Annotated in this window: 125 protein-coding genes, 1 tRNA gene and 1 pseudogene (1 of these 127 only partly in view); 84 read left to right on the forward strand and 43 right to left on the reverse strand. The window is 45.4% G+C overall.

Going from position 1 to position 111,588, the window contains the following annotated elements:
* The 19 genes from rplX to dsbD all read left to right on the forward strand — a co-directional run.
* A protein-coding gene (gene rplX, locus BOQ04_RS09915) for a 50S ribosomal protein L24 (RefSeq protein ID WP_076024551.1) crosses the window boundary here: on the forward strand, positions 1-132 show its 3' end. Its footprint begins 177 nt before the window's first position; 132 of the gene's 309 nt are visible here — the last part of the coding sequence; its start codon lies off the left edge, out of view; the stop codon is at positions 130-132.
* A gap of 16 nt (positions 133-148) precedes the next feature.
* Positions 149-691 (forward strand): 50S ribosomal protein L5, encoded by a 543-nt coding sequence (rplE, locus tag BOQ04_RS09920; protein ID WP_076024552.1) that lies wholly within the window; start codon positions 149-151, stop codon positions 689-691.
* Positions 692-700: 9 nt separating this feature from the next.
* The gene (gene rpsN, locus BOQ04_RS09925; RefSeq protein WP_076024553.1) at positions 701-1,006 is read left to right on the forward strand and encodes a 30S ribosomal protein S14; all 306 of its coding nucleotides are present in this window, start codon (positions 701-703) and stop codon (positions 1,004-1,006) included.
* Between the two features lie 24 nt (positions 1,007-1,030).
* Positions 1,031-1,426, forward strand: coding sequence for a 30S ribosomal protein S8 (gene rpsH, locus BOQ04_RS09930; protein WP_076024554.1), 396 nt, complete (start codon positions 1,031-1,033; stop codon positions 1,424-1,426).
* 10 nt (positions 1,427-1,436) lie between these two features.
* The gene (gene rplF, locus BOQ04_RS09935) at positions 1,437-1,970 is read left to right on the forward strand and encodes a 50S ribosomal protein L6 (RefSeq protein WP_076024555.1); all 534 of its coding nucleotides are present in this window, start codon (positions 1,437-1,439) and stop codon (positions 1,968-1,970) included.
* Positions 1,971-1,983: 13 nt separating this feature from the next.
* Positions 1,984-2,337 carry a 50S ribosomal protein L18 gene (gene rplR / locus BOQ04_RS09940; RefSeq protein ID WP_076024556.1) on the forward strand — a complete coding sequence of 118 codons (354 nt, stop codon included), beginning with the start codon at positions 1,984-1,986 and terminating at the stop codon, positions 2,335-2,337.
* An 18-nt stretch (positions 2,338-2,355) separates the two neighbouring features.
* Positions 2,356-2,874 (forward strand): 30S ribosomal protein S5, encoded by a 519-nt coding sequence (gene rpsE / locus BOQ04_RS09945; RefSeq protein WP_015420248.1) that lies wholly within the window; start codon positions 2,356-2,358, stop codon positions 2,872-2,874.
* A 23-nt stretch (positions 2,875-2,897) separates the two neighbouring features.
* The gene (gene rpmD / locus BOQ04_RS09950; RefSeq protein WP_015420249.1) at positions 2,898-3,086 is read left to right on the forward strand and encodes a 50S ribosomal protein L30; all 189 of its coding nucleotides are present in this window, start codon (positions 2,898-2,900) and stop codon (positions 3,084-3,086) included.
* Positions 3,087-3,114: 28 nt separating this feature from the next.
* Positions 3,115-3,555, forward strand: a complete 441-nt coding sequence (gene rplO / locus BOQ04_RS09955; protein WP_076024557.1) for a 50S ribosomal protein L15 — start codon at positions 3,115-3,117, stop codon at positions 3,553-3,555.
* Positions 3,556-3,566: 11 nt separating this feature from the next.
* Positions 3,567-4,901 (forward strand): preprotein translocase subunit SecY, encoded by a 1,335-nt coding sequence (gene secY / locus BOQ04_RS09960; RefSeq protein ID WP_076024558.1) that lies wholly within the window; start codon positions 3,567-3,569, stop codon positions 4,899-4,901.
* A 4-nt stretch (positions 4,902-4,905) separates the two neighbouring features.
* On the forward strand, positions 4,906-5,124 hold the full coding sequence (gene infA / locus BOQ04_RS09965) for a translation initiation factor IF-1 (protein WP_076024559.1): 219 nt from the start codon (positions 4,906-4,908) through the stop codon (positions 5,122-5,124).
* 34 nt (positions 5,125-5,158) lie between these two features.
* Positions 5,159-5,275 (forward strand): 50S ribosomal protein L36, encoded by a 117-nt coding sequence (gene rpmJ, locus BOQ04_RS09970; protein WP_012357167.1) that lies wholly within the window; start codon positions 5,159-5,161, stop codon positions 5,273-5,275.
* 24 nt (positions 5,276-5,299) lie between these two features.
* Positions 5,300-5,665: a 30S ribosomal protein S13 gene (rpsM, locus tag BOQ04_RS09975; protein WP_076024560.1), complete on the forward strand. Its 366-nt coding sequence runs from the start codon at positions 5,300-5,302 to the stop codon at positions 5,663-5,665.
* A gap of 18 nt (positions 5,666-5,683) precedes the next feature.
* Positions 5,684-6,091, forward strand: coding sequence for a 30S ribosomal protein S11 (gene rpsK / locus BOQ04_RS09980; protein WP_062307066.1), 408 nt, complete (start codon positions 5,684-5,686; stop codon positions 6,089-6,091).
* Positions 6,092-6,206: 115 nt separating this feature from the next.
* Positions 6,207-6,830 carry a 30S ribosomal protein S4 gene (rpsD, locus tag BOQ04_RS09985; protein WP_076024561.1) on the forward strand — a complete coding sequence of 208 codons (624 nt, stop codon included), beginning with the start codon at positions 6,207-6,209 and terminating at the stop codon, positions 6,828-6,830.
* Positions 6,831-6,853: 23 nt separating this feature from the next.
* Positions 6,854-7,834 (forward strand): DNA-directed RNA polymerase subunit alpha, encoded by a 981-nt coding sequence (locus BOQ04_RS09990; RefSeq protein WP_076024562.1) that lies wholly within the window; start codon positions 6,854-6,856, stop codon positions 7,832-7,834.
* Between the two features lie 16 nt (positions 7,835-7,850).
* Complete coding sequence (rplQ, locus tag BOQ04_RS09995) at positions 7,851-8,243, forward strand: 50S ribosomal protein L17 (protein WP_015420256.1); 393 nt, start codon at positions 7,851-7,853, stop codon at positions 8,241-8,243.
* A 69-nt stretch (positions 8,244-8,312) separates the two neighbouring features.
* Entirely contained in the window at positions 8,313-8,651 is a 339-nt protein-coding gene (cutA, locus tag BOQ04_RS10000; RefSeq protein WP_076024563.1) for a divalent-cation tolerance protein CutA, read from the forward strand.
* Positions 8,651-10,330 (forward strand): protein-disulfide reductase DsbD, encoded by a 1,680-nt coding sequence (gene dsbD / locus BOQ04_RS10005; RefSeq protein ID WP_076024680.1) that lies wholly within the window; start codon positions 8,651-8,653, stop codon positions 10,328-10,330. The genes cutA and dsbD overlap by 1 nt, the downstream gene beginning before the upstream one ends.
* A gap of 3 nt (positions 10,331-10,333) precedes the next feature.
* Here dsbD and hemB read toward each other — a convergent pair whose 3' ends face one another.
* Both hemB and yihA read right to left on the reverse strand, forming a co-directional pair.
* Entirely contained in the window at positions 10,334-11,350 is a 1,017-nt protein-coding gene (hemB, locus tag BOQ04_RS10010) for a porphobilinogen synthase (RefSeq protein ID WP_076024564.1), read from the reverse strand.
* Positions 11,334-11,999, reverse strand: a complete 666-nt coding sequence (gene yihA, locus BOQ04_RS10015) for a ribosome biogenesis GTP-binding protein YihA/YsxC (protein WP_076024565.1) — start codon at positions 11,997-11,999, stop codon at positions 11,334-11,336. Before yihA ends, hemB begins: the two co-directional genes overlap by 17 nt.
* A gap of 114 nt (positions 12,000-12,113) precedes the next feature.
* Between yihA and BOQ04_RS10020 the strand changes: the two genes are divergently transcribed.
* Positions 12,114-12,833: a c-type cytochrome gene (locus BOQ04_RS10020; RefSeq protein WP_083657587.1), complete on the forward strand. Its 720-nt coding sequence runs from the start codon at positions 12,114-12,116 to the stop codon at positions 12,831-12,833.
* Positions 12,834-12,913: 80 nt separating this feature from the next.
* Here the strand turns inward: BOQ04_RS10020 and lysA are convergent, their stop codons facing one another.
* Together lysA and lptM are read right to left on the reverse strand one after the other, a co-directional pair.
* Positions 12,914-14,212 carry a diaminopimelate decarboxylase gene (lysA, locus tag BOQ04_RS10025; RefSeq protein WP_076024566.1) on the reverse strand — a complete coding sequence of 433 codons (1,299 nt, stop codon included), beginning with the start codon at positions 14,210-14,212 and terminating at the stop codon, positions 12,914-12,916.
* Positions 14,212-14,400, reverse strand: coding sequence for an LPS translocon maturation chaperone LptM (gene lptM, locus BOQ04_RS11075; RefSeq protein WP_420875848.1), 189 nt, complete (start codon positions 14,398-14,400; stop codon positions 14,212-14,214). The genes lysA and lptM overlap by 1 nt, the downstream gene beginning before the upstream one ends.
* Positions 14,401-14,447: 47 nt before the next feature.
* On the opposite strand from lptM, the gene cyaY reads away from it, so the two are divergent.
* Entirely contained in the window at positions 14,448-14,828 is a 381-nt protein-coding gene (gene cyaY, locus BOQ04_RS10030; RefSeq protein WP_083657599.1) for an iron donor protein CyaY, read from the forward strand.
* Between the two features lie 15 nt (positions 14,829-14,843).
* On the opposite strand, the gene aroB is transcribed toward cyaY, so the two are convergent.
* The 4 genes from aroB to BOQ04_RS10050 are packed head-to-tail and all read right to left on the reverse strand — an operon-like array spanning position 14,844 to position 18,215.
* Entirely contained in the window at positions 14,844-15,926 is a 1,083-nt protein-coding gene (gene aroB / locus BOQ04_RS10035; RefSeq protein WP_076024567.1) for a 3-dehydroquinate synthase, read from the reverse strand.
* A 7-nt stretch (positions 15,927-15,933) separates the two neighbouring features.
* A complete protein-coding gene (locus BOQ04_RS10040) occupies positions 15,934-16,419 on the reverse strand; it encodes a shikimate kinase (protein ID WP_076024568.1) in 486 nt (161 codons plus the stop codon).
* 51 nt (positions 16,420-16,470) lie between these two features.
* Complete coding sequence (locus tag BOQ04_RS10045; protein WP_083657588.1) at positions 16,471-17,580, reverse strand: secretin and TonB N-terminal domain-containing protein; 1,110 nt, start codon at positions 17,578-17,580, stop codon at positions 16,471-16,473.
* Positions 17,580-18,215 carry a hypothetical protein gene (locus tag BOQ04_RS10050; RefSeq protein WP_158025495.1) on the reverse strand — a complete coding sequence of 212 codons (636 nt, stop codon included), beginning with the start codon at positions 18,213-18,215 and terminating at the stop codon, positions 17,580-17,582. The genes BOQ04_RS10045 and BOQ04_RS10050 overlap by 1 nt, the downstream gene beginning before the upstream one ends.
* Positions 18,216-18,538: 323 nt before the next feature.
* Here BOQ04_RS10050 and BOQ04_RS10055 point away from each other — a divergent pair, with 323 nt between their 5' ends.
* From BOQ04_RS10055 to hisD, 16 genes are all read left to right on the forward strand, one after another.
* Positions 18,539-20,716 carry a penicillin-binding protein 1A gene (locus BOQ04_RS10055; RefSeq protein ID WP_233126763.1) on the forward strand — a complete coding sequence of 726 codons (2,178 nt, stop codon included), beginning with the start codon at positions 18,539-18,541 and terminating at the stop codon, positions 20,714-20,716.
* Between the two features lie 12 nt (positions 20,717-20,728).
* Positions 20,729-21,409: a transposase gene (locus BOQ04_RS10060; protein ID WP_076024571.1), complete on the forward strand. Its 681-nt coding sequence runs from the start codon at positions 20,729-20,731 to the stop codon at positions 21,407-21,409.
* A gap of 229 nt (positions 21,410-21,638) precedes the next feature.
* On the forward strand, positions 21,639-26,372 hold the full coding sequence (locus BOQ04_RS10065) for a glutamate synthase-related protein (RefSeq protein WP_425334242.1): 4,734 nt from the start codon (positions 21,639-21,641) through the stop codon (positions 26,370-26,372).
* Positions 26,373-26,408: 36 nt separating this feature from the next.
* The gene (locus BOQ04_RS10070) at positions 26,409-27,872 is read left to right on the forward strand and encodes a glutamate synthase subunit beta (RefSeq protein WP_076024573.1); all 1,464 of its coding nucleotides are present in this window, start codon (positions 26,409-26,411) and stop codon (positions 27,870-27,872) included.
* A gap of 10 nt (positions 27,873-27,882) precedes the next feature.
* On the forward strand, positions 27,883-28,749 hold the full coding sequence (locus BOQ04_RS10075) for an ABC transporter ATP-binding protein (RefSeq protein ID WP_198929326.1): 867 nt from the start codon (positions 27,883-27,885) through the stop codon (positions 28,747-28,749).
* Positions 28,746-29,543, forward strand: coding sequence for a lipid asymmetry maintenance ABC transporter permease subunit MlaE (gene mlaE / locus BOQ04_RS10080; RefSeq protein ID WP_076024574.1), 798 nt, complete (start codon positions 28,746-28,748; stop codon positions 29,541-29,543). Before BOQ04_RS10075 ends, mlaE begins: the two co-directional genes overlap by 4 nt.
* 20 nt (positions 29,544-29,563) lie before the next feature.
* Entirely contained in the window at positions 29,564-30,046 is a 483-nt protein-coding gene (gene mlaD, locus BOQ04_RS10085) for an outer membrane lipid asymmetry maintenance protein MlaD (RefSeq protein ID WP_076024575.1), read from the forward strand.
* Entirely contained in the window at positions 30,043-30,792 is a 750-nt protein-coding gene (locus BOQ04_RS10090) for an MlaA family lipoprotein (protein WP_076024576.1), read from the forward strand. The genes mlaD and BOQ04_RS10090 overlap by 4 nt, the downstream gene beginning before the upstream one ends.
* 58 nt (positions 30,793-30,850) lie before the next feature.
* Positions 30,851-31,495, forward strand: coding sequence for an MlaC/ttg2D family ABC transporter substrate-binding protein (locus BOQ04_RS10095; RefSeq protein WP_083657589.1), 645 nt, complete (start codon positions 30,851-30,853; stop codon positions 31,493-31,495).
* Positions 31,422-31,769 (forward strand): STAS domain-containing protein, encoded by a 348-nt coding sequence (locus tag BOQ04_RS10100; protein ID WP_338130197.1) that lies wholly within the window; start codon positions 31,422-31,424, stop codon positions 31,767-31,769. The genes BOQ04_RS10095 and BOQ04_RS10100 overlap by 74 nt, the downstream gene beginning before the upstream one ends.
* Before the next feature lie 3 nt (positions 31,770-31,772).
* Complete coding sequence (locus BOQ04_RS10105; RefSeq protein ID WP_076024686.1) at positions 31,773-32,525, forward strand: ABC transporter ATP-binding protein; 753 nt, start codon at positions 31,773-31,775, stop codon at positions 32,523-32,525.
* Positions 32,522-33,307, forward strand: a complete 786-nt coding sequence (locus BOQ04_RS10110; RefSeq protein ID WP_076024578.1) for an ABC transporter permease — start codon at positions 32,522-32,524, stop codon at positions 33,305-33,307. The genes BOQ04_RS10105 and BOQ04_RS10110 overlap by 4 nt, the downstream gene beginning before the upstream one ends.
* A gap of 57 nt (positions 33,308-33,364) precedes the next feature.
* Positions 33,365-33,613, forward strand: a complete 249-nt coding sequence (locus BOQ04_RS10115) for a BolA family protein (RefSeq protein ID WP_076024579.1) — start codon at positions 33,365-33,367, stop codon at positions 33,611-33,613.
* A 30-nt stretch (positions 33,614-33,643) separates the two neighbouring features.
* The gene (gene murA, locus BOQ04_RS10120) at positions 33,644-34,918 is read left to right on the forward strand and encodes a UDP-N-acetylglucosamine 1-carboxyvinyltransferase (protein WP_076024580.1); all 1,275 of its coding nucleotides are present in this window, start codon (positions 33,644-33,646) and stop codon (positions 34,916-34,918) included.
* A gap of 20 nt (positions 34,919-34,938) precedes the next feature.
* Entirely contained in the window at positions 34,939-35,565 is a 627-nt protein-coding gene (gene hisG / locus BOQ04_RS10125; RefSeq protein ID WP_076024581.1) for an ATP phosphoribosyltransferase, read from the forward strand.
* Positions 35,566-35,581: 16 nt separating this feature from the next.
* Positions 35,582-36,913 (forward strand): histidinol dehydrogenase, encoded by a 1,332-nt coding sequence (gene hisD, locus BOQ04_RS10130; RefSeq protein WP_076024582.1) that lies wholly within the window; start codon positions 35,582-35,584, stop codon positions 36,911-36,913.
* 6 nt (positions 36,914-36,919) lie between these two features.
* Here the strand turns inward: hisD and BOQ04_RS10135 are convergent, their stop codons facing one another.
* The 3 genes from BOQ04_RS10135 to hisC form a co-directional block, all read right to left on the reverse strand.
* Positions 36,920-37,231, reverse strand: a complete 312-nt coding sequence (locus tag BOQ04_RS10135) for a HigA family addiction module antitoxin (protein WP_076024583.1) — start codon at positions 37,229-37,231, stop codon at positions 36,920-36,922.
* Positions 37,232-37,241: 10 nt separating this feature from the next.
* On the reverse strand, positions 37,242-37,520 hold the full coding sequence (locus tag BOQ04_RS10140) for a type II toxin-antitoxin system RelE/ParE family toxin (protein WP_076024584.1): 279 nt from the start codon (positions 37,518-37,520) through the stop codon (positions 37,242-37,244).
* A 106-nt stretch (positions 37,521-37,626) separates the two neighbouring features.
* The gene (gene hisC / locus BOQ04_RS10145; protein WP_076024585.1) at positions 37,627-38,700 is read right to left on the reverse strand and encodes a histidinol-phosphate transaminase; all 1,074 of its coding nucleotides are present in this window, start codon (positions 38,698-38,700) and stop codon (positions 37,627-37,629) included.
* A gap of 116 nt (positions 38,701-38,816) precedes the next feature.
* Here hisC and hisB point away from each other — a divergent pair, with 116 nt between their 5' ends.
* The 10 genes from hisB to tatC all read left to right on the forward strand — a co-directional run bounded on the left by hisB (position 38,817) and on the right by tatC (position 44,511).
* Positions 38,817-39,404, forward strand: a complete 588-nt coding sequence (hisB, locus tag BOQ04_RS10150; RefSeq protein WP_076024586.1) for an imidazoleglycerol-phosphate dehydratase HisB — start codon at positions 38,817-38,819, stop codon at positions 39,402-39,404.
* Positions 39,405-39,459: 55 nt separating this feature from the next.
* Positions 39,460-40,119, forward strand: coding sequence for an imidazole glycerol phosphate synthase subunit HisH (gene hisH / locus BOQ04_RS10155; protein WP_076024587.1), 660 nt, complete (start codon positions 39,460-39,462; stop codon positions 40,117-40,119).
* A 20-nt stretch (positions 40,120-40,139) separates the two neighbouring features.
* Complete coding sequence (hisA, locus tag BOQ04_RS10160) at positions 40,140-40,901, forward strand: 1-(5-phosphoribosyl)-5-[(5-phosphoribosylamino)methylideneamino]imidazole-4-carboxamide isomerase (RefSeq protein ID WP_076024588.1); 762 nt, start codon at positions 40,140-40,142, stop codon at positions 40,899-40,901.
* A gap of 22 nt (positions 40,902-40,923) precedes the next feature.
* On the forward strand, positions 40,924-41,682 hold the full coding sequence (gene hisF, locus BOQ04_RS10165) for an imidazole glycerol phosphate synthase subunit HisF (RefSeq protein ID WP_076024589.1): 759 nt from the start codon (positions 40,924-40,926) through the stop codon (positions 41,680-41,682).
* Positions 41,683-41,707: 25 nt separating this feature from the next.
* Positions 41,708-42,115, forward strand: coding sequence for a phosphoribosyl-AMP cyclohydrolase (hisI, locus tag BOQ04_RS10170; protein WP_198929327.1), 408 nt, complete (start codon positions 41,708-41,710; stop codon positions 42,113-42,115).
* A gap of 62 nt (positions 42,116-42,177) precedes the next feature.
* A complete protein-coding gene (locus tag BOQ04_RS10175) occupies positions 42,178-42,579 on the forward strand; it encodes a phosphoribosyl-ATP diphosphatase (protein ID WP_076024591.1) in 402 nt (133 codons plus the stop codon).
* Between the two features lie 25 nt (positions 42,580-42,604).
* On the forward strand, positions 42,605-42,961 hold the full coding sequence (locus BOQ04_RS10180; protein ID WP_076024592.1) for a histidine triad nucleotide-binding protein: 357 nt from the start codon (positions 42,605-42,607) through the stop codon (positions 42,959-42,961).
* 16 nt (positions 42,962-42,977) lie between these two features.
* Complete coding sequence (gene tatA / locus BOQ04_RS10185; protein WP_076024593.1) at positions 42,978-43,199, forward strand: Sec-independent protein translocase subunit TatA; 222 nt, start codon at positions 42,978-42,980, stop codon at positions 43,197-43,199.
* Between the two features lie 26 nt (positions 43,200-43,225).
* Positions 43,226-43,702, forward strand: coding sequence for a Sec-independent protein translocase protein TatB (tatB, locus tag BOQ04_RS10190; RefSeq protein WP_076024594.1), 477 nt, complete (start codon positions 43,226-43,228; stop codon positions 43,700-43,702).
* 29 nt (positions 43,703-43,731) lie between these two features.
* Positions 43,732-44,511 (forward strand): twin-arginine translocase subunit TatC, encoded by a 780-nt coding sequence (gene tatC / locus BOQ04_RS10195; protein WP_076024595.1) that lies wholly within the window; start codon positions 43,732-43,734, stop codon positions 44,509-44,511.
* A gap of 10 nt (positions 44,512-44,521) precedes the next feature.
* Here tatC and BOQ04_RS10200 read toward each other — a convergent pair whose 3' ends face one another.
* Positions 44,522-45,940 (reverse strand): tetratricopeptide repeat protein, encoded by a 1,419-nt coding sequence (locus BOQ04_RS10200; protein ID WP_076024596.1) that lies wholly within the window; start codon positions 45,938-45,940, stop codon positions 44,522-44,524.
* Positions 45,941-46,149: 209 nt separating this feature from the next.
* Between BOQ04_RS10200 and BOQ04_RS10205 the strand changes: the two genes are divergently transcribed.
* Positions 46,150-47,538: a porin gene (locus BOQ04_RS10205; protein WP_076024597.1), complete on the forward strand. Its 1,389-nt coding sequence runs from the start codon at positions 46,150-46,152 to the stop codon at positions 47,536-47,538.
* Between the two features lie 125 nt (positions 47,539-47,663).
* Positions 47,664-47,855: a hypothetical protein gene (locus BOQ04_RS11080; protein WP_143742194.1), complete on the forward strand. Its 192-nt coding sequence runs from the start codon at positions 47,664-47,666 to the stop codon at positions 47,853-47,855.
* A gap of 30 nt (positions 47,856-47,885) precedes the next feature.
* Here the strand turns inward: BOQ04_RS11080 and BOQ04_RS10745 are convergent, their stop codons facing one another.
* Genes BOQ04_RS10745 through BOQ04_RS10215 form a run of 3 tightly spaced genes read right to left on the reverse strand, consistent with a single transcriptional unit; the run spans position 47,886 to position 48,686 of the window.
* The gene (locus tag BOQ04_RS10745; RefSeq protein WP_158025496.1) at positions 47,886-48,041 is read right to left on the reverse strand and encodes a hypothetical protein; all 156 of its coding nucleotides are present in this window, start codon (positions 48,039-48,041) and stop codon (positions 47,886-47,888) included.
* A gap of 2 nt (positions 48,042-48,043) precedes the next feature.
* Entirely contained in the window at positions 48,044-48,190 is a 147-nt protein-coding gene (locus BOQ04_RS10870; RefSeq protein ID WP_198929328.1) for a hypothetical protein, read from the reverse strand.
* Positions 48,191-48,245: 55 nt separating this feature from the next.
* Positions 48,246-48,686 (reverse strand): DUF6641 family protein, encoded by a 441-nt coding sequence (locus BOQ04_RS10215; protein WP_076024687.1) that lies wholly within the window; start codon positions 48,684-48,686, stop codon positions 48,246-48,248.
* A gap of 1,066 nt (positions 48,687-49,752) precedes the next feature.
* Between BOQ04_RS10215 and BOQ04_RS10220 the strand changes: the two genes are divergently transcribed.
* Positions 49,753-50,337 carry a tyrosine-type recombinase/integrase gene (locus tag BOQ04_RS10220; protein ID WP_076024688.1) on the forward strand — a complete coding sequence of 195 codons (585 nt, stop codon included), beginning with the start codon at positions 49,753-49,755 and terminating at the stop codon, positions 50,335-50,337.
* 154 nt (positions 50,338-50,491) lie between these two features.
* Here BOQ04_RS10220 and BOQ04_RS10225 read toward each other — a convergent pair whose 3' ends face one another.
* The 3 genes from BOQ04_RS10225 to BOQ04_RS10235 are packed head-to-tail and all read right to left on the reverse strand — an operon-like array spanning position 50,492 to position 52,374.
* On the reverse strand, positions 50,492-51,076 hold the full coding sequence (locus tag BOQ04_RS10225) for a hypothetical protein (RefSeq protein ID WP_076024599.1): 585 nt from the start codon (positions 51,074-51,076) through the stop codon (positions 50,492-50,494).
* 19 nt (positions 51,077-51,095) lie between these two features.
* Entirely contained in the window at positions 51,096-51,854 is a 759-nt protein-coding gene (locus BOQ04_RS10230; protein ID WP_158025497.1) for a site-specific integrase, read from the reverse strand.
* Positions 51,855-51,903: 49 nt separating this feature from the next.
* Positions 51,904-52,374 carry a hypothetical protein gene (locus BOQ04_RS10235; protein ID WP_076024601.1) on the reverse strand — a complete coding sequence of 157 codons (471 nt, stop codon included), beginning with the start codon at positions 52,372-52,374 and terminating at the stop codon, positions 51,904-51,906.
* A gap of 245 nt (positions 52,375-52,619) precedes the next feature.
* Here BOQ04_RS10235 and BOQ04_RS10240 point away from each other — a divergent pair, with 245 nt between their 5' ends.
* Both BOQ04_RS10240 and BOQ04_RS11035 read left to right on the forward strand, forming a co-directional pair.
* Positions 52,620-53,963 (forward strand): porin, encoded by a 1,344-nt coding sequence (locus BOQ04_RS10240; protein ID WP_076024602.1) that lies wholly within the window; start codon positions 52,620-52,622, stop codon positions 53,961-53,963.
* A 119-nt stretch (positions 53,964-54,082) separates the two neighbouring features.
* On the forward strand, positions 54,083-54,307 hold the full coding sequence (locus BOQ04_RS11035; protein WP_076024603.1) for a hypothetical protein: 225 nt from the start codon (positions 54,083-54,085) through the stop codon (positions 54,305-54,307).
* Between the two features lie 35 nt (positions 54,308-54,342).
* Here the strand turns inward: BOQ04_RS11035 and BOQ04_RS10750 are convergent, their stop codons facing one another.
* The 4 genes from BOQ04_RS10750 to BOQ04_RS10255 all read right to left on the reverse strand — a co-directional run bounded on the left by BOQ04_RS10750 (position 54,343) and on the right by BOQ04_RS10255 (position 56,279).
* Entirely contained in the window at positions 54,343-54,507 is a 165-nt protein-coding gene (locus BOQ04_RS10750) for a hypothetical protein (protein WP_158025498.1), read from the reverse strand.
* A gap of 1 nt (position 54,508) precedes the next feature.
* Positions 54,509-54,658, reverse strand: coding sequence for a hypothetical protein (locus BOQ04_RS10755; RefSeq protein WP_158025499.1), 150 nt, complete (start codon positions 54,656-54,658; stop codon positions 54,509-54,511).
* 52 nt (positions 54,659-54,710) lie between these two features.
* Complete coding sequence (locus BOQ04_RS10250) at positions 54,711-55,133, reverse strand: DUF6641 family protein (RefSeq protein WP_076024604.1); 423 nt, start codon at positions 55,131-55,133, stop codon at positions 54,711-54,713.
* Positions 55,126-56,279, reverse strand: a protein-coding gene (locus BOQ04_RS10255) for an IS3 family transposase (RefSeq protein WP_143742197.1) whose coding sequence is annotated in 2 segments (ribosomal slippage) — positions 55,126-56,039 and positions 56,039-56,279 — 1,155 coding nt in all. Because the reading frame shifts where the segments join, the coding sequence is not laid out codon by codon here. Before BOQ04_RS10255 ends, BOQ04_RS10250 begins: the two co-directional genes overlap by 8 nt.
* Before the next feature lie 165 nt (positions 56,280-56,444).
* On the opposite strand from BOQ04_RS10255, the gene BOQ04_RS10760 reads away from it, so the two are divergent.
* From BOQ04_RS10760 to BOQ04_RS10280, 4 genes are all read left to right on the forward strand, one after another.
* Positions 56,445-56,789: a hypothetical protein gene (locus tag BOQ04_RS10760; protein WP_158025500.1), complete on the forward strand. Its 345-nt coding sequence runs from the start codon at positions 56,445-56,447 to the stop codon at positions 56,787-56,789.
* 185 nt (positions 56,790-56,974) lie between these two features.
* Positions 56,975-60,175 carry an efflux RND transporter permease subunit gene (locus BOQ04_RS10270; protein ID WP_076024607.1) on the forward strand — a complete coding sequence of 1,067 codons (3,201 nt, stop codon included), beginning with the start codon at positions 56,975-56,977 and terminating at the stop codon, positions 60,173-60,175.
* Positions 60,172-61,410 carry an efflux RND transporter periplasmic adaptor subunit gene (locus BOQ04_RS10275; protein ID WP_083657590.1) on the forward strand — a complete coding sequence of 413 codons (1,239 nt, stop codon included), beginning with the start codon at positions 60,172-60,174 and terminating at the stop codon, positions 61,408-61,410. Before BOQ04_RS10270 ends, BOQ04_RS10275 begins: the two co-directional genes overlap by 4 nt.
* 1 nt (position 61,411) lies before the next feature.
* Positions 61,412-62,821, forward strand: coding sequence for an efflux transporter outer membrane subunit (locus BOQ04_RS10280; protein WP_076024608.1), 1,410 nt, complete (start codon positions 61,412-61,414; stop codon positions 62,819-62,821).
* 211 nt (positions 62,822-63,032) lie between these two features.
* On the opposite strand, the gene mscL is transcribed toward BOQ04_RS10280, so the two are convergent.
* Positions 63,033-63,455, reverse strand: coding sequence for a large conductance mechanosensitive channel protein MscL (mscL, locus tag BOQ04_RS10285; RefSeq protein ID WP_076024609.1), 423 nt, complete (start codon positions 63,453-63,455; stop codon positions 63,033-63,035).
* Between the two features lie 136 nt (positions 63,456-63,591).
* Between mscL and petA the strand changes: the two genes are divergently transcribed.
* The 7 genes from petA to BOQ04_RS10320 all read left to right on the forward strand — a co-directional run bounded on the left by petA (position 63,592) and on the right by BOQ04_RS10320 (position 69,184).
* Positions 63,592-64,194 carry a ubiquinol-cytochrome c reductase iron-sulfur subunit gene (gene petA, locus BOQ04_RS10290; RefSeq protein WP_076024610.1) on the forward strand — a complete coding sequence of 201 codons (603 nt, stop codon included), beginning with the start codon at positions 63,592-63,594 and terminating at the stop codon, positions 64,192-64,194.
* A gap of 10 nt (positions 64,195-64,204) precedes the next feature.
* Positions 64,205-65,605 (forward strand): cytochrome b, encoded by a 1,401-nt coding sequence (locus BOQ04_RS10295; RefSeq protein WP_076024611.1) that lies wholly within the window; start codon positions 64,205-64,207, stop codon positions 65,603-65,605.
* Positions 65,606-65,636: 31 nt separating this feature from the next.
* Positions 65,637-66,410 (forward strand): cytochrome c1, encoded by a 774-nt coding sequence (locus tag BOQ04_RS10300; RefSeq protein WP_076024612.1) that lies wholly within the window; start codon positions 65,637-65,639, stop codon positions 66,408-66,410.
* A gap of 70 nt (positions 66,411-66,480) precedes the next feature.
* A complete protein-coding gene (locus tag BOQ04_RS10305) occupies positions 66,481-67,092 on the forward strand; it encodes a glutathione S-transferase N-terminal domain-containing protein (protein ID WP_076024613.1) in 612 nt (203 codons plus the stop codon).
* 20 nt (positions 67,093-67,112) lie between these two features.
* The gene (locus BOQ04_RS10310) at positions 67,113-67,505 is read left to right on the forward strand and encodes a ClpXP protease specificity-enhancing factor (protein WP_076024614.1); all 393 of its coding nucleotides are present in this window, start codon (positions 67,113-67,115) and stop codon (positions 67,503-67,505) included.
* 18 nt (positions 67,506-67,523) lie between these two features.
* Positions 67,524-67,599 (forward strand) — tRNA-Thr (locus tag BOQ04_RS10315).
* 79 nt (positions 67,600-67,678) lie between these two features.
* Positions 67,679-69,184 carry a tetratricopeptide repeat protein gene (locus tag BOQ04_RS10320; RefSeq protein WP_076024615.1) on the forward strand — a complete coding sequence of 502 codons (1,506 nt, stop codon included), beginning with the start codon at positions 67,679-67,681 and terminating at the stop codon, positions 69,182-69,184.
* A gap of 18 nt (positions 69,185-69,202) precedes the next feature.
* On the opposite strand, the gene BOQ04_RS10325 is transcribed toward BOQ04_RS10320, so the two are convergent.
* The 6 genes from BOQ04_RS10325 to hemA form a co-directional block, all read right to left on the reverse strand.
* A complete protein-coding gene (locus BOQ04_RS10325) occupies positions 69,203-70,519 on the reverse strand; it encodes an MFS transporter (protein WP_233126765.1) in 1,317 nt (438 codons plus the stop codon).
* Between the two features lie 22 nt (positions 70,520-70,541).
* On the reverse strand, positions 70,542-71,819 hold the full coding sequence (locus BOQ04_RS10330; RefSeq protein WP_076024616.1) for a DNA recombination protein RmuC: 1,278 nt from the start codon (positions 71,817-71,819) through the stop codon (positions 70,542-70,544).
* A gap of 19 nt (positions 71,820-71,838) precedes the next feature.
* On the reverse strand, positions 71,839-72,147 hold the full coding sequence (gene grxD, locus BOQ04_RS10335) for a Grx4 family monothiol glutaredoxin (RefSeq protein WP_143742198.1): 309 nt from the start codon (positions 72,145-72,147) through the stop codon (positions 71,839-71,841).
* 84 nt (positions 72,148-72,231) lie between these two features.
* A complete protein-coding gene (gene prmC, locus BOQ04_RS10340) occupies positions 72,232-73,086 on the reverse strand; it encodes a peptide chain release factor N(5)-glutamine methyltransferase (RefSeq protein ID WP_076024618.1) in 855 nt (284 codons plus the stop codon).
* Positions 73,087-73,098: 12 nt separating this feature from the next.
* Positions 73,099-74,178, reverse strand: coding sequence for a peptide chain release factor 1 (gene prfA, locus BOQ04_RS10345; RefSeq protein ID WP_076024619.1), 1,080 nt, complete (start codon positions 74,176-74,178; stop codon positions 73,099-73,101).
* Positions 74,179-75,492, reverse strand: a complete 1,314-nt coding sequence (gene hemA, locus BOQ04_RS10350; protein ID WP_076024620.1) for a glutamyl-tRNA reductase — start codon at positions 75,490-75,492, stop codon at positions 74,179-74,181. It abuts the gene before it with no gap.
* Position 75,493: 1 nt separating this feature from the next.
* Between hemA and BOQ04_RS10355 the strand changes: the two genes are divergently transcribed.
* Positions 75,494-75,793: a hypothetical protein gene (locus tag BOQ04_RS10355; RefSeq protein ID WP_233126767.1), complete on the forward strand. Its 300-nt coding sequence runs from the start codon at positions 75,494-75,496 to the stop codon at positions 75,791-75,793.
* Here BOQ04_RS10355 and BOQ04_RS10360 read toward each other — a convergent pair.
* Genes BOQ04_RS10360 through BOQ04_RS10375 form a run of 4 tightly spaced genes read right to left on the reverse strand, consistent with a single transcriptional unit; the run spans position 75,782 to position 80,333 of the window.
* Positions 75,782-76,549 (reverse strand): uracil-DNA glycosylase, encoded by a 768-nt coding sequence (locus tag BOQ04_RS10360; protein WP_076024621.1) that lies wholly within the window; start codon positions 76,547-76,549, stop codon positions 75,782-75,784. The two genes, BOQ04_RS10355 and BOQ04_RS10360, sit on opposite strands and share 12 nt — an antisense overlap.
* The gene (locus BOQ04_RS10365; protein ID WP_076024622.1) at positions 76,549-78,330 is read right to left on the reverse strand and encodes a M61 family metallopeptidase; all 1,782 of its coding nucleotides are present in this window, start codon (positions 78,328-78,330) and stop codon (positions 76,549-76,551) included. Before BOQ04_RS10365 ends, BOQ04_RS10360 begins: the two co-directional genes overlap by 1 nt.
* A gap of 31 nt (positions 78,331-78,361) precedes the next feature.
* A complete protein-coding gene (locus tag BOQ04_RS10370; protein WP_076024692.1) occupies positions 78,362-79,078 on the reverse strand; it encodes a DsbC family protein in 717 nt (238 codons plus the stop codon).
* Positions 79,071-80,333, reverse strand: coding sequence for an FAD-dependent monooxygenase (locus BOQ04_RS10375; protein WP_076024623.1), 1,263 nt, complete (start codon positions 80,331-80,333; stop codon positions 79,071-79,073). The genes BOQ04_RS10370 and BOQ04_RS10375 overlap by 8 nt, the downstream gene beginning before the upstream one ends.
* A 40-nt stretch (positions 80,334-80,373) precedes the next feature.
* On the opposite strand from BOQ04_RS10375, the gene ychF reads away from it, so the two are divergent.
* Positions 80,374-81,468, forward strand: a complete 1,095-nt coding sequence (gene ychF, locus BOQ04_RS10380; protein WP_076024624.1) for a redox-regulated ATPase YchF — start codon at positions 80,374-80,376, stop codon at positions 81,466-81,468.
* Between the two features lie 83 nt (positions 81,469-81,551).
* On the opposite strand, the gene BOQ04_RS10385 is transcribed toward ychF, so the two are convergent.
* On the reverse strand, positions 81,552-81,902 hold the full coding sequence (locus BOQ04_RS10385) for a hypothetical protein (protein WP_076024625.1): 351 nt from the start codon (positions 81,900-81,902) through the stop codon (positions 81,552-81,554).
* A gap of 98 nt (positions 81,903-82,000) precedes the next feature.
* On the opposite strand from BOQ04_RS10385, the gene BOQ04_RS10390 reads away from it, so the two are divergent.
* Entirely contained in the window at positions 82,001-82,561 is a 561-nt protein-coding gene (locus tag BOQ04_RS10390; protein WP_076024626.1) for a hypothetical protein, read from the forward strand.
* Here BOQ04_RS10390 and trpC read toward each other — a convergent pair.
* The 5 genes from trpC to rpe are packed head-to-tail and all read right to left on the reverse strand — an operon-like array spanning position 82,542 to position 87,170.
* On the reverse strand, positions 82,542-83,345 hold the full coding sequence (gene trpC, locus BOQ04_RS10395; protein WP_076024627.1) for an indole-3-glycerol phosphate synthase TrpC: 804 nt from the start codon (positions 83,343-83,345) through the stop codon (positions 82,542-82,544). The genes BOQ04_RS10390 and trpC overlap by 20 nt on opposite strands.
* Positions 83,346-83,356: 11 nt before the next feature.
* Positions 83,357-84,382: an anthranilate phosphoribosyltransferase gene (gene trpD / locus BOQ04_RS10400; protein ID WP_076024628.1), complete on the reverse strand. Its 1,026-nt coding sequence runs from the start codon at positions 84,380-84,382 to the stop codon at positions 83,357-83,359.
* 16 nt (positions 84,383-84,398) lie between these two features.
* Positions 84,399-84,965, reverse strand: a complete 567-nt coding sequence (locus BOQ04_RS10405) for an anthranilate synthase component II (RefSeq protein ID WP_076024629.1) — start codon at positions 84,963-84,965, stop codon at positions 84,399-84,401.
* Complete coding sequence (trpE, locus tag BOQ04_RS10410; RefSeq protein ID WP_076024630.1) at positions 84,949-86,454, reverse strand: anthranilate synthase component I; 1,506 nt, start codon at positions 86,452-86,454, stop codon at positions 84,949-84,951. Before trpE ends, BOQ04_RS10405 begins: the two co-directional genes overlap by 17 nt.
* The gene (gene rpe / locus BOQ04_RS10415; protein ID WP_076024631.1) at positions 86,454-87,170 is read right to left on the reverse strand and encodes a ribulose-phosphate 3-epimerase; all 717 of its coding nucleotides are present in this window, start codon (positions 87,168-87,170) and stop codon (positions 86,454-86,456) included. Before rpe ends, trpE begins: the two co-directional genes overlap by 1 nt.
* 49 nt (positions 87,171-87,219) lie before the next feature.
* Between rpe and apaG the strand changes: the two genes are divergently transcribed.
* Both apaG and mltA read left to right on the forward strand, forming a co-directional pair.
* Positions 87,220-87,594, forward strand: a complete 375-nt coding sequence (apaG, locus tag BOQ04_RS10420) for a Co2+/Mg2+ efflux protein ApaG (RefSeq protein ID WP_076024632.1) — start codon at positions 87,220-87,222, stop codon at positions 87,592-87,594.
* A 124-nt stretch (positions 87,595-87,718) separates the two neighbouring features.
* Positions 87,719-88,873, forward strand: coding sequence for a murein transglycosylase A (mltA, locus tag BOQ04_RS10425; RefSeq protein WP_076024633.1), 1,155 nt, complete (start codon positions 87,719-87,721; stop codon positions 88,871-88,873).
* Between the two features lie 17 nt (positions 88,874-88,890).
* On the opposite strand, the gene BOQ04_RS10430 is transcribed toward mltA, so the two are convergent.
* From BOQ04_RS10430 to bioA, 4 genes and pseudogenes are all read right to left on the reverse strand, one after another.
* Positions 88,891-90,087, reverse strand: a complete 1,197-nt coding sequence (locus BOQ04_RS10430; protein WP_076024634.1) for a M20 aminoacylase family protein — start codon at positions 90,085-90,087, stop codon at positions 88,891-88,893.
* Between the two features lie 67 nt (positions 90,088-90,154).
* The gene (bioD, locus tag BOQ04_RS10435; RefSeq protein WP_076024635.1) at positions 90,155-90,871 is read right to left on the reverse strand and encodes a dethiobiotin synthase; all 717 of its coding nucleotides are present in this window, start codon (positions 90,869-90,871) and stop codon (positions 90,155-90,157) included.
* The gene (locus BOQ04_RS10440) at positions 90,868-92,106 is read right to left on the reverse strand and encodes an aminotransferase class I/II-fold pyridoxal phosphate-dependent enzyme (RefSeq protein WP_076024636.1); all 1,239 of its coding nucleotides are present in this window, start codon (positions 92,104-92,106) and stop codon (positions 90,868-90,870) included. Before BOQ04_RS10440 ends, bioD begins: the two co-directional genes overlap by 4 nt.
* Positions 92,103-93,456, reverse strand: a pseudogene (gene bioA, locus BOQ04_RS11085) (adenosylmethionine--8-amino-7-oxononanoate transaminase). The gene BOQ04_RS10440 and the pseudogene bioA overlap by 4 nt, the downstream one beginning before the upstream one ends.
* Before the next feature lie 89 nt (positions 93,457-93,545).
* Here bioA and bioB point away from each other — a divergent pair.
* The 16 genes from bioB to ftsA all read left to right on the forward strand — a co-directional run bounded on the left by bioB (position 93,546) and on the right by ftsA (position 111,542).
* The gene (gene bioB / locus BOQ04_RS10450; protein WP_083657591.1) at positions 93,546-94,583 is read left to right on the forward strand and encodes a biotin synthase BioB; all 1,038 of its coding nucleotides are present in this window, start codon (positions 93,546-93,548) and stop codon (positions 94,581-94,583) included.
* Between the two features lie 16 nt (positions 94,584-94,599).
* On the forward strand, positions 94,600-95,220 hold the full coding sequence (gene coq7 / locus BOQ04_RS10455; RefSeq protein ID WP_198929333.1) for a 2-polyprenyl-3-methyl-6-methoxy-1,4-benzoquinone monooxygenase: 621 nt from the start codon (positions 94,600-94,602) through the stop codon (positions 95,218-95,220).
* Between the two features lie 270 nt (positions 95,221-95,490).
* The gene (mraZ, locus tag BOQ04_RS10460; RefSeq protein WP_076024638.1) at positions 95,491-95,919 is read left to right on the forward strand and encodes a division/cell wall cluster transcriptional repressor MraZ; all 429 of its coding nucleotides are present in this window, start codon (positions 95,491-95,493) and stop codon (positions 95,917-95,919) included.
* 12 nt (positions 95,920-95,931) lie between these two features.
* Positions 95,932-96,882, forward strand: a complete 951-nt coding sequence (gene rsmH / locus BOQ04_RS10465) for a 16S rRNA (cytosine(1402)-N(4))-methyltransferase RsmH (protein WP_076024639.1) — start codon at positions 95,932-95,934, stop codon at positions 96,880-96,882.
* Positions 96,879-97,145, forward strand: coding sequence for a cell division protein FtsL (gene ftsL / locus BOQ04_RS10470; protein WP_076024640.1), 267 nt, complete (start codon positions 96,879-96,881; stop codon positions 97,143-97,145). Before rsmH ends, ftsL begins: the two co-directional genes overlap by 4 nt.
* Positions 97,142-98,914: a peptidoglycan D,D-transpeptidase FtsI family protein gene (locus BOQ04_RS10475; RefSeq protein ID WP_076024641.1), complete on the forward strand. Its 1,773-nt coding sequence runs from the start codon at positions 97,142-97,144 to the stop codon at positions 98,912-98,914. The genes ftsL and BOQ04_RS10475 overlap by 4 nt, the downstream gene beginning before the upstream one ends.
* Before the next feature lie 8 nt (positions 98,915-98,922).
* Positions 98,923-100,449: a UDP-N-acetylmuramoyl-L-alanyl-D-glutamate--2,6-diaminopimelate ligase gene (locus tag BOQ04_RS10480; protein ID WP_233126769.1), complete on the forward strand. Its 1,527-nt coding sequence runs from the start codon at positions 98,923-98,925 to the stop codon at positions 100,447-100,449.
* Positions 100,449-101,891 (forward strand): UDP-N-acetylmuramoyl-tripeptide--D-alanyl-D-alanine ligase, encoded by a 1,443-nt coding sequence (locus BOQ04_RS10485; protein WP_083657592.1) that lies wholly within the window; start codon positions 100,449-100,451, stop codon positions 101,889-101,891. Before BOQ04_RS10480 ends, BOQ04_RS10485 begins: the two co-directional genes overlap by 1 nt.
* Positions 101,882-103,051: a phospho-N-acetylmuramoyl-pentapeptide-transferase gene (gene mraY / locus BOQ04_RS10490; RefSeq protein ID WP_076024643.1), complete on the forward strand. Its 1,170-nt coding sequence runs from the start codon at positions 101,882-101,884 to the stop codon at positions 103,049-103,051. Before BOQ04_RS10485 ends, mraY begins: the two co-directional genes overlap by 10 nt.
* A gap of 49 nt (positions 103,052-103,100) precedes the next feature.
* Positions 103,101-104,684: a UDP-N-acetylmuramoyl-L-alanine--D-glutamate ligase gene (gene murD / locus BOQ04_RS10495; RefSeq protein WP_076024695.1), complete on the forward strand. Its 1,584-nt coding sequence runs from the start codon at positions 103,101-103,103 to the stop codon at positions 104,682-104,684.
* Positions 104,681-105,952, forward strand: a complete 1,272-nt coding sequence (gene ftsW / locus BOQ04_RS10500; RefSeq protein ID WP_076024644.1) for a putative lipid II flippase FtsW — start codon at positions 104,681-104,683, stop codon at positions 105,950-105,952. The genes murD and ftsW overlap by 4 nt, the downstream gene beginning before the upstream one ends.
* Positions 105,949-107,022, forward strand: coding sequence for an undecaprenyldiphospho-muramoylpentapeptide beta-N-acetylglucosaminyltransferase (murG, locus tag BOQ04_RS10505; protein ID WP_076024645.1), 1,074 nt, complete (start codon positions 105,949-105,951; stop codon positions 107,020-107,022). Before ftsW ends, murG begins: the two co-directional genes overlap by 4 nt.
* Positions 107,019-108,455, forward strand: a complete 1,437-nt coding sequence (gene murC, locus BOQ04_RS10510; RefSeq protein ID WP_076024646.1) for a UDP-N-acetylmuramate--L-alanine ligase — start codon at positions 107,019-107,021, stop codon at positions 108,453-108,455. The genes murG and murC overlap by 4 nt, the downstream gene beginning before the upstream one ends.
* 13 nt (positions 108,456-108,468) lie before the next feature.
* Positions 108,469-109,458 carry a D-alanine--D-alanine ligase gene (locus BOQ04_RS10515; RefSeq protein WP_076024647.1) on the forward strand — a complete coding sequence of 330 codons (990 nt, stop codon included), beginning with the start codon at positions 108,469-108,471 and terminating at the stop codon, positions 109,456-109,458.
* Positions 109,459-110,316, forward strand: a complete 858-nt coding sequence (locus BOQ04_RS10520) for a cell division protein FtsQ/DivIB (protein WP_076024648.1) — start codon at positions 109,459-109,461, stop codon at positions 110,314-110,316.
* On the forward strand, positions 110,313-111,542 hold the full coding sequence (ftsA, locus tag BOQ04_RS10525; RefSeq protein ID WP_076024649.1) for a cell division protein FtsA: 1,230 nt from the start codon (positions 110,313-110,315) through the stop codon (positions 111,540-111,542). The genes BOQ04_RS10520 and ftsA overlap by 4 nt, the downstream gene beginning before the upstream one ends.
* The last annotated feature ends 46 nt before the right edge of the window (positions 111,543-111,588 follow it).

Here is a 111,588-nt window from a genome sequence, read left to right on the forward strand (position 1 = left end):
ACAATGCCTGTTCACATTTCTAATGTGGCTTTGGTTGACGGTAACGGCAAACCATCACGTGTTGGTATCAAACTCGTTGACGGTAAAAAGCAGCGTTTCCTCAAAACCACTGGCGCGACTTTAAGCGCATAAGGGGCACGGAGAAATTATGAGCACACGTTTTCAAGAGCATTACAAAGAAAAAGTTATCGCTGATTTAATGACCAAATTTGGTTACAAGTCTTTGATGGAAGTTCCTCGCATCACTAAGATCACATTGAATATGGGTCTTGGTGAAGCTGTTAACGATAAAAAAGTAATCGAAAATGCAGTTGGCGATTTGACAAAGGTTGCAGGCCAAAAGCCAGTAGTAACTAAGGCCAAAAAAGCGATTGCAGGTTTCAAAATTCGTCAAGGTTACCCAATCGGTGCCATGGTGACATTGCGCGGTGCGCGCATGTACGAATTCTTGGATCGTTTTGTTACTGTAGCGTTGCCACGAGTACGTGACTTCCGCGGTATCTCCGGTAAAGCATTTGACGGTCGTGGAAATTACAACATTGGCGTTAAAGAGCAAATCATTTTCCCAGAAATCGAATACGACAAGATTGATGCCCTGCGTGGTCTCAATATCAGTATTACGACGACCGCTAAGACTGACGAAGAAGCAAAAGCTTTGTTAGCAGCGTTCAAATTCCCTTTCCGCAATTAAGAGGCTAACGTGGCAAAACTATCCCTAATTGAGCGCGAAAACAAGCGCGCAAAAACTGTAGAGAAGTACGCTGTAAAGCGTGCAGAACTCAAGGCAATCATTGCAGATCAATCACGCAGTGAAGAAGAGCGCTATGAAGCTCGCTTGAAGCTACAGGCACTTCCACGTAACGCAAGCCCGATTCGTCAAAGAAATCGTTGTTCATTAACCGGTCGTCCACGTGGCACATTCCGTAAGTTTGGTTTGGCCCGTAGCAAGATTCGTGAAATCGCCTTCCGTGGCGAAATCCCCGGTTTAACCAAGGCCAGCTGGTAAGCGGCGAAAGAATTAGGAGAACTCATGAGTATCAGCGATCCAATCGCCGACATGTTGACCCGGATTCGCAATGCGCAAGCAGTGCAGAAACCTGCAGTCATCATGCCGTCGTCAAAAGTAAAAGTAGCTATTGCAAAAGTTTTGCAAGATGAAGGCTATATCGATAACTTTGAAATCAAAGGTGAAGCAGCTAAGCCAGTGCTACACATTGAACTCAAATACTATGCAGGCCGTCCTGTTATTGAGCGTATTGACCGTGTTTCAACACCAAGTCTGCGCATCTATAAGGGTCGCCACGACATTCCAGAAGTAATGAATGGCTTGGGCATTGCTATTATTTCAACCCCTCAAGGCGTTATGACTGACCGCAAAGCCCGTGCAAACGGTGTTGGTGGTGAAGTTATTTGCTACGTCGCTTAAGGAGAGAAATATGTCCCGCGTTGGTAAATCACCTATTCCAGTCCCAAAGGGCGCTGAAATCAATATTAATGGAGCAACTGTTACTGTTAAGGGCCCATTGGGTTCTTTGACACATAACTTACATCCTTCAGTTGGCTTAAAGCAAGAAGATGGCGTGTTAACAGTAACTTTAAATGACAATTCACCAGAAGCTGGTGCTCAGTCAGGAACTGCACGTGCATTGGTAAACAACATGGTCGTTGGCGTTACTACTGGCTTTGAGCGTAAGCTCAGCTTAGTAGGCGTTGGATACCGTGCTGCTGCTCAAGGCGAAACATTGAAATTGCAATTGGGTTTCTCACACGACATTATTTACAACTTGCCAAAAGGTGTAAAAGCAGAAACTCCTACGCAAACTGAAATCATCATTAAAGGCTCCAACAAGCAACAAGTTGGCCAGGTCGCAGCTGAAGTTCGCGCATATCGTTCACCAGAGCCTTACAAAGGCAAGGGCGTTCGCTATGTTGATGAAGTTGTGCATCTGAAAGAAACTAAGAAGAAGTAAGCGAGATTAGAAAATGAATAAAGACGAATCCAGACAAAGACGTGCTCGGCAGACTCGTATTCGCATTGCCGAAGCATTGGCAAATCGCTTAACAGTTATCCGTAGTAATTCACACATTTCTGCGCAGGTATATAGCTCTTGCGGTACCAAGGTTTTGGCTTCCGCCTCATCTATGGAAAAAGATTTACGCCAAGCGATCAAAAACGGTGGCAATACTGATGCGGCTGCACAAATTGGCAAATTAGTTGCTGAGCGTGCCGTTAAAGCAGGTGTTGTTGATGTTGCATTTGATCGTTCTGGTCATCGTTACCACGGCCGTATCAAGGCCTTAGCTGAAGCTGCGCGTGAAGCCGGCCTGAAGTTCTAATAGGGTTTAGGAAAAAACATGGCAAAAATGCAAACAAAGATGCAAAACGAAGAGCGCGATGATGGTCTTCGCGAGAAGATGATCGCTGTAAATCGTGTAACCAAAGTGGTTAAGGGTGGTCGTATTCTCGGCTTCGCTGCACTCACTGTAGTTGGCGATGGCGATGGTCGCATCGGCATGGGTAAGGGTAAATCAAAAGAAGTTCCTGTTGCTGTTCAAAAAGCAATGGATGAAGCACGTCGCAAGATGATCAAAGTTTCCTTACGCAAGGGCACTTTGCAGCATACCGTGATTGGTAAGCATGGCGCTTCACGTGTGATGATTTCTCCTGCTAAAGACGGTACTGGCGTTATTGCCGGCGGTCCAATGCGCGCTATTTTTGATGTAATGGGTGTAACAAACGTTGTAGCTAAGTCTCTCGGCTCAACTAACCCCTACAACATGGTTCGTGCAACTATTGATGGTTTAAGCAAAATGAGTACTCCTTCTGAAATCGCTGCTAAGCGCGGTAAATCAGTTGAAGAGATTCTCGGCTAAGACCGCAAATTAGGAATCTATAAATGACAACATCAAACTCTAAAGTCAAACTGCAATTAGTGCGTAGTTTGATCGGTACACGCGAAAGCCATCGTGCAACTGTTCGTGGCTTAGGCCTTGGACGTATTAATTCTGTTTCAGAATTAGAAGACACACCAGCTGTTCGCGGAATGATTAATAAAGTTTCTTATCTAGTTAAAGTCATCGGCTAATTAACTAGCAAGTACATAGGCAAAGAATATGCAACTCAATACACTTAAACCCGCAGAGGGCTCCAAGAAAAATCGTCGTCGCGTAGGTCGCGGCATTGGTTCTGGACTTGGTAAAACTGCTGGCCGCGGTCACAAAGGTCAAAAGTCACGTTCCGGTGGATTCCACAAAGTTGGATTCGAGGGCGGTCAGATGCCTATGTATCGTCGTTTGCCAAAACGTGGATTCGTTTCATTGACACGTCGTCACGTTGGCCAAATTACTTTAAATGACTTGGCAAAAATCAATTTACCAGAAGTTGATCTGTTGATTTTGAAAGCACATGGTTTTGCTGGTGAACAAATTAATGCAGTTAAGGTAATTAAAACTGGTGAACTTAAGATTGCTGTAACTTTAAAAGGTTTAACAGCAACTGCTGGCGCAAAAGCAGCTATTGAAGCTGCTGGCGGCAAATTGGTTGAATTGGCTTAATAGGTTTACAAATGGCATTAGCACCCACAAACAATAGCGCAGCTCAATCAGGGGGCAAGTTTGGCGAATTACGTCAACGCTTGGTATTCCTAGTGTTGGCTTTGCTCGTGTTTCGCTTGGGTGCGCATATCCCTGTTCCAGGAATTGACCCAGACCAGCTTGCTCAATTATTTGCAGGTCAAAAAGACGGTATTTTAGGAATGTTTAACCTGTTTTCAGGCGGAGCTTTATCTCGCTTTACTGTTTTTGCTCTGGGAATCATGCCCTATATTTCTGCATCAATCATCATGCAGTTAATGACGATTGTTGTTCCTTCGCTTGAGTCTTTGAAAAAAGAAGGTCAAGCTGGCCAACGTAAGATTACTCAGTACACTCGATACGGCACAGTATTTCTAGCTACATTCCAGGCTTTGGGCATCTCTGTTGCATTACAAGCGCAGCCGGGCTTAGTAATAAATCCAGGATTGATGTTCGAGTTAAATACCGTTGTGACCTTAGTTACTGGAACTATGTTCTTGATGTGGTTAGGCGAGCAAATTACTGAACGTGGTTTAGGTAATGGTATCTCCATCATCATCTTCGGCGGCATTGTGTCTGGCTTGCCAAATGCTGTAGCCAGTCTTTTGGAGTTGGTTCGCACAGGCTCCATGAATATCGTCTCTGCAATGCTAATCATGGTGATTGTTGCTGCAGTTACTTACTTCGTTGTATTTGTAGAGCGCGGTCAACGTCGCATACTGGTTAACTATGCTAAACGTCAAGTTGGCAACAAGATTTATGGCGGGCAGTCATCATATTTCCCATTGAAGTTAAATATGGCTGGTGTTATTCCCCCAATTTTTGCTTCTTCGATTATTTTATTTCCTGCAACGATTGCTGGTTGGTTTACTTCTGGCGAGCCAAAGAACATTTTTAGCAGAATCATCAAAGATTTAGCAGCTACATTAGCACCGGGCCAGCCTGTTTACACAATCTTATACGCTGCAGCCATTATTTTCTTCTGCTTCTTCTATACAGCATTGGTATTCAATAGCCGTGAAACTGCAGAAAATTTAAAGAAGAGTGGTGCCTTTGTCCCAGGTATTCGTCCTGGAGATCAAACGGCTCGTTACATTGACAAGATTTTGGTGCGTCTAACGCTGGCTGGATCTATTTATATGGTTCTAGTTTGCTTGTTACCTGAATTTTTAGTATTGAAGTACAACGTACCGTTCTATTTCGGCGGTACTTCATTGTTGATTATTGTCGTTGTTGCAATGGATTTCATGGCTCAAGTTCAGTCATTCATCATGCAGCAGCAATACGGCTCTTTGATGAAAAAAGCTAACTTTAAGATGGGCGCTTAACTGAATGTCTAAAGACGATGTAATTCAGATGGCGGGTGAAGTTGTAGAGAATTTACCGAATGCAATGTTTCGCGTAAAACTTGAAAACGGACATGTGGTTTTGGGGCACATTTCCGGAAAGATGCGGATGCACTATATCCGTATTTTGCCGGGAGATAAGGTGACGGTGGAGATGACTCCTTACGACCTGTCGCGCGCAAGAATTATTTTCCGCGCGAAGTAACAATTAAGTAGTACATATTTTTAAGAGGTGAGTTATGAAAGTTTTGGCATCCGTTAAGTGTATTTGCAGAAATTGCAAGATCATTAAGCGCAAACGCGTTGTGCGTGTGATCTGTTCTTCAGACGCACGTCATAAGCAGCGTCAAGGCTGATCTGGTTAATTAAGAGGAAATCTCATGGCACGTATCGCTGGGGTAAATATCCCAAATCATCAACACACTGTCATCGGTTTGACAGCAATTTTTGGCATTGGCACAACCCGTGCTCACAAAATTTGTCAAACGACAGGTGTTGCTATAGACAAAAAAGTAAAAGATCTTACTGATGCCGACTTGGAAAAGTTGCGTGATGAAGTAGGTAAATTTACTACTGAAGGTGACCTTCGTCGTGAAGTAACGATGAGCATCAAGCGTTTGATGGACTTAGGCTGCTACCGCGGTGTTCGTCATCGTAAGGGCTTGCCTGTACGTGGTCAACGTACAAAGACTAACGCGCGTACCCGTAAGGGCCCACGTAAGTCTGGCGTGCAACTTAAGAAATAATCAAGAAAGTTTATTGAAATGGCAAAACAACAATCCGCTTCCGCAGCATCACAGCGCGCTCGCAAGAAGGTTAAAAAGAACGTTGCTGACGGTATTGCACACGTTCACGCTTCTTTTAACAACACCATCATTACGATCACAGATCGTCAGGGCAATGCGCTTTCATGGGCAACTTCTGGCGGACAGGGTTTCAAGGGTTCACGTAAGTCCACTCCTTTTGCTGCTCAGGTAGCTGCAGAAGTTGCGGGCAAAGTGGCAATTGAATGTGGTATTAAAAATTTGGAAGTTCAAATCAAAGGCCCAGGCCCTGGTCGTGAATCTGCAGTTCGCGCATTGAATTCTTTGGGAATCAAAATCACTGAGATTCAAGACGTCACCCCAGTTCCACATAATGGTTGCCGTCCTCCAAAGCGTCGTCGTATTTAATCTCTGGATTCGGTAGTACAAAGTTTAGTATTTTTTTATAAAGCCCACTGTTCGCCTGATTTAAAGGGCGAACTCACCGCCGGTCGCAAGACTGCGGCAAAGAAAGGAAAGCATCGTGGCACGTTACTTAGGGCCTAAGGCCAAGTTAGCACGTCGGGAAGGTACCGACTTATTTTTAAAGAGCGCACGTCGTGCATTATCAGACAAGTGCAAGTTAGACACGAAGCCTGGTCAACATGGCCGTACTTCTGGTTCACGAACCTCCGATTACGGTAATCAATTGCGTGAAAAGCAAAAGGTTAAGCGTATTTATGGCGTGTTAGAGCGTCAATTCCGTCGTTACTTTGCAGAAGCAGAGCGTCGCAAGGGTAACACCGGCGAAACATTGCTTCAGTTGCTAGAGTCACGCCTTGATAACGTTGTTTATCGTATGGGTTTCGGCTCTACACGTGCAGAAGCACGCCAATTGGTTTCCCACTGTGCAATTTTGCTCAATGGTCAACCAGTAAACATTCCATCAATTCAGGTGAAACCTGGTGATGTTGTTGCGATTCGTGAGAAGGCCAAGAAACAAGCTCGTATTACAGAATCACTCAATTTGGTTCAGCAAATGACTGCAATCGGCTGGGTTTCAGTTGATGCCGCCAAGCTCGAGGGAACATTTAAGCAAGTGCCTGACCGCGAAGATATTAGCGGTGAAATTAATGAAAGTTTGATCGTCGAATTGTATTCACGCTAATTAGGCACTCTCAAGGAAAAAATATGCAAACAAATTTGCTCAAGCCAAAGATTATTTCTGTTGAAGCGCTTACTGCCAACCAAGCTAAGGTTGTAATGGAGCCGTTCGAGCGTGGCTATGGCCATACACTCGGAAATGCATTACGTCGCGTTCTCTTGTCTTCTATGGTTGGTTATGCACCAACTGAAGTGGCGATTGCTGGTGTAGTGCACGAGTACTCCACATTAGACGGAGTCCAAGAGGATGTAGTCAATCTTTTGTTGAACCTCAAAGGCATCGTATTTAAATTACAGTCACGTGATGAAGTAACTATCAATTTACGTAAAGAAGGCCCAGGCGTTGTTACGGCAAAAGATATTGATTTGCCACATGATGTCGAAATCATTAATCCTGATCATGTTATCGCTCACTTATCTGCTGGTGGTAAGTTAGACATGCAGATCAAGGTTGAAAAAGGCCGTGGATATGTACCGGGTAATATGCGTCAATACCATGATGAGGCTACCAAGATTATTGGTCGTATTGTTTTGGACGCATCTTTTAGTCCTGTAAGCCGTGTTAGCTATGCTGTTGAATCTGCTCGTGTTGAGCAACGTACCGACCTTGATCGTCTAGTAATGACTATCGAAACAAATGGTGTGTTGTCTCCTGAAGAAGCAATTCGTCAAGCGGCTACTATTTTGGTTGATCAGCTAGTTGTATTCGCTGCCCTAGAAAGTAGTGAAGTATCTGGTGAACTCGCACCAAGCCGCTCTTCAATGGTTGATCCAATGTTGATGCGTCCAGTTGATGATCTCGAACTCACTGTTCGCTCAGCAAACTGCTTGAAGGCTGAGAACATCTACTACATTGGTGACTTGATTCAACGTACTGAGAATGAATTGTTGAAGACGCCTAATTTAGGTCGTAAGTCCTTAAATGAAATTAAGGATGTATTGGCGGCTCGTGGCTTAAGTCTTGGCATGAAACTCGAAAGCTGGCCTCCAGCTAACCTCGAGAAATAATTAGAAAGGAAGCATCATGCGTCACGGAAACGGCTTACGCAAACTAAACAGAACATCTTCACATCGCTTGGCGATGCTGCGCAACATGTCCAATTCTCTTTTGGAGCACGAAGTGATTAAAACCACTTTGCCAAAGGCTAAAGAATTGCGTATGGTTGTTGAGCCCTTGATTACCTTAGGTAAAAAAGATAACTTAGCTAATCGTCGCTTGGCATTTAACCGCACTCGTGATCGCGATATCGTGACTAAACTCTTTACAGAGCTTGGCCCACGTTATGCAACACGTCCGGGTGGCTACTTGCGTATCTTGAAATTCGGCTTCCGTCATGGCGATAATGCGCCAATGGCCTTAGTAGAATTGGTAGATCGTCCAGAAGTTGAAGAAACTGCTGTAGCTGAAGAAGCTTAAGTTTTGAAGGTTTTATAAAAAGCCAGGCTTCGGTCTGGCTTTTTTCATTCATGCAGGTTTAAATAGGCCATGGCAAAGACTTCATCAACAGAACTGATCATCGTTACCACCTCTTTTGCGGTACTGGGCGATGCAAATGCAATGGCACGGAAGCTGATCGAGCGAGGATTGGCGGCATGCGTCCAAATACATGAAGGCGTTCATTCAATATATCGTTGGAAGGGCACCGTTTGTGAAGAGAAGGAAGTGATTCTTGTTGCTAAAACAAATGCAAACAAGTGGGGTGAAATCAGTTCTTTTATGAAGACCGAGCATCCTTACGACTTGCCTGAAATTATTGCTGTCAAACCAACAGAATATGATTTGGAGTATGGCCAATGGGTGATGGCGGAATTGCAGTCAAGATAATGAAAATCAGACAAAATATCTTATTAGCAATTATTTTATTGCTGACTCTTTGTGGCCAATCGCTCGCCGCTGATTTTTTAGCTCCTGAAAAAGCTTTTGTAGTGCAGGCTGCTTGGCAGGAGAATTCAAATGAAATCGCAGTCGAACTTTCGCCAGCAAAGGGCTATTACATTTATCGACAGTCATTACAGTTTAAGGCTGGATCGAACGAAAAAAAGTTAGCGAGTTATGCGCCGACCCTCCCTCAGGGTATTGAAAAGTTTGATGCGACCTTTCAGAAAAAATTACAGATTTATAAGCAGGCATTTACTGTGCTGTTCAATGTTAAGAATGAGGCAAATCAACCCATTCATCTTGAAGTAGGGCTACAGGGTTGTGCAGAAGCGGGAATTTGTTACCCCCCAATGACATTGACATTCTTACTAACCGGGCCAGGGGTGAAGGCTGCTCCTATTCCGGATGCTCTGGAGGCAACAACACTCAGTACTCAGGTGAGTCCATCTGACTCAAGTCTGCTGGATTTATGGCGCGAAAGAGATGACATAAATGCCATTAATCATTTTTTAGAAAATACCTCATCTACTTATCTATTTTTTGCTTTCTTTGTTTTGGGTTTGGCGCTGGCTTTTACCCCTTGTGTACTCCCGATGCTGCCTATCTTGTCCAGCGTAGTTTTTGGAACGCAGAATAATCAGGCCATATCCAAGGCAAGAGCAGCTGTATTGGCAATGGCTTATGTGCTCGGGATGGCTCTGGTTTACGCCCTTGCTGGGGTTCTAATGGCAGCCCTAGGGGGAAGTGTCCAACGGGTTCTGCAAAGCCCCATAGCCCTATTTAGCTTTGCCTGCCTTTTAATTGGCTTATCTGGCAGCCTTTTTGGTCTATATCATCTCAGGCTGCCCCATTCGTGGCATCAGCATATTGACCGCCTAGCCGGTCGCCAGAAGGGCGGGAGTATTTTCGGGGCGTTTGCTTTGGGAGGCATTTCAACCTTGGTAGCTAGCCCATGCATTACTGCCCCTTTGGCTGGAGTTTTGACCTTTATTGCTCAAACTGGCTCGATGTCCCTGGGCGCAGGTTTACTTTTTGTAATGGCGCTAGGCATGGGCCTTCCACTTTTATTTATTGCCATTGAAGCGCGCATCTTGATTCCATCGACAGGAATGTGGATGGTTTGGTTGCAGCGTGCTTTAGGTGTTTTATTAGTTGCTACCGCTCTTTGGATCGCTGCACCGATTTTTCAAAAGACAGGTTTAGTAGGAAATGATCAATCGCTTAATGGTGAAGTTAGTCGCAGTATTGGGGGGCGCCTTCACTTCACCATCATTCAGTCCCCTGCGGATTTAGATCGTGAGCTGATTAAAGCAAAGGCCGAAAATAAATTATTGCTGCTCGATTTTTATGCTGATTGGTGTATTAGTTGTAAAGAAATGGAGCTCAATACTTTCTCTAATCCAGAGGTCAGTAAAGAGCTTGGGCGATTTGTTTTGCTACAAGCCGATGTCACTAAAAATACATCTGATAATCAAGCGCTGTTAAAACGGTTTGATTTGTTTGGGCCACCCGGAATTTTGCTGTTTGATCCCAATACGCAAGCAGAGATAAAGAACCAGCGGATCGTTGGCTATATGCCGCCCGAACGTTTTCTCCAACGCCTACAAAAGGCATTGGAGAAATAATCATTACTTCGATTTGAGTAGGCGTGCTGCCTCAAGTGCGAAGTAGGTGAGGATGCCATCAGCACCGGCACGCTTAAACGCGAGTAATGATTCCATCATGACACTGTCATGATCTAGCCAACCATTGAGTGCGGCCGCTTTGAGCATTGCATATTCGCCACTTACTTGGTATGCATAAGTGGGGTACTCAAATGCATCTTTAACACGCCGTACAATATCTAAGTAAGGCATACCAGGCTTGACCATCACCATATCAGCGCCCTCATTAATATCTAGTGCAACCTCCCGCAAAGCCTCGTCAGTATTGGCTGAATCCATTTGATAGGTTTTTTTATCGGCCTTACCTAAATTTTTTGCAGAACCTACTGCATCACGAAATGGCCCATAAAAAGCGGAGGCAAATTTAGCGGAGTAGGCCATGATGCGCGTATGAATTAAATTCTGTTGCTCAAGTGCTTCTCGAATTTTTTGAATGCGACCATCCATCATGTCTGAGGGCGCAACAATATCGACACCTGCTTGGGCTTGGGTAAGGGCTTGCGCCACCAAGATAGCAGTAGTTTCATCATTGAGAATGCGGTTATCTGCATCCAGAACGCCATCTTGTCCGTGACTTGTGTAGGGGTCTAGGGCAACGTCGGTCATGATTCCTAATTCGGGGAATCGCTTCTTGAGTTCAGCAACTGCTCGCGGAATCAGTCCATTCGGATTACAAGCTTCTTTTCCATCTGGAGTTTTTAAAGCTGCATCGATAACGGGAAATAGTGCCAATACTGGAATGCCCAGAGCAACACATTCTTCTGCAACGGGAAAGAGCAAATCTAATGAGAGACGATTTACCCCGGGCATTGAAGTAACTGATTCTGACTGATGAGCGCCGTCAAGAAGAAAAACGGGGTAGATCAGATTGCTAGCAGTCAGCACGTTTTCCTGCATCAGGCGTCTTGACCAATCATCCCGACGCATACGACGTGGGCGGTGGGCCGGAAAATGCAAAAGAGAATTAGCTTGTGATTTCATTTTCTTGAGTTTCGGATTCAAATAGCCATTTAATAATTAAATTATCCGCTTCGACAAGCCCAATCCGTTTGGTGCTTGAAAATAATTGTGCAGTGAGTTGTTTTGAGTCTCCAGTGCCATCCGGCAGGGCTGGATCATATTGCTGTAATCGATTCTTGACAGCTTCTAAAGCATGCTTGCACTCACTTTTATTGAGCTTGTCACATTTGCTCAGCAGGACATGAATGGGTTTGCCGGTAGGCACAAACCATTGAATCATTTGTTCATCTAAATCGGTAATGCCTCGTCTGGCATCCACAATTAAGACCATTCCCACCAATTGCTCCCGCTCTTGTAAATAATCGCTTAAAAGAGCATTCCAATGATATTTTGTTTCATGATTGACCGCTGCATAGCCATAACCAGGCAAGTCAACTAGATAGGCCAAAAGATCATCTTTGGCGAAAAGGCCAAAATAATTGATGTGTTGGGTGCGACCAGGCGTTTTGCTGGCAAAAGCGAGCCTTTTTTGATTGCAAAGGACATTAATTGCGCTTGATTTGCCTGCATTTGAGCGACCAGCAAAGGCTACCTCACGTAAGGGTGTGCTCGGTAGGCAATGGGTGTCATTGACCGTTGTGGCGAATTTGGCTTGAAAGAGTTTAGACATGTTGAGAAGCTATTGTAAAATCACGCAAAATCATGAAATATCTCATGGTGTTGGGTAAAAGGTTGTAAATGTAGGGCCCAAACACTTTTAGGAATTTTTGCCAAGGTAAACATAATGCGTCAAACCTCTCAAATCTCCAAATTAACTAGCGTTCGTGCTGGTTTTATGGCTTTAGCTCTCACTATTATCGGTGCTGGTTTCTCGGCTGCCCAGGCAGAGGAGGCGCCAGCGGCTGCTCCCGCTGCTGCTGCGGTGGTACCGGGTAAGCCTAAAACAGATCCTGCTGCTGGGGAAGCACTCTACTCTAATGGAGATGCTAGCCGTGGTGTTGTAGCTTGCGTGGGCTGTCATGGTCCAAACGGTAAGAGCGCCTCAGGTGCCTGGCCCAAGTTGGCTGCTCAGCACCCTGCGTACATCGTGAAGCAGCTTAAAAACTTTAAAGAAGGCACTCGTGCCAACGCAGTTATGATGGGTATGGCAGCGCCTTTAACAGAACAAGATATGGCTAATATCGCAGCTTATCTTGGTAAGCAAGAGCCATCACCTGGTGTTGCTACAAATAAGGACACGATTGAGTTGGGTCAGAGCATTTATCGCGGTGGTATTGCCTCCAAGGGTGTGCCAGCATGTGCGGGTTGTCATAGCCCAAATGGCGCTGGTATTCCTTCTCAATACCCACGTCTTTCTGGTCAATGGGCTGACTACGCCAATGCTCAATTAATTGCTTTCCGTGAAGGCACTCGCATAAATGCCCCTAAGATGACAGTGATTTCATCAAAAATGAATGATAAAGAAATGAAGGCCGTTGCAGATTACATGGCTGGATTGCATTAATCAAGCTTGCCTGAAAAACAAAAACCCCGTTAAAACAGCGGGGTTTTTTATTGCTCATTTGTAAGTACGAATTAAAGAATTCAGTCTGGCAATCGTGCTTCACTACTAAATAAATCTTGTGTATTTTCGCGGCTACGAATGACGTAAGCCTTATCGCCATCGACCATAATTTCAGCGGGCTTAGGCCTGGTGTTGTAATTAGATGCCATTACAAAACCATAAGCACCCGCTGATAAGATCGCCAAGAGATCGCCTTCTTCTATGCCGAGAGTGCGGTCTTTGCCAAGCCAGTCGCCAGATTCACATACTGGCCCAACAATATCGTAAGTAAGGCTTTTTAGATTCTTGTTTTGCACTGGAACAATGGCGTGATAAGCCTCATATAAGGCAGGACGCATTAGTTCAGTCATGGCAGCATTCACAATGCAGAAGTTCTTTTCAGCGCCCGGCTTTAGGTACTCCACTTGCGTTAAGAGGACGCCAGCGTTACCCACCAAGGATCTACCGGGTTCTAGGACAACATCCAGATAGGCAAAGCCCCGTTTGGCTACGTGGTCCAGTAAGGTGTTTGTGAATTCAGTGATATCGGGAGGTGTTTCAGAGCCATAAGAAATGCCCAGGCCACCACCCAAATCCAAATGATGAATCGTAATACCCTCTTTCTTAAGTTGCTCAACAAGATCCAACACTTTGTCTAGCGCATCTAAGTAAGGGGAGGTAGATGTAATTTGTGAGCCAATATGGCAATCAATTCCGACAACATCTATTTGCGAGAGCAGCGCTGCTTCACGATATGTTTTTAAAACCTCGTGATAGGCAATACCAAATTTATTGCCTTTTAAGCCAGTAGAAATGTAAGGGTGCGTTTGGGCATCCACGTCTGGATTGACGCGCAAGGAAATCGGGGCGCGACAATTGAGCTGTTGCGCTACGCGATTAATTTGATGTAGCTCAGCAATTGACTCAACATTAATACATTTAACACCCGCTTGAAGTGCTTGTGCTATTTCATCGGCAGATTTACCTACGCCTGCAAATACCAAGCTTTTTGGATCTGCACCGATTGCTAATGCGCGCGCCAATTCACCGCCGCTAACTAAGTCAAAGCCAGCCCCTAATTTTTTAAAACAATCAATTACCGCTAGATTGCTGTTTGCCTTCATGGCGTAGTGAATACGTGCGCGTCGATGTCCTGTTGGGTCAACGCAGGCGCGGTCATAGGCTTGAAATGCCTCAGTTAGTGACTTTTTGCTGTAGATATAGAGGGGCGTACCAAATTGGCTTGCTAAATCAGAAAGGGGGATTTCTTCGGCATACCAACTTCCGTTTCGCTCTGAAAATCCACTTAAATTAGGAATGGGGTTGGAAGCACTTTTCATTACTGGGCCGGAGAAGTTGTGTTGGAAGCAGGGTTTTGAGGTGGATAGAGTTTGCCTTGCGGCTCAGGCTCACTAGGTGGAACAGGTGCTGGCGGCACATTTGGCAAATAAAGTGGACCCCTAACCCCACATCCTACAAGGGATATTAGGCATATAAAACCAAGGGATCGAATAAGAATCGCTATCATGAATATCTCTAAAACGAATGATTGAATATAGCATGCAGGACTCAAAGATGAACCTAAATAACTCAAGCGTAGAGCAGATTGATGACAGGCAATTTCATCAATTAGGGAGCAATTTATTGCAATCAATCGAGCTAGCCCTAGAGGCTGCTGATGATGATCTGGATTTAGATTTAGATGTAGAGCGCCAAGGTGGGAGCGTAGTCAATATCCGTTTTAAGGATCGTAGCGTGATTGTGGTCAACACTCAGGCCCCATTGCATGAGATATGGGTTGCTGCTAAATCTGGTGGTTATCACTATCGTTGGGCGGGAACAGTTGCTCAACCCTTGTGGACTGATACTAAGACTGGCCGAGAGCTTTTGAGCGATTTATCTGCCTTTGCTAGCGCTCAAGCTGGCAAAACAGTGAAAATTACATTAATCAAATAAGTTTCAGTATCAAACTTATGCGGCACCAGTGGCCAAGAGAGTTTCGATCACTTGAGCATCTGGAACGCTCTTAATTTGCGCTTTGCCAATTTTTTCCAAAAGAACATAGCGAATTGATCCGCCCTCGGTTTTCTTGTCAACTTGCATCAATTCTATGTATCGCTCGGCGCCAAATTTTGGCGGCTCAACAGGCAAGTTCATCGAGCGAATAATCTTGCTCAGTCGCTCGAATTCCGCTTGGTTAATTTGCCCTAAGCGATAGGAGAGCTCCGCCCCCATTACCATTCCGCATCCAACCGCTTCCCCATGAAGCCATTGACCATAGCCCATGCCTGCTTCAATGGCATGACCAAATGTATGGCCAAAGTTAAGTGTTGCGCGAATGCCGCCTTCACGCTCATCAGCTGACACAACTGCTGATTTGATTTCACAGGAGCGAAGAACAGCATAAGCCATTGCATTTGTATCGCAAGCTAATAAAGCGCTTGCGTTAGCCTCAATCCAATCGAGAAAATGAGCATCTGCGATTGCACCATGTTTGATGACTTCAGCAAGTCCAGCTGAAAGCTCGCGTGCTGGTAAGGTTTTCAATGTATTGAGATCGGCAATCACAGCTACAGGTTGATGAAACGCGCCAATCATGTTTTTGCCTAGCGGATGATTAATACCTGTTTTCCCACCCACAGATGAATCAACTTGTGCCAGTAAGGTTGTTGGAACCTGAATAAAGCGAATCCCACGCATGAAGCTGGCTGCAGCAAATCCCGTCATATCGCCAATGACGCCCCCACCGAGTGCAATTAACATCGTTTGACGATCGGCGCCGAATTTCAATAAGTCATCAAAAATGAGTTGAAGGTGCTTCCAGTCTTTGTAGGACTCGCCGTCGGGCAAAACAATCTTATGAATTGGCTTGCCAAACTTTTCTAATGTCTTGGTGAGACGCTCTGCGTACAGTGGAGCAACCGTTGAATTGGTAACAATAAAAAGTGAGCTAGCTTTTTCGCAGGCATTAAATAATGCGCTTTGGTCAATTAAGTCCGCTCCAATGTAAATTGGATAACTGCGAGTGCCAAGATCAACTTCAAGTGTTTTCATAAATGTTTCAGGTTGAGAGTTCAAGCTGCATGATAAGTGTGTTGACCAATTGATTAACGCTTGGTTTACCAGTTTCAATCACATGGTCTGCAATTTCTCTATAGAGCGGATCTCGAATCGCATAGAGACTCTCAAGAATTCTCCTGGCATCCCCATTTTTTAAGAGTGGCCGTCCTTCCCCCCCTTTAGTGCGATGCCACAGTTCTATTGGATTAGCGTGGAGGTAAATGACCGTCCCACGCTCACTTAAACATTGGCGATTTTCTGGAAGAATAATTGCTCCACCTCCCGTAGCCAGTACAAGGTCAGTTTGAGCAGTAATTTCTTGAATGGCCTGTGCTTCCCGTTTACGAAAACCATCCTCACCTTCCATTTCAAAAATGACAGGGATTTTGACGCCACAGCGCTCTTCAATAACATGGTCGGCATCTAAAAAGCGCCGACCTAATTTTTTTGCAAGTAATTTTCCGACGGTCGACTTTCCGGCGCCCATGAGGCCGATAAGAAAGATATTGTTCGTCGAAGAGTTCACCTCTCGATTTTATTAGGGTTTATCTAATACGGTCGGAGTTAAGAAAACCAACAACTCAGTTTTGTTTTGGAGTGTGGATTTATGGCGAAATAACTGCCCAATCAAGGGAATATCGCCTAAGAACGGAATTTTGACCTCATCTTCTCGTTCTGTGGTTTGAAAAATTCCACCGATGATTGCTGTGCCGCCATTTTCTACGGTTACCTCCGAACTGAGATTTTTCGTGTCTATGGCATAGCCATGCTCTGTTTTCATGCCAACGGTATCTTTATTAATGCCAACCAGCATGGAAATTTTCCCGTCCGGGTGTATTTTTGGTAGCACCTCTAATCGCAAGTTGGCCTTTCTAAATTGCAATTTATTGCCATTTTGAGAGCTGGTTTGATAAGGAAGTTCGGTGCCCTGCTCAATGGTCGCTTTCACCTGATCCCCAGTCATGATGCGGGGGTTTGAGAGAATTTTACCTTGGCCATCGGATTCGAGCGATGAGAGTTCGATTTGTAGCAGTCTGCTGGCATTTCTGCTTACCAGTGTGGCCGCTAAGGTGGCAGGATTAAAGCCCCCCAAGCCTGCCCCAGCCAAATCGAGGTTAGCATTGATTTTTTGGTCTGGATTGGCGCCAATATGATTTGCCTCATAGCCCAGCTTAAGCCCTAGCTCCCTAGCAAACCGCTCATCAGCCTCCACTATTCTGGCTTCAATCAATATCTGCCTTGGGCTATTAATATGGTCACCCCCAAATGGCAATGCTGCGTCTTCCCTGCGAAATTTCTGAAATGCCTGAATTTCTGAATGCGGGCCAATCCAGTAAATATCGCCGTTACGGACAATGCGCAAACCCCTGCTGGCCAAAATGGAGTGAAGGGCGGTTTGCCAGCTGGTGTTGTTCAGACTCACAGAGATTGTTCCTCCAATAGTCTCGCTCAGTAGAAAGTTGGTTTGGCCTATTTGAGCCAAAATTTGGAGCAACTCAGTAAGTTCAATATTCTTAAATTGGAGGCTTACTGACCCGTGATTGAGGGTCTGGTCTTCGGAATTCTTAGCCTCAGGTGAGCTGGAAAAAATAAGCAAAAAAGCCAACCCCAGGATGGCTATCAAATAATTAAATTTTGTTTCTTTCATTAGTTCCTTGAGCTCTTCAAAACGATTGATTTCCCTTTTTCGTTTGACAGTGTGACTAGGTCTTTTTGGATATCGGAGATGCTCCAGCCGCCTAGGGCGCGACCCTCTTTTTGGAGTATCACCACCCCTTTACCGGTTTGAAAAAATGCCTGCTGGGAGTGGCCTTGCTGACTGCTGCCAAGGTAACGCCAGCGACGCAATTCCAATTCCTCGGGTGGTATCGTGGATTTGACAGGGACGGTTATATTTTGGGGTTTTATATTATTAGAGTGAATACTTACTTCTAATAAATCCATTTCCTGATATATGTCCTCTTGATTAATCTCCCAATCCTCCCGCAATAAAACCAGCTCTTTTTTGAGGGTCACAATTTGCGCTTCAAGCCCTTCAATATCCCCCTTTGAACTGGCTTTCATGGCCTCAAAGGCGAAAAAAAAGGCTGCTGCAAGGCCGCCAATAGTGATGGCTAAGAAGAGCAATTGGGTGGTTTTTGGGCTTTGTATTGGAAAATCAACAGAACTCCATCGCGCCTGTTTGGGATGATTTATTGGATCTGGTGGGGGCACCTGATGAGACGGATTTTTGCGAATTCCATGGGGGTCTGGGATGGCTGGGTCAGCTCCTAGGTCGCTCAAAATCTCATCGAAAGATTGGGGGGATATATGGCGTGTGGGCATCCCTACATTTTTAGGAATTGCTCGAATCTGGGCTATCGGAAAAGGTGGAATCGGGAGTAAGAAAATAAGGCTTTTAATGCTGTCCGAAAAGCGGGTATATCCCCCTATAATTCAATTCTATGGCTCTACCCCCAAAAGACAAGCCACCGCTTAATCGGCGGTTCATCCGACCTGCGGATAGGCGACCACGCCAACCTCATTCGGAGCCCGGGTCCTTTGCGTCTTCGGGAAGTAGCCCCCTAATCAAGGCGCTTTTGATTATTGGGGTTGCATTTGCCCTGATGTTTACCCTCCTGCTTGGGTATGCTTTTTTAATCGCCAAACCAAATTTGCCCAAGATTTCTGCTTTGGTGGATTACAACCCCAAAACCCCCTTACGTATTTATACGGCCGATAAGGTCTTAATTGGCGAGTTTGGCGAAGAGCGCCGCAAAGTCATTCCCTTGAATGAAATTCCCGTGATCATGCGCAATGCAGTGATTGCTACCGAGGATGATCGCTTCTATTCGCATGGTGGCGTTGATTACATTGGTGTTTTAAGGGCAGGCGTAGCTAATTTGCGGGGTCATTTAGCCCAGGGCGCATCAACTATCACAATGCAAGTGGCGCGTAATTTCTTTCTCAGCAATGAAAAAACCTTTAGCCGCAAAATCTATGAAATCCTCTTGGCCTGGGAAATCGAATCAGAGCTCAGTAAAGACAAGATTCTTGAGATTTATATGAATCAAATATTTTTGGGACAAAGGGCGTTTGGATTTGCCAGCGCCGCTCAGATTTACTTCGGAATTAATTTAAAAGATATTTCCATTGCCCAGGCAGCCATGTTGGCGGGTTTACCAAAGGCACCATCTGCATACAACCCTGTTACCAATTATCGTCGTGCCAAAATTCGCCAAGAATATATCCTGCAGCGTATGTATGAGCTTGGGTACATTACCCAAGAACAGTACCTCAAAGCGAAAACAGAAGAATTGCATATTCGGGGTTTAGGCAACGAGTTCAGCACACGTGCAGACTTTCCGGCAGAGATGGTGCGCCAATTGCTATTTAGTCAATATGGTGAGGCAATCTATTCGCAAGGTATCGATGTTTACACAACCATTCTGAAGGCAGATCAAGACGCGGCATATAAAGCGGTGCGTCGCGGAATTTTTGAGTATGACTTGCGTCATGCCTATCGCGGTCCTGAGGGCTTTATTAATTTGCCGGAGGATCCGGTAAAGCGTCAACGCGCAATTGATGAGGCTTTGCTTGCATATCCACAATTAGATGATCTTCAGTCCGGGGTAGTACTTGAAGCTAAATCTAAAGAGATGCAAGTGATGATCTCAACTGGGGATGTCATCACACTGAAAGGGGATGCATTGCGATTGGCTAGCGCATCTCTAACGGATAACGCCCAACCTAAAAAACGTTTACGTCCAGGTGCAGTAGTGCGATTGTTGGAGGTTGAGTCTGGTGTTTGGAAATTGGCCCAGTTACCCCAGGTAGAGGCTGCTTTTGTATCGGTTAATGCAGATAATGGCGCAATTCTCTCTTTGGTTGGTGGTTTTGATTTCCGTCGCAATCAATTTAATCATGTCACGCAAGCACTGCGTCAGCCAGGCTCCTCATTTAAGCCATTTATTTATTCCGCTGCGATGGAGAAGGGCTTCTCTCCAAGCACGATGGTTAATGATGCCCCCCTTTCTATTGGTAGTATGGAGACTGGAAGCTCCTCATGGGAGCCTAAAAATTACGATGGTAAATATGACGGCATGATGCGCTTGCGTACTGCGCTTGCGAAATCCAAGAATTTAGTCTCCGTTCGCTTGATTCGTGCAATTGGCCCTTCTTATGCGCAAGACTTTATTCAGCGCTTTGGCTTTGATCCTGAAAAGCATCCGCCATATCTCACTATGGCATTGGGCGCGGGATCGGTTACACCATTGCAAATGGCAACCGCTTACAGTGTTTTTGCCAATGGAGGATATCGAATAGATCCTTACTTGATTGAAAAAATGGTGGACTCTAAAGGCAATGTTTTATTTGAAGCCAAACCAGTGCGCGTGGGTGAAGATGCGCCGCGGGTATTAGATGCACGAACCGCATTTGTGATGGATAGTATGTTGCAGGAAGTAACTAAAACCGGAACGGCAGCGAGTGCGCGGGCAAAATTAGGGCGTAGTGATATTGCCGGAAAAACTGGTACAACCAATGACTCCCATGATGCTTGGTTTGCGGGCTACAACCCAAAAGTAGTTGCTATTGCTTGGATTGGCTTTGATAAACCGGAGAGTCTAGGCGATCACGAAACAGGTGGAGGATTGGCATTGCCAATGTGGATTTCTTATATGGGTACTGCATTAAAAGGTGTGCCACAAATTTCACGTGAAGCTCCTGCAGGAGTGTCTCAACTTGATGGTGATTGGTATATTCCAGAGTTTGCGCCCAATGGTGGTGTGCGCGAACTGCAATAGTTCGTATTTCCAATGGCACGGCAAGCGCGCACTGTCATTCCTGGCCAAGCAATGCATGTCATGGTTCGTGGCAACAACCGTGAAATACTCTTCTTTAAAGATGCCGATCGCAAGATCTATCTAGATTGGTTGAGAGAGGCTGCGCAACAATTTGCTTGTTCCGTTCATGCATTTGCCTTGATGCCCAATCATGTGCATTTATTGCTTACACCTCAAAATGAAGATTCCCTGGCAAAGACAATGCAGTCCTTGGGTAGGCGTTACGTCCAATACTTCAATCAGCAGCATCATCGTTCAGGCACTATTTGGGAAGGTCGTTATCGATCCTCTTTGGTTGACCCGGACTATTTTTTGCGCTGTCAGCGGTATATTGAGCTAAACCCGGTGCGGGCCGGATTTGAATCAGCACCGCAAGATTCTGGATGGACTAGTTTCGCAAATCATATTGGCCGCAATTCAGATCGATGGCTGGTTGATCATGAACATTTCTGGAAATTAGGCAATACGCCTTTTGAGAGGCAAATGGCGTGGGCTACTTTTGTAAAAGAGGGATCCCCCCATTGGGAGGATCGTCAGATTACTGAGGCCCTTATTCGGTCAAAGCCTTGGGTAAGTGACATTTATGCAAAAAAGCTCTTCAAGGATAAGCCGGAGTTAGCGCTGATTCGACATCGTGGCCGCCCTCGAAAATAATTGTTTAAATACAATCACTTGGAAATTTATTTGCCATCATGATGGGGTCTCTTTGAATGATTCACCATTCACTCTGTCCCCATTTATGAAATTCATTTTGGTGCGGATGTATTTTAAATGGGACAGAGTCATTTAATTTCTATTGCATCAGTATGGGTATTCACCTATATTAGATCTTCCAAAAGTAATTAGGCCAATGTCGCCACACGGAAATACTATGAATACACAAATGAATTCACAACTTCGTCCAATTGCTCAGGGCCTTTATGACCCGCAAAATGAGCATGATGCATGCGGCGTTGGATTTGTAGCGCACATCAAGGGTAAAAAATCCCATGAGATTGTTGCTCAAGGTTTAAAAATTCTTGAGAACTTAGATCATCGGGGAGCAGTTGGCGCTGATGCATTGATGGGGGATGGCGCTGGTATCTTGATTCAGATTCCAGATAAGTTGTACCGTGAAGAAATGGCTAAGCAAGGAATCACACTCCCACCATTTGGTGAATACGGCGTGGGGATGATTTTCTTACCTAAGGAGCATGCTTCCCGTTTGGCTTGCGAGCAAGAATTAGAGCGTACAGTTCGCCTGGAGGGGCAAGTGGTATTGGGATGGAGAGATGTTCCGGTAGATGTAAAGCTACCCATGTCTCCAACAGTACGTATGACCGAGCCATTTATTCGTCAGATCTTTATTGGGCGTGGCCGTGACATCATGACAACTGATGCTTTAGAGCGCAAGTTGTATGTCATTCGTAAAACAGCAAGTCATGCTATTCAAGACTTACATTTGAAGCATGGCAAGGAGTACTTTGTTGCTTCAATGTCTGCACGTACGATTGTGTATAAAGGTTTGCTCTTGGCAAACCAAGTCGGCGCTTACTATGACGACTTACAAGATTCGCGTACCGTTTCTGCGCTTGCTTTGGTACACCAACGCTTTTCAACAAATACATTCCCTGCCTGGGAGTTAGCGCATCCATATCGAATGATTGCGCATAACGGTGAGATTAATACTGTCAAGGGCAACGTCAATTGGGTCAATGCTCGTGAAGGTGCGATTAGTTCGCCAGTATTGGGTGATGACCTGAAAAAACTGTGGCCCTTAATTTATCCTGGCCAATCAGACACAGCTTGTTTTGATAACTGCCTTGAATTATTGGTAATGTCTGGCTATCCACTTGCACAAGCCATGATGATGATGATTCCTGAGGCATGGGAACAGCATGCCTTAATGGACGATAACCGTCGTGCCTTCTATGAATATCATGCGGCCATGATGGAGCCATGGGATGGCCCTGCTGCAATGGCATTTACTGATGGTCGTCAAATTGGCGCGACCCTGGATCGCAATGGTTTAAGACCTGCTCGCTACTATGTGACTGATGATGATTTGGTCATCATGGCATCTGAGGCGGGCGTACTGCCGATTCCTGAAAGCAAAATCGTTCAAAAATGGCGCTTGCAACCTGGCAAGATGTTCATGATCGACATGGAACAGGGCCGTATTATTGATGACGTCGAATTGAAGAATGCAGTCTCAAAAGCCAAGCCATATAAGAGCTGGATTGATGCAGTCAGAGTAAAGCTCGATGAGGTGGATGCAAGCAAGGCAGACCTGATTGATGAAAAAACCAATATTCGTCCAGCGGCTAAATTGCTAGATCGCCAACAAGCTTTTGGATATACCCAGGAAGACATCAAGTTCTTGATGGCACCAATGGCCATGAATGGTGAGGAGGCGATTGGTTCGATGGGTAATGACAGCCCATTAGCTGTCCTTTCTAACAAGAATAAGCCGCTTTATAACTATTTCAAGCAATTGTTTGCGCAGGTAACCAATCCTCCGATTGATCCGATTCGCGAAAACATGGTCATGTCTTTGGTCTCGTTTATTGGGCCCAAACCTAATTTGCTCGATACCAACAATATCAACCCTCCAATGCGCTTGGAAGTAAGCCAGCCAATTTTGGATTTTGATGACATTACAAAAATTCGTCACATTGGTCATTACACCAACGGTAAATTCCGCTCATACGAGCTCGATATTTGCTATCCAGCAGCATGGGGTAAAGCGGGTATCGAGGCGCGCTTAGCTTCTTTATGTGCACAAGCTGCCGATGCAGTGCGTTCCGGTTACAACATTTTGATCGTCAGCGATCGTCAAGTCGATCGAGAGCATGTTGCAATTCCGGCATTACTGGCAACTTCTGCGATTCATCAGCACTTGGTACAAAAAGGCTTGCGAACCAATGTTGGCTTGGTGGTGGAAACTGGTAGCGCACGTGAAACGCATCACTTCGCATTGCTTGCTGGTTATGGCGCTGAAGCCGTGCATCCTTACCTCGCCATGGAAACATTGGCTGAGATGGCTAAGGGCTTGCCTGGTGATTTATCGCCAGAAAAAGCAGTCAAGAATTTTGTCAAAGCGATTGGCAAGGGTCTGCAAAAAGTCATGTCAAAGATGGGTATCTCGACTTACATGTCTTATACCGGCTCACAAATTTTTGAGGCGATTGGTTTAAATCGCGATGTGATTGATCAGTACTTCACCGGTACTCCTTCTAACGTTGGTGGTATTGGTGTATTTGAAGTGGCTGAAGAAGCGTTGCGTATGCACACTTCAGCATTTAGTGATGATCCAGTTTTGGAGGACATGCTCGATGCTGGAGGCGAATACGCCTTCCGTATTCGTGGTGAAAATCATATGTGGACTCCAGATACGATTGCCAAGCTGCAGCACTCTACTCGCATGGGTTCAGATAAAGGCTATCAGACCTATAAAGAGTACGCCAATCTGATTAATGACCAAACCAAGCGTCAAATGACTTTGCGTGGTTTGTTTGAGTTCAAGATCGAGCCAAGTAAAGCAATTCCTTTGGATGAGGTTGAGTCTGCCAAAGAAATCGTCAAACGTTTTGCAACCGGTGCGATGTCATTGGGTTCAATTTCAACTGAGGCACACGCTACCTTAGCTATCGCTATGAACCGTATTGGCGGTAAGTCGAATACAGGTGAGGGTGGTGAAGATCCGCATCGTTATGTTAATGAGCTCAAAGGCATTCCGATTAAGAAGGGTGAAACGTTAGCTAGCATCTTGGGTGATGATGTTGTTGAAGCAAATATACCTTTGCTCGACGGCGACTCCTTGCGCTCCAAAATTAAGCAGGTCGCATCTGGACGTTTTGGTGTGACTACTGAGTACTTGCGTTCTGCTGATCAGATTCAGATTAAGATGGCTCAAGGCGCTAAGCCTGGAGAAGGTGGTCAGCTACCTGGCGGTAAAGTTTCCGATTACATTGGTAAATTACGTTTCTCAGTTCCGGGAGTGGGCTTAATTTCTCCTCCTCCGCATCATGATATTTACTCGATTGAAGACATTGCTCAATTGATTCATGATCTTAAGAACGTCAATCCTGCGGCAGACGTTTCAGTGAAGCTTGTATCTGAAGTGGGTGTTGGCACCATTGCTGCTGGTGTTGCAAAGGCAAAAGCGGATCATGTGGTGATTGCTGGTCATGACGGTGGAACAGGGGCGTCGCCTTTGTCCTCCATCAAGCATGCTGGTTCACCATGGGAATTGGGTCTAGCTGAAACACAGCAAACTTTGGTTCTTAATGGTTTGCGTAGCCGTATTCGTGTGCAGGCCGATGGTCAAATGAAGACCGGTCGTGATGTGGTGATTGGTGCCTTATTGGGCGCTGATGAGTTTGGATTTGCCACAGCACCTTTGGTCGTTGAGGGTTGCATCATGATGCGCAAGTGTCATTTAAATACATGCCCGGTTGGCGTTGCTACACAAGATCCAGAGCTGCGCAAAAAATTCTCTGGTAAGCCAGAGCACGTAGTGAATTTCTTCTTCTTCATTGCTGAAGAGGTACGCGAGATCATGGCGCAATTGGGTATTCGTAAATTTGATGACTTAATTGGGCGCGTTGATTTGCTCGATACCCGCAAAGGTATTGAGAACTGGAAAGTACATGGCTTAGATTTCAGCAAAATTTTTGCAGCACCTCAAGTTGCAAGTGATGCTCCGCGTTATCAAATTTTGACCCAGGATCACGGTCTAGGAAACGCCCTAGACAATATCTTGATCGAGAAAAGTGAGCCTGCTTTAGAGCGTGGCGAAAAGGTCTCGTTCATTGTTCCTGTAAAGAATGTGAATCGCACTGTAGGCGCTATGCTTTCAGGAGAGCTTGCTCAGCGTTATGGCCATGCAGGTTTACCTGATGACACGATTCATATTCAATTGAATGGCACGGCTGGACAAAGCTTTGCTGCCTTCTTGGCGCGTGGCATCACCTTAGATTTGGTGGGCGACGGCAATGACTATGTCGGCAAAGGTTTGTCTGGTGGCCGTGTGATTGTGCGTGCCCCTCACGAATTCCGTGGTGATACTGCTCAGAACATTATTGTTGGCAATACTGTTCTCTATGGAGCCATCAGTGGAGAAGCCTTCTTCAATGGCGTTGCTGGCGAGCGTTTTGCTGTTCGTAACTCTGGCGCCACTACAGTTGTTGAAGGTACTGGTGATCATGGTTGCGAATACATGACCGGCGGCACGGTAGTAGTTCTTGGTGCAACAGGTCGTAACTTTGCTGCAGGTATGAGCGGCGGTATTGCTTATGTCTATGACGAAGATGGCTTATTCGCTAAACGCTGCAATACCAGTATGGCCACACTTGAAAAAGTATTGCCATCAGCCGAGCAAATCGCCAAGGTTCCTCAATCTGAGTGGCACGCTCCGCTTGATGTGAAAGATGGTGGTGAGCGCTTAACTGATGAGCAAATTTTGAAGAGCTTGATTGAGCGTCATTTCCGTCACACTGGTTCTGAGCGTGCCAAAGCCTTGCTGGCCGATTGGGAAAATGCACGTAGCCGCTTTGTAAAGGTATTGCCAACTGAGTACAAGCGCGCCTTGGGTGAGTTGTGGGAAAAAGCCCAAAACAAAACCGTTGCTGCTTAATCAATATAAATAGTAAAAAGATACTGAGGATTCGATATGGGTAAGGTCACTGGATTTATGGATTTCGAGCGCGTCGAAGAAACATACGAAGCGCCCGTAAAACGTCTCCATCATTACAAAGAATTTGTTGCTGCTTTAAGCGATGATGAAGCCAAGATACAGGGTGCGCGCTGTATGGACTGCGGTATTCCATTTTGTAATAGCGGCTGCCCTGTCAATAACATCATCCCTGATTTCAATGACTTAGTATTCCAGAGTGATTGGAAACAAGCGTTAGAGGTTTTGCAATCTACCAATAACTTCCCTGAATTTACTGGCCGCATTTGCCCCGCACCATGCGAAGCTGCATGTACCTTAGGTATTAACAGTGCGCCCGTAGGTATTAAGTCAATCGAGCACGCAATTATCGATAAGGGCTGGGAAAATGGTTGGGTAAAACCGCAGCCGCCCAAATCTAAAACAGGCAAAAAGGTTGCAGTTGTGGGTGGTGGCCCTGCCGGTATGGCCGCAGCTCAGCAGTTAGCCCGTGTGGGTCATGATGTCACTGTGTATGAAAAGAACGATCGTGTTGGCGGACTATTGCGCTACGGTATTCCAGATTTCAAGATGGAAAAATGGTTAATTGATCGTCGCGTAGAACAAATGCAGGCAGAGGGTGTCAAATTTGAGACCGGTGTATTTATTGGTAAAGAAGCTCTGACTGCAGAAGTAAAGAATTATTCAAGCAAGACAGTAACGCCAGAGCAATTGATGAAAGATTTTGATGCAGTAGTCATTAGTGGTGGCGCTGAGCAGCCTCGTGACTTACCAGTGCCAGGTCGTGAATTAGCGGGAGTGCATTATGCCTTGGAATTTTTGATTCCACAAAATAAAGAGAATGCTGGTGACTTTAAGAATGAAATTTCTGCTGCTGGCAAGCATGTAGTGGTAATTGGTGGTGGTGACACTGGCTCTGACTGTGTTGGTACCTCTAATCGCCATGGTGCAGCAAGCATTACCCAGTTTGAATTATTGCCACAGCCACCAGAGCAAGAAAATAAACCATTGGTATGGCCATATTGGCCGACTAAATTGCGCACCTCCTCTTCTCATGAAGAAGGTTGCGAGCGCGATTGGTCTGTTGCAACTAAGCGCTTTGAAGGCAAAAACGGCAAACTCGAGAAATTAATTGGTGTGCGTTTGGAGTGGAAAGACGGCAAGATGTCAGAAGTGCCAAATTCTGAATTTGAGATTAAGGCAGATTTGGTTTTCTTGGCCATGGGTTTTGTATCCCCAGCACAGCAAGTATTAAACGCATTTGGTGTTGAGAAAGACGCTCGTGGTAACGCAAAGGCTACGGTGGATGGTTCTGATGCTTATCAAACAAATGTTCCAAAGGTATTTGCTGCTGGCGATATGCGCCGCGGACAATCATTGGTAGTTTGGGCGATTCGTGAAGGGCGTCAATGTGCTCAGGCAGTAGATGAGTATTTAATGGGGTCTTCCGTTTTACCCCGATAATGTCGGGAATATGAACGCTGCCCAGCCTAATCCTTTGAATACCCATTTAAGCGCGCAAGAAAAAGTAGAAGGCGAAGTTGTTGTCTCGATAAAGGACGTCAACTTTTCCTATGCACCTGGTGAGCGGCAAATCTTGATGGGACTCAAGATGGAGTTCCGTCGCGGCCAGGTGGTAGCTGTCATGGGTGGATCAGGTTGTGGCAAAACCACGATTCTGCGATTGATTGGTGGTCAGGTAGCAGCCCAGTCAGGGCAGGTTTTGTTTGAGGGTCAAGATATTGGCCGCATGAACTCAGCTCAACTCATGCAGGCAAGACGCCGCATGGGCATGCTTTTTCAGTTCGGCGCTTTATTTACAGATCTCAGTGTTTTTGAGAATGTGGCCTTTCCATTGCGTGAACATACCAATCTGAGCGAAGATCTATTGAGATCTTTGGTTTTAATGAAATTAAATGCAGTGGGTTTGCGCGGTGCTCGTGATCTCATGCCCTCACAAATATCTGGCGGTATGGCACGGCGAGTTGCTCTGGCCCGCGCAATAGCGCTCGATCCGCCGCTGATCATGTATGACGAGCCATTTGCTGGCTTAGATCCAATCTCTTTGGGGATTACCGCTAGGCTGATTCGCGATCTCAATAATGCACTTGGCGCTACCAGCCTATTGGTTACACACGACGTCGAAGAGACTTTTGAAATTGCAGACTATGTTTATTTCATTGCTGATGGGCGTATTGCTGCAGAAGGCACGCCGGCTGATTTAAATCGTTCTACCGATCCATTTGTGCGCCAGTTTTTAGATGCCGCACCAGATGGTCCAGTGCCATTTCATTATCCAGGACAAGCTCTGGAAGATGATTTTGGAGTGAGGACCTCATGACTCTATTTCATGGGTTACTTGATCTATTTGGCGATCTTGGATTTTTTATTCGACGCAACCTGACTAGCCTTGGTTTGGCAACCCGAATGTTTGCGGCTGTGATTTGGCGCTCCCGTTTTTTGCTTAAAAGGCCGCGCTTAGTTTCAGATCAAATCTTATTTGTTGGTAATCATTCTTTTGTAATTATTGCGGTTTCAGGGCTGTTTGTAGGTTTCGTATTGGGCTTACAGGGTTACTACACCTTAAATCGCTATGGCTCTGAGCAGGCACTGGGTTTATTGGTTGCCCTTTCTTTAACGCGTGAATTAGGTCCTGTAATTACAGCGTTGTTGTTTGCGGGCCGTGCCGGTACTTCCTTAACCGCTGAAATCGGACTCATGAAAGCGGGCGAGCAATTAAGCGCGATGGATATGATGGCGGTCGACCCATTAAGTCGTGTCATTGCACCCCGTTTATGGGCAGGAATCATTGCTATGCCTATTTTGGCGACTATTTTTACAGCGGTCGGCATTTTGGGCGGGTATTTGGTGGGTGTGCCTTTAATTGGAGTTGACTCTGGGGCTTTTTGGTCTCAAATGCAGGGTGGGGTAGACCTCTTTTCTGATATCGGCAATGGCTTGATTAAAAGTATGGTGTTTGGTGTAGCCGTAACCTTTATTGCTTTATATCAGGGTTACGAAGCCAAACCGACCCCTGAAGGGGTCTCACAAGCGACTACACGTACTGTAGTTATTTCTTCTTTAACAGTCTTGGCTTTGGATTTCTTGCTGACTGCCATGATGTTTTCAAATTAGAAAGATAAACTGGGGCTCTTATGAGAAAAAGCGCGATTGATATTTGGGTGGGCATTTTTGTTGCCATTGGCTTATTGGCGGCATTGTTCCTCGCCCTCAAAGTTGGCAATATGAATGCAGTGTCCTTTGCGCCAACCTATACGATTTCTGCGCGCTTTGACAATATTGGCGGGCTAAAACCACGTGCACCGGTCAAAAGTGCTGGTGTAGTGGTAGGTCGCATCTCGAGCATTTCATTTGATGACAAAACCTATCAAGCCACTGTAGCAATGACTATAGAAGATGCATATCAGTTTCCTGTCGATTCATCAGCAAAAATTCTCACATCTGGATTGCTTGGTGAGCAATATATTGGGCTTGAAGCAGGTGGGTCTGACACGATGCTCGCCAATGGGGGTAAGCTGACTCAAACACAATCAGCGATTGTTCTGGAGAACCTGATTAGTCAATTTTTGTATAACAAGGCAGCCGATAGTGGACAAGAAAGGGCGGCAGCAAAATGAGTTTGTTGAGTGCAAAGCTGAAACAGCTAATTCTGCTTGGCTTAGCCTCTTTACTAGTTGCTTGCGCATCGATTCCCGCTGGGGTTGAACCATCCCCCAATGATCCATGGGAGCCCTTTAATAGATCAGTGTTTGAATTTAATGAAGGTTTAGATGCATATCTACTAAAGCCGGTTGTTGCTGGCTATCGCTTTGTCTTGCCTGAGTTTGTGCGCGAGGGGATTTATAACTTCTTTAGTAACTACAACGATATTTACACGGCCTTAAATAACCTCTTGCAGGGTAAGCCTGATTACGCTGCTAGCGATTTAATGCGCGTTGTCGTCAATACCACCTTTGGTTTGGGTGGATTGATTGATATGGCAACTCCAGGCGGCTTGGAAAAACATAAAGAAGACTGGGGTCAGACCTTTGGTGTGTGGGGTGTTCCTTCTGGACCTTACGTAGTCTTACCTTTCTTTGGCCCAAGTTCAGTGAGGGACACTTTTGGAACAGTTGCTGACCTAGAGTCCGACTATCTCTTTAAATATGTAAAAAATATTGGTGTGCGTAATAGCGTTACCGGCCTTCGCGTTGTAAATACTCGCAATACCTATTACGAGGCTGGTGATTTGCTAGATGGCGCAGCAATTGATAAATACAGCTTTATGCGAGATGCTTATATTCAGAGGCGTGAGTATCAGATTCATGAGGGACGCGAAGATGAAGAGCCTTTGATGCCCGTGTATGAAAATGGTTATGAATAATCAACCTTTAGGCATCTTAAAATGAATCTGACATCACAATTAGCTGGAACTTGAACATATGAAAACGAGAATACTCAAAGCGTGGTTTTCCGTATTTGCTGCCGGCTTATTCTTGGTGGGCACCAGCTTATTTGCCCAGACGCCGGATCAATCTACTCCAGATGGTCTGATTAAATCGGTGGTCTCGGATGTCATGACTTCTGTGAAGTCTGATCCTGAGATACAAAAAGGAAATATTCCCCGTGTGGTTGATTTGGTGGACAAGAAAATTGTTCCGTACACCGACATGCGCCGCACTACTGAGATGGCAATGGGCCCAAACTGGAAAAAAGCAACCCCTGAACAGCAGACCCAATTGGTATCCGAATTCCGAACATTGCTGATTCGCACATACTCGGGTGCATTAAGCCAATTACGTGATCAGACAGTTCAATATAAGGCATTGCGCGCCAGCCCCGATGATCAAGAGGTGGTTGTAAAGACGGTAGTGCTGGGGCGTGGCGATCCAGTACCTTTGGACTATCGCATGGAAAAAACACCTACTGGGTGGAAAGTCTATGATATGAACATTATGGGCGTCTGGTTGGTTGAGGCATATCGCAATCAGTTTGCAAATCAAATTAGCCAGAATGGTATTGAAGGGCTCATCAAATTTTTGCAAGAGCGCAATAAGCAATTGGCAACAGCTAAGCCAAGCAATTAATCCGAAATCTTCAATCATGCCTTTTCTTTTGCCTTCTACGGTTACTCATGAAACTGCTCTTCATTTAGAGAAAGAGGGCTTATTGAATTTGCCGGCACTGGCAACGGTGGATTGTTCTCATTTGAATAATTTTGATTCTTCAGTTTTAACCGTCTTAATCTCTTGGCAAACGAGATTGAGAGCCAAACATCAGCAGCTTCTTATTACTAATGTCCCGGAAAAATTGAGAGTGTTGGCTGGTGTATACGGCATTTCGACTTTGTTGGGTTTGTGAGTGATGCACGCTGCTATATCGGTTAAAAATATATCGAAGTGCTATGGTGCTCTGCAGGCCCTTGATAACGTATCGCTCACGATTGGACCAGGAGAATTTTTTGGTTTGCTTGGACCCAATGGTGCCGGCAAGACTACCCTGATTTCTATATTGGCCGGTTTGGTTAGTGCCGATTCGGGCAGTGCCGCAATCATGGGGGCGAACGTACAGGCTGACTTTCGTCAGGCACGTCGCATGCTGGGTGTTGTTCCCCAAGAGTTGGTGTTTGATCCTTTTTTCACGGTTCGTGAAACCTTGCAATTTCAATCGGGTTATTTTGGGATTAAAAATAACGAGGCTTGGATCGACGAAATTATTGCCAACTTAGGACTCACCAATAAGGCTGACAGTAATATGCGCTCCTTATCAGGTGGTATGAAACGTCGAGTGTTAGTTGCTCAGGCTTTAGTGCATCGCCCGCCAGTGATCATTCTTGATGAGCCAACCGCAGGAGTAGATGTGGAATTGCGCCAATCTTTATGGCAATTTATTAGCAGGCTTAATCAAGATGGCCATACGATTGTGTTGACAACGCATTACCTTGAGGAAGCCGAGGCTTTGTGTCAGCGTATTGCCATGCTCAAGCAAGGAAAGATTGTGGCTTTAGATACCACTGCTAATCTATTAAGTCGCTATGGTTCGGTGAAAAAAGATGGCGAAGGAAAAACAGATCTTGAAGATGTGTTTCTCAACATCATGGCTGGGAATGCACTGTGAAGAATGTAAAAAATCCTCCACTGAAGTATGGCAGCGGCTTCCCCACTTTATTGCGCAAGGAAGTAAAGCGTTTTTATAAGGTAGCCTTTCAGACCGTAGCAGCACCTGTCCTAACGGCAATTCTTTATCTGATGATTTTCGGTCATGTACTAGAGGGTAAGGAAGTCTATGGCCGCATAAGTTATGCCGCTTTTCTGATACCTGGTTTGGTCATGATGAGTGTTTTGCAAAATGCTTTTGCTAATACCTCCTCTTCCTTGATTCAATCTAAGGTGACAGGTAATCTCGTGTTTGTTTTGCTCTCGCCCCTGAGTCATTTTGAATTCTATGGAGCTTATGTCTTAGCTGCTGTTTGTCGTGGTGTAGTCGTAGGCACTGGTGTTTTTCTGGCAACCGCATGGTATTTTTCCCCTGCGCTTGAGTATCCTTTATGGATTATGGTTTTTGCTTTTTTAGGGGCGGCCATTTTGGGTAGCATGGGTTTAATTGCCGGGATTTGGGCGGATAAGTATGACCAGCTGGCAGCATTCCAGAATTTCATCATCATGCCCGCCACAATGTTATCGGGTGTGTTTTATTCGATTCATTCCTTGCCACCAACATGGCAGGCCGTCTCCCATTTCAACCCATTCTTTTATATGATCGATGGATTCCGTTTTGGTTTCTTTGGGGTATCTGATATTTCCCCATGGAAGAGTCTGGCAATCGTGTTGTGCTTCTTTATTGTAGTTTCTACTATTGCATTGCGCTTACTACAAAAAGGCTATAAGTTACGGCATTAAAACTTGGTATGTATTTTTTTTACCTTTTTGTTACCCACTTCCCATTAGGAGATTGAGATGTTGCCAACCCCCGAGCAAATTGAGGGCTATATCAAGCAGGGTTTGCCTTGCACTCATATTCAGGTTGAGGGTGATGGACAGCATTTTTTTGCAACCATTGTGAGCCCAGATTTTGAGGGTAAACGTTTGGTTCAGCGTCACCAATTGGTTTATGGCGCCATGGGTGATCGCATGAAAGCAGAAGTGCATGCACTCTCTATCAAAGCTTTTACTCCCGATGAATTTGCTGCGCAGTCAGCTTCATAAAAAATTAATTCGCTATTACGAGATTGCTTGATGGATAAATTACGAATGGTCGGTGGCAGCCCTCTGCAGGGAGAGGTGATTATTGCCGGAGCTAAAAATGCGGCATTACCGATTTTGTGCGCATGCCTATTGACCGATCAAACGATTACCTTGCGTAACGTGCCTGATTTGCAGGATGTGCGCACTATGCTCAAGCTTTTGCAGGAGATTGGTGTTGAAGTGCGTTTTCCAGATGCAGCTGACCGAAGTTATGTGGCGCTAAATGCAGGAAATATAAAAAGCTCTGAAGCAACGTATGAGATGGTTAAAACCATGCGTGCTTCCATCTTGGTATTAGGCCCTTTGCTTGCCAGAATGCACAGTGCAAAAGTCTCTCTGCCTGGAGGTTGCGCAATTGGGGCCCGTCCTGTCGATCAACATATCAAAGGCCTCAAAGCGATGGGCGCCACCATCAAAATTGAGGGCGGCTATATTCAGGCAGAAACGCCATCTCCGCAGAATCGCTTAAAAGGCGCTTCGATTTTGACCGACATGATCACTGTGACTGGTACGGAAAATTTGCTGATGGCTGCAAGCTTGGCTAACGGTACGACCATTCTAGAAAATGCAGCACGCGAACCCGAGGTTGGTGACTTAGCAGAGCTGTTGGTCAAAATGGGTGCCAAAATCACAGGCATTGGTACTGATCGCTTGGTCATTGAGGGTGTAGACAAGTTGCACGGCGCAGAGCATTCGGTGATTCCGGATCGCATTGAAGCGGGAACCTTCTTATGTGCTGTTGCCGCTGCTGGAGGTGAGATCTTAGTAAAGCACTGTCGTCCGGGCACCTTAGATGCGGTGATTGTGAAATTACAGGAAGCAGGCTTGAAGATGGAGGTGGGCTCTGACTGGATTAAGGCATCGATGAGTGGGCGTCCAAAGGCAGTGAGCTTCCGTACCTCTGAGTATCCAGCCTTCCCAACAGATATGCAGGCGCAGTTAATGGCAGTCAATGCAATAGCCTCGGGTAATGCAACGATTACTGAAACTATCTTTGAAAACCGTTTCATGCACGTTCAAGAATTAAATCGCCTCGGTGCCGATATTGCTATTGAGGGCAATACCGCAATTGCCCAAGGGGTAGAAGCGCTTTCAGGGGCCATTGTGATGGCCACCGATTTAAGGGCATCAGCAAGCTTGGTGATTGCTGGTTTAGCAGCTCAAGGTGAGACACAGGTTGATCGGATTTATCACCTCGACCGCGGTTATGACCGTATGGAGCAGAAGTTGACCCTCTTGGGGGCCAACATTGTGCGCGTCAAGTAAGCCTGGTGGATAATTAGTCCATGAAGTTAACACTAGCCCTCTCGAAGGGGCGCATCTTCGAAGAAACTGCTGACATTCTGGCTAAGGTCGGAATTCGTCCCTTAGAGGATCCAGAGAAGTCACGCAAACTGATTATTGAGACCTCCAATCCAGAGGTGCGTCTCATTATTGTGCGTGCTTCGGATGTACCTAGCTATGTGCAATTCGGTGGCGCAGATTTTGGTGTGGCTGGACTAGATGTACTGATGGAAAAAGGAACTGACGGACTCTATGTTCCTTATGATTTAGGTATCGCCAAGTGCCGTATGTCTGTAGCGGTTCGCGAAGGTTTTGATTACGCAGCTGCAGTCAAGCAAGGCTCCCGTTTGAAGGTGGCCACCAAATATGTCAATTGTGCCCGTGAACATTTTGCAAACAAGGGCGTGCATGTCGATACCATCCAGCTCTATGGTTCGATGGAGCTTGCGCCTCTGGTTGGTATGGCCGATGCGATCGTAGACTTGGTTTCCACAGGCAACACTTTGCGCGCAAACGGTCTGGTTGAGGTCGAGCCGATGGCCGACATCAGCGCTCGTTTAGTGGTGAATCAAGCATCTTACAAACGCAAGCGTGCTCAACTCCAGCCCATTTTTGAACTACTCAAGTAAGACAAGCTAATTATTCATGTCCTCAGTACGCATTCCGATTAAATGCTTAACAAGCCAAGACCCCGGCTTTAGAGAAACCCTCTTATCAAGCCTCTCTTTGCCGATGGCAGATGATGAGGCAATTGATGCTGCGGTTGTGCGCATTTTGGCTGACGTGAAGTCGCGAGGCGATGAAGCGGTGATTGCACTGACACATCAATTTGATCGTTTAAATGTTACCAGTGTTGCGCAGTTAGAAATTTCTCGGCAAGAGCTTAAGCTTGCTTACGATACTTTATCTGCCGAGCAAAAGAGTGCATTAGATGTTGCGGCACAGCGCGTACGCGCTTATCACGAGCGGCAAAAAATAGAGGCAGGTTGCCACTCTTGGGAGTACGAGGAAGCCGATGGCACACGTCTAGGTCAAAAAGTAACACCACTTGATCGCGTTGGAATTTATGTCCCGGGCGGTAAAGCTGCTTACCCATCTTCTGTTTTGATGAATGCCATTCCTGCAAAAGTTGCTGGTGTTAAAGAAGTCATCATGGTTGTACCCACACCCGATGGTGCGCGCAATCCTCTAGTCCTGGCAGCGGCCCATTTATCAGGAGTGGATCGCGTATTTACTATCGGTGGTGCTCAGGCCGTAGGTGCTTTGGCATATGGCACGCAAACCATACCATCTGTAGACAAAATTGTAGGCCCAGGAAACGCCTTTGTAGCCGCAGCTAAAAGACGTGTATTTGGGCTTGTGGGGATCGATATGATTGCCGGCCCCTCAGAAATCTTGGTGATTGCTGATGGCACAAGCAATCCCGATTGGGTTGCGATGGATCTGTTCTCTCAAGCAGAGCATGATGAATTAGCGCAATCCATTTTGCTCTGTCCTGATGCTCAATTTATTGAGCAAGTTCAGGTCAGTATTAGTAAATTACTTCCTGAGATGCCGAGAAGAAAAGTCATCGAAACTTCTTTGACTAACCGTGCTTTATTGATTCAGGTTGAGGATATGTCCCAGGCCTGTGAGATAGCCAATGCCATTGCTGCAGAGCATTTGGAGATCTGCGCAGCAGAGCCACGTAAGTGGGCTGACATGATTCGCCATGCGGGTGCGATCTTTATGGGTCACTACACCAGTGAGTCACTAGGTGACTACTGCGCTGGCCCTAATCACGTTTTACCAACCGCCCGAACTGCCCGCTTCTCATCACCCTTGGGTGTGTATGACTTTATCAAGCGCTCAAGCATGATTGAAGTAAGTGAGGCTGGTGCTCAAACTTTAGGCGCTGTTGCTAGCACCTTGGCTCATGGTGAGGGTTTACAAGCCCATGCTCGTGCAGCGGAGATGAGGCTCAAGACAGTACTTTAGAGGTTCTTAAGCAGCTAGCCGTTCTAAAGATAGAGGCTGAATCTCATTAGCAATTTTCTTGGCGACAGCCTTTTCAGCTTTCTTCAGGTCATAAGCTTGTTGGAGATTTAGCCAAGATTGTGCATCGCCTCCAAAATAACGCGCTAAACGTAATGCCGTATCAGGCGTAATTCCCCTTAGCTCTCTTACGACATCATTAATTCTTGCGGGAGTTACATGTAAGGCTTTTGCCAGCGCATTCGCACTCATGCCTAAGGGTAATAGATAGTCTTCCCTTAATATTTCACCAGGGTGAATCGCTCTCATTCCATTCTTCATAACTTCTCCATTAGTGGTAGTCAACTATTTCCACATTTGCGGGCCCTAATTCAGTCCAAATAAAACAGATCCACCACTGCACATTAACGCGAATGCTATATTGATTAGAGTGCTTTCCACTCAAGCTCACAAGATGATTGCCCGGTGGCGATCTTAGGAAGCATAAAGTGACCGCGCTATCTAACTGCTGCAGCTTTCGCTCTGCAACTGACTTAATCGAAGAAAAATGCCTTGTTTTGCCAGTAATGAAAAGATTTTCCGTATCAGCACATTTGAACGATTGAATCATATGTGTATTTTATATCACTTATCGGTAAACAGTAAACTTTTGTACGAGACCAACCTTTTTACTTGGTAGGCCAATCAATATGGTGTGTTTGAGGTAAATCGAAGGTTTAAAGGTTATTGGTGATATCTTTTAGTGCCATTACCAATTCATTGCTTTGTTCGTCTGTCCCAATGGTGATGCGTAAGTAATCTGCGATCCGTGGTGATTTGAAGTGGCGGACGATGATGCCACGCTCGCGTAATGCTTGATAGAGATCTTCACCTGCCCGTTGTGGGTGGCGAGTCAAAATAAAGTTGGCACTTGAGGGGAGGGTTTCAAAGCCCAACGCTTTTAATTCTTCAACCAAGCGTTTACGCGTTTGCATGACCTTGTTGGTGGTTTCAAGTAAATGCGCTTGATCCTCAATTGCGGCAATTGCACCTGCTTGTGCTAGCCGACCGAGTGGGTAGGAGTTGAAGCTATTCTTAACACGCTCAAGACCAGCAATCAGATCTGGATGGCCCACTGCAAATCCAACACGCAGGCCAGCTAGAGCCCGTGACTTTGAGAGTGTATGTACGACCAATAAGTTTTCGGGGCAAGCAGCCCCGTGCAGCAGAGGAATGCAGGATGCTGTCCCGTAATCGACATATGCCTCATCGATTACTACAACAGAATTTTTATTTTCAGAGAGGAGTGCTTCGATTTCAGAGCGAGGCAATGCTTTACCGGTTGGGGCATTCGGATTGGGGAAAATAATGCCCCCGTTGGGCTTTATGTAATCTGCTGTGCGGATTTCAAATTCTGGACCGAGCGGAATGGTTTGGTATTCGATACCAAAGAGTTTGCAGTACACGGGATAGAAACTGTAGGTGATGTCCGGAAAAAGAACGGCATCTTGGTGCTTTAGTAGGCCCAGGAAAACGTGGGCCAAGACTTCATCTGAGCCATTGCCCAAGAAAACTTGGTTTGGCTCCAGACCATGTAAATGAGCAATGGCTTTTTTCAACGCCAATCCTTCTGGATCAGGATAAAGACGCAAATCGGCATTGTTTTGGCTGTTAATAGCCGTTAATGCCTTAGGGGATGGTCCATAAGGACTCTCATTTGTATTGAGCTTTACCAAACGCTGCATCTGCGGTTGTTCCCCGGGCACGTATGGGGTTAAGTTTTGTACTGTAGGACTCCAAAAGCGGCTCATGAGGGTGCTCAAGTTAAAAATTGGGTAGAAAGTTAGGCAATTTGGATATTTGTACTGCCTTTAGGAATGATATTATGAGGCTTCAATCAACACTTCGCCTCGCGGCGCAATGAAGCATGCGGCAAGCCGACGTTACCCGAAACACTTCGGAAACCAAAATTCAAATTGCTATCAATTTAGATGGCACTGGTAAGGCAGAGCTCGCCTCTGGCGTACCTTTCTTAGATCATATGCTCGATCAAATTGCCCGTCACGGCATGATTGATTTAAAAGTGATCGCAAAGGGTGATACCCACATTGATGATCATCACACGGTTGAGGATGTGGGAATCACCTTGGGACAAGCTTTTGCAAAGGCGGTTGGTGATAAGGCGGGCATTACTCGCTATGGCCACTCCTACGTTCCTTTGGATGAAACGCTTTCCCGGGTTGTCATCGATTTTTCTGGCCGTCCAGGCTTAGAATTTAATGTGCCTTTTACCCGTGCGCGAGTAGGTGACTTCGATGTGGACTTGAGCATTGAATTTTTCCGCGGATTTGTGAACCATGCTGGAGTGACCCTTCACATTGACAATTTGCGCGGTATTAACGCGCATCATCAAATTGAAACGGTTTTCAAGGCCTTTGGCCGTGCTTTGCGCATGGCATTGGAGATTGATCCACGTGCATCCGGTGCTGTTCCATCCACCAAAGGCAGTCTGTAATTGATATTGCCCTAATTGTTTGGTGAAAATACAGCAGAAAATAGGTTATTAGTTAGTGCAAACAATTGCGATCGTAGACTATGGAATGGGCAACCTTCGTTCGGTCTATCAAGCCTTTCATCATGTAGCGCCAGATGCTAATGTACTCATTGCGCGCACTCCTGAGGAGATCATGACTGCCCAGCGCGTGGTACTGCCTGGTCAGGGAGCAATGCCTGATTGTATGAGGCATCTCAAAGAATCAGGCCTGCTTCATGCCCTTTTAGAGGCTGCCAAAAATAAACCCCTGTTAGGCGTTTGTGTTGGTGAACAAATGCTTTTTGATCAAAGTGCTGAGATTCGTTCTGGTGCGCATTCAGCATGGACAAAATGCCTGGGCTTAATACCGGGTGATGTACGGCGTTTTGAATTGGCTGGAAAGCTGCAGCCCGATGGTTCTGCCTATAAAGTTCCCCATATGGGCTGGAATCAAGTTCGGCAAGATAAAAAACACCCCCTCTGGGAAGGTATTCCAGATTTAAGCAGCTTTTACTTTGTGCATAGCTACTATGTGACACCACAGAATCAGGATGATATCGCTGGCTCAACTAAGTATGGCGATTGGTTTACCTCTGCAGTGGCACGGGATAATATTTTCGCGACACAATTTCATCCAGAAAAAAGTGCAGAATACGGATTAAAGCTGTATAAAAATTTTGTTTCTTGGCAACCTTAATAACTCTCTAACGCACTACTATGCTGCTGATTCCTGCAATTGATTTAAAAGACGGTCACTGTGTTCGACTCGAACAAGGTGATATGGATAGGGCTACTGTTTTCTCAGAAGACCCAGGGGCAATGGCCGCGCATTGGATTAGCAAAGGTGCCCGCCGTTTGCATTTGGTTGACTTGAACGGTGCTTTTGCGGGGAAGTTAAAGAATGAGTCAGCCATTAAATCGATCTTAAAAGCAGTGGGCGATGAGATTCCGGTTCAATTGGGTGGTGGTATTCGTGATTTAGATACGATCGAGCGTTTACTAGATGATGGAATTAGCACGGTCATCATTGGTACTGCAGCAGTCAAAAGCCCAGGGTTTGTACAAGATGCCTGTACTGCATTTCCGGGGCACATCATGGTTGGCTTGGATGCACGTGATGGCAAAGTGGCTACCGATGGTTGGAGCAAGATCACAGGTCATGAAGTGATTGATTTGGCTAAAAAATTTGAAGATTATGGGGTCGAAGCCATTATCTATACGGACATTGGTCGCGACGGTATGCTCAAGGGTGTCAACATGGATGCCACCATTAAATTGGCTCAGGCGATACGCATTCCAGTGATTGCTAGTGGCGGCCTATCAAACAATCAAGATATTGAAGCGCTGTGCAGAGCGGAAGAAGAGGGCATTATGGGTGTGATTGCTGGCCGCTCTATTTATGCTGGCGATCTAGATTTAACTGCTGCGCAAAAGTATGCGGATGAACTGACCCTTCAGTTCACCAAGAAAATTATTTAATGCTAGTGCGAGCGAACCGCAAGTGTTAACCAAACGTATCATCCCCTGTCTGGATGTGACGGCTGGCCGTGTTGTTAAAGGGGTGAATTTCGTTGGTCTGCGAGATGCAGGCGACCCAGTAGAAATTGCACGTCGCTATGATCTACAAGGTGCCGATGAATTAACCTTTTTAGATATCACGGCAACCTCGGATGGGCGTGATTTAATTCTTCATATCATTGAAGATGTGGCCTCACAAGTGTTTATTCCCCTGACTGTTGGCGGTGGAGTACGGGCTGTTGGTGATGTGCGTCGTTTACTCAATGCGGGCGCTGATAAAGTGAGCATGAATTCATCAGCAGTAGCCAACCCCGATTTAGTTTCAGATGCAGCAGCTTATTACGGCTCGCAGTGCATTGTGGTGGCTATAGATGCGAAAAAAACGGACTCTGGTAGCTGGGAGGTATTTACTCACGGCGGCAGAACAGCCACTGGAATGGATGTAGTGACTTGGGCTGGTGAGGTTGCAAAACGTGGTGCTGGCGAGATTCTCTTAACGAGCATGAACCGTGATGGCAGTAAAGATGGTTTTGATCTTGAATTAACTGCAGCCGTAAGCGATGCTGTGAGTGTGCCCGTGATTGCATCCGGTGGCGTTGGTAATCTCCAGCATTTAGTCGATGGCATTACAAAGGGCCATGCAGATGCAGTTTTAGCTGCAAGTATTTTTCATTATGGTGAGTTCACCGTAAAACAGGCAAAAGAATATATGGCTAGCCAAGGTATTCCCGTGCGGATCTAAGCGGACATTACGGATATTGATGAATATGCAAACAAAGACATTTGCCCCTGTTGAAAATTTGCAAGCCGGCACCTGGTTAGATGAAGTGACCTGGAATGAGCAAGGTTTGGTGCCGGTGATTGCACAAGAGCTAGGTAGTAAAGATATCTTAATGATGGCCTGGATGAATCGAGATGCCTTGTTGGCTACTCTACGTTTGGGTGAGGCGGTTTACTGGACTCGGTCAAGGCAAAAGCTTTGGCATAAGGGCGAGGAATCAGGCCACACACAAAAGGTGAGAGAAATCCATCTTGATTGTGATGGCGATACGATTTTGCTGGTAGTGGAGCAAAAAGACGGTATTGCCTGTCATACGGGGGAGCATAGCTGCTTCTTTAAGCGGTGGGACGCTGACAGTGCCCGCTGGGTAGATGAGTCTCAATCCAAAAAATAGGGAAATGAGGCTCAATTCTCACTTAAAGCACTTCTTTTCCATAAAAGACATAAAATTGCTGCATGACTAGTTCGGCGAATTCTTCCAAAAACTTAGATTCTGCATTGGCGCATTTGGCTGACGTGGTTGATCAGCGACGTGATGCTTTTAAGTCAGGCACAGCTGATCCTAAGACTTCCTATACTGCTTTGCTCTTTTCGAAGGGTGATGACGGCATTTTGAAAAAAATAGGAGAAGAGGCTACCGAGACTGTGATGGCAGCCAAAGATGCTCGCCATGCTGGCTTGTCGGCCCAGCATCAACAACTTTTTGTCGGAGAAATGGCAGACCTTTGGTTTCATTGCCTCATTGCTTTATCCCAGTTTGAACTTCGTCCCGAAGACATCATCGCTGAGCTTGAGCGCAGGCTAGGTACTTCTGGAATTGAAGAAAAGGCTGCTAGAAAAGCAGCCGGTCAAGAGTAAAAAGAAAAAAAGTAAGGGCAAACGCATGACTCACGACCCCAATTGCTTGTTTTGCAAGATTTCTCAAGGATTAATACCTTCGGCAAAAGTGTACGAAGATGATGAGATTTGTGCCTTTAAAGACATTCATCCGGCAGCGCCAGTGCATTTCTTGATGATTCCTAAAAAGCATATCCCCATGTTGGAGGCTGCAGAAGCCAGCGATGCGCCTTTGCTAGGTAGAATGATGGAATTAGCACCGCGTCTTGCCAAAGAGCAAGGATGTCGCCCAGGTAAAGAGGGTGGTTTCCGCGTGATGGTGAACAATGGTGTAGATGGAGGGCAGGAGGTGTATCACCTGCATTTGCATGTGATGGGCGGTCCACGCCCCTGGAAAAAATAATCCAAGGAGAGTAAAAATGGGTTCATTTAGCATTTGGCATTGGTTAATTGTGTTGGTCATTGTGATGATGGTGTTTGGCACCAAAAAATTACGCAACATTGGCCAAGATTTAGGCGGTGCCGTGAAGGGCTTCAAAGAAGGCATGCAATCTGGCACTGAGACCAAAGAGCAAATCAGTCAAAATGCGGCTCCTACAGATCACACTGTAGATGTGCATGCTAAAGACGTAAACAAATAAGTTGATAGGCGAGTGCGGCAATCTAAATGATTGATCTTGGCGTATCCAAACTCGCACTCATCGCAGTAGTCGCTTTGGTGGTAGTCGGCCCTGAGCGTCTACCTAAGGTTGCCCGGATGGCAGGCACTTTACTAGGGCGCGCACAGCGCTACATGGCTGAAGTGAAATCCGAAGTCAATCGCCAGATGGAAGTCGAAGAATTTAAGCAGCTACGCGAGGAGAGTGCCGCTGCCTTGAAGGAAGTTGAGAATAGTATTCACTCAACTGTGCAAGAGGCGAATGCCCATTTAAGCGATCAGGCCGATATCTATGAAAGTAATTTCACAAGACCTGTCTTGGATGAGGTCGAGGTTCTGCGTAAAACAAAACGTCAAGGCCGAAATAGTTGGGGTGTTAAAAGGGCGGCGCGTCCTACCTGGTACAAGCGCAGCTCTGGTATGCGCACACGCGTGCAATCTGGTGCAGCTAGAATGAAGCGCTTTCACCATAGCGCTCTCAAATAACACTGCTCATTAAAAGTAATTATTTATTCATGACGGAAAACCAGTCCACCGAAGATTCCGGTTTGCAAGAATCCTTTCTCTCGCATCTCTTTGAGTTGCGCGATCGGATTATTAAAGCCTCTGCAGCAATTCTGCTTGCCTTCGTTTGTTTGGTTTATTGGGCGCCTGATATTTTCCATTTGTTTGCCCAGCCTTTGCTGGAGGCTTTACCCGCCGGCGGTAAGATGATTGTGACTGATGTGACTGGATCCTTCTTTGTGCCGATGAAGGTCACCATGCTAGTCGCCTTCTTAATTGCATTGCCAGTGGTGATGTATCAACTTTGGGCATTTATTGCGCCTGGCCTTTATCTGCATGAGCGTAGACTCATTTTGCCCTTGGTGATTAGTAGCTACGCTTTATTCATAGTAGGCATGTCATTTGCCTACTTCTTGGTATTCCCAACAGTCTTTCGCTTTATGGCCCACTACAACGCTCCACTGGGTGCGGAAATGTCTACTGACATTGATAATTACCTCAGTTTTGCAATGACCACCTTTTTGGCCTTTGGTATCACCTTTGAGGTGCCAGTAGTAGTGGTCGTGCTGGTTCGTATGGGTATGGTCTCTTTAGCAAAGCTCAAAGAGATTCGTCCCTATGTGGTGGTTGGGGCTTTCATTGTGGCTGCCGTGGTGACGCCACCAGATGTGCTCTCACAATTGCTCTTGGCTGTCCCGATGGTTCTTCTTTATGAATTGGGTATCTTGGTAGCGCGTTTTTATGCACCTAAGCCATCAGATGAAGAAGAAATACCAGGCGCCAATAGCTAATATTTAGAGCTTAGGCAACAGCAAAAGTTTCGTTTAACCAGGCGCATACTCGATCAAAGCGATAACGGCGTTGGCGCAGATTCCCCTCTTCTGATTCCGTTCCAGCAAACGCTTTGCCAGCGGCGAGCAAAGAACGACGCTGTTTAATAGTGTCTATCTGAATCAAGCGCGGCAAAATTTTAGGTAGCTCATAGCGAATGTCGACCACGACACAATGCTCATGCTGTAGTTGACCCACTTCGCAAAGTAAAAGTTCTGCTTTGCTCAAGTTAAATTGATTGGCAATGATGATTCGATGGCACATGAATAACCACTCTTCATCAATCTTATGTTCGGCATGATTCTCCAAAACCCGCTCAGCCAGACATGCTAATTCATGCCAAGCATTCTTTTTGGGGTGGGGAACGCTTTCTAGAATTTTGCTAAGTAGCTCTCCGGCTTCTGTAATGCCTTGCTGATGTGCTTGCCATACCCAATAAGATGCTTGAAGGCCACGTACTTTCTCTTGAAGCTTTTCGCGTTTGCGCCATAAGTTGGCACCCCTTCTAAATTGCGCTTGTGGGTGACCGAGGTCAGCTGCATTTTCAAAACAGCGATCGCTTTCATTGGCGTTGTACCCAGAAAATTGCGGGCGTCGATATATTTCGCCCAAGGCAAACCATGCATCTCGATCACCATCTTTGGCAGCAAGCTCTAACCAGTGCGCAGCTTTTTTCAGTGAGGCATTTGATTTTCCGTTAACAACCCTTTTGGTCGCCGTGTTTTCATCAAGCTGTGCGAGCTTTAAGCCAAGCGTCAGCTTTGCAATTGTTAGGCCTAATTCGGCAGCTTGTATTAAGGCATCTTCATTCTTGTCGACAAGCCAAGCTGACCATAGTGAGGAGAGTGCCTCATTCTTTGGTTGCAATTTAATGAGCAACTCTTTTGCTTGGGGGGTAAATACTGAATCAGATTGTGCCAAAAGCATTAAATAAGTTTTTGCGCTTTCTTGACGTTCTAAAAAATTAGTATCGGGCTCGTGCGATTGAAGCCAGCGCGCTAATTCAGCTTGGAGATCTTTCTTGAGTGGGTTCAATAGTAGGTCTGCAAGTTGCCACTGTGCTGCGGCACTAAATGGCGTATTTGCCTCTGCAATTTCCCAAAAAGTTCGCCAGCCAAAGCCAAAAGCAGGTGAATGAAAGGTCTCAGCTAAGGGAATGGCTGAGACTTGATCTAAAAATAAGGAATTAGGTAATTTACTTGAGCTTAAATTGCTAAGTGCCTGATTTGCAATTGAAATAGTTGATTTCTCTAGCCAAATCAAGGCATTAGCAGGCTGGATAGGGGTGTTGAAAGCGCCAGTCAGATAGGCTGATGCTAATTGTTGTTGCGCGGAAACATCACCTAAACGGGCTGATTTGAGGATTTTTAAGAATTCACGACTTGCCATATGACAATTTTGACATCTAAGGCCCTAAAACACATAAAAAAAGGACCCTTGTTGCAGTGATACAACGAAGAAAGCCAAAAAACTGCCTTTTGACAAGCAAAAAGAACTCCTAAATACCCTGACCCTCAGTCTAGCTGGGCAAAACAAGCAAAATTCGTAGGTCCCAGTTTTTATTTGGGCATTACTTTCAATTTATGGAGATTTAAAGAATGAAAAAATCGCTATTAGCAGTTGCAGCAATGACAGCATTTGCTGGCGCTGCTCAAGCTCAGTCCAGCGTGACTGTGTACGGTATTTTGGACGTTGCTGCAATCGGTCAAACCAATTCTGGTAACTTGAACTCAACAGCTTCAACTGTTCCTGCTGCATTGGCTGGCTCAAATGGAACTGGTGGTTCAACCATTAAGCCTGGTTCAACTTTTGGTATTTCCAGTAACGGCGAGTCTATGAGCCGCTTGGGTTTCAAAGGTTCTGAAGATTTAGGTGGTGGTACAAAGGCGATTTTCACTTTGGAGCAAGGCTTTAGCCCATCAACTGGTGAACTTGGTAACACAGGTATCTTGAACCAAGGCAAAAGCGCAAACATTTCAGGCGACTCATCCATCCAAGGTCAATTGTTTAACCGTGGCGCATTCGTTGGACTCTCCAATGACAAGTTCGGTACATTGACAGCTGGTCGTCAACAAAACCTGATGTTAGACAACATCGGTAACTATGATCCAGTCACAGCATTTGCTGTTTCTCCACTCCAGTACTCCGGTTCATACGGTGGCGCTGGTCGTACAGACCAAGCTCGTGTTGACGGCGCTTTGAAGTATGTTTGGAAATCAAACGGCTTTAACGCTAACTTGTTGTACGCACCTGGTGGCTTTGCTAGCCAAACCACAATGGGTACAACATCGGGCGCACAAGTTGGTTACGAAGCTGGTAAGTTTGGTATCCAAGCCATTGCATCACACACTACTGATGCAATGAATTTATCGGCGGGGCAAAACACTACTGCTACTTTAGGTTCGATAAATCCTAATACACAATCAATCAACGTTAACTTTTACACCAATACCGTTGTGAACACAACGGCTTATATGTTGACAGCCAAATATGAAGCAACAGACAGCTTGGTATTCAAAGGTGGTTACGAGCGTGAGTTGATTGGTACACCTAGCAACTTCCAAAACTACAACTTGGCTACTACAACAGGTGGCGTTTCATTGGCAAACGTTGCAGGTCAAGCTAACTACTTTGTTAACGTAGCTTGGATTGGCGCTCAGTATCAACTAACTCCAACTATTAAAGTATCTGGTGCTTACTACTATGCTGGTACACCACAAGCTGGACCAGCTGGTGCATCCTCTTGCAGCGGCGCCACCCTCACAGTGTTTGGCAGCGGCACTGGTGGTTGCACAGGTACAGCCCAGTACGAAGCTTTGGTTGTTGACTACAGTTTGAGCAAGCGTACTAACTTGTATGCATTGCTTGGCAATACAACTTTAACCGGTGGTCAAAAGTATAGCTACGCAACAACTGCTGGTGGTGCGACTACTGCAACCTTGTCTGGTCAACAGACTTACGGTATTGGTATGCGTCACACTTTCTAATTTAACGCTGACTTAGGTCAGTTATAAATTTAGAAAAAAAGTTGTAAATCAAAACCCACTGTAGAAATGCAGTGGGTTTTTTCTTTGCGTAAAATAAGTTATGCAAACTTTTAATTGGGGTTGAAATGCGAATTGTGATCAGTGCAGTATGTGCTATATCGGTATTAATCACGCTAACAGCCTGTAATACAGTAGCTGGCATTGGTGAAGATATTACTGGTAGCGCAAATTGGGTAAAAAATGAGATAACAAGTAAGCCTGTGGATTTGGGACCCAGTTCTGGTGATACACAAACTCAATCAGAAACAAGTAAGTAAGCTCGATTACTTGTAAAGCGTATTGCTAAGTTAGGAGCGTTGTTGATTTAACTTTTGTTGCTGTTGTCTAATACGTTCTTGTTTGACACGTTGTTGTGCTTGTTTGGTTTGTTGTTGAAGTGCGGTGATGCGTTGTTGCTCTGGCGTTGTTGGTTTGCTTGTGTTGGTAATTTCTGCGATACGCATAATTAGGCTACTTGCTGTGGTTGATGTGGAACATTTACGGCTCCGAAGATGGATTTGAAGAGTGCGTAGGCTTGTGCTTGATTTTGTGCGTAGAGAATTGTCTCTGCCCATATTCCGCCTGCTTTAACTGTTGCTTTGTATTTGTGCATACAAGTATTTAGTAGTGTCGTGCTGTCGTGCCAAACACGACACTACGGTGAGAAATTACTTATTAAAGCCTTTACGCAAAGTCACGCTTGCCGCAGCTATCTGCGTATCGAGCTCACCTTGCTCAACAGCCGTTTTAATTTGCTCTAACGCTTTAATCAAACCTTGTGCTGTGTCGCACTCTACGCTGTGCTTGCCTTTTGCCAACTCAATAAGCTGACTACCGTATTTAATTGACACGCAAACCTTACCCTGCTCATTCTTAAACCACCATTCACGCAGACGCTTATTTACTTCCACGTTTTTACGCAAACCAGTTTCTTTATCTTTTACAGTCCGAAATTTCTTTACTGCAAAAGTAGTACCGTCAATTTGACTTTTAGCTAACTGTATTTGCTCCCACAACTTGATTGATAGCTTGTTGCGACGAAATACGACAGTAGGTATATGTGTTGGTTTTTTTGCTGTACTCAGTTTTAGTCCGTCTAATGTGCTCATTTCATCTTCTCCATAAGTTGTTTTGGCATATGGTTTAGCAAAAAGCAGACTTTTTACACGCAGCAAAAACCCTGCTTTTCCTTAAACCCTATATAACAACTGTAAATTCGGAAGACGCACTTGGACGACCTGAAAATGCCGTGTATTTGCCATATAAACCAAACAAATGGACAGGAAATATTGCGGATTATTTGGTTATGTATAAATAACTATACAAATGAGACATAAAGGTTGGCACGCCGAATGCAATAGTGCTGCGTAATCCGTTCTGCTGTGTGACGGTAAGCAATTGAACTACTCATTGTTCGCTGTATCGCACTACCTAGCTTGATGCTAGATGCCTTAAATGCCACACCACTGTGTAGAAGCGTTTGCGATGCTGTAATGGTTAGAGCGTAGTGATACGCAAATTAAAGTGAGTGGGAATGCCACAATTAAACCCACAAACACTCCACAAAGCTACTGATATAGGCTGTGGATATGTTGCGTTAGACGAGCACATAAAAGGTGATAGCAAAACCTACCTTCTCTTGTTAAATCAAGTTGTGTGTATATCAGTTATGTAAAACCTCAGCAAAAGGTTTTTTATCGCTACGCTCTTAAATGAGCGTGGCTTATGGTTCCTAGCAAAAGGGATTAAAAAGCAAAATCAAATACCAATCTTATAAATTAAATTCAAAAAAAGATGTGTGAGTAAAAGCGATAGCTTTTGCGAAACACAAGCAAACTACGCAGTAGGTTGCTTCTAATACTTAAACACCTCAAATCCAAGCTGTAAGCAATTTAACTACGACTGTGAATATCTACTTAAACAGAGATTATTAAAAACTGCGTATAGACGCTATATGCAAGTCTGCGTATTTCTGTAGTCTAAAACCCACATCTCCGCTAAATAGCAATATGTAAGGAATTTCGTATTTCCTTACATTTCGCTACGAAAACAGCATATCTCATTGATTATTGGAAGGAATTTAATTTGCTAACAAATTGGCATAAATCGGTCGCAGAAAAAAACAAAAGAAAAAATAATGTAGCTATAGCAAAACTTTGGTTAGGAAAAGAAACTATGGCGAAGCAGGCAAAAGTTCTAAACAGCACAGAAATACGCAGAGTGCTTGATTATGTGGCAACACGTAAACACGCACTACGCAACAGAGCATTGGTATTGATGATGTTTAACACCGGTATGCGTGTCAGCGAAGTTGCTAGCTTACGCATTAAAGATGTAGTAGATGGCGAAGGCAACATTAAGAATGAAATACGCTTATTGGCAGAGAACACAAAGACGAATGAGGCACGAGCAGTATTTGTGAATGAGAAGTTGCGCAAAGAACTACAGCAATATGCAAAGGTATATGCCAACGCCGATCCAAACAACAAGTTCTTCTATAGCCAAAAGCGTGACAGCGACGGATTTTCAAGTTCAACCTTGTGTCAGCACTTCCATTATCTTTATAAGCGTGTGGGGCTGGATGGCGCAAGTAGTCACTCATCACGCAGAACCTTCATTACTACGCTGGCAAACAAAGGTATTAGTGTGCGAGTGATTATGGGATTAAGTGGGCACAAGGCACTCAGTAGCGTGCAATGCTATATAGACTGCAATAGCGAACTTATGCGTAATGCTGTGGAAGGTTTGGCTATGGTGTGATGGTAGGCAAGGTAAGGAAGGTTTGTAAGGATGGGAAGGATTTGATGGTCTTGCAAACCAAGCTGGATAGGGCTTGGAGAACAGGGGATATTGGGTTTATTAAAAAGCAGGGTTTTTTACTAACCATACAAAAACCCTGCTTTTTAATAAACCACTACTTCTTCCGTTTTTGCAGTCCTTTTTCGTGCTCTTTTAGTATTTCCAACTGCTCTTTTTCTTCTTTACTCATTTCACTTTCAAACTGCTTAAGCAATTCATCTTCCATTGCCCACACTTCTTTATCCCGTTTGCTTGCGATAACTTCGCCTTGTCTGAGATTCGCCCTTGTAAGTGCAATGTTGCCAGCACTTTGTGCGCTCCAACTTGATTTACCTTCATCAAGTGCTTTACTCCACGCATCCATAAACACCCGTGCCGCTTTAGTTTCGCTATCTGCTTGTAGTCTTCTAATGCCTTCTAACAAGCCACCTTCTGCCTCTGCTATTGCTTGCTTGTAAGTTTCAATGCGCACTTCCAATTTTGTCTTCCAACCAATTGCATCTGCTTCTGCTTTTGTTTTAGGGCGCTTGTGTATTTTGCGTAAATTCTCTTGCTCTGCCCACGCCTGCTCCATTCGTTCTATTTGTCCATCATCCAATAAAGCCTTTATGTCTTTTATGGCAACTTCTTCACCACGCTCTAATTTTTCTAATCGCTCTTTAAGGCGTTGTGGCAGATGGGTGATGTTTAGCTTTGGCATTACAACATAGTAGCAAATATCATCTTCTGCTATGCAACATACCAACATTCATCTCTGCACGTAACTCACTAGCGTAAAACTTATCTACCATCTCCAAACTAGTGCGTGCATTGCGTGCCAACGTCAATAAATCAATTCCTTGTCCATACAGTAGTCTAAATGTAATTGCAGAATGCCGTAGTGAATACAGCGTGCGTCTTTGTCCTTGTGTGCCAAAACGCAAATCTGTTTCTTCTAATATGCGTTTGAACATTTTTTCTAATAAAAATATCGCAGATTGCCTATCTTTAAGTTTTGGTAAAAACAAGTAGTCATCTTCATTTGCTAATCCCTGTTTAGCAAAGTAATCACGCAAGTGTTCGTAAATATGTACCGCAGCTGGTAGAGTAACAATCTGCGCTTTATGCCTTTTTGTTTCTGGTAGCGTTAAACGTAAGTAACAATGTTCTCCTTTAACAATAGTCACATGCTTGTGCTGTATCAACTTAATATCAACGGGACGCACAAAGCTGTTGACCATAAAACCAATCACCCACGCCATTTCATGTACCACATTCGCATAGCTAGCAAATACACCCCCTTGCGTATTGCGATGTGTCACCTTGCGTCGCTTTTGCTTGGCGTTACGCATGCGTTTTGCACAGCGTAGTAGTTGTAAATACTCATTCACTGTAAAGTTGCCACGCGCCGTACTGGTGATGCGTATTTTGGGGAACTGCGGCACTTGCTCAATCCATTTGTGTGCGTGTGCTGTATTGAGTATTTTGCGTAATGCCATCATGTACTGTGATAGCGTCATTGGCTTGTAGTTGAGTGTGGACAAGTGATTAAAAAAAACGCTCTACCTGCGCATACCCTATATCTTCTACGCAGATATTTTTAAAAAACGGTAGTACTTGTTTGCGTATGCGTGACTTGAGCATGACTAGCGAGTGCTTTGCTACTTCATCCCTGTCTACACGTGCCTGCTCAGTTGCTAGCATGAGTGTCGCAACCGCTTCAATGCTGTGGGTGCGTGTATGTGCCGCGTGTTGTTGCGAAGGGGCAACACATAATTTCGCATTGTAAAATTCTTTTGCGTAGCGCAGAGCATCTCTTTTGCTAGTTGTACGTAGCGTGCGTTTAATCACCTTGCCATCAAAGTAACAGCGTACTTGCCAATAGCGTGACGCATTGGTTAGAAAGATAGAAAGTTTGCTTGGGTAATTTGGTACAGAAGTAATCGTACTGACAATTGGCAAAGTACGATTGCGTTCTACAGAAAAAAATTCATCGTTAGCTGCTGCATATAAGTTCATACGCTCAGCATACTGTCGCACACCAAGTTACGCGACCAGAAAAATATTTTTACAAAATAAATTCGCAAACAAACTCCAACTGCATTGCGATTTACGATCTTTCAAAATAAAAAATTTCAAATAAAAATGTCGCACAGAGTTTGGTGTGCGACTAATGCGATGGTTTTAATGGAAATTATTTGGAGGTGATTTGGAATGATTTGAAGAGAGAAAATCTGCGCGAAGCGCGGATGGAGATTTAAAGAATGAAAAAATCGCTATTAGCAATCGCAGCAATGACAGCATTTGCTGGCGCTGCTCAAGCTCAGTCCAGCGTGACTGTCTACGGAATCATCGACGTTGGCGTTATGGGTGCAACAAACTCACCTAACTTAAACGCAACACCTTGGGGTGTGTCAGGCACACCTTACGCTTCTTCAAGCATAAAAACAGTAAACACTTCAGGTCAAGCCTTCGGCATGATGACCGGTGGCGAGTCTATGAGCCGCTTGGGTTTCAAAGGTTCTGAAGATTTAGGTGGTGGTACAAAGGCGATTTTCGACTTGGAAATGGGCTTTAACGGTAATGGCTCAGTTGCTGCTTCAAATGCTGGTGTTACTTCAGGTAACAAAGCTAACGTTCAAGGTGGCGATTCAGCATTGCAAGGTCAATTGTTTGGTCGTGCAGCTTATGCTGGTTTGAGCAATGACAAGTTCGGCACAATCATGGCTGGTCGTCAACAAAATTTGATGTTGGATAACATTGGCGGCTACGATCCAGTTAATGCACAAATGTTCTCACCAATCAACTTCTCCGGTGCATACGGTGGCGGTGGTTTTACAGATGACTCACGTGTAACAGGTTTGAAGTACGTTTACAAAAACAGCGGCTTTAACGGTAACTTGCTCTACGCACCAGGCGGAGTATCTGGTCAGTCTACGGCTGGCACAACTACTGGCGCTCAAGTTGGTTACGAAGCTACTAAGTGGGGCGTACAAGCCATTGCATCACACACTACTGATGCAACATCATTGACTGGTGTAACCGTTGGTACAGCACTCACTACAGCCAACACATCAACACTGAACTGGATTTCAAACAACGGAACTGTTGCTGGAAGCAATGCAGTTGCTGTTACTCTTGCTAACACCACTGCTTACATGTTTACCGCCAAGTATCAAGTTTTAGATGCATTGACATTAAAAGCTGGTTACGAGCGTGAGAACTTTGGTACACCAAGCAACTCACAGGTGTACAGTGGCTTGCCAATTACACCATCTGGTTACTCAGTTTCTGGTGTATATGCCCTTGCTTACAACTACAGTCAAAACGTAGCTTGGGGTGGTGCTAACTACCAGTTCACACCTGCGATCAAAGGTTCCTTGGGCTACTACTATGTAAGCACATTGTCATATGCAGGAAAACCTGGCGGCGGTACAAGCCAGTTTTTCTCAGCATTGGCTGACTATAGCCTAAGCAAGCGTACAAACTTGTATGCAGGTGTAATGGCTAACAACAACAGCGCATCAAACGGTTATGCTCCAACAACTGGTGCTAACAACATTACTACTTCCGTAACTTACGGTTTAGGTATGCGTCACACTTTCTAATTTACGCTAGCGTAAGCTAGTAGAAAATTAGTTTGGAATTAAATTAACCCACTGTGGCAACACAGTGGGTTTTTTCTTGGCTGTAAAATAAGTCATGCAAGCTTGAATATGGAGTTGAAATGAAGATTGTGATTGCAGCAGTATTAATTGGATTGCTAATACCTATGTTGACAGCCTGCAATACTGTTGCTGGTATTGGTGAAGATATTACTGATAGTGCAAACTGGGTAAAAAATGAGATAAGCAGTAAGCCGGTAAATTTGGGACCAAGTTCTGGTGATGCCAATACGGTGACAGTGACTCCTGTTAGCGGTGGAGAAGTTACAGCAAAGCCTGTACAGTAGTCAGTAAATGTTGGGTAATGACTGATCTGTCTGCATTAATTTTTATTTAAAGCGGTACGTCGTTGATTGAGTTTTACTTGTTGTTGGTTTAACTTGGTTTGTTTATTCTGCAAGTTGGCGGTTTTGAGTTGTTGCTTGAGATTGCTGATGCGTGTTTGCTCTGGTGTTGGCGGCTTGTTGGTAATTTCTGCAATACGCATATCAATGTCCCAGTTGTGTAGGTGGCGACATAATATTGCTCGAGCCGAACTGAGATTTTGCTAGCTGAAATGCGTGATTGGGATTATCGGCAAACACAATCGTATTCACCCAAACACCACTCACCTTAACCATTACTTTAAATTGCTTCATACAAGTATTTATCGCAAACAAGGTGTCGTTTTTGATACGGCACCATCACTCCTCACTTGCCAAATCCTTTGCGTAAATTGACGCTGGCTGTTGCAATCTGTGTATCCAGCTCACCTGCAAGTACAGCCGTTTTAATCACATCAAGTGTTTTAGCCAAATCTTTCTCGTGTGCAACTTCAACTGCGTATTTGCCTTTTTCCAGTTCCAATACTTTGCTACCGTAACGCACACTAATTGCTAACTTTCCAGCATCTGTTGTAAACCACCATTGTTTAACTTGCATCTGCGTTTCCACTTGTTTGCGTAAGCCCGTTTCATTGTCTGTGTAACTTTTGAACTTGGCGACACGGAACTGAGTACCTTGTTCTCGCGCTTTAGCTAACTCAATCTGTTGCCAAACTCGTTTTGCCAGCTTGTTTCTGCGTTGCACTACCTGCGGAACTTCGTTTTGAATCGCTACCAATATCTTAGACACTTCCCAACCTCGCTTGGTACTGCTCTTCAAATCTTACCGGAGAAAGTCCATTGTTGTAACTATGGCGTCTAACCGGGTTGTAAAACATTTCGATGTAATCAAAAATATCTTCTCTTGCTTTTGCTCTGCTGGCATAGGTTTTACGTTTAATCCGCTCCCGCTTGAGTAGTTGGAAAAAGCTCTCCACTACGGCATTGTCATGGCAGTTTCCGCGCCGACTCATGCTTTGTTTGAGGTTATGTTCTTTTAAGAACGCTTGCCACTCGTAACTAGAAAATTGACTGCCTTGATCCGAGTGGATCATCACTGTCTGCTTGGGTTTTCGTTTCCATAAAGCCATCAGCAAGGCGCTGACCACCAACTCCTTATCCATTTGACCTTGCATCGACCAGCCTACAATCTGGCGGGAGAATAAATCCAAGACCACCGCCAAGTACAGCCAACCCTCATGCGTGCGGATATAAGTAATGTCGGTTACCCAGGTCTCATTAGGTTCTAAAACATCAAACTGCTGACCCAAGTGATTGGGGGCTGCCACATGAGGCTTACCAGTATGGTGCCGTGGTTTACGCTTGTAGCCTGTTTGGGAACGCAGGCCCTGTGCCTTCATCAATCGATACACCCGTTGCTCTCCACAAGCAATCCCCAGATCTTGCAGGTCATCATGGATCTTGCGATAACCATAGATGGTGCCGCTTGCCAGCCACGCTTGCTTAATTTGACCTACGATCATCTGGTTCTCATACGCTCGAGACGAGAGCGGCTCTTTAAGCCAAGCGTAATAGCCACTGTGGTGGACTCGCAAAACCTTGCACATCGTGCGGATGGCATGCTCATGCTGGTGCTTTTTGATGAAGGCGTACTTTAACCGGACTCCTTGGCAAAGTACGCGGCGGCCTTTTTTAGGATGTCGCGCTCTTCGGTAACCCGCCGCAGCTCCGCCTCCAGTCTTTTAAGCTTAGCTAATTGATCATCTTGAACTAAGCGCTGCTCGGCTGGAATACCATATTTATTAATCCAGGCATACAGACTATGGGGTGAGGTGCCCAGCCTAGCAGCCACATCTCGAACCCCAAATCCTCGCTCAACGACTTGCTTGACTGCCTCTAACTTGAACTCTTCAGTAAACCGTCTTCTTGTACTCATTACACACCTCCTAATAGACTAAATATTAGTCTAGAAAGTGTCTATAGAAGTGGTAGCGATTCATGGCTAGCATTAGGCCCAGTCAATATATTGCGATGCAATATAAATAGCTCAATGCACCAAGAAAGGCTTGACAGGGATGCTGAACAGGGCTGTAATTGGCGAATGCAAAAATTTGTAAAAGTGCTAATTCTGACAAGCTGTATTTTTCTTGCTCTTGTGAAGACGGCTGGCGCTCAAATTTTTGTCCAAAATGCCGTTCAAAGAACCCAGGCATATTTAAGCGTTCAAAAGAATGTAGTTCTCGCAGATGATTCATCTAAGGGCAGTTTAGAGCAAAAAGAACCCAATTTAAAGATTAACTTGAGCGCACACGTACTAGGTGATATCAATGGGAATGTTTTCGAGTTTCTACCATCAAGCAGCGAATCAAGTTTTTCCATCAGTCTTTTTAGAGATGTCCTTAGTGGGACGCCGTCATCAATCTTTAAGCCTCCGCGGCTAGCTTAGTGTTGTAAAGCAGACAGCAAACAACCTCCGTGGAGGTGATGTTTGATTTTGTCCAAAGCCGTTTAAACCCTTATATATTTTATTGTGTGTAAATTGATAGGCTTCCAGCCATATCAAGAATCAAGCTGAATATGGGCGTGACAATAAATTCCATTGTTAAATTTGGTTTTAATAAAGATTAAAAAATGATTAGATTAGTGAAATTGGCTTTAGAAAAGCCGTACACCTTCATGGTGATGGCAATTTTTATAGCTTTAATGGGAATCTTTAGTGCACTTCGATCCCCAATCGATATTTTTCCTGAAATCCGAATACCGGTTATCAGCGTAGTTTGGTCATATACAGGCATGCAGCCAGAGGATATGGCGGGTCGGGTTGTATATGCGTATGAGCGTGCGCTAAGCTCCACGGTTAATGACATTGAGCATATTGAGTCTCAGTCCTTGCCTGGCTACGGCATCGTTAAGATCTTCTTTCAACCCAGTGTAGATATTCGATTGGCTACTGCACAGGTAACGTCAATCTCCCAAACAGTATTAAAGCAAATGCCTCCGGGTATTACGCCCCCACTTATCTTGAATTACAACGCGGCAACAGTTCCTATTGTTCAGTTGGCACTGTCTAGTTTGGCATTATCTGAACAACGCATTTTTGACTTTGGCCAAAACTTTATTAGACCAGCGCTAGCAAGCGTGCCTGGTAGTGCAGTGCCTTCACCGTATGGCGGAAAAACAAGGCAAATTCAGATTGATTTACGTTTGGCGGCATTGCAAGCAAGAAAGTTAACGCCGAATGATGTTATTGCGGCCTTAGCTGCGCAGAACTTGATTATTCCGACGGGTACTCAAAAAATTGGCGAGTATGAATACAGCATCAAATTAAATAATGGGGTAACTGGATTCCAAGAGATTTCTGACTTTCCCATCAAGCTGGCTAGTGGTGCAGTTATTCAGCTTAGGGATGTGGCTCAAGTGCGCGATGGGTCGCCACCGCAAACTAATTTGGTGCGATTGGATGGTGGTAAGGCAGTATTAATGACTATTCTTAAGTCTGGTGCCGTATCGACCTTGGATATTATTGATGGCGTTAAGGCCCTCGTTCCAAAACTCAAAGAGTCTTTGCCACCAGAGTTAAATATTAGTATTACTGGGGACCAATCAGTTTTTGTAAAGGCCTCCATTAGCGGAGTAATTCATGAGGGTTTAATTGCCGCAGCATTAACAAGTTTAATGATCTTATTGTTTTTGGGGAGCTGGCGTTCAACAGTAATTATTGCCTCTTCCATTCCACTAGCAATTATGTTCGCTGTAATTATGCTCAATATTACGGGTGAAACTTTAAATATTATGACCCTAGGCGGTCTTGCTTTAGCCGTTGGTATTTTGGTTGATGATGCAACTGTGACTATTGAGAATATCAACTGGCACCTAGAACAGGGGAAGCCAATTCAGGCGGCAATTTTAGATGGCGCAGCACAAATTGTTGGGCCTGCTTTTGTCGCCCTCTTGTGTATTTGCATCGTTTTTGTGCCGATGTTTTTCTTGGAGGGTGTGTCAAAGTTTTTATTTGTACCAATGGCTAAAGCCGTTATGTTTGCGATGATCGGTTCCTTTGTTTTGTCGCGCACCTTTGTGCCTACCTTTGCAAATTTCATCTTAAAAGAGATTCATGGCCATGGAGAGCATGCCTCAGGTCATTTGAAATGGGTGATGGATATAAAACACCCTAACAGGTCAGTCAGAATTAGAGGGATGATGGCCAGATTTCAGTATCAATTCGAAGATTTTTTTAACGAAATTAGAAGGCGATATTTTGAATTTCTGAAAAAAGTAATTCAAAATCAGAAAAAATTTACCATCATATTTATGGCTGCAGTTCTGGGCTCATATCTTTTGATATTTTCATTTGGGCGAGAATTTTTTCCTGCAGTGGATGGCGGTCAAATTAAGATGCACGTTAGGGTTCCGGTGGGCACAAGGCTTGAGGAAACTGCCCGTCAATTTAATGATATTGAAGCAGAGATAAGGCGCTTAGTTCCTGTAGATCAAATTGAAAGTATCGTAGACAACATTGGCCTATCTGTTAGTGGTATTAACATGGCCTATAGCAGTACAGGTACCATCGGGCCGCAGGATGGCGATATTTTGGTGTCGCTAGCCAAGGGGCACTCTGCAACGGATGAGTTTGTGAAGGAATTGAGGGAAGAGTTGCCCAAAAAATTTCCCTCAACAAGCTTCGCCTTTTTGCCTGCCGACATTGTCAGTCAGATTCTGAACTTTGGCGCGCCTGCACCAATCGACATTATTGTGAAGGGTACGAAACGAGATGAGAATTTTGCATTCACCACCAAACTATTGGAGCGAGTCAAGAAAATCCCAGGGATTGCTGATGTACGAATTCAGCAAGCGACAAATTATCCGCAAATTAATGTCGATGTAGATCGTGTGCAGGCTGCTAAGATTGGGATCACTCAAAGAGATATCACCAATAATATGGTGACAACATTGGCGGGCAGTGGTCAAGTCGCTCCAGCGTTTTGGCTTAATCCTTCCAATGGCATTTCTTATCCGGTAGTTGTTCAAACGCCACAGATTCAGGTATCTAGTATTTCAGACCTTTTGAATATTCCAGTGGCCGGAGCAAATGCAACAACTGGAACGATTCTTGGGGGCATTTCTTCTATTAGAAGAAATTTTGCCGATGCGGTTGTCACGCACGACAGCATTAAACCTTCATTTGATATTTATGCTGACACACAAGGTCGCGATCTAGGTGCGGTTGCTTCAGATATCAATCAGATCATTGAAGAGGAAACTAAAAATATCCCCAGGGGCACGACTGTAGAGTTGAGGGGTCAAGTTTCAACAATGAATTCGGCATTTATCGGTCTCGGCCTTGGGTTAATTGGTTCCATTGTATTGATTTACTTAATTCTAGTGGTCAATTTCCAGTCATGGTTAGATCCATTTGTGATCATTACGGCCTTGCCGGCAGCGATAGCTGGAATTATTTGGATGCTTTTTTTAACATTTACCAATCTCTCGGTACCAGCGCTTACTGGCGTCATTATGTGTATGGGCGTTGCAACAGCAAACAGTATTTTAGTGGTGAGTTTTGCGCGCGAACGTTTGCCAATTGATAAGGACCCAATTAAGGCTGCGTTAGAGGCAGGGTTTTCTAGATTTCGCCCTGTCATGATGACCGCATTGGCGATGGTGATCGGGATGGCGCCTATGGCCCTGGGTCTAGGAGAGGGTGGCGAGCAGAATGCACCACTGGGAAGGGCTGTTGTAGGGGGCCTCATTTTTGCAACATTCGCAACACTCATTTTTGTACCGGTTGTGTTTAGCCTAGTACATAAAAATTACGGATCAGAGAACGTATGAAATTAATTAAATTAAATAAAGAGTTTTTTAAGTCATTGCCGCTATTGGCAAAGAAGTACTCCATTTTTTTAAAGGTGTCTGCAATTGCGCTGTGTATTAAATATCGAGCTCTTGAAAAGAATCAGAAGCACGTAGTTCAAGCAATAGTGATCATTATCCTGTTGAATTTTGGATTTCGTATTTACGGTTTTATTTCTGCAAAATTTCGTTCGGAAGCGAGTGCTCAAAGGGTTGTGTCAGTCATTCTCCCGGTCATTGGCGGGGCTGAAAATTCTATTTCTTTTCCTGGGCGGCTTGAGGCTTATTTGAATGCACCGATTTACTCTCGTGTGAATGGTTACATGAAGAAGTGGGATAAGGATATTGGTTCGCAAGTGAAGAAGGGTGAGATCTTGGGCAGAATTGAAGCGCCTGAAGTTGATCAGCAACTGCAGCAAGCAAAATCTGATTTAATTTCAGCAAAGAGTAATGAGGCGCTTGCAAAAATTTCTTTTACAAGATGGAAGAATTTATTTGCCGAGGATGCTGTTTCAAGGCAAGAATTAGATCAAAAGACTACTGAATACGAGACAAGGAAAGCCTTGCGTCAGATAGCGGAGGCAAATTTACAGAAGGCGGAAATTTTTTCGGAGTACAAAAATATTCCAGCACCATTTACCGGTCAAGTTACCGAGAGAAATATTGACGTTGGTGCATTAGTGAGTGTTGGCTCTGGTAAGCCCTTGTTTAATGTTGCAAATATTGATGCGTTGCGTCTTTTTGTGAACATTCCTCAGGTGTTTATGAATGATATTCAACCCGGTATTCCGGCTAAAATTCGGGTTCCTGAATTTCCAGAGAAGGTTTTTGAGGCAAAAGTCATTCGTTCTGCAGGGGCGGTAAATGAAAATTCTGGCACCGTATTGATCGAAATTGAAATGGATAATCAGGAGCATGTTTTGACCGCTGGTGAATTTGCCCAGGTGAATATTGACCTCCCTTCTGATCGCACTATTCCAAGAGTGCCATCATCGGCGCTGATTATTCGTAAGGATGGGGCATTCTTGGCGGAGGTTGGCAAGGACCAGAAAGTAGTATTTACTAAAGTGGTTATTGGCAGAGATTTTGGTCAAGAGGTTGAGGTTATTGGCCCCATTACTTCTGAGTCAAAGATTGTGAATAACCCACCAGACTCACTCATCGCTGGTGAATTAGTGGTTCTTGCAAAAGAGCCCAAGGGTAATAAGGCGAAATAGCATGTCAAATAATATCCGTCGTTTATTTGGTATTGGACTGCTTAGCTTATGCTATGGATGTTCTTTTGCCCCTGATTACAAGCGTCCTGAAGTGCAAATGCCAAGCGACTTCAAGGAGATTTCTCAAGGCTGGGTGGTGGCTAAACCTGCTGATCAGATGCAAAGAGGCTCTTGGTGGAAAAACTTTGGGGACCCAGTCCTAGACCAGCTTGTTGCAAAGACTGATGCTGGTAATTTTCAAATAGCGGCTGCGGTAGCGCGTTATGAAAATGCGAGTGCTTTTTTAGCCGTCAACAACGCTGGCTTATATCCTCAGATTGCGGTTACTGGCGCCGCTACCGAGAATCGACAATCCGCCGGTCGACCACTGCGTGGCGCAAACCAGCCTAATATTTATGACAATAATTTTTTCGGTGGTTTGGCAACCTATGAGTTGGATTTGTGGGGTCGCGTTCGATCTGGCATTGATTCTGCATCCGCGTTAGCTCAAGCAAGTCAAGAGGATTTAGAGTCAGTGCGTTTAATTATTCAAGCAGATTTGGTGAATAGTTACATTACTATGCGTGGCGTTGAATCTCAGCAGGCGATTTTGCAGCGCGACCTAGATCTGTATCAGAAGCAGGCAGATTTAATGCAAAAACGCTATAAGGAGGGAATTAATTCTGGAGTTGATTTTTATCGTCTACAGGGCTTGGTAGAAGCTGGGCGCATTCAAGAAAAAGCATTGCAAACGCGTCGAGCTCAACTTGAGCATGTGATTGCTGTGCTTGTGGGTGAATCGCCATCCTCCTTTTCCTTGCCCAGAGGTAGCGTTTCCGATTTCAAGCTCCCACCAATTGCAGTTTCGATTCCTTCTACATTGCTTGAGCGTCGGCCAGATGTCGCTTCTGCCGAGAGGAGGGTTGCAGCTAGTAATGCAGAAATTGGTGTGGCTCGCAGTGCATTTTTCCCAGTCATTTCGTTATCCGCTTTTGGTGGCTATCAAACCGCCAATCAAGCCAATATCTTGGCGGCGCCTAATGCATTTTGGACGATTGGACCTTTGGCATTTTTAACGATTTTCGATGGCGGCAGAAGATCGGCTATTGTTGATCAGGCAATTGCAAGGAATACCGAAAATACTGCGGTTTATAAAAATATCGTGCTATCAGCAATCAAAGAAGTCGAGGATGTTTTGGTTCAATTAAAGAATCGCGAAGAATCTTTAATTAATGTCGAAAATAGCTTAATGTACTCAGATAAAACTTATAAAATTTCTACCGCAAGATATCGAGAGGGTATAGCTAGCTATCTCGAGATAGTTGACGCTGCTATTGAGAAATCAAAGTCTGAGACTATTAAAGTTGATTATCAGACTCAGTTATTGGTTGATCGAGTTTTGCTAATTAAGTCCTTGGGTGGCTACTGGTAAAGTTTTTGATGGTCGGCTAAATGGCTAAATCCATCGGCCTGGATTTAGCTTTTTGGTTGGGCTTACCCCAAAAATGATTATGGGGGGGGGCTGCAGGCCGGGTTGCTGGAGCGAATCTTGGGTTTCATGAATGTAGGGCAATCGTCACAATCGCCCCTGCGTAAATAATAGCCATTAGATGGCAAGTGTTTCACCGAGCTATTTTTTGGAATTATTTTTTAACGCTATCGCGAATTTCGCGTAGCAAAACAATATCTTCCGGGGTTGGGGCTGCTGGAGGAGCATCAATTACCCGAATTTTATTGACTAACTTAACCATTTGAAAAATCACAAAAGCTAGCAATGTAAAGTTAATTGAAATAGTGATGAAGTTGCCGTAGGCGAAAATGGGCACCCCTGCCTTTTTTAGTGCATCAAAGGTTCTGGGAACCCCTTCAGGAATACTGCCTAGAACTAAAAATAGGTTCGTGAAGTCAATATGACCGCCTAATAGAGCTGAAATAACAGGCATCACGATGTCATGGACCAGCGAGTCGACAATTTTCCCAAATGCGCCACCAATAATGACACCGACTGCTAAGTCAATGACATTGCCTTTCACCGCAAAGTCCCGAAATTCTCTTAAAACACCCATAAATGCTTTCCTTTTAGATTTAATCGAGATTAACTCAAAATTACCCTATAACTTTCTTGCATACCCATCTTTTTACTTTAAAATCCTACCTTTAAGCAATTTCCACCCATAAATGCTCTTTTTAGGAATTTTGTAAATGAGTGACAAGCCCTGTATGGACAAGGATCGCCGTAATTGGTTGATCGCTACTTCTGCTGTTGGAGGCGTAGGCGCAGCCGCTGCTCTCTACCCATTTGTTGACAGTTTTGAGCCTTCTGAGCGCGCTAAGGCCGCTGGTGCTGCTGTTGAGATTGATATTACAGGTATGAAGCCTGATGAGATGCGGGTTGTAGAGTGGCGTGGAAAGCCGGTTTGGGTAGTGCGTCGTACTCCTGAGCAGGTTGCTGAGCTTTCTAAGATTGATGGCGAATTGGCTGATCCAGACTCATTGCGTGATCCAGCTCAATTTACCCCACCCTATGCCCAGAACCAATGGCGTTCTATCAAGCCTGAATATCTTGTTGTTGTTGGCATCTGTACTCACTTAGGTTGCTCCCCAAATGCTAAATTTGAGGCGGGCCCACAACCATCTTTACCAAACACTTGGCCGGGCGGCTTCCTTTGCCCATGCCATGGCTCCACATTTGATATGGCAGGCCGCGTATTTAAAAACAAACCAGCCCCAGATAACCTTGAAGTCCCTCCGCACATGTACTTGAGCGACACCAAGATTCTGATTGGCGATGATAAGAAGGCCTAAGGAGAGATAAATGGCATTTCACGAAAAAGAAGTCCCGGCAAACGCTCCAGCCGCTCAGAAATTAATGGCTTGGATTGACTCACGCCTGCCTGTAACTGAGGCCTTTAAAAGGCATATGAGTGAGTATTACGCTCCAAAGAATTTGAATTTCTTCTATATTTTTGGCGCCTTAGCAATTGTTGTTTTAGTCATTCAGATTCTCACTGGTATTTTTTTGGTGATGAACTACAAGCCTGATGCAGCAAAAGCATTTGAGTCCGTTGAATACATCATGCGAGAAGTTCCATGGGGCTGGTTGATTCGCTACATGCATTCCACTGGCGCTTCTATGTTCTTTGTGGTGGTTTATATGCATATGTTCCGCGGCTTGATCTACGGGTCATATCGCAAACCACGTGAATTAATCTGGATTTTTGGTTGCGCAATCTTCTTGTGCTTGATGGGTGAAGCATTCTTTGGCTACTTGCTGCCATGGGGCCAAATGTCCTATTGGGGCGCTCAAGTGATTGTGAACTTGTTTTCCGCCATTCCATTTATTGGACCAGACCTCTCTTTGTGGTTACGTGGCGACTATGTTGTAGGCGACGCAACGCTAAATCGCTTCTTTGCATTCCACGTCATTGCTATTCCATTGGTATTGATTGGTTTGGTCGCAGCACACATTCTTGCTTTGCATGAAGTTGGCTCGAATAACCCAGATGGCGTTGAAATCAAAGATACATTGGATTCACAAGGCCATCCAGTGGACGGCATTCCTTTCCACCCCTTCTACAGTGTGCATGATGTGATGTATTTGGGCGGCTTCTTGATGATTTTTGCTCTTATCGTATTCTTTGCTCCAGAGATGGGCGGTTACTTTTTAGAGGCCAATAACTTTATTCCAGCTAACCCTTTCCAAACCCCTCCGCATATTGCTCCAGTTTGGTATTTCACGCCTTTCTATTCGATGTTGCGTGCAACAACGACCAGCTTTTTATTGCCTTTGTGGATTTTCTTGGCCTTAATCTTGGCGATGTTTGCTAAGAGTGCTAAGCAGTGGAAAACAAAAGGCCTCTGTCTAGCAATCGCACTGGTATTGGCTGCCGGTTTCCATTTCTTTGATGCCAAATTCTGGGGCGTGGTGATTATGGGTGGCTCGGTGGTAATCATGTTCTTCTTGCCATGGCTTGATCACTCACCAGTGAAATCTATTCGTTACCGTCCACAATTCCATAAATATATCTATGGCATCTTCGTGGTCTGTTTTGTGATTTTGGGCTATCTTGGCATTCAGCCACCATCACCTATGTTTGAGAAGCTTTCTCAGGTTTGTACTATTTACTACCTGGGCTTCTTCTTAGGAATGCCGTTTTGGAGCAAGCTTGGTACATTCAAGCCAGTTCCAACACGCGTTACTTTTAAGTCACATTAATTCAGACACCAAAGAGATATTAGGAACTAGTATGAAACGAATTCTGCAAACTTGGATGGGCGTCTGCCAAGCAACGGTTTTGGTTGCTGCCCTGGGTTTTGGTGTTGCCGCAAATGCAAATGAAGGCGGCTTCCCATTGGATGCTGCACCGAATCGCGTGAGCAGTAATGCCTCATTACAAAATGGCGCAAAGTTGTTTGTGAACTATTGCTTAAATTGTCACGCGGCAGCAAGCTTGCGTTACAACCGCTTGCGTGACATTGGTTTGACTGATGAAGAAATCAAAGATAACTTGATTTTGAATGACGCCAAGGTGGGTGATTTGATGACCATCTCCATGACACCAAAAGAAGGCAAATTGTTCTTCGGCAAAAATCCTCCAGACCTGTCGGTTGAGGCGCGTGCTAGAGGTACTGATTGGTTGTATACCTACTTCCGTACTTTCTACAAAGACGACAATACACAAACTGGTTGGAATAATTTGGTTTATCCAAACGTTGGTATGCCGCATGTTTTATGGCAACTTCAGGGTATTCGTGCTGCGAAATTTGAGGAGAAGGCTGATCCTCATGAAGAGGGCAGAACTGAGAAAGTATTTATTGGCTTTGAGCAATTAACTCCAGGCACCATGAAGCCACAAGAGTATGACGATAATATTGCCGACCTGGTTTCTTTCATGTCTTGGATGGCTGAGCCAGCACAATTAGAGCGTAAGCGCCTTGGCGTTATTGTTCTATTGTTCTTGGCGATCTTTACTCTATTCGCTTGGCGTTTGAATAAGTCCTACTGGAAAGATATCCACTAAGAATAAGTGGATATCTTTTAAGAGCAGATTTAAAGCAGTAATTTGTAGTATTGATTAAGGAAATATATTTATGATGGTGTTGTACTCGGGCACAAATTGCCCATTCTCGCAACGCTGCCGTCTTGTGCTTTTTGAAAAAGGCATGGACTTTGAGATCCGCGATGTTGACTTGTTTAATAAGCCAGAAGACATCTCGGTGATGAACCCATACGGCCAAGTTCCAATCTTGGTTGAGCGTGATTTAATTTTGTATGAGTCAAATATCATCAATGAATACATTGATGAACGTTTTCCGCATCCTCAGTTAATGCCGCCTGATCCTGTAGCGCGTGCTCGTGCACGATTGTTCCTCTTCAATTTTGAGAAAGAGCTATTCGTACACGTTGCTGCCTTGGAAAATGAAAAAGGCAAAGCTGCTGAAAAAGTTCATGAAAAAGCGCGTTTAGCTATTCGTGATCGCTTAACCCAGTTGGCACCTATTTTTGTAAAAAATAAGTACATGCTCGGTGATGAGTTCTCTATGCTCGATGTTGCGATTGCCCCTTTGTTGTGGCGCCTTGAGCACTATGGCATTGATCTCTCACGCAATGCAGCACCCCTCTTAAAGTACGCAGAGCGTATTTTTAGTAGACCTGCCTACATTGAAGCATTAACACCTTCAGAGAAGGTAATGCGCCGCTAAGCGGTTCATTCGCAGTCTGTATGCTTGAGGTCCCAAGCAATAAACCCTACCTAATCCGTGCGCTACATCAGTGGTGTACGGATTTTGGTTTTACGCCCTTTATTGCCGTCTTTGTTGATTCAAGTGTAGAAGTTCCCATGGAGTTCGTTAAGAATGACGAAATCGTTCTTAATCTCTCGGTAGAGGCTTGCCATCAGCTACAGATGGAGAATGATTGGATCAGCTTTCAGGCTCGATTTGGAGGTGTTCCAAGAAAGATCATGGTCCCCGTGAGCCATGTTTTAGCTATCTATGCCAGAGAAAATGGGCAGGGCATGTCTTTCCCATTTGACCCAAAATCAGTCTCAAAAGATATAAAACCTGAGGTCGACACGGCAAAAACTGCCAGACCTAAGTTTACGATCGTGAAGTAGGTTAAAATATTACCCGTTGCCCCTTTAGCTCATCTGGTAGAGCAACTGATTTGTAATCAGTAGGTGGTCTGTTCGAGTCGGACAAGGGGCACCACCACTTCTCTAGCCTTACCACTGGCACCCTCCATTTCTTTTTTACTTATCTTTTGGTCTTCCTGGGATTTGGAAAATTTATGAGTCTTGAAGTACAAATTCTTCTGAGAAATTCTTTGGAGCATATTCAGGCTAAGGAGTATGGCATTGCTCGTGAACTACTTCTAAAAGCCCAAAGCTTAGAGCCAGTCAATCCAGATGTCCTGCGATTTTTGAGTGTAGTAGCCGCACTGCAGTATGACTATGAAAATGCCCTAATATTTATTGATCACTGCATTGTTATAGCGCCTAGCAATGGAATTGCGCATAGCAATAGGGGAAATATTCTCAAAGAGCTCGGCAAATATGAGGAAGCTTTAATAGCGCTAGATCGAGCAATTGAGCTTGCGCCTGATTATGCTGAGGCATATAACAACAAGGGTAATGTACTGCAGGAGATGCGGCGCTACCAAGAGTCTTTGGCTTTATATGACAAAGCAATTTCCTTGCAACCAAATTATGCTGAGGCATACAGTAATAAGGGTAACGCTTTAGAGTTATTACGCCAGCATAATCAAGCCATTTGGCATTACGAGCAAGCTATCGCGATTAATCCCCGTTATGTCGATGCTTATTGGCATAAAGCGATGACTGAATTGCCGGGAGGAAATTTTTTAGCTGGTTGGCAAAATTATGAGGCGCGCTGGTTTAAAACGCATCCACTTCAATTTCGATATTCAGGGATAGCCAGACTTCAAAGTATTACAGATCTCGCTGGTAAAAAAATATTAATCTGGGCTGAGCAGGGCTTGGGAGATACCTTGCAGTTTTCTCGGTATATTCAAATGCTATCTAGTTTCGGTGCTCAAGTAACATTTGTTGTTCCCAAAGCATTACGAAAGGTGCTAAACGCCTTGAGTCAATTTTGCACACTTATCTCAGATGGGGAAGAGATTGATGAATCTCAATTTGAGTTTCAGTCGCCTTTATTGAGTTTGCCATTGGTATTTGGCACTACCCTAGAGACAATTCCGGCGCAAATACCATATCTTGATTTTGATCATGACAAGAAAAATCTTTTTGCAAGAGAGCTTGGGACTTCGCAAAAGCTAAAAGTGGGCGTTATATGGAATGGCGGATTTAGAGCAGATTCTCCGGAGCTATGGGCTATTAATAAGCGCCGCAATATAGAGCTTGATGTGATCTGCAGGCTTAAGGATGTGTCTGGTGTTGATTTCTATAGCTTGCAAAAAGGCAACCCCGCAGAGTCCGAGTTGCGAGCTAGAAAAGAGGAGCTTTGGCCAGATTTAATTAACTATGCGCACCTTTTGAACGATTTTTCAGATACTGCTGCTTTAATGGAGTGCTTAGATTTAATCATCTCTGTTGATACCTCCTCAGCCCACCTTGCCGGAGCGCTCGGGAGACCAGTGTGGATTTTGAATCGCTATGATTCATGCTGGCGCTGGTTGCGAGGTCGGTCAGATAGCCCATGGTACCCAACTGCAAAAATCTATCAACAAAATACACCGGGTGATTGGATTGGTGTCATAGAGGATGTCAAAGTAGATCTTGCATCCTTAGCTGCGGCACATTCAAAACGCTAGCTTTTTGTATCTATAAGCCTAATGATTTAAGTTCTTCCCTTTTGTCTCGGGCAAGAAAATGGCTGCAATGATTGCTGCGGTACCCAAAAAAAGTGTTGGATACCATAGACCAGCCAAAGAGTCGGGCCATTGTTGATTGAGCCAGGTGACGATTAAAGGTAGAAGCCCTCCTATCCAACCTGCTGCGAGATTATGCGGAAGGGCGGCTGCACTGCTTCTTGATTTGGCTGGAAAGAGTTCTGCAAGTAGGGCTGTTTGAGGTCCAACGACAAGCGCTAAGATTCCTGATAAGCCAATCAGAATGGCAATAATATAAATCGTCCCCGGGTTGCCCCGGATGATATGAAATGCAGGGATGATACATAGTGCCCCTAGAATCAACCCACCGAGTACCACCGGCTTTCTTCCAACCTTGTCTGATAACCACCCAGAAAAAATAGTGAAGGGCATGAGCGATAGGGTCGCATAAATGCTGATGTTATCTGCGAGATATGCAGGTAGTTGTGTAGAAGTTTTGAGGAAGATCGTTGTGTAGACCTGGGTGCAGAAGAACAATATTGCGCCACCCGATGAAACGCAGAAAAAAATCACAAACATTTTTTTTAGAGTTACTCGGTCTTTCAGATTCTCACGAAGAGGATTGTTTATTTGGTTTCCATCTTTGATGAGATTAAGAAAGACGGGCGTTTCTTCAAGTGCCAGTCTGGCTTTAAATCCAAGGAGTAAAAGTACTAAGGAGATCCAAAAGGGTACACGCCATCCCCAAGATTGGAATTCTTCTGGGCTTAGCCAATGTTGGAGTAAGGCGATTTGCAAAGTGGAGGCAAGAATACCTAATGGCCCCATCAACTGTAAGAAACTTGTCTGAAAGCCTCGATGTTTCTCCCCCGCATGCTCGGTCAAATACACTGCACTGCCACCGATTTCACCTCCAGCTGAGAGTCCTTGCAATAGCCTGAGTGAAACAAGCAGTATGGGAGCCCAGATTCCGATCTGACTATGTGTTGGTAAAAAGCCAACACACACAGTAGCGACACCCATGAGCACAATAGTGATCATAAAGACCGGCCTGCGACCAATACGATCGCCCAAACTACCAAAGATAGCAGCCCCTACAGGGCGTACGATCATGCCTACTCCAAAGGTTGCTAGACTTGCTAGCAGGCCTGAAGCAGGATCATGGGAGGGGAAGAATAGGGGTCCAAATGTCACTGCTAGAGTGGCAAATGTCAGAAAATCGTACCATTCTAAAAAGGTGCCAAAGCAGGCAGCAATCGCCACTTTTCTGTAGGTCTGCGCCGCTTTATTTGATGCAGAGATAGTTTTCGTTATCACCAGCTAAGTGAGCAAGAAATTGTTAGTCTGTATCGGATTCCGAGGAATCTAACAGGGGGGTAGAGATGGATTTGCTGGGTTTGACGCCGAGCTCTCGTACTCTTTCTGCAGTTCGAATCAAGTTTCCTTTGCCAGACTTGAGTTTATTGAAGGCATCGTGATAGCTGGTTTGAGCCTGATCCAAACGTTGCCCTAGTTTTTCTAAATCATCTACAAAGCCGACAAATTTATCGTATAGCGTGCCGCATTGCTTGGCGATTTCAAGGGCATTGCGGTTTTGATGATCCTGTCTCCACAGATGTGCCACGGTTCTGAGGGTGGCCATCAAGGTGCTAGGGCAAACCAAAACAATATTTTTGGCCAAAGCTTCTTGATAAAGGTTTGGTGCGGTTTTGAGAGCTAGTAAAAAAGCGGGTTCGATCGGCACAAACATCAATACGAAGTCTACTGAGCCTAAGCCATAGAGGGCGCTATAGTTTTTGTTTGAAAGACCCTGAATATGCTGACGTAAAGACTGAATATGGGCCGCAAGTTCTTGCTCTGCTACCGTTGGATCAGTTGTCTGTGCATATCGGGCATAGGCTGTGATGGAGACTTTGCTGTCAACCACTAGACTTCTGCCTTCAGGTAGTTTGACTACAACGTCTGGTTGTAAGCGTGAACCGTCAGTCAGAGTGTGGCTATCTTGTACTACGTACTCTTCACCTTTGCGCAGGCCTGAGGACTCGAGAATCGACTCCAGAACTAGTTCGCCCCAATTTCCCTGAACCTTAGAGTCTCCTTTGAGTGCTTGGGTAAGCGAGCGAGTCTCATCAGACATGCGTAAATTTAAATTAGCCAAGCGTTCAATTTCACTCTTGAGGGCAAAGCGTTCGCGCGCTTCATTTCCATAAGAATTACTAACCTGCTCTTTAAATTCTGTGAGCTTAGTTTGCAGGGGCTTTAATAGAGCGTCTAGATTGGCAGCATTCTGCTCGGTAAAGCGCTTGGATTTATCTTCCAAGATTTCATTAGCTAAATTCTTAAACTGACTCGTTAACGCTTCCTTAGCTTCATTGAGGGACTCCAATCTACCAAGGCCTTGTTTGCGCTCTGAATCGAGTGCTGCCTCTAAACGAATTGCATTTTGAATAGCCTGGTCTCGCTCATCTCGAAGCAGGGTGGACTTCTCTGATTGTGCTTGCACTTCTTGCTTGCTCAGAGCAAGTGCTGAGCGTAAGCTCAAGGCATAAAAAAGAAGGCCTACACAAAGGCCAAATGGCAGACTAAAAAGCACTAGCGAGCCGAGATCGAAAGTCACTAGAGGTCGACTTTTTAAATTAAGACTTTACTAATTTTTGTAATTCGCCACTCTCAAACATTTCGGTCATGATGTCAGATCCGCCAATGAATTCGCCATTAATGTATAGTTGCGGAATCGTTGGCCAGTTAGCATATTGCTTAATGCCTTGGCGGATGCCTTCGTCATCAAAGACGTTAACAGTGTGCAGATTGTCGGCACCACATGCGTGCAGAATATTAATAGCATTGCCAGAAAATCCACATTGTGGAAATTGCGCCGTACCCTTCATAAATAGGACAACTGGGTGACTAGTGACGATTTCTTTAATTTTTGCTTGGGTATCCATCAATTTTTCCTTAAGTTAAAGCTGCTTGACTATATGACAGCCTATTTTGAATAACTCAATTTTAAGACTTTATGCAGAAAAAGGTTATTTGCTAATACTTTTTCTAGCCGATGCGCAACGGGCATGACCAGATAAGTCCTTGTGCACTTGCGCGCCTTCAAGGTTGGCATTTTTCATGAGGGTAATCACTGCTTCTGATTGGTCAAAACCGTGCTCAACGGCAAGTAAGCCCCCAGGCTTCAAATAATGACCCGCTTGCGAGATGATGGTTTCTAGACAGCTTAATCCAGTAGAGCCATCTGTCAGTGCGGATACAGGTTCAAATCTCAGATCCCCTTGGCTCAAATGAGGATTCTTATTCGCAATGTAAGGAGGGTTGCTCAAGATAATGTCAAATGACGTCTGGTCAGCGAGGGCTTCATACCAACTGCCCTGTCTAAATTCGACCCGATCGATCAGTCCTAGGGTGGCTGCATTTTGCTTGGCAATCATTAATGCTTCGTCAGATTGGTCCGTAGCCGTTATTTGAGCTTTTGGCGCATTGTGTGCCACGGCAAGAGCAATTGCTCCTGAGCCCGTTCCCAGGTCCAAGATACGGGGTTGATCACTTAATTTTGCAAGCTGAGTAAGCGCAATTTCAACTAAAAGTTCAGTTTCTGGGCGCGGAATAAGGACGCCGGGACCTACCTTCAGCTCAATGTTGTAGAACCCCTTTTCTCCTAACAAGTAGGCAATGGGCTCCCCACTCATCCGTCTAGATTGAAGATACATCCAGTCCTCTAGTGCCGCTGGACTTAACTCCAAATCATCTTTGGAAAGGAGGGCTGAGCGTGGTAATTGATAGTGCTTTTCTAAAATAAAAGCGAGGAGTATTTTGGCCTCATTGCTAGGAAGCGTTGATTTTCCCAGCAATGCACGCAGCGAGTTACTTGAGCTCATTGCCAACTGAAATCAGTTGTCGCCTAAAGCAGCAAGCAATTCAGCTTGATGCTCGGATGCAAGTGCATTGCAAAGGTCATTGATATCGCCATCCATCATGGCATCAATTTTGTAGAGTGTCAGGTTGATACGATGATCAGTAATGCGCCCCTGGGGAAAGTTATAGGTACGAATCCGATCACTGCGGTCGCCTGAACCTACTAAAGACTTGCGGGTTTGTGCTTCTAGTTGGTGTTTCTCACGTTCACGGGCATCCATAATGCGTGACACTAGAACCTTCATAGCTTGTTCTTTATTGCGATGTTGACTACGATCATCCTGACATTCCACTACGGTTCCCGTAGGCAAATGGGTAATACGAACAGCCGAATCTGTTTTATTAATATGTTGTCCACCTGCACCCGATGCCCTGAAGGTATCAATGCGTAACTCCGCTGGATTAATTTTGACGGCCTCTAACTCATCCGCTTCAGGCATGACTGCAACCGTACATGCCGACGTATGAATACGACCCTGAGTTTCAGTCTGGGGCACCCGTTGCACGCGATGGCCACCGGATTCAAATTTAAGACGTGAATACACTGACTGTCCAACTAGGCGTAATACCACCTCTTTGTATCCACCTAAATCCGATTCAGCAGAACTGACCACTTCAACCTTCCATCCTTGGCGCTCTGCAAATCTGGTGTACATCCGCAAGAGATCGCCTGCAAACAAAGCGCTCTCATCGCCGCCTGTACCAGCCCGAATTTCTAGGAAGACATTGCGATCATCGTTCTCATCTTTAGGAAGCAGGAGTTTTTGTAAAACACCCTCCAGCGCTTCCATGGTGGCAAGAGCCTGTTTTTGTTCTTCGTCGGCAAAGTCCTTCATTTCTGGATCTTTACGCATCTCTTCGGCCGCTTGTGCATCTGCTTCAGCCTGTTTATAGAGTGCAAATTGTTCAACGACCGTAGCAATATCAGAATGCTCGCGCGTGAGTTTCCGATACGCATCCATATCTTTGGTTGCTTCTTCGGTGGTTAAAAGGGAATTTAGTTCGGCTAAGCGTGTGTCTAGATGATCTAGCTTAGCCCGCATGCTGGGCTTCATCTATTGGTCTTCTGATTTTGTATGGGATGAGAAAAGCTTGGGTAAGAGTTTGATGAGGGCATCGCGCTCAGTACCATTTGAGTGTTGTAGGGCATGCAAAGAGCCATGTAGAAATTTATTTGTTAGGCCTTGTGCCATCGCATTGAGTACCTCTTGGGGATCATCGCCACGCATCAGTCGCTTCATGGCGCGCTCTAGCTCAAGTTGTCTTAGACGTTCACCTTGCTGTTGAATATCTTGAATAAGTGGCACGGTCTTCCGTCCACTCATCCAGTGCATGAAGTTGCCAACACGATCTTCAATGATGGCTTCTGCCTGACTCACCGCGGCTTGACGCAACGAGGCACCGGTTTGAATCATGACCCCTAGGTCGTCTACGGTATACAAATAAATATCGTTGAGGCGCGCAATTTCAGGTTCAAAATCACGTGGAACAGCCAAGTCAATCATGACCATCGGCTTATGACGCCGTTGTTTAAGTGCGCTCTCCACCATGCCTAAACCAATGATGGGAAGAGAAGATGCCGTACTGGAAACGATGATGTCAAATTCATGTAAGCGACTTGGCAACTCAGAAAGCTTGAAGGACTCAGACTGCACCTCTTGGGCTGCGATAGTGTCGGCTAATTCTTGGCCACGCTCTACGGTGCGATTAGCAACTGCAACACTTTTTGGTTTATGTGCCACAAAATGAGTGGCACATAAAGAGATCATGTCACCCGCACCAATGAAAAGCACACGTTGATCAGCAATACTTCCAAAGATTCGCTCTGCCAAACGGACCGATGCCGCCGCCATAGAAATCGAGTGAGCACCAATTTCAGTGGAACCGCGTACTTCTTTTGCCACTGCAAATGTTTTTTGGAATAGTTGATTCAGGTAGGTCCCGAGCACACCTGCATCGTTTGCGGTGCGTACAGCGTCTTTCATCTGTCCCAGAATTTGCGTTTCCCCAATCACCATTGAATCAAGGCCGCAGGCAACTCTGAATGCATGCCGCACAGCATCAGATTGAGGGAGGGAGTAAATGTGGGGCTGAAGACTGCTTGGAGCCAGTCGCTGGGTTTTTGCTAGCCAGTCAAACGTGGCTTCGTGAAGTATGGATGCGGCATCATCGTTAGCGGCACAATAAACCTCGGTACGATTGCAGGTTGACAAAATAGTGGCTTCTGGCAGGCCGACCTGATTCGCGCCAACTATGTGATGGCGAAGATCGTGTAGGGCTTCCTGAAGAAATTCAGGGTCAAAGGCGACCTTTTCCCGAATGGCGACCGGCGCTGTGTGATGATTGATGCCGAGTGTCAACAACTTCATAATGGCGATTATAGATTTGAAGATGGTATTAATGGGGGCATCAATGGGGTTTTTGGCTTTTCTGGTAATTGGCGCCTTATCGGGCGCGTGTGCTTGGGCTTGCTATCCTGGCCAAAAACTGCCTGGACGACCGTGGCAGAAATTATTGATTTGCGCCCTTGGAGGCTTTGGCGCATGTATTGCAAGCGCTTATTTGGGGCAGTTTGCTGGGTATTTCCAGTCTGGCCAGATGATCGAGTGGATCGTCGTTACTCTAGTTTCTGGTCTTGTAAGCGCTCTAATCGCGGTTTTAATCAAATAAATTGTCTTGGCTGACGCTTGGTGGCGCGTTTTCTACCCATCGAATAGGTTCAAGATTGTGCTTTAAAAGCCACGCATTGGCCTTAGTGAAGTGCTGGCAGCTGGCAGCTGCACCAGGATACAAAAAGGGTTGATTGGTTTTGTGGACCCCTAGGCCAGAGGGGTGGGAGGATTGCAAAATCAGCTGATCAGAGGCTAATTCAATTAAGGGGAGTTTGGACTGGGCGTGACCGCCCCAAAGCATCCAAATCAAGTTTGGCTTCTGAATGGCTAAGGAAGTAATTAAACGATCAACGAGGGCTTTCCAGCCGATATGGCTGTGGCTGGCGGCTTCCCCAAGTCTGACGCTCAAAGCGGTATTGAGAAGAAGTACACCTTGTTCTGCCCAAGGATGCAGGTCACCATTAGCTAGGGTGCCAAAACCCTCCAAAGATAGTGCTTTATTGATATTGCGCAGAGAGCTAGGAAATGCCCGTGAATGTATTGGAATGTGCGACGGAATAGAAAACGCCAGGCCTTGCGCTAGTCCTGGGGAGTGATAGGGATCCTGGCCAAGAATAACCACCCGAACCCGATTGAGTGGTGTCAGTTTGAGCGCTTTGAAGAAATTCTCCGGGCTAGGACAAACAAGATTGGCCCCAAGCGCAAATTCTTTTTGTAGATTGGCCTGTAAATTTCCCCAATCTTCCGTTTGAAAATAATCACCCAGCAGTAGGCGCCAATCCTCTGGAATATCTTTTTCAGAAAAGGCAGCCATTAAGCGGGGGTAAGTGCAAACTGCTGTGGGGCCTGAGAAGAATGTAGAACAGCCATAGACTCATGCTCTAAGTCATCGCGGTAGAAAGAGAAAGCAATTGGCATATCTTCTTGTAGGCTGCCGAGTAATTGATCTAGGCGAGCGCTGGTGACGCGCTGACCGTTTATGTTGGCAAGTAAATCGCCTGCAGCAAGGCCTGCTGATTGAGCCGCTCCGCCATCCAAAACAGCAGTGATTTTCAGCCAGCCATTGATTTCCGTGTAGCGTATGCCCAGTTGCAGTTTGATGCGCTCGAGCTGAGTTTGCTTCTTTGGGCTTACTAAAATGGCTTTAGGATCAAACCACTTTTGCAGTGGAATATCTTTTACGCCAAAAATGTAATCTGATTTAAAGCGACTCCATATTTTAGTAAAGCCATCCCCTAGTAAATTAAATATCAGCGGGTCCAAGCCATCTTCAGCGATCCCTACTTGATTGACCCCGTGTGTTTGCCAGATGAGGCGCATGAGGTCATCAAGCGATTTGCGGTGATTGGTAAATTGGCGAATGCTTAAATCTAGTCCCAATGCTAAAAGCGCACCTTTGCCGTAATAACTGACAACCTTGTTGGCCGTGTTTTCGTCGACCTGATAGTACTTTGTCCAAGCATCAAAAGAGCTATCGGCTAAGCTTTGTTTTGTTCTTCCTGGTCCACGCAACACGCTATTCCAGTTCTCAGCAAGCAAATTTAAATAGGTTTTTAGATCAATCCGCTTGCTGCGAAACAGTTGCAAATCATCGTAGTAGCTTGTGAAGCCCTCAAACAGCCAGAGTAAGCGCGTATGGTTGCGACGGTCTAGCTGATAGGGTTGAAATGATTTAGGCTGAATTCTTTTTACTAACCATGCATGGAAATACTCATGACTGCATAGGCCCAAGAATTCACGATAGCCCGCCTCATCAAGAGGCACCGCATTTTGTGGGAGTTGATCCCGCCGGCACAATAATGCAGTGCTGTTACGATGCTCAAGTCCACCATAACCAGCGAGCACAGCATTTACCAAAAAGAGGTAACTATTAAATGGTGCTTGCTTTGCTTTTGGCTCAAAGAGCCCGATGGTAGATGAGCAGATTGCCTGAAGATCGGTCGCAAGATGCGCCGCATCAACTTCATGAAGGCATCCCTGAATCGCCATTGCATGTGGTGTGCCATTGCTCTGCCAATGGATCATCTGAAATTCACCAAAAGCAATTGGGTGATCTAGTAAATCATCATAATTTTTGGCTAAGTAAAAACCGTAGCCCTTTGGATCAGTTTTAACAGCGCGCAAGCTCGTTTGAATTGTCCAGTGCGCTGTTGCGGCAGACTCACTAGGAACAAGGGCGAGTGCGCAGGGCAAATGCTCTTGGCCCTTGACAGCAAAACATAAACTGCTTGGATTGAAAAACCCGCGTTCATGATCTAGATAGGCTGCGCGTACAGAAGAATCGAAGGCATACACCGTAGTCAAAATTTCAACTGGACTATTGACCTTGGGAAGACGCCATTGATCGTTATCTATTCTTTCTAGCGTCAGCGGTTTAGTTCTATCACCCTCTAGATAGGCATCTATCGTTTCAATTTGTTTGCTGAAATCACGGATTAAATAGCTACCCGGAATCCAGGAAGGCATTTGAATGATTTGCCCATGCGGATCTGGGCGTGCAATGCGTAATTTAACTGCAAAGCGATGGCCGTGAAGATCTGCAGGCCAAACTGTATAAACAATTTCAGGTAAATCAGAACTCAAGCTAGTGCTCATTGTGTATGTCGTCGCTAGTGATTTTGGGCGGTTATTTCTGTGCGTTCAATTTCTTTTCGATATCTGCAATTTGTGCTGCCCCAGGTATGCGACTGCCATCAACAAAAAAGAGAGTGGGGGTGCCTGTAATTCCATACGTTTTGGCGAGAAGCAGATTTTTATCTAATGGCGTGGTGCAATCTGTTTTACCGCTTAAGGGCGTGCCATTAATCATCCAATCGGTATACGCTTTTGATGGGTCAGCGGAGCACCAAATTTGTTTAGCTTTCACTGTTGAGTCGGCGGAGAGTATCGGAATGAGATAGGTGTAGATGGTGACATTCTCTAGTTGCTGCATTGATTTTTCTAAACGCTTGCAGTAGCCACAATTCGGATCGGCAAACACTGCTAGTTGGCGCGAGCCATTGCCATGAATAGTTTTAAATGCGTTTGCTTGTGGTAGGTCAGACCATTTGATGCGATTTAAATCAGACTGCCTTAGTTCGGTAATATTTTTTCCGGTAGCGACTTCGATAATGTCACCCTGAATTAAATACTTACTATCTTTATCAGTGTAGAAGACATCGCTTCCAACAAGCACTTCATATACTCCAGCGATTGGTGATGGGCTAACGCTTTTAATCTTTGCGCTAGTGCCGAGCTTTTTCTGAAGATCGATCTTAATTTGCTGTTCAGATTGTGCATAGCTTACTGTTGCAAAAAACACAGTAGTGTAGATGAGTATTAAAGCGGCTACAAATTTATTCAAAATCAATATCTCCTAATGCGCGTTCAATCAGGCGCTGTTTAATAAAGTGGCTTTTATTGACCAGACCCAGCCCCCAGTTGCGAATTTGGCGCTCAGCACTACTCGAGCCTGAAAATAATTTTTTGAGCTTGTCTGTAACCCATAGTAAGGCGTCAGTATCGCCTTGGCGCTGACGCTCATAACGACGTAAAAGCACCAGATCACTGAGCGATCTAAATGCTTCACGCTGATTCAAAATGTGAAGTAGCGAAGCCACATCGCGCATACCTAGGTTTAGTCCTTGCCCTGCCAAAGGGTGCATCACGTGGGCAGCATCGCCAATCAGCACAACCTTGGGGAATTGTGCGGGACCAATAAAACGTTTGGCACGAATTTTTCTTAATGGAAAAGCGGCAACTTCAGAATTCAGTGTGAGATTACCCAGCTGTTTGCAAATCGCACCGCCAGCAATCTCTTCAAATTGCTTTACCCAAGCAGTTTGATCCAGTTTGAGAAGTTCAGCAGCTTTTTCTGGCGAAGTTGACCACACCATGGAGGCTTGCTGATGAGGAAGTGGGAGCATTGCAATGATATCGCCATCCGGTAAGAACCATTGATAGGCCGTTTCCAAATGGGGGTGAGTACAAATCCAGTTGGCAACTACAGCGCTTTGCGAATAACTTTCTTCGCTGGCTTCAATGCCAATCGCAGAGCGAATTTGCGAATGAGCACCGTCTGCTGCAATGACAATTTGGGCGCGTATAGACTCACTCTTTGCCAAGTGAAGGGTGGTACCATCTTGATCCACATCGATGGTTTGCAAGCTATCACTGCAGCGTTCTAATTTATTTTGGAAGCGACTCGCTTGATCTAAAGTGTGTTCAATTAAATTGGACTCACCAATCCAGGCCAGTTGAGGTGTGCCAGATTCGAAGGCTGATAAATGCAGTTGATCGGTTTTCTGGGCGCGATCCCCATAAATACGCATGTCGCGCACTGGCTGCATGCGGCCGTGATCCAAGGCATCCCAAATTTGTAAGCGACGGAGTATTTTTTGCGTGCCGGGTGAAAAGGCATAGATTCGTTGTCCCCACTGAGGGCCTTGAGGGCTGGGGCATGGGTTTGCTAAATCAGGTGCAATTTGGACGGTTTGTAGACCCATTTGGGCTAAACCGAGCGCACAAGCCTTACCAACAATGCCTCCGCCAACAACGGCGACATCAAAAGTGCGTGTTTGGGCCAGTTTATTTGGGTTATTTTGGTGTGCATCAGACATAACTCGATGATATCGAAACCGAGCCCTTTACAATACGTTCATGTCTTTGAAATGTGGCATCGTCGGCCTGCCTAATGTCGGCAAATCTACCCTCTTTAACGCGCTTACCAAAGCTGGAATCGCTGCAGAAAACTATCCCTTCTGCACGATTGAGCCCAATGTAGGTGTTGTTGAGGTTCCTGACCCCCGTTTAGCGGCTTTGGCTGAGATCGTCAAGCCAGAGCGGATACTTCCTGCCACAGTCGAGTTTGTCGATATTGCTGGTTTAGTGGCGGGCGCCTCCAAAGGAGAGGGTCTTGGTAATCAGTTTTTGGCGAATATTCGCGAAACCGATGCCATTACCCATGTGGTGCGTTGTTTTGATGATCCCAACATCATTCACGTTGCCGGGAAAATTGATCCAATTGCAGATATTGGCGTAATTGATACTGAGCTGGCCTTATCTGATCTCACTACGGTGGAGAAAACATTAAATCGCTCCTCTAAGGCCGCCAAATCAGGAAATGACAAAGAAGCTGCCGCATTAGTAGCTGTGTTGACTAAAGTGCAAGCCCACCTAGATCAGGCTTTACCGGTGCGCAGCATGCAGTTAACGGAAGAGGAAAATCTTGTTTTAAAGCCACTGTGCTTGATTACAGCCAAACCAGCGATGTATGTTGCCAATGTGAAAGAAGATGGATTTAGTAACAACCCACACTTAGATGCTGTAATTGCGCATGCCGCTAAAGAGGGTGCTCCAGTTGTGGCGGTCTGCGCCGCAATTGAGGCAGAAATCGCTGATTTGGATGATACTGATAAGGCCGAGTTCTTGTCAGATCTAGGTATGGATGAGCCGGGCTTGGACCGCGTTATTCGTGCTGGCTACCGTCTTTTGGGCCTGCAAACCTACTTTACGGCTGGTGTTAAAGAAGTGCGTGCATGGACGATTCATCAGGGTGATACTGCCCCACAAGCTGCTGGCGTGATCCATACTGATTTTGAGCGTGGCTTTATTCGCGCGCAGACTATTGCCTACGATGATTTCATTCAATTTAAAGGTGAAGCCGGCTCCAAAGAGGCTGGAAAAATGCGTGCAGAGGGCAAAGAGTATGTTGTCAAAGATGGCGATGTGCTCAACTTTCTGTTTAATGTATAGATGCTCAAAACAGCTTAGCTAGCCTTGCAAAAAAAAGCCCTTACATTTCTGTAGGAGCTTTTTGTTGCTAGCTTGGAAGTGGTCTAGTTCGCCTTAACGGCCTTCTCTAGACATTTTGAAATCTCTTCATAGCGTTTTAAGGCCAATTGTGTTGGTAATACCTCTTTTTTGCGACCATCATCATTGGCAACCATTTTGATATAGCCCATGGCACTCAAATTTTTGAGGCGGCCATGTAAAGTCGCTTGAGAACCCAAGTCGGCAAGAGAAATTAGATCGCCTACTAAGGTCGATTCATTAGCTTGGTATGACAATACGATTTTATTAAGCAAGCCTTCTTCGATGTTGTCCAGTTTTTTCCCTGGATTAATGCGATCTAAGACATCGATCAGATTTAAAAATCGTAGATAGGATGAGGGTTTATTACTTGGCATGTTTTGGATGATTTGCTTAGATGCTTTTATGAGTATATTCCCTTAAAGTACAAAAATAATTAAGAAGCTACTACTTAAATCAAATTATATTGTTCGCAATGACTAAGTACACAACAGAAGGTCTCATTGGCATTGCAATTAGCGCGATTACTTACGCGCTACTTTTTTATCTAAATGACTGGTTAACGCAGTATGTAGCCTATGGTTTGGGTGTGAGCTGGATTTATTTACCCGCTGGCTTACGTTTATTTTTAACCCTCATCTTTGGATTTCCTGGTGCGCTTGGTATTGCATTAGCCACTTTTTTAATTAGCCACTTGGGCGTCTTCTCGCAAGACCTCGTCACTTGCATTGGTATTGCAATCATTTCAGGCTTTGCGCCCTATCTTGCGAGAGTGTTTGTTTTAATGAATATCAAGATTGCACCAGATTTAAGCGATCTTAATTTCCCCAAGCTCTTATTTTGCATGGTGATTTATGCCTTATTCAGCTCTGGTTTGCATCAATGGTGGTTTGCCACTAGAGGCCTTGCAAATACTGGGGGTATTAATTACTTTATTGCGATGTTTACGGGCGATGTAATGGGCACAGTTTTGATGGTGACCAGTATTAAGTATGGTCTAGATTATTTAAAGGATTTCAGAAAAATAAGGCCTTAAGTCCTTCGCCTGGGTCGTTTGCGCGCATAAAGGCTTCCCCCACCAAAAATGCATTCACATTATGCTCACGCATCAGTTCAACGTCATTGCGACCCATGATTCCTGATTCAGTCACCAAGGTTTTATCCTGCGGCACCATAGAGAGTAGGGATAGGGTTGTTTGGAGAGTTACTTCAAATGTTTTGAGGTTGCGATTATTAATCCCAAGTAGAGGTGTTTTGAGTTCGAGAGCGCGCTCGAGTTCTGCGGCATCATGCACTTCTACTAGAACATCAAGGCCTAACTCGTGAGCACACACCTCAAGCTCTTTCATCTGATGAAGTCCAAGGCAAGCAACAATCAATAGAATCGCATCAGCCCCAATGGCACGAGCTTCATAGATTTGATAGGGGTCAATCGTAAAATCTTTTCTTAAGACTGGAATCTGGCATGCTGCACGCGCCGCTTGGAGATAGGCATTGCTGCCTTGAAAGTAGTCTGTATCAGTTAAAACCGATAAACAGGCTGCACCATTTTTTTCATACGTTTTTGCAATTTCTGCTGGAACAAAGTGGTCACGCAGAATGCCTTTGCTGGGGCTAGCTTTCTTGATTTCAGCAATCACCCCAGGCATTCCTGCGGCAATCTTTTGATGGATAGCATGAATGAAGCCACGTGTTTTCAGCAAGGGATCATGTTGATTGGCCTCTGCTTGTTCACGCTGATTTGCCAGCGAGATTTTTTTTGAGTGTGCCGCAACCTCTATTTTTTTGGTCGCAACAATTTTATCGAGAATATCGCTCATGAATTCAGTAATTAGTTAATTTGGCTGGCGCTTACAAATTGATTGAGTTTTTGACGGGCTGCTCCTGAGGCAATTGCGACTTTTGCCATTGCAATACCTTGGGTGATATCTTTTGCAATACCTGCAACATACAAGGTAGCTCCAGCATTGAAGCAAACGATATCACTTGCTGACCCAGCTTTGCCATCCAATACATCAAGCACTATTTTTTTCGATTCTTCTGCATTGGCGACTTGAAAGCTATTGGTCAATGCCGTACTGAAACCAAATTGACTTGGATGAATTTCGTATTCGCGCACTAAACCATCTTTAAGTTCGCCAACAAGAGTGGGGCCCTCAAGAGAAATCTCATCCAGTCCATCACGGCCATATACAACCAAAGCATGTGTCATTCCAAGAGCATGCAAGACCCTTGCCTGGATACCCACCAGATCTGGATGAAAGACGCCCATCAAGATGCGTTTTGCATCTGCTGGATTAGTTAGTGGTCCGAGGATATTAAAAATCGTGCGCACACCCAATTCCTTGCGGATGGGGGCTACATTTTTCATGGCAGGGTGATGGTTAGGCGCAAACATGAAGCCTGCCCCCACCTCCGTGATGCAATGAGCAACTTGGTCGGCTGATAGGTCGAGTCTGACGCCGAGAGATTCTAAAACATCAGCACTGCCAGATTTACTGCTCACACTGCGATTGCCGTGTTTAGCAATTTTTGCTCCTGCGGCTGCCGCAACAAACATCGCTGCAGTAGAGATATTGAAGGTGTGCGCCCCGTCGCCCCCTGTGCCAACTACATCGACCAAATGACTGCGGTCAGTGACTTCTACGGGTGTGGCAAATTCGCGCATGACTTGTGCTGCTGCTGCAATTTCACCAACAGTTTCTTTTTTAGTCCGCAGTGCAATTAAGAGGCCTGCAACCAAAGTGGGGTGCATTTCTCCGCTCATAATGAGGCGCATCATTGCTGTCATTTCATCATGAAACAATTCTCGATGTTCAATGCAGCGCTGTAATGCTTCTTGGGGGGTAATGGGCATAAGCTGGTTTGCTGAATTAATTATTTTTCAGAAAATTCTGAAGCAGCGCATGGCCATACTCTGAAAGAATGGATTCAGGGTGAAATTGCACGCCTTCAACTGCCAGCTGGCGATGACGCACACCCATAATTTCACCATCAGAAGATGTAGCGGTAATTTCCAGTTCTGCTGGAATAGAGCTTTTCTCAATTGCAAGCGAGTGATACCGAGTCACCTTAAATGGATTAGGGAGATCTTTAAAGACGCCCTCACCAGTGTGTGAGATCAAATCAGTCTTGCCGTGCATGACTTTTTGGGCGCGAATAATTTTTCCACCAAATGCTTCACCAATCGCCTGATGACCCAAGCACACTCCAAGAATGGGAATCTGACCTGCATAGCGTTTAATTGTGTCCACTGAAATTCCAGCCTCTGCTGGACTACAGGGTCCCGGTGAAATACAAATACGCGCAGGATGTAAGGCGGCAATTGCATCAACAGTAATCTCGTCATTACGAACTACCTTTACCTCTTCACCCAATTCTGCAAAATATTGCACGAGGTTGTAGGTAAAAGAATCATAGTTATCAATCATTAGGAGCATCAAGTCCTCCTTGTACTAAATCGGCGGCCATTAAGACGGCGCGCGCCTTGGCTTCGGTTTCTTTCCATTCGGCAGTTGGATCAGAGTCTGCCACTACCCCAGCACCCGCTTGAGAGTGAAGCATGCCATCGTGAATGACGCCGGTACGAATTGCAATGGCTACATCCATATCGCCCGAGTAAGAGAGGTAGCCAACCGCGCCGCCATAAACGCCCCGTTTGACAATCTCCATCTCATCAATGATTTCCATTGCTCTTATTTTTGGTGCACCAGATAAGGTTCCGGCAGGAAAGGTAGCGCGTAATACATCCATATTGCTCATATTGTCGAGCAATTCTCCCTCTACAGAGCTGACGATATGTTGCACGTGAGAATATTTCTCAATCGACATCGAGTCAGTCACTTTGACAGAACCGGTTTTAGCAATGCGCCCAACATCATTACGCGCAAGATCAATCAACATCACATGCTCAGCAATTTCTTTTGGATCAGCCAATAGTTCTGTGGCTAGACGTTCATCTTCTTCGGGAGTGGCGCCACGCGGACGAGTTCCAGCCAACGGACGAATAGTCACCATCTTTGCCGATCCCCGCTTTTCTTGGCGTACCAAAATCTCTGGGGACGAACCTACCACTTGTAAATCCCCAAAGTCGTAGTAGTACATATAAGGCGATGGGTTTAAGGAGCGCAATGCTCTATAGAGTGACAGGGGTGAATCTGTGAATGGTTTGCTAATGCGCTGCCCAATCACAACCTGCATGCAATCGCCTGCCAAGATATATTCTTTGGTTTTGCGAACTGCATTTTCAAAATCTTCAGTTTTAAATCGACGAATTAACTCTGTTTTTTTGCTGGCTTTAGAAGTAGGCATGCTCACCGGTTTGCTTAAGCAAGCAAGTAACTCTTTAAGTCTGGCATGAGCCCTTTCGTAGCCATCAGGCAAGCTTGGGTCGGCGTACACGATGAAATAGATTCGTCCAGCTACGTTATCCACCACTGCAAGTTCTTCAGTGAGCATTAACTGAATATCGGGAACGCCTAATTCATCGGGAAGGCTATGCCTTGCCAAGCGAGATTCAATATACCGAACGGTGTCATATCCAAAGTAACCAGCCAAGCCACCGCAAAAGCGAGGGAGGCCAGGTTGTAGTGCAACCTTAAAACGCTTGAAATAAGCATCCACAAAATCGAGCGGATTATCGCGATTGGTTTCAACTACTTTGCCATCAGTAAGAACCTCAGTAAGCGGCTCAATTGGGGTACCAACGGTTCTTAAAACAGTTTTGGCTGGTAAGCCGATAAAAGAAAAACGCCCAAAGCGCTCGCCACCTAAAACGGATTCGAGTAGGTAGGTATTTTTTTTACCAAAGGCCTGTGTCAGCTTTACATAAAGCGATAAGGGGGTTTCTAGATCAGCCAAAACCTCTTTTACGAGAGGGATGCGATTAAACCCCTGTTTAGCTAGGGCACTAAATTCTTCACGTTGCATTAGATGTTTCCTAGCTCAGTGCGCATCGCCTCAATCACTGCCGTGTAATTTTCTTTGCCAAAAATAGCAGAGCCAGCCACAAAAGTATCGGCACCCGCTTTTGCAACTTGAGCAATATTGTCAACTTTGATACCGCCATCTACTTCAAGGCGAATATGGCGACCAGTTTCTTGTTGATACCGGTCTAGGCGAGCACGTACATCAGCAATTTTCTGCAGCGTGCTCGGAATAAATGATTGCCCACCAAACCCTGGATTGACTGACATGAGTAAAACAAGGTCAACTAATTCAAGGGTGTGATCTAAATAGGCAAGCGAAGTTGCTGGATTTAAGACAATACCGGCTTGGCAACCTTGATCTCGAATGAGATTGAGCGTGCGGTTTACATGGGGGCTCGCTTCTGGATGAAAGCTAATAAGGTCTGCTCCAGCCTTGGCAAAATCCGGAACAATCCGGTCAACTGGCTCAACCATTAAATGGACATCGATCAGGGCAGGTTTGCCGTTTTTCATGGCGTGCGGACGGATTGCCTCACAGACCAGGGGGCCAATAGTGAGGTTGGGGACATAATGATTGTCCATCACGTCAAAGTGAATCCAGTCGGCACCCGCAACTAATACGTCTTGAACTTCCTTGCCTAGACAGGCAAAGTCAGCCGACAAAATAGAGGGGGCAATGACAAATTGGGTGTCTGAAGTTGATTTCTGGCTATCCATCCCTAGATTCTAGCTTGCAGTTGGCTTCTGGATGGAGCAGAATTCCTCCATGAACCCTCACGAAATCAGCATTATGGTCAGAACTCAGTATTTATCAGAGCAATCTGACCCAGATAACCACCAATTTGCCTTTGCCTACACCGTCACTATCCGTAATACGGGACAGTCTAGTGTTCAGTTGATTGCCCGTCATTGGCTCATTACGGATGGAGACAACGATGTTCAAGAGGTTCGGGGTTTGGGTGTGGTTGGTCAGCAACCCTTATTGCGCTCTGGAGAGCATTTTGAATACACCAGTTGGGCTACTTTACCCACCCCAGCGGGAACCATGCGTGGCGAATATTTTTGCGTTACTGAGGATGCCCAGTTCTTCCAAGCCCCCATCCCTGAGTTTGCGCTGGTGATGCCTAGAACCCTACATTAAAGCTTGATAGAGCTATTTTTTCCCTTTGCCGGTCCAAAGGACAATGAACAAGAGCAGCGCCAGTGCCAGACCTGCTTCAAAGACAAACATCAGCATTGGGTATTCATCAAGTAAATTGGCAATCATGATTTCTATGTTCAGATTAAAAGCGATGCAGTGTGTTGGGGTAAAAAAGACTGTCCTAAGTGTATTCCTTCTCGCGGTAGCAGCGTTGATTTTGGGGTGCACTACCCCACCAACCCGTGGCTCCGCAAGCCGCCCCTCAAGCGCCAATGGCAGCGCCTACAGCTCTTCAAAAGCAAGCTTTACTCTGGCATCGTGGCAGGATTTACCAGGCTGGCAAGATGATGACTTATCCCAGGCATGGCCCGCATGGCTAAAGAGTTGTGACGCGCTGCGAAAACGAAGTAGTGAGGTCAACTGGCGCACGGTATGTTCGCAAGTCGACTCAGTCAACGGTAATAGTACGACTGCCATTCGTCGATATTTTGAAGCGCACTTTCAGGTGTATGAAGTACGCAATTCCTCTGGCAGCAATACTGGCTTAATCACCGGCTATTACGAACCCGTGATGAATGGCTCTCTTGTGCGCACTGCAAGTTATACCGTTCCTCTCTATCGCTACCCCAGCGCCTGGAAAAATACTAAGCCTAATCCAGGACCTACTCGTGCACAATTGATCAGCTCAGGAATGCTGACGGGCTCTGAGATTGCTTGGGTTCAAGACCCTGTAGCGGCAGCATTCATGCAAATACAGGGCTCAGGAAAAATTCGTCTTGAGGATGGCCGCGTTCTTCGTCTCGGATTTGCCGGTACAAATGACCAACCATTTAAGTCATTTGCACAGTGGCTGTTAGATCGTAAGGAAATTACTCGTGGTGAAGCTACGATGCAGGGTATTTCAAATTGGGCAAAACAACATCCTAGTCGCGTCGATGAAATGCTCAATGCCAATCCCCGCTTTGTCTTTTTCAAAGAGCTGCCGGGCAATGTCAGTGCTGAGCTAGGGCCCAATGGCGCGCTGGGCGTGCCTTTAACGGCGGAAAGAAGTATTGCAATTGATCTTCAGGCAATGCCTTTAGGCGCCCCAGTATTTATACTAACTACTAAACCATTAAGCAGTCAGCCATTACAAAAATTAGTCATGGCGCAAGATACGGGTAAGGCAATTGTAGGTGGTGTCAGGGCCGACTATTACTGGGGTTCTGGTGAGTCTGCCGCAGAAATGGCTGGCCGTATGAAACAAAATGGAAGGATGTGGCTATTACTTCCTCGCTAGACCTGACTAAAAAAGAGTTAACTTTTTTCTAGAAAGCGCTGAGCGAGATTGACCCAGTAGTTCACACCAACCGGAATCAAAGCGTCATTAAAGTCATATGAGGGATTATGAAGATGGCATGGTCCCATACCATGGCCAACAGAGCGGTGATCGCCATCCCCATTACCCAGAAAAACATAGCAGCCAGGTTTCTGGAGCAGCATGAATGCAAAATCTTCGGCGCCCATAGTTGGATCAATGCGGTTGTCTACATTTTTATCTCCCACCAAATCTCTCATGACTTCGGTGGCAAATTGAACCTCTGCATCGTGATTGATAAGTGGTGGGTAATTACGGCTGAATTTAATTTCTGCTTGGCACTCGAAAGCGCTGGCAATGTTATGTGAAAGTTCACGTAGGCGACTTTCAATTAAATCGAGTACCTCTAGGGTAAAGGTGCGAACAGTGCCCCCAATAAATGCGCTCTCAGGAATGACATTACTGGTTTCCCCAGCATGAAATTGGGTGATGGATAAGACTGCAGCATCTATTGGGCGCTTATTGCGGGTGATGATGCTCTGTAGGGCTTGGGCAATTTGTACTCCAGTCAGCACGGGGTCAGCGCTGTTATGGGGCAAGGCTGCATGACCGCCTTTACCGGTGATCATGATTTCAAAGCTATTGCTAGAAGCCATCATTGGACCGCTTGTCACACCGAAGTGGCCTTCCGGTAAGCCGGGCCAGTTATGCAATCCAAACACTGCATCACATGGAAATTGTTCAAAAAGGCCGTCGTTAATCATTTCTTGAGCACCAGCACCACCCTCCTCGGCGGGCTGAAAAATGAATATGACAGTCCCTTTAAAGTTGCGGTGATTTGATAGATATTCGGCGGCGCCCAAGAGCATGGCTGTATGACCATCATGACCGCAAGCATGCATTTTTCCTGGATTTTGCGAAGTATGCGCAAAAGAGTTGTGTTCTTGTAGGGGTAGTGCATCCATATCGGCGCGCAAGCCAATCATCTTGCCTGGACCGAGATCGCCCTCTAATTTGCCAACGACCCCTGTTTTTCCCAAACCACGAAAAACGGTAATACCCCAGCTTGAAAGTGCTTGGGCAACCAGATCTGATGTGCGATTCTCTTCAAAACGCAATTCTGGATGGGCATGAATATTGCGCCTTATTTCTTGAATTGCTTGAGCGGAATCGACGATTTCAGGTAGTAATCGCATAGCTTCATCTTATCCGAAACTGATCCTCAATGCACTTAGTGTCAGCCTCTAGAGTCAGTTGATAGGTTCAGGGGGTATTTATATGCTGTGCAGCAAATTGCAATGCGTCTAAAGAATAGGGCATATCGCTTGCCTTTCCCAAGTCTTTTGGCAACGAGGGGATTAGCCCCAAATAGGGTGCTGCAATACGTTCTTTGAGTGTTTGGATATTTTCATGAAGTAGTGGCATCGCATTAGCAAGGGTATTAGCAACCCATCCTGCAATTGGTAGATTGCGAGTTTTTAATGCTTCACAACTTAACAAAGCATGGTTAATACATCCCAAACGCATGCCAACGACCAGAATCACCGGTAGATTCATTGATTGGGCTATGTCACCTAAATTCTCATCCTGGTTAAGGGGCACCAAAAATCCACCTGCACCCTCTACGATTACTGCATCAAAATTCCTGGAAATTTCATGAAAAGCCTTGAGAATGACATCACTTTCTAAATGAATGCCTTTGGCTTTTGCGCTCAAATGTGGCGCTGCTGGTTGATCCAAAATATAGGGACATAAGTGATTCACTTGATCGGCAGGGAGCTTGGATGCGATACGCAATGTTTCGAGATCTTCATTCAGACTTTGCCCATTGTGATCAAGGTAAGTACCCGCAACCACTGGCTTGAAACCAACGGTATTGATCCCAGTTTCTCGCAGTTTCACAATGAGCGCACCGCTCACCAATGTTTTGCCAACTTCGGTATCGGTGCCAGTAATAAAGAATCCCGGCGTTCTCTTCATGATGTAGATTCCAACACTTTTTTCTCGATTACTTGCAATGTTTTAATCAGCTCCCGTACATCTTCTTCGCTATGGTTGGCGGAAAAAGTAATGCGTAAACGCGAGCTACCTACGGGTACGGTTGGAGGACGAATTGCTGGAATCCAGTACCCCGCCTCATCTAATAACTTTGCAGCTTGCAATGCATTTGCATTACTCCCCAACACAATAGGTTGAATAGGCGTTGGTGAATTTAACTTCTGCCATTTTGAGAAGATCATTTCAGTCTGCCAAATAGAAATCAGTCTAACTAGTTGGGCGCGACGTAATTGTCCTTCATCCCCCTCTATGAGCTCTAAGCTCTTTTGCACGGTATAGCCAATAGCAGGAGGTGTAGCGGTACTGTAAATGTACGGACGACCTTTTTGAATAAGCCATTGAATCAATGACTCCTGCGCACAAATGAAAGCGCCACTCACGCCAGCCGCTTTCCCAAGAGTGCCGATATAGACGAGCCTATCAGAGGCAATATTGAGTTGCTCTAAGAGGCCATGACCATGCGCACCAAGCACGCCAAAGCCATGGGCATCATCCACTATGAGCAATGCATCTTCTTTGGTTGCAAGTCTCAGTAATTCTTGAAGTGGGGCAATGTCCCCATCCATGCTGAAGACGCCATCGACCACAATCATTTTTAGGGGAGAGGAATCTTTTTCTATTAACTGAGCCAGAGTATCTAAGTGGGTATGATCAAACAAATGTACTGTTGCTTTGGTTTGTGCTTTTGCTAAGCGGACCCCATCAATCAGGGAGGCATGATTTAAAGATGCCGAATAAATACTAGCTTGGCCTTCTGGCGCTAATCTTGCGAACCCAGTCAGCGCAGCAATATTAGCCATGTATCCAGTGCTAAAAAAAAGTGCTTTTACATCTGGTATGTGCTTATCTTGAAACTGCGCCAATTTTTTTTCTAGCAAGTCATGAGCGATGCTGTGGCCACTAATTAAGTGTGATGCTCCGCTCCCAACGCCAAATTTGACAACCCCTTCTCGGAGCGCCTCTACTAAGACTGGATGATTGGCAAGGCCCAAATAGTCATTACTACAAAAGGCCTTCAAGCTTTTTTGCTCTACATGTACATGCGTATCGCAAGGTGATTGAGTAATGCGTAATTTTCTGAGTAATAACTCTGAATTCAATTGCGCAAGTTGCTGCTGTGCCAAATCAATTGCATAAACATGTTTTTTATCTGTCATGCTAATACCTGCTCAAGTGCACGTTGTACTGCCTGACCTAGTTCGATAGTTTCATTGGTTGATAGAACATAAGGAGGCATGACATAAATAGTATTGCCAATGGGTCTGATAAGCACTCCCTCTTGCAGACTGGCAGAAAACATTTCTCGTGGAAAGGTATTTGGATTTTTCAAATACCCAGTACGTACATCAAAAGCAAGAATCATGCCCTGCTGGCGCCAGTGCTCTATGCGAGGATCAATTTTTGCCCATGCAAATGCATTCGCTAAATCCTTTGATCGCTCAATATTTTTCTCAAGCACATTATCAGTTTCGAATATTTCTAAACAAGCCAAGGCGGCCGCGCAGGCGAGGGGATTGCCGGTGTAGGAATGGGAATGTAAAAAGCCGTGTTTAGTTTGGTCTTGATAAAAGGCGCGATAGATGGTGTCTGTTGTGAGGCAGATAGATAGTGGTAGATAACCGCCGCTAATACCTTTTGATAAGGTTAAAAAATCAGGCCAAATACCCGCATGCTCGCAGGCAAAAAAATTTACCTGTACGGCCACAACCGACAGCAATTTCATCGGCTATCAAATGGATTTCATAGCGATCACATAAGACTCTTAGTTGGCGAAGATATGCAGGCGAATACATCGCCATCTGCCCTGCGCACTGAATCAGTGGCTCCACAATGATTGCCGCAATGTTTTGATGCTCTTTAGAAAGAATGGTTTCCAAATCTGTTGCTGCTCGCTTGGCGACATCCTCTGCCGTTTCTCCATCTTGGGCTAAGCGTGCGTCTGGTGATGGTGCAGTCAATACTTCCTGAAGGAGCGATCCATAAGCTTCGCGAAAAATCGCCACATCAGTAACGGCAAGTGCCCCCAAGGTTTCACCATGGTAGCCATTATGCAAGCAGACAAATTTTTTCTTTGCAGGTTTATTTTGATGTCGCCAATAATGGTGACTCATCTTTAAAGCAATTTCCACTGCCGAGGCGCCATCAGATGCATAAAAAGCATGCCCTAAATTCCCTTGGGTTAATGCGGATAGTTTTTCCGATAGCTGCACAACCGGTGGATGTGTGAAGCCTGCAAGCATCACGTGCTCAATTTTTTCTAATTGCTCGCAAATTGCCTGATTAATGCGTGGGTTTGCATGACCAAATAAATTAGTCCACCAAGAGCTAATGCCATCGAGTATCACTCGTCCTTGATCATCGTAGAGCCATGCTCCCTTACCTTTTGTAATGGCAATTAAGGGCAAGGACTCGTGCTGCTTCATTTGGGTGCAGGGATGCCAAACTGCAGATAAGCTCCTTGAAACCCAGTTCATTTGATTTAGATTAGAACTCATGGTGTTTTTCATTCCTTATATTTGACCATTAGTTTTTGCTCGTATAGGCTTCTTTCTGTTATGTTTATGCCTTGATTTAATCTAATTTCTGGAATTCGACCATGCTGGACGCTCAAACCACTAAAAAACCCCTTACCCATATCAAATCAAGGGCTGGCTTGCGCAAAGAGCTTGACGCAGCTGGAAATTGGACGGTCGCTCAAATCGAGGCCTTATTTGCGCTGCCTTTTAATGAGCTAATGCGCCAGGCTCAGGAAACGCATAAAGCCAGTTTTCCGGAGGGCGATATTGAATTGGCCACCCTCTTATCCATTAAGACGGGCGGCTGCCCTGAGGACTGTGGGTACTGTCCTCAAGCGGCTCGATATGACACAGACGTCAAAGCGGATAAGCTGATGGATCTAGACCAAGTGCTGGAGGCTGCTAAAGCTGCCAAGGCCGCTGGGTCAAATCGTTTCTGTATGGGTGCAGCATGGCGCGAACCCAAAGACCGCGATATTGAAAAAGTGACTGCCATGATTAAGGGCGTAAAAGCCCTGGGATTAGAGACTTGCGCCACCCTCGGAATGTTAGAGGCAGGCCAGGCTCAAGCCCTTCAGGAGGCTGGTTTGGACTTCTATAACCATAATTTGGATACCAGCGAAGATTTTTACCGCTCGGTAATTTCAACTCGCGGCTACCAAGACCGTTTAGATACGATTTCAAATGTGCGCGCTGCAGGCATGTCTGTTTGCTGTGGTGGTATTGTCGGAATGGGCGAGTCACGGGAGCAGCGTGCTGCATTCTTGACTCAATTGGCTAATTTGAGTCCTTACCCTGAATCAGTGCCAATTAATCATTTGGTACCCGTTGCGGGAACACCATTGGCAGATCAAAAGCCGCTCGATCCCCTTGAATTCGTTAGAACCATTGCCGTCGCTCGCATTACTATGCCCCGTGCAAGAGTGCGTTTATCTGCCGGACGCCAAGAGCTGGGCAGGGCCGTCCAGGCTATGTGTTTTATGGCTGGCGCCAACTCGATTTTTTATGGTGAGCAACTACTTACTACCGGTAATCCCGAGGCAGAACAAGACCGAGAGCTGCTGGCTGAGCTAGGCTTAAAGACCAAACAAAGCTGCAAAACTGAAGTTTTGGTCTAATTTTCTAATGACCCCCATTGATCGCCTCATTATTGAATTTGATACCGCCCTGCGATCGGTCGTGGGGGGTGCAAATTCTCAGCGCCCAACGCCTGGCTCAGAACACACAAGCAATTCGTTTTTAGATGCGAGTGAACGCGAGCATGCTGCTGGCCTGATGCGCGTCAATCATGTGGGCGAGGTATGCGCCCAAGCCCTATACCAGTCCCAAAAGTTGGTGGCCCGTAAGAAAGAAATTCAGCAGATGTTGGATCACTCTGGCCAAGAGGAGATGGATCACTTGGCTTGGTGTGAAATGCGCCTGCAAGAGCTTGGTTCTCATACCAGCTACCTCAACCCTTTTTGGTATGCCGGCTCCTTTGCGATCGGCCTAGTAGCAGGCTTAGCGGGTGATAAGTGGAGTTTAGGTTTTGTAGCTGAGACAGAAAAACAAGTTGAAAATCATCTGGAGAGCCATCTCAAAAAATTGCCCGCAGAAGATCGCCGATCCAGAGCGATTGTTGAGCAAATGCGTGTGGATGAATTTGCGCATGGGCAGGCTGCCTTGAAAGCTGGTGGGGTGGATTTACCTCGTCCAATCAAGACAATCATGCAGCTGATGTCAAAAGTAATGACAAGTAGCGCTTACCGAATTTAATTCGATAATTTATTTGTACTTTTTTATTGAATATACTGTTCTTAAATACAGTATATTTTGGCAATACATGGGTAAATAGCTAAGAACTACTCTTAAGTATATTTTCCAAGGCCTTGTTTCAAGTAGTAATTTTAATATCTGTATTTTATCAAGACATGACGCTAAGTGTTTGTAAACACTAGAGAAATTCCCAAAAAATTACCCAAAAACACTTGACCCTAGTATGTTGATCCTCTAAAGTGGGAGGAAGTGTGAAAAAGTGGGGTAAAAGTGTTTCAAGGTGCGTCAGCTCTCAATTTGGATGCAAAAGGCCGCATGTCTGTGCCGGCAAAGCATCGTGACGCCTTGTTGGTGCAGGGTGAGGGTCGCATTACCCTTACAAAACACCCTGATGGATGCCTTTTATTGTTCCCACGCCCTGAATGGGAAGCCTTTCGTGCAAGAGTGGCTCAGTTGCCAATGGATGCACATTGGTGGCGCCGAATTTTCCTAGGAAATGCTGCTGAAGTTGATTTGGATAGTGCCGGCAGAATTTTAGTGAGCCCAGAATTACGCTCAGCGGCGGGCATTGAAAAAGAAGTGATGTTGCTTGGTATGGGCAGTCACTTGGAGTTGTGGGATGCAGCCTCATATGCTGCAAAAGAGCAAGCCGCGATTGCGCAAGGCATGCCTGAAGCACTCAAGCAATTTAATTTTTGATGACATGGCACCATGAACATAACTCATCGCCCAGTATTACTGGCCGAGGCGGTGACGGCGCTAGTCGACGGTCCACTCATTCAAAAACAAACATCAGTCACTCCGCTTTTGGTGATCGATGGAACGTTTGGTCGTGGAGGCCACACGCAAGCATTGCTGGGGCAATTGCCTACCCATGCACGCATGATTTCCTTCGACAAGGATCTCGATGCGATAGCGGTTGCCAAAAAAATAAACGATCCACGCTTGACAATCATTCACGACAGTTTTGCGCAGATGGATCAATATGCACGCCCAGAATCAGTCGATGGCATTTTGTTGGATTTGGGAATCAGCTCTCCCCAGGTGGACGAGGCACATCGCGGTTTTTCTTTTCGTCGCAATGGCCCACTCGATATGCGCATGGATACCGAGCATGGCTTCACTGCCGCACAATGGTTAGAGCAAGCGCCGCAGGAGGAAATTGCGCGCGTGATTAAGACATATGGTGAAGAGCGTTTTGCATTTCAAATCGCTAAAGCAATTGTTGCTAAGCGAGAGGAGGGCCTTGCTCCAAAGACTACTTTCGAATTGGCTGCTTTAGTTGCAGGCGTTGTGCGCACTAGAGAGGCAGGACAAGATCCGGCAACTAGAACATTTCAGGCTTTGCGAATTTTTATTAATCGTGAATTAGAAGATTTAGAGCAAGGCTTAAAAGCAGCCTTGCAATTATTGAAACCTGGTGCACGGTTAGCGGTGATTAGTTTTCATTCTTTAGAAGATCGCATCGTGAAGCAATTCATGCAAGCGCATGCGAAAGTAGAGGTGCCTCGAGGCTTGCCTCTAAGAGAAAAAGATTTGCCACAAAGTGCATTAGAAATCATCGCACGAGTGAAACCGAGCGAGCAGGAGGTGCAAGAAAATCCTCGTGCACGATCAGCAATCATGCGGGTTGCTCAAAAGCGGATGGGGTTGCCAGCATGAATCGCGCAACCTTGACTCTACTTTCGCTCTTATTAGTTTGCGCTTTGTCTTTGGTGGCTGCCCAACAGCATGCAAGAAGATTATTTGTTTCTTTAGAGCAAGCCCAAATTGAAGAGCGTCGCTTAAATCAAGATTGGTTGCGTCTGGAGTATGAGCAGCGTAATTTATCTAAGTCAGCTCGTATACGGGATGTAGCGCGTAATCAGTTAAACATGGTGCCTATTTCTCCTGATAGAACGGTCTATCTGAAGGAGGCCAAATGAGGCCGGTAGGTTTTTCTACTACACCCAATTTAGTGTTGCGTTTGCCGATGTGGCGCTCGCGCCTGATGTTATTCCTTTTGTTTTTTGTATTTATGATGCTTTTGCTGCGGGCTTTCTGGATTCAGGGCCCGGGTAATGCTTTTTACGAAGCCAAGGGAGTGCGTGGTACACAGCGTGAACTTGAATTGCCAGCCTCGCGTGGAAAAATATTGGATCGCAATGGCCAAGTCATTGCTACGAGCCTAGAAGCAAAATCAATCATCGCATATATCGATACAGTTCCGGATGACTTATCGGCTGAAAAAATCCATAAGTTAGCAGCACTGTTGCAAATGAATGATGCTGATTTACGGAAAAAATTACGTGAAGAACGTAAGCAAGTATTTTTAAAGCGCCAGGTTGAGCCTGATATCGCTCAGCAAATTAAGCAATTAGAAATTCCTGGAATTGGACTGAACAACGAGTACCGACGCTTTTATCCCGAAGGTGAAGCAATGGCGCACGTGGTGGGCTTCACTAATGTGAATGACCAGGGCCAAGAGGGCATAGAGTATTCGAGGGAGGATGCGTTGGCTGGACATGCTGGGCAGCGTCGTGTAGTCATAGACCGTCTGGGGCGCGTGGTTGAGGAAGTGGGTATTGACCGGTTGCCGCAAAACGGCAAGGATTTACAGCTCTCCGTAGACAGCAAGATTCAATATATTGCTTATAACGCAGTTAAAAATGCTGTTGAGCAACATCATGCAAAAGCAGGCAGCGCTGTTGTTCTTGATACGCAAACCGGCGAAATTCTAGCGCTTGCAAATTATCCGAGCTACAACCCTAATGATCGGAGATATCTCACGGGTGAGCAACTGCGTAACCGGGCGTTAACAGATATGTTTGAGCCTGGATCAACTATTAAGCCGTTTACTGTTTCAACTGCTTTGGAAAAAGGGGTTATTACACCTAGCTCCACTATGGTAATCGGCGCAAGTTATTTGATTGGTAAAAAACCAATTACCGATACCCACCCCAATGGAACTTTGACAATCGCTCAAGTGATTCAGAAATCAAGCAATATTGGGGCTGCAAAAATTGCCATGAACTATCTCACACCAGAAGAGATGTGGGATATGTATTCTGCTGTTGGATTTGGTCAAGCACCCAAGATTGGTTTCCGTGGCGCAGTAGCGGGCACCTTACATCCCTATAAAAAATGGGCTGAAAGTGATCAAGCTCGTATCGCTTTTGGTTATGGCCTCTCTGGGTCATTATTTCAGGTAGCGCGTGCATATACTATTTTCGCTCGTGATGGAGAGTTGGTTCCGATTACGATCGAACGCAGCCCGGAATTTAAACCTGGTACCAAAGTGATTTCCCCTAAGACTGCCCAGGAAATGCGTGCGATGCTTGAAACGGTAACGCTCCCTGGTGGCACTGCTGTGAAAGCTCAAGTGGATGGCTATCGCGTAGGTGGAAAAACTGGAACTGCACATAAGCTAGTTGGAAAAGGTTACGGCAATAAGTATCTCGCTTATTTTGCAGGAATTGCGCCGATCAGCGCACCCCGTATTTCAGTAGCAGTCATGATTGATGAGCCAACGGGCGGAAGCTATTACGGCGGCGATGTGGCAGCGCCAGTATTTTCGACCATTGTGAGTGAAACTCTGCGTACTTTGAACGTATTACCAGATATTACGACTAGGCAAGCCAGTATTGAAACTGTAGAGCCTGCAGAGGCTCATAGTGTGACACACAAAACATCACACGTGCTTGCTAAGAAATGAAGGTAGATATGATGATTGACCTTCCTCACCTTATTTCGCATTTGCAGAGCATCAGTTCAGCATCGGCTCGTATCAGTGCCGATAGCCGTCAAATCAAAGTAGGCGATATCTTTTTTGCGTATCCGGTAGGTCATGGCACAGCACTACGTGATGGGCGCCAATATATTTTTAGTGCCTTAGCTGCAGGAGCAGCTGCAGTGGTGTATGACCCTAAAGATATTGGCGCTAAATACGAAGGACAAGCAAACTGTTTCCCAGTAGAGGATTTAGCATCACATGCGGGCTATTTGTGCGCTCAGTGGTATGGCAATCCAAGTCAAGATTTAGATGTGATTGGTGTAACTGGCACAAATGGCAAAACAACTATCACTCACTGGTTGGCACAAGCACTAGATACTTCTGAGCATCGCGTGGCTGTATTAGGAACATTGGGAAGTGGTTTTCTTGAATCCTTAGAGCAAACTGGATATACAACTCCTGATGCACCCCGTCTACAAACTCAATTACGAGATTTTCTAAATCGTGGCGCTAAACAAGTGGCAATGGAAGTGTCATCTCATTCCTTAGATCAGGAACGGGTTGCAGGAGTGACATTCAAATGCGCTGTCTTTACAAATTTGACCCAAGATCATTTGGACTACCACTGCACTATGGCTGACTATGCGGAAGCGAAAGCAAAGCTATTTCAGCAACCAGGCTTAGAAGATGCGGTTTTAAATTTAGATGATCCTTTTGGGCGTGAGCTAGCGATTCAATTGCTGGCGAAAAATACCAGCAAAGTATGGGGATATGCTTTAAATGAAGTTGCTTTTAAAGGTTTTGAGAAATTTGGAAACCGTTTGCTGCGGACTTATGTCAAGGATTACAAGTTAAGTCATCTTGGGTATGAGGCGTTATTTTGCTGTGAAGGACTTGCTTCTGATTTGATTCACCTTTCCGTTCTTGGGCAATTCAATTTAAGTAATTGTTTGGCTGTGTGGACGGCCCTCCTTTCCCAGGGTTTGACTAGCACAGAAGCTAGCTTGCGACTATCTAAGCTGCGTCCTGTTGCAGGACGTATGGAAATAGTGCCATTAAATAAGAATCACCCGATGGTAGTGGTTGATTATGCGCATACACCGGATGCTTTAGAAAAAGCCCTGTTAGCTTTGCGTCCTGTAGCACAGGAGCGTGGCGGAAAAATCTGGTGTGTCTTTGGATGCGGCGGAGACCGTGATGTTGCGAAGCGCCCTCAAATGGGTGCAATTGCGCAGCAATATGCTGACCATGTCATTTTGACTAGTGACAATCCCCGCTCAGAAGAGCCAGAAAGTATTATTCAGATGATTCGCTCTGAGATGAGGGTAGATGCTCAGAATGTCCAAGTGATTACTGATCGTGCTGCAGCCATTATGTCTGCAGTTCGTCATGCCCATCCGCACGATCTCGTGCTGGTTGCTGGCAAGGGGCATGAGTCAACACAAGAGATCAATGGCAAGAAGTTCGACTTCTCTGACCAGCAACATATTCAGTTGTCTGCCGGAGGGGGAGTGTGATGCCAGTCATGACAACCCTTGCGGATATTTGCGCTATGCTGCCCGGCAGTCAGTTAATCAATATTTCTGAAGCGGAAGCGCGAAATTTTATGTTGAGTACAGTGGGTACTGACAGTCGACAGGTGGAGCCAGCAGAATTATTTATCGCTTTAGCGGGCGATCGATTTGATGCCCATGATTATTTGGTCGATGTTGCGAAAGCAGGGGCAGGTGCTGCACTGATTAGCAAAAAAGAAGCTTGCCCAGCACACCTTCCAGCGGTATGTATTGCAGATACCCGTCTCGGATTAAGCGTTTTAGCCAAAGCTTGGCGAGCAAAATTTTCCCTGCCTTTGGTTTTGGTGACTGGTAGCAATGGAAAGACTACCGTAAAGGAAATGATTGCCTCAATATTTAAGGCGGCAGTTGGTGAATCACATGCTCTGGTTACAAAGGGAAACCTGAATAACGATATTGGCTTGCCATTAACACTTTTATGCCTAAGACCAGCTCATCACTTGGCAGTCATTGAGCTGGGAATGAATCATCCTGGTGAAACCGCGCAACTGGCTCATATTGCTGCTGCAAATATTGCGCTCATTAACAATGCGCAACGTGAGCATCAAGAGTTTATGGCTACAGTGGCTGCTGTAGCGCAAGAGCATGCTGATGTCTTGCGAGCCTTACCCAAGGATGGCATTGCAATCTTCCCTGCAGATTCTGAGTTTGATAGCGTTTGGCGAACTGCCGCGCACGGCCGCCAGATTATTGATTTTGCTTTGCTCTCTAATGGCGCGATGTCGCAAGCAGCGGTCACTGGAAGACTGCTTAGTAATGGTCAGGTACAAATTGAAACAAAGCAGGGCTCTATTGAAGTTCAATTAAAAACCATGGGCAATCACAACGTCCGCAATGCCCTGGCTGCAACTGCGGTTGCTTTGGGTGCAGGCGTCAGTCTTGAGAATATTAAAGTGGGGCTAGAAACATTTATACCTGTTACTGGCCGCATGCAGGCAAAGAACTTAGATGCCAACCATCTTCTGGTTGATGACAGTTACAACGCTAATCCTGATTCTGTGCGAGCTGCCATTGATGCTTTGAAGCAAACGACTGATTTCTCCTGGTTGGTTTTGGGTGATATGGGCGAGGTGGGTGACCAAGGGCCTGCATTCCATCATGAGGTGGGTTCATATGCTGCTGCTCAAGGTGTTGCCCGACTGTTTGCGCTAGGTGAGCAATCGCAAAAAGCGGTTGAGGGTTTTAAGCAAACGACGAAAAAATTCAATCTTTCGTCTAAGGCTGAGCATTTTGCAGATGTAGAGAAATTAAATGCGGCCCTGCTTGAAGTATTACAGGCAGAGGGCGGCAATACTAAGTTAACAATTTTGGTTAAAGGTTCACGTTTTATGCGTATGGAGCGTGTGGCAAAAGCCTTATTAGGGGAGGCTAAAACATGCTCTTGATCTTGGCGCAATGGTTGCAAGACGATTATGGATTTTTCCGCGTCTTTAATTACATCACTTTTAGAGCGGTAATGGCAACGGTAACTGCCTTATTAATTGGTTTGGCAGCGGGTCCATGGGTGATTCGTAAATTGACTGCATTAAAAATGGGTCAAGCAGTACGGACGGATGGACCTCAAACCCATTTGGTGAAATCCGGCACGCCCACCATGGGTGGCGTATTGATATTGCTATCCATTTTTGTCTCTTGCATGCTTTGGGCGGATATCAGCAATCGTTTTATTTGGATTGTGATGATTGTCACTTTTGGTTTCGGTTTGGTTGGTTGGGTTGATGACTATCGGAAGGTGGTTTACAAAGATCCTAAAGGCATGGCTTCAAGAGAAAAATTCTTTTGGCAAACCTTAATTGGCCTATTTGCTGCGATCTATTTGGCCTTCTCGGTTTCAGAAGTGAATAACTTAAGGGTGCTCCAGTTATTTTTTGATTGGCTAAGAAGTGGTTTTGCACTTGATTTACCAGCCAAGTCAAATTTATTAATTCCATTCATGAAGGAGATTAGTTATCCCTTAGGTGTAATGGGATTCATTATTTTGAGCTACCTCGTCATCGTTGGTAGTAGCAATGCAGTTAATCTGACCGATGGCCTTGATGGCTTGGTCATCATGCCAGTGATATTGGTAGGGGCTGCATTAGGTGCCTTTGCTTATGTAATGGGTAATGCAATTTATGCGAAATATCTCTTGTTTCCATATATTCCAGGCGCTGGTGAACTGATGATTTTTTGCGGCGCCATGGGCGGCGCTGGTTTAGCGTTTCTTTGGTACAACACCCATCCCGCTCAAGTTTTCATGGGTGATGTTGGAGCGCTGGCATTGGGTGGGGCTTTAGGCACGATTGCCGTAATCGTGCGACAAGAGATAGTTCTCTTTGTAATGGGCGGCATTTTTGTTGCAGAGACATTTTCAGTGATGCTGCAAGTTTTTTGGTTCAAGGTAACTAAAAAGCATTATGGAGTTGGTCGTCGAATTTTCCGGATGGCCCCGCTGCACCATCACTTTGAATTGGGCGGCTGGAAAGAAACCCAAGTAGTAGTGCGTTTTTGGATTATTACGATTCTTTTAGTTTTGATTGGCTTATCCAGTCTCAAATTACGGTAAGCCCGATAGAAAAATGCATAACTTAGAAAACACTTTTGCTAATCCAATCATGCTAAATGATGAGGGTTATCAGGCTCCTAACAATTTCCTCATACTGGGATTGGGTGAGTCGGGTGTTGCTATGGCAAAGTGGTGCTTACGCAATGGCGCGAAAGTTTCATTGGTTGATACCCGTGCTCGCGAGCAGTTAAGCCCCCGTCAGTTAGCCTGGCTTGGTGAACTTGAATTTGCTGGATTGCAAGCTGCGCATTTTGGTGTATTCAATGAGTCTCTTTTGGCTAATGTTGAGGTAATTGGTATTAGTCCAGGTTTATCGCCTATTCAAGAGCCTACCCAATCTTTCTTGGCCCAAGCGCAAAAAGAAGTCATTGATATTTGGAGTGAGATTGAATTTTTTGCGAGAGCAATTGCGGCCATGGGCCGGACTGCCCAGGCCCATGACAGCAAATATGAACCAGCTATTTTGGCTGTTACTGGTACGAATGGTAAGACTACAACTACCGCTTTAACAGGGCGCCTATGTGAGCGTGCTGGCAAGAAGGTTGCAGTTGCTGGCAATATTAGTCCGGCCGCATTAGATAGATTGATGTCCGCCTTGGATGGTGCGGATCAAATAGAAGATATGCCAGATGTATGGGTGCTTGAGCTTTCTAGTTTTCAGCTACTTCATACCCATTCGCTCAATGCGACTGCAGCCACAATTTTGAATCTCACTCAGGATCATTTGGATTGGCATGGGGATATGCAGGCATATGCCAACGCTAAAGCAAATATATTTGGTCCGAATACCATTTGCATTCTGAATCGCAATGACCCATTAGTAATGGGTTTAATTTCAGAGGCTCAAAAGACCGATAGATCCATCGTGACTTTTGGATCTAGTCGTCCCGATGAGCAGGGCGCTTTTGGCATTGAACATGATCTGCGTGCTGGCGGAATTGATTGGCTGGTATGGGCTGAAGTGGATGAGGAATTAGAACCTCAACCCAAAAGACGCCGCAAGAGTGCCATTGTTGAAGATGAACCTTTGCGTTTAAAAAGATTAATTCCTGCAGATGCATTACGTATTCGAGGTCGACACAATGCTTTGAATGCTTTAGCAGCGCTTGCATTAGCAAGAGCAGCTAGGCTACCGATGAATATGCTCTTGCATGGTTTACGTGACTACCAAGGTGAACCACATCGTGTTCAGAGTATTGCCATCATCGAAGGCGTGGAATATGTTGATGACAGTAAGGGAACTAATGTGGGTGCCACTGTTGCAGCGCTAAATGGCTTAGGCAATAGCGAAGCAGGTAAGCGTATTTGGTTAATTGCTGGTGGCGATGGCAAAGGTCAGGATTTCAGTCCACTGCGTGATCCGGCAATGCGTTTTGTAAAAGGCACTTTTCTCATTGGTAAAGATGGCGCTGCCATTGGTGGCGCTCTGGGTGAGGCTATACCTTGCGTAATGAGCGGTACATTGCCAGAGGCTGTCAAAGCAGCAGCCTTGCAGGCCCAGTCTGGAGATATTGTGCTGCTATCACCTGCATGCGCAAGCTTGGATCAGTTTCGTGATTATGTTGAACGTGCTGAAGTATTCGCATCTGAAGTGCAGGAATTGGCAATGCGATTTGATGGGGTACATGCATGAGTCTAAAAGATAAGCTATTCCCTGAAAGCCGTTTGGGTCTCGGACGCTTCTGGAATTTCTCTAGAGGCGGTATCGATAATTTCCGCAGCGGTTTACGCGATGCTGTGTCTGGGGTGGAGCAAACACGTTCACGCATGATGGAGTACGACCAGTTATTGGTATGGGCGGTCTTGTCTCTGACACTCATTGGCTTGGTCATGGTGTATTCCGCCTCTATTACTTTAGCTGATGGTCCCAAATACGCAAACTACAGTAGTAATTTCTTCCTGATTCGACACGTTGTTTCTTTAGTGATCGCTATTGGCGTGGGTATTTGGACATTTAAGATTCCATCAAAAGTATGGGATCGCTATTCCCCGATTATTTTTGGTTTTACCGTGTTGCTCTTGATTGCCGTTTTAGTTCCCGGTTTGGGCAAAGGTGTCAATGGTGCAAAGCGTTGGATCCCTTTGGGCATTATGAATTTTCAGCCATCTGAGCTGATGAAATTTGCTGCCGTTATCTTTGCTGCTACTTACACAGTTCAGCGCCAAGAGTATTTGCATTCCTTTGTTAAGGGCATGTTACCAATGGGTATTGCGGTGGCATTGGTGGGTGGTCTATTAATGGCAGAGCCCGATATGGGTGCCTTTGTGGTGGTTGCTTTAATTGCCTTTGGCATCTTGTTCTTGGGTGGCATTGATGCCAAATTATTTGGTGGTTTATTAGTCGTTGGCCTGATGAGTGGCGCAACGATGATTGCCTTGTCACCTTTCCGTAGGGGTCGGATGTTAGCCTTTATGGATCCCTGGGAAGTAAATAATGCAGCTAATAAGGGATACCAACTAACCCATTCCTTGATGGCCTTTGGCCGAGGTGAATGGTTTGGCACTGGCTTGGGTGGAAGTGTGGAGAAACTGCATTACCTTCCTGAGGCCCATACTGATTTCATCATGGCCGTGATAGGTGAAGAGTTGGGATTTGTTGGTGTAGTTGTCATCATTTTCTTGTTCTACTGGATTGTGCGTCGCGCCTTCTTAATTGGTCGCACCGCCTTGCAGTTAGATCGTAGTTTTGCTGGTTTAGCTGCGAAGGGCGTTGCGATTTGGATTGGTTGGCAAGCTTTTATCAACATGGGCGTGAACTTAGGCCTTTTACCAACTAAGGGGTTAACTTTGCCTTTGGTGAGTTATGGCGGCTCTGGCATTGTGATGAATGCAGTAGCTATTGCAATGTTGCTACGTATTGATTATGAGAACCGTATATTGATGCGTGGAGGGAAGTTATGACTCAACCCTCTATATTGGTAATGGCTGGTGGAACTGGCGGACATATTTTTCCCGGCTTAGCAGTTGCAAGCTATTTGCGCACATGTGGCTGGAAAGTGTCTTGGCTTGGTAATCCAAGCGGTATGGAGTATCGCCTGGTGAGTGCGCACCATATTCCATTTGAAGCGGTAGACTTCGGTGGTTTGCGTGGTAAGGGCTTAAAAACCAAGTTGATGTTGCCCATAAATTTATTCCGTGCGGCTGTGCAAAGTTGGAAAATTATGCGTCGCTTAAAGCCAAATGTGGTTTTGGGTATGGGTGGTTACATTACCTTCCCAGGGGGCTTAGTTTCTAAAATATTGAAGCGTCCTCTAGTGCTGCATGAGGCCAATTCTGTGGCTGGCAGCGCCAATCGTGTTTTGGCAAAAATAGCAACTTGCACATTGACAGGCTTCCCTAATACGATGGAAAACGCTGAGTGGGTTGGTAATCCAATACGAGAAGTATTTGATGTATTAGCTACACCTACAGTGCGCTATGAGCAACGTCAAGGAAGATTGGCACTCTTGGTGGTAGGTGGCAGCTTAGGTGCAGCCGCATTAAATGAGACGATTCCAGCCGCCTTAGCTTTAATACCTTTCGAGTCACGTCCCGTCGTCATTCATCAGGCTGGAGAAAAACATTTGGCAGAGCTTCAGGAGCGCTACATAAGCTTGGGTGTTCAGGCTGATGTACGTGCATTTATAGATGACATGCCAGCAGCATATGGCCAAGCAGATTTAGTTATTTGCCGCTCTGGGGCGATGACTGTTTCAGAGTTAGCTGCTTGTGGCGTTGCTTCTTGTTTGATTCCATTTCCATTTGCAATTGATGACCATCAAACTGCTAATGCACGATTTTTATCAGATGCAAAAGCAGCCATTTTATTGCCCCAAAACAATCTCAATCCAACAGATCTGGCTTTAATGATTCAACATTTTGATCGCAGTGCTCTCAAACAGATGGCTCAATATGCTCATGCATTAGCAAAGCCTCATGCCACAAAGCGAGTGGCAGAAGTATGTGCACAATGTGCCGGAGTCAGCCTATGAAGCACATAGTTCAGCAAATTCATTTTGTAGGAATTGGTGGCGCCGGCATGAGCGGTATTGCTGAAGTCTTGCTAAATTTAGGGTATCAAGTTTCCGGCTCCGACTTATCTGAGGGTATCTCCACTAAACGTTTGCGTGAGCTTGGTGCCGTAATTTATATTGGCCATGACGCTAAAAATATTGGCACTGCAGAGGCTGTTGTGATTTCTACTGCTGTCGCAGGAAATAATCCCGAGGTTCTGGCGGCTCGCGCAGCCAAGGTGCCGGTCATTCAGCGCGCTGTCATGCTGGGTGAGTTGATGCGCTTAAAGCAAGGGATTGCAATTGCGGGGACTCACGGCAAGACAACTACCACTAGTTTGGTTGCATCTGTATTAGCAGAAGGCGGCCTAGATCCTACTTTTGTGATTGGTGGAAAACTGAATTCTGCCGGAGCAAATGCACGTTTAGGGCAGGGCGATTTCATTGTGGTTGAAGCCGACGAGTCAGATGCTTCATTCTTGCAGTTATTTCCTGCGATGGAGGTAGTGACGAATATCGATGCCGATCATATGGATACCTATCAGCATGATATGGCTCGGTTAAAGCAGGCCTTCGTCCAATTTATTCAGCGGATGCCCTTTTATGGCATTGCAGTTTTGTGTATTGATGATGCCAATGTCAAAGATATTATTCCATTTGTATCGCAGTCCATTCTGAGCTATGGGTTATCTGAAAACGCTGATATTCGTGCTTCGAATGTGAGAGCAGACGGCACCACGATGCATTTCACGGTTGATCGTCGCACTATTCGTAGACATGGAAATCAGCCAGGCCGCTTAGAAATTCAACTCAATCTGCCTGGCCTACATAATGTACGAAATGCACTAGCTGCAATTGCTATTGCTACTGAATTAGGTGTAGGTGATGAGGCCATTATCAAGACTTTATCCCAGTTCGATGGTGTAGGGCGTCGCTTCCAACGCTATGGTGATATTCCTCTGGCATCTGGTGGTAGTTACACCTTGATCGATGACTATGGCCATCATCCTGTAGAAATGGCTGCCACTTTAGCGGCTGCCCGGGGGGCATATCCTGAACGCAGATTGGTTTTGGCCTTCCAGCCACATCGATATACACGCACGCGCGATTGCTTCGGTGAGTTCGTTCAAGTCTTGCGCAATTTTGATGCTTTGGTTTTGACAGAGGTTTATCCAGCAGGCGAAGCACAGATTACTGGAGCAGATGGCAAGAGCTTGATGAAAGCCGCTCTCACAACTGATAAGAATGCAAAGTCATTATTGGATTCCCAAGCAGTTGCATTTGCTCCTTCTGTTGCTGAGATGCCAGAAAAGTTACATGCAATTTTGCAAAATGGTGATGTTGTGATTACGATGGGGGCGGGTTCTATTTCTGCTTTGCCCCATACACTGTCGGAGGCTAAAAATGTCTAATTTGCCTAGTTCGATGAAATCTTGGGGTGAGCGCGTCAAAGAGGATTTAGCCAAGCTAGATATTCAAGCCTTAGGTAGGGTGGGTGTTTTATTGGGTGGTCGCTCTGGCGAGAGAGAAATTTCTTTAATGTCTGGCAACGGTGTTTTAGAGGCGCTACTTTCAAAGGGTGTCAATGCTCATGCCTTCGATACGGGTCTTCGTTGCCCCACTGAGTTAAGCCAAGAAAAATTTGATCGTGTCTTTATTTCTTTGCATGGCCGTTATGGTGAGGATGGGACGATTCAGGGTTTGTTGGAGCTCCTTAATCTTCCCTATACCGGCAGTGGGGTGCTCGCATCTGCTTTAGCAATTGACAAAATTGTTACAAAGCAAATTTGGCTCAGCAATCATTTATCTACCCCTCAGTACGAAGAGCTTACTGCCAAGAGTGACTGGAATGCGGTTGCTCAGCACTTGGGTTTACCTTTAATCGTGAAGCCTGCAAATGAGGGATCCTCATTGGGCTTAACAAAGGTTAGAACGGTAGAGGAATTACCAGCCGCATATCAATTGGCTGCTGGCTTAGATAAGAAGGTCATTGCCGAGACTTGCATTATTGGTGACGAGTTAACTTGTCCTATTGTGGGTGAAGGTGAGAATGCAGAAGCCTTGCCAGTCATCAAAATTGTTCCTCCAGAGGCAAATTACGACTTTCATCACAAGTATTTCTCAGATGAAACGAAATATTTATGCCCTACCGGCTTAGCTCCAGAAGTCAATTTGGCCGTTCAAGAGCTGGTTGTAGCAGCTTATCGCGCTCTGGGTTGTAGAACTTGGGGTCGGGCAGATGTGATGTTGGATCAAAAAACTGGTAAGCCTTATTTATTGGAAATGAATACTTCACCTGGAATGACATCACATTCATTGGTCCCAATGGCTGCAAAAGCATCGGGTGTGGAATATGCCGATCTCGTACTTTGGATATTGGGCACTACTTTGAAAAATAAGGTGGGTGCTAAGTAAATGAGTAGCTTCCTGAACCGCTCCGGAGAGGTATTTGCCTCGCTGATGTCGCCACTTTGGAATCATCCTGAGCGGATGCAAAAGCTCAGCCGTTTTTTATTGCGCTGTTTTGCAGTGATGCTTTGTATTGGTATTTTGGTTTGGCTGAGTCAGCGCCCCGTATTTGCTTTGCGTCAAGTTCAAATTGAGCCAGTAGCGGGACAAACTTTGCAACATATCAATCGTTCAGCAGTCAAACAAGAAGTCCTCGAGACAGTGCAAGGTAATTTCTTTAGTGTGAAATTAGAGGATGTAAAGCGTGGTTTTGAGTCTCTTCCTTGGGTGAGACACGCCAATGTAAGAAGGGTATGGCCAAACGGACTGATTATCAGTATTGAAGAGCAAAAACCATTTGGCACCTGGGGTGGTGTAAATGGAGACACGCTAATGAATACTCACGGTGAAATCTTTCCCGGGCATAGAAGCGAAGTGGCCAATGAGCTCACGCTAATTGATTTTTCTGGGCCTGATGATGCTAGCCAAGAAGTAATGCGTTTATATGAAAAAGCAAATGCTTGGTTTAAGCCATGGGGCGCTGAGGTAACTAGTTTGGCCTTGTCAGATCGCTATGCCTGGCACATTAAGTTATCCAATGGCATGAAGGTGGAATTTGGTAGGGATGAAGAGAGTTCTGATAAGTCGCTTACCGAAGAGCGGGTTGCACGTCTTTTTAAGTATTGGCCGCAGGTACAGGATAAATGGGCTAATCGTGTAGATGCAGTGGACTTGCGTTATGCAAATGGATTTGCAGTGCATTTAGTGGCTGCTAATTTAAAAAAGAACGATGTCGATAGTAAAAAAGTGAGCACAAGTAAATGAGTAAAGACAATCGCGATTTATTGGTTGGTTTAGATATCGGCACCTCAAAGGTGGTTGCCTTGGTTGCTGAATTGGGCCCAGATGGCCAATTTAATGTGGTCGGTGTTGGACAAACCGCCTCTAAGGGACTAAAAAAGGGGGTTGTCGTCAATATTGAAGCAACCGTGCAATCTATTCAGAAGGCATTAGAAGAAGCTGAGGTAATGGCTGATCGTCAAATTGTTCAGGTATTTACGGGGATTGCTGGAAACCATATTGTTAGTTTCAATTCCAGTGGCATGGTTGCTATTCGGGATAAAGAAGTAGGCCCTGGGGATGTTGAGCGTGTATTAGAGACTGCTAAAGCAATCAATATTCCTACTGATCAACAAATTCTGCATATTCTCGTTCAAGAATTCATTATTGATGGTCAGGAAGATGTCCGTGAACCGATTGGTATGAGTGGACTGCGTTTAGAAGTCAAGGTTCATATCGTCACTGGTGCAGTCAGTGCCGCCCAAAATATTGTGAAATGTGTGCGTCGTTGCGGCCTTGAAGTCAATGACTTAATTTTGCAGCCTTTAGCTTCGAGTTTGGCAGTTCTCACCGAAGATGAAAAAGAGCTCGGTGTTGTGTTGGTAGATATTGGGGGCGGTACAACTGATATTGCTATTTATTGTCAGGGCTCTATTCGTCATACAGCAGTCATTCCAATTGCTGGAGATCAAATCACCAATGACATTGCTATGGCTTTGCGCACTCCCACGATTGATGCGGAAGATTTGAAAATTCAGCATGGTATTGCTCGCCAAGATATGGCCGATCCAACCGCCATGATTGATGTTCCTGGAGTCGGAGACCGTGAGCCACGACCTATGTCCAAGCAAGCCTTAGCCGCTGTTATTGAGCCGCGCGTTGAAGAGTTATTTACCTTGGTCCGCGGTGTGGTGCGAGATGCAGGCTATGAAGATATGGTTTCTTCTGGAGTGGTCTTAACTGGCGGAACTACTTTAATGCCTGGCATGGTTGAGTTGGCTGAGCAAGTCTTCTTACGCCCCGCGCGTATTGGTACACCAGAGTATCGCGGGCATTTACATGAAGTATTACGCAGCCCAAGATTTGCTACCAGCATTGGTTTATTAATGGAAGGTCAGGCGCAACTATTGCGTGGCCGTCGTGTTTCTCAGTCAGGCGCATTTCAGGAAGTGATCTCGCGCATGAAGGAATGGTTTGCAGGAAATTTTTAAGTTTTTTCGTCGTCGTCAATGTAGTAAATTTATTACCTAGGAGGGT

Source organism: Polynucleobacter sphagniphilus (assembly GCF_001953355.1).
Lineage (GTDB): Bacteria > Pseudomonadota > Gammaproteobacteria > Burkholderiales > Burkholderiaceae > Polynucleobacter > Polynucleobacter sphagniphilus.

Excerpts from the sequence above, each read along its gene's own strand:
- rplE (WP_076024552.1), top strand. The coding sequence starts at position 149 with ATGAGCACACGTTTTCAAGAGCATTACAAAGAAAAAGTTATCGCTGAT.
- rpsH (WP_076024554.1), top strand. The coding sequence starts at position 1,031 with ATGAGTATCAGCGATCCAATCGCCGACATGTTGACCCGGATTCGCAAT.
- rplF (WP_076024555.1), top strand. The coding sequence starts at position 1,437 with ATGTCCCGCGTTGGTAAATCACCTATTCCAGTCCCAAAGGGCGCTGAA.
- rplR (WP_076024556.1), top strand. The coding sequence starts at position 1,984 with ATGAATAAAGACGAATCCAGACAAAGACGTGCTCGGCAGACTCGTATT.
- rpsE (WP_015420248.1), top strand. The coding sequence starts at position 2,356 with ATGGCAAAAATGCAAACAAAGATGCAAAACGAAGAGCGCGATGATGGT.
- rpmD (WP_015420249.1), top strand. The coding sequence starts at position 2,898 with ATGACAACATCAAACTCTAAAGTCAAACTGCAATTAGTGCGTAGTTTG.
- rplO (WP_076024557.1), top strand. The coding sequence starts at position 3,115 with ATGCAACTCAATACACTTAAACCCGCAGAGGGCTCCAAGAAAAATCGT.
- secY (WP_076024558.1), top strand. The coding sequence starts at position 3,567 with ATGGCATTAGCACCCACAAACAATAGCGCAGCTCAATCAGGGGGCAAG.
- infA (WP_076024559.1), top strand. The coding sequence starts at position 4,906 with ATGTCTAAAGACGATGTAATTCAGATGGCGGGTGAAGTTGTAGAGAAT.
- rpmJ (WP_012357167.1), top strand. The coding sequence starts at position 5,159 with ATGAAAGTTTTGGCATCCGTTAAGTGTATTTGCAGAAATTGCAAGATC.
- rpsM (WP_076024560.1), top strand. The coding sequence starts at position 5,300 with ATGGCACGTATCGCTGGGGTAAATATCCCAAATCATCAACACACTGTC.
- rpsK (WP_062307066.1), top strand. The coding sequence starts at position 5,684 with ATGGCAAAACAACAATCCGCTTCCGCAGCATCACAGCGCGCTCGCAAG.
- BOQ04_RS09990 (WP_076024562.1), top strand. The coding sequence starts at position 6,854 with ATGCAAACAAATTTGCTCAAGCCAAAGATTATTTCTGTTGAAGCGCTT.
- rplQ (WP_015420256.1), top strand. The coding sequence starts at position 7,851 with ATGCGTCACGGAAACGGCTTACGCAAACTAAACAGAACATCTTCACAT.
- cutA (WP_076024563.1), top strand. The coding sequence starts at position 8,313 with ATGGCAAAGACTTCATCAACAGAACTGATCATCGTTACCACCTCTTTT.
- dsbD (WP_076024680.1), top strand. The coding sequence starts at position 8,651 with ATGAAAATCAGACAAAATATCTTATTAGCAATTATTTTATTGCTGACT.
- hemB (WP_076024564.1), bottom strand. The coding sequence starts at position 11,350 with ATGAAATCACAAGCTAATTCTCTTTTGCATTTTCCGGCCCACCGCCCA.
- yihA (WP_076024565.1), bottom strand. The coding sequence starts at position 11,999 with ATGTCTAAACTCTTTCAAGCCAAATTCGCCACAACGGTCAATGACACC.
- BOQ04_RS10020 (WP_083657587.1), top strand. The coding sequence starts at position 12,114 with ATGCGTCAAACCTCTCAAATCTCCAAATTAACTAGCGTTCGTGCTGGT.
- lysA (WP_076024566.1), bottom strand. The coding sequence starts at position 14,212 with ATGAAAAGTGCTTCCAACCCCATTCCTAATTTAAGTGGATTTTCAGAG.
- lptM (WP_420875848.1), bottom strand. The coding sequence starts at position 14,400 with ATGATAGCGATTCTTATTCGATCCCTTGGTTTTATATGCCTAATATCC.
- cyaY (WP_083657599.1), top strand. The coding sequence starts at position 14,448 with ATGAACCTAAATAACTCAAGCGTAGAGCAGATTGATGACAGGCAATTT.
- aroB (WP_076024567.1), bottom strand. The coding sequence starts at position 15,926 with ATGAAAACACTTGAAGTTGATCTTGGCACTCGCAGTTATCCAATTTAC.
- BOQ04_RS10040 (WP_076024568.1), bottom strand. The coding sequence starts at position 16,419 with ATGGGCGCCGGAAAGTCGACCGTCGGAAAATTACTTGCAAAAAAATTA.
- BOQ04_RS10045 (WP_083657588.1), bottom strand. The coding sequence starts at position 17,580 with ATGAAAGAAACAAAATTTAATTATTTGATAGCCATCCTGGGGTTGGCT.
- BOQ04_RS10055 (WP_233126763.1), top strand. The coding sequence starts at position 18,539 with ATGTTTACCCTCCTGCTTGGGTATGCTTTTTTAATCGCCAAACCAAAT.
- BOQ04_RS10060 (WP_076024571.1), top strand. The coding sequence starts at position 20,729 with ATGGCACGGCAAGCGCGCACTGTCATTCCTGGCCAAGCAATGCATGTC.
- BOQ04_RS10065 (WP_425334242.1), top strand. The coding sequence starts at position 21,639 with ATGAATTCACAACTTCGTCCAATTGCTCAGGGCCTTTATGACCCGCAA.
- BOQ04_RS10070 (WP_076024573.1), top strand. The coding sequence starts at position 26,409 with ATGGGTAAGGTCACTGGATTTATGGATTTCGAGCGCGTCGAAGAAACA.
- BOQ04_RS10075 (WP_198929326.1), top strand. The coding sequence starts at position 27,883 with ATGAACGCTGCCCAGCCTAATCCTTTGAATACCCATTTAAGCGCGCAA.
- mlaE (WP_076024574.1), top strand. The coding sequence starts at position 28,746 with ATGACTCTATTTCATGGGTTACTTGATCTATTTGGCGATCTTGGATTT.
- mlaD (WP_076024575.1), top strand. The coding sequence starts at position 29,564 with ATGAGAAAAAGCGCGATTGATATTTGGGTGGGCATTTTTGTTGCCATT.
- BOQ04_RS10090 (WP_076024576.1), top strand. The coding sequence starts at position 30,043 with ATGAGTTTGTTGAGTGCAAAGCTGAAACAGCTAATTCTGCTTGGCTTA.
- BOQ04_RS10095 (WP_083657589.1), top strand. The coding sequence starts at position 30,851 with ATGAAAACGAGAATACTCAAAGCGTGGTTTTCCGTATTTGCTGCCGGC.
- BOQ04_RS10100 (WP_338130197.1), top strand. The coding sequence starts at position 31,422 with ATGGTATTGAAGGGCTCATCAAATTTTTGCAAGAGCGCAATAAGCAAT.
- BOQ04_RS10105 (WP_076024686.1), top strand. The coding sequence starts at position 31,773 with ATGCACGCTGCTATATCGGTTAAAAATATATCGAAGTGCTATGGTGCT.
- BOQ04_RS10115 (WP_076024579.1), top strand. The coding sequence starts at position 33,365 with ATGTTGCCAACCCCCGAGCAAATTGAGGGCTATATCAAGCAGGGTTTG.
- murA (WP_076024580.1), top strand. The coding sequence starts at position 33,644 with ATGGATAAATTACGAATGGTCGGTGGCAGCCCTCTGCAGGGAGAGGTG.
- hisG (WP_076024581.1), top strand. The coding sequence starts at position 34,939 with ATGAAGTTAACACTAGCCCTCTCGAAGGGGCGCATCTTCGAAGAAACT.
- hisD (WP_076024582.1), top strand. The coding sequence starts at position 35,582 with ATGTCCTCAGTACGCATTCCGATTAAATGCTTAACAAGCCAAGACCCC.
- BOQ04_RS10135 (WP_076024583.1), bottom strand. The coding sequence starts at position 37,231 with ATGAAGAATGGAATGAGAGCGATTCACCCTGGTGAAATATTAAGGGAA.
- BOQ04_RS10140 (WP_076024584.1), bottom strand. The coding sequence starts at position 37,520 with ATGATTCAATCGTTCAAATGTGCTGATACGGAAAATCTTTTCATTACT.
- hisC (WP_076024585.1), bottom strand. The coding sequence starts at position 38,700 with ATGAGCCGCTTTTGGAGTCCTACAGTACAAAACTTAACCCCATACGTG.
- hisB (WP_076024586.1), top strand. The coding sequence starts at position 38,817 with ATGCGGCAAGCCGACGTTACCCGAAACACTTCGGAAACCAAAATTCAA.
- hisA (WP_076024588.1), top strand. The coding sequence starts at position 40,140 with ATGCTGCTGATTCCTGCAATTGATTTAAAAGACGGTCACTGTGTTCGA.
- hisI (WP_198929327.1), top strand. The coding sequence starts at position 41,708 with ATGCAAACAAAGACATTTGCCCCTGTTGAAAATTTGCAAGCCGGCACC.
- BOQ04_RS10175 (WP_076024591.1), top strand. The coding sequence starts at position 42,178 with ATGACTAGTTCGGCGAATTCTTCCAAAAACTTAGATTCTGCATTGGCG.
- BOQ04_RS10180 (WP_076024592.1), top strand. The coding sequence starts at position 42,605 with ATGACTCACGACCCCAATTGCTTGTTTTGCAAGATTTCTCAAGGATTA.
- tatA (WP_076024593.1), top strand. The coding sequence starts at position 42,978 with ATGGGTTCATTTAGCATTTGGCATTGGTTAATTGTGTTGGTCATTGTG.
- tatB (WP_076024594.1), top strand. The coding sequence starts at position 43,226 with ATGATTGATCTTGGCGTATCCAAACTCGCACTCATCGCAGTAGTCGCT.
- tatC (WP_076024595.1), top strand. The coding sequence starts at position 43,732 with ATGACGGAAAACCAGTCCACCGAAGATTCCGGTTTGCAAGAATCCTTT.
- BOQ04_RS10200 (WP_076024596.1), bottom strand. The coding sequence starts at position 45,940 with ATGGCAAGTCGTGAATTCTTAAAAATCCTCAAATCAGCCCGTTTAGGT.
- BOQ04_RS10205 (WP_076024597.1), top strand. The coding sequence starts at position 46,150 with ATGAAAAAATCGCTATTAGCAGTTGCAGCAATGACAGCATTTGCTGGC.
- BOQ04_RS11080 (WP_143742194.1), top strand. The coding sequence starts at position 47,664 with ATGCGAATTGTGATCAGTGCAGTATGTGCTATATCGGTATTAATCACG.
- BOQ04_RS10745 (WP_158025496.1), bottom strand. The coding sequence starts at position 48,041 with ATGCGTATCGCAGAAATTACCAACACAAGCAAACCAACAACGCCAGAG.
- BOQ04_RS10870 (WP_198929328.1), bottom strand. The coding sequence starts at position 48,190 with ATGCACAAATACAAAGCAACAGTTAAAGCAGGCGGAATATGGGCAGAG.
- BOQ04_RS10215 (WP_076024687.1), bottom strand. The coding sequence starts at position 48,686 with ATGAGCACATTAGACGGACTAAAACTGAGTACAGCAAAAAAACCAACA.
- BOQ04_RS10220 (WP_076024688.1), top strand. The coding sequence starts at position 49,753 with ATGGCGAAGCAGGCAAAAGTTCTAAACAGCACAGAAATACGCAGAGTG.
- BOQ04_RS10225 (WP_076024599.1), bottom strand. The coding sequence starts at position 51,076 with ATGCCAAAGCTAAACATCACCCATCTGCCACAACGCCTTAAAGAGCGA.
- BOQ04_RS10230 (WP_158025497.1), bottom strand. The coding sequence starts at position 51,854 with ATGGCATTACGCAAAATACTCAATACAGCACACGCACACAAATGGATT.
- BOQ04_RS10235 (WP_076024601.1), bottom strand. The coding sequence starts at position 52,374 with ATGAACTTATATGCAGCAGCTAACGATGAATTTTTTTCTGTAGAACGC.
- BOQ04_RS10240 (WP_076024602.1), top strand. The coding sequence starts at position 52,620 with ATGAAAAAATCGCTATTAGCAATCGCAGCAATGACAGCATTTGCTGGC.
- BOQ04_RS11035 (WP_076024603.1), top strand. The coding sequence starts at position 54,083 with ATGAAGATTGTGATTGCAGCAGTATTAATTGGATTGCTAATACCTATG.
- BOQ04_RS10750 (WP_158025498.1), bottom strand. The coding sequence starts at position 54,507 with ATGCGTATTGCAGAAATTACCAACAAGCCGCCAACACCAGAGCAAACA.
- BOQ04_RS10755 (WP_158025499.1), bottom strand. The coding sequence starts at position 54,658 with ATGAAGCAATTTAAAGTAATGGTTAAGGTGAGTGGTGTTTGGGTGAAT.
- BOQ04_RS10760 (WP_158025500.1), top strand. The coding sequence starts at position 56,445 with ATGCAAAAATTTGTAAAAGTGCTAATTCTGACAAGCTGTATTTTTCTT.
- BOQ04_RS10270 (WP_076024607.1), top strand. The coding sequence starts at position 56,975 with ATGATTAGATTAGTGAAATTGGCTTTAGAAAAGCCGTACACCTTCATG.
- BOQ04_RS10275 (WP_083657590.1), top strand. The coding sequence starts at position 60,172 with ATGAAATTAATTAAATTAAATAAAGAGTTTTTTAAGTCATTGCCGCTA.
- BOQ04_RS10280 (WP_076024608.1), top strand. The coding sequence starts at position 61,412 with ATGTCAAATAATATCCGTCGTTTATTTGGTATTGGACTGCTTAGCTTA.
- mscL (WP_076024609.1), bottom strand. The coding sequence starts at position 63,455 with ATGGGTGTTTTAAGAGAATTTCGGGACTTTGCGGTGAAAGGCAATGTC.
- petA (WP_076024610.1), top strand. The coding sequence starts at position 63,592 with ATGAGTGACAAGCCCTGTATGGACAAGGATCGCCGTAATTGGTTGATC.
- BOQ04_RS10295 (WP_076024611.1), top strand. The coding sequence starts at position 64,205 with ATGGCATTTCACGAAAAAGAAGTCCCGGCAAACGCTCCAGCCGCTCAG.
- BOQ04_RS10300 (WP_076024612.1), top strand. The coding sequence starts at position 65,637 with ATGAAACGAATTCTGCAAACTTGGATGGGCGTCTGCCAAGCAACGGTT.
- BOQ04_RS10305 (WP_076024613.1), top strand. The coding sequence starts at position 66,481 with ATGATGGTGTTGTACTCGGGCACAAATTGCCCATTCTCGCAACGCTGC.
- BOQ04_RS10310 (WP_076024614.1), top strand. The coding sequence starts at position 67,113 with ATGCTTGAGGTCCCAAGCAATAAACCCTACCTAATCCGTGCGCTACAT.
- BOQ04_RS10320 (WP_076024615.1), top strand. The coding sequence starts at position 67,679 with ATGAGTCTTGAAGTACAAATTCTTCTGAGAAATTCTTTGGAGCATATT.
- grxD (WP_143742198.1), bottom strand. The coding sequence starts at position 72,147 with ATGGATACCCAAGCAAAAATTAAAGAAATCGTCACTAGTCACCCAGTT.
- prmC (WP_076024618.1), bottom strand. The coding sequence starts at position 73,086 with ATGAGCTCAAGTAACTCGCTGCGTGCATTGCTGGGAAAATCAACGCTT.
- prfA (WP_076024619.1), bottom strand. The coding sequence starts at position 74,178 with ATGAAGCCCAGCATGCGGGCTAAGCTAGATCATCTAGACACACGCTTA.
- hemA (WP_076024620.1), bottom strand. The coding sequence starts at position 75,492 with ATGAAGTTGTTGACACTCGGCATCAATCATCACACAGCGCCGGTCGCC.
- BOQ04_RS10355 (WP_233126767.1), top strand. The coding sequence starts at position 75,494 with ATGGCGATTATAGATTTGAAGATGGTATTAATGGGGGCATCAATGGGG.
- BOQ04_RS10360 (WP_076024621.1), bottom strand. The coding sequence starts at position 76,549 with ATGGCTGCCTTTTCTGAAAAAGATATTCCAGAGGATTGGCGCCTACTG.
- BOQ04_RS10365 (WP_076024622.1), bottom strand. The coding sequence starts at position 78,330 with ATGAGCACTAGCTTGAGTTCTGATTTACCTGAAATTGTTTATACAGTT.
- BOQ04_RS10375 (WP_076024623.1), bottom strand. The coding sequence starts at position 80,333 with ATGTCTGATGCACACCAAAATAACCCAAATAAACTGGCCCAAACACGC.
- ychF (WP_076024624.1), top strand. The coding sequence starts at position 80,374 with ATGTCTTTGAAATGTGGCATCGTCGGCCTGCCTAATGTCGGCAAATCT.
- BOQ04_RS10385 (WP_076024625.1), bottom strand. The coding sequence starts at position 81,902 with ATGCCAAGTAATAAACCCTCATCCTATCTACGATTTTTAAATCTGATC.
- BOQ04_RS10390 (WP_076024626.1), top strand. The coding sequence starts at position 82,001 with ATGACTAAGTACACAACAGAAGGTCTCATTGGCATTGCAATTAGCGCG.
- trpC (WP_076024627.1), bottom strand. The coding sequence starts at position 83,345 with ATGAGCGATATTCTCGATAAAATTGTTGCGACCAAAAAAATAGAGGTT.
- trpD (WP_076024628.1), bottom strand. The coding sequence starts at position 84,382 with ATGCCCATTACCCCCCAAGAAGCATTACAGCGCTGCATTGAACATCGA.
- BOQ04_RS10405 (WP_076024629.1), bottom strand. The coding sequence starts at position 84,965 with ATGCTCCTAATGATTGATAACTATGATTCTTTTACCTACAACCTCGTG.
- trpE (WP_076024630.1), bottom strand. The coding sequence starts at position 86,454 with ATGCAACGTGAAGAATTTAGTGCCCTAGCTAAACAGGGGTTTAATCGC.
- rpe (WP_076024631.1), bottom strand. The coding sequence starts at position 87,170 with ATGGATAGCCAGAAATCAACTTCAGACACCCAATTTGTCATTGCCCCC.
- apaG (WP_076024632.1), top strand. The coding sequence starts at position 87,220 with ATGAACCCTCACGAAATCAGCATTATGGTCAGAACTCAGTATTTATCA.
- mltA (WP_076024633.1), top strand. The coding sequence starts at position 87,719 with ATGATTTCTATGTTCAGATTAAAAGCGATGCAGTGTGTTGGGGTAAAA.
- BOQ04_RS10430 (WP_076024634.1), bottom strand. The coding sequence starts at position 90,087 with ATGCGATTACTACCTGAAATCGTCGATTCCGCTCAAGCAATTCAAGAA.
- bioD (WP_076024635.1), bottom strand. The coding sequence starts at position 90,871 with ATGAAGAGAACGCCGGGATTCTTTATTACTGGCACCGATACCGAAGTT.
- BOQ04_RS10440 (WP_076024636.1), bottom strand. The coding sequence starts at position 92,106 with ATGACAGATAAAAAACATGTTTATGCAATTGATTTGGCACAGCAGCAA.
- bioB (WP_083657591.1), top strand. The coding sequence starts at position 93,546 with ATGCTGGACGCTCAAACCACTAAAAAACCCCTTACCCATATCAAATCA.
- rsmH (WP_076024639.1), top strand. The coding sequence starts at position 95,932 with ATGAACATAACTCATCGCCCAGTATTACTGGCCGAGGCGGTGACGGCG.
- ftsL (WP_076024640.1), top strand. The coding sequence starts at position 96,879 with ATGAATCGCGCAACCTTGACTCTACTTTCGCTCTTATTAGTTTGCGCT.
- BOQ04_RS10475 (WP_076024641.1), top strand. The coding sequence starts at position 97,142 with ATGAGGCCGGTAGGTTTTTCTACTACACCCAATTTAGTGTTGCGTTTG.
- BOQ04_RS10480 (WP_233126769.1), top strand. The coding sequence starts at position 98,923 with ATGATGATTGACCTTCCTCACCTTATTTCGCATTTGCAGAGCATCAGT.
- BOQ04_RS10485 (WP_083657592.1), top strand. The coding sequence starts at position 100,449 with ATGCCAGTCATGACAACCCTTGCGGATATTTGCGCTATGCTGCCCGGC.
- mraY (WP_076024643.1), top strand. The coding sequence starts at position 101,882 with ATGCTCTTGATCTTGGCGCAATGGTTGCAAGACGATTATGGATTTTTC.
- murD (WP_076024695.1), top strand. The coding sequence starts at position 103,101 with ATGCTAAATGATGAGGGTTATCAGGCTCCTAACAATTTCCTCATACTG.
- ftsW (WP_076024644.1), top strand. The coding sequence starts at position 104,681 with ATGAGTCTAAAAGATAAGCTATTCCCTGAAAGCCGTTTGGGTCTCGGA.
- murG (WP_076024645.1), top strand. The coding sequence starts at position 105,949 with ATGACTCAACCCTCTATATTGGTAATGGCTGGTGGAACTGGCGGACAT.
- murC (WP_076024646.1), top strand. The coding sequence starts at position 107,019 with ATGAAGCACATAGTTCAGCAAATTCATTTTGTAGGAATTGGTGGCGCC.
- BOQ04_RS10515 (WP_076024647.1), top strand. The coding sequence starts at position 108,469 with ATGAAATCTTGGGGTGAGCGCGTCAAAGAGGATTTAGCCAAGCTAGAT.
- BOQ04_RS10520 (WP_076024648.1), top strand. The coding sequence starts at position 109,459 with ATGAGTAGCTTCCTGAACCGCTCCGGAGAGGTATTTGCCTCGCTGATG.
- ftsA (WP_076024649.1), top strand. The coding sequence starts at position 110,313 with ATGAGTAAAGACAATCGCGATTTATTGGTTGGTTTAGATATCGGCACC.